117 protein-coding genes and 1 tRNA gene (2 of these 118 cut by a window edge) are annotated in these 109,530 nt (G+C 72.7%); 57 read left to right on the top strand and 61 right to left on the bottom strand.

All coding sequences use genetic code 11. The features are described from left to right. The 3 genes from ACZ43H_RS23130 to ACZ43H_RS23120 form a co-directional block, all read left to right on the top strand. Window positions 1-77, top strand: partial view of a uracil-DNA glycosylase gene (locus ACZ43H_RS23130; RefSeq protein WP_464586721.1) — the 3' end only. The gene continues 613 nt to the left of window position 1, outside the view; the window shows 77 of its 690 coding nt (coding positions 614-690); its start codon lies beyond the left edge, outside the window; it ends in the stop codon at window positions 75-77. A gap of 34 nt (window positions 78-111) precedes the next feature. Next, a complete protein-coding gene (locus tag ACZ43H_RS23125) occupies window positions 112-1,104 on the top strand; it encodes a potassium channel family protein (RefSeq protein ID WP_464586719.1) in 993 nt (330 codons plus the stop codon). Window positions 1,105-1,180: 76 nt separating this feature from the next. Continuing rightward, a complete protein-coding gene (locus tag ACZ43H_RS23120) occupies window positions 1,181-1,942 on the top strand; it encodes a dioxygenase family protein (protein WP_464586717.1) in 762 nt (253 codons plus the stop codon). A gap of 6 nt (window positions 1,943-1,948) precedes the next feature. Here ACZ43H_RS23120 and ACZ43H_RS23115 read toward each other — a convergent pair whose 3' ends face one another. The 4 genes from ACZ43H_RS23115 to ACZ43H_RS23100 form a co-directional block, all read right to left on the bottom strand. Beyond that, entirely contained in the window at window positions 1,949-2,167 is a 219-nt protein-coding gene (locus tag ACZ43H_RS23115) for a hypothetical protein (RefSeq protein WP_464586715.1), read from the bottom strand. A gap of 338 nt (window positions 2,168-2,505) precedes the next feature. Beyond that, window positions 2,506-3,303: a cyanobactin maturation protease PatG family protein gene (locus ACZ43H_RS23110; protein ID WP_464586713.1), complete on the bottom strand. Its 798-nt coding sequence runs from the start codon at window positions 3,301-3,303 to the stop codon at window positions 2,506-2,508. Further along, the gene (locus tag ACZ43H_RS23105) at window positions 3,300-3,536 is read right to left on the bottom strand and encodes a hypothetical protein (protein WP_464586711.1); all 237 of its coding nucleotides are present in this window, start codon (window positions 3,534-3,536) and stop codon (window positions 3,300-3,302) included. The genes ACZ43H_RS23110 and ACZ43H_RS23105 overlap by 4 nt, the downstream gene beginning before the upstream one ends. Window positions 3,537-3,563: 27 nt before the next feature. Further along, window positions 3,564-4,379, bottom strand: a complete 816-nt coding sequence (locus ACZ43H_RS23100) for a S8 family serine peptidase (protein WP_464586709.1) — start codon at window positions 4,377-4,379, stop codon at window positions 3,564-3,566. Between the two features lie 285 nt (window positions 4,380-4,664). On the opposite strand from ACZ43H_RS23100, the gene ACZ43H_RS23095 reads away from it, so the two are divergent. Beyond that, window positions 4,665-5,678, top strand: a complete 1,014-nt coding sequence (locus tag ACZ43H_RS23095) for a hypothetical protein (RefSeq protein WP_464586707.1) — start codon at window positions 4,665-4,667, stop codon at window positions 5,676-5,678. Here the strand turns inward: ACZ43H_RS23095 and ACZ43H_RS23090 are convergent. Next, the gene (locus ACZ43H_RS23090; RefSeq protein ID WP_464586705.1) at window positions 5,672-6,643 is read right to left on the bottom strand and encodes an aldo/keto reductase; all 972 of its coding nucleotides are present in this window, start codon (window positions 6,641-6,643) and stop codon (window positions 5,672-5,674) included. The two genes, ACZ43H_RS23095 and ACZ43H_RS23090, sit on opposite strands and share 7 nt — an antisense overlap. A gap of 209 nt (window positions 6,644-6,852) precedes the next feature. Here ACZ43H_RS23090 and pdxY point away from each other — a divergent pair, with 209 nt between their 5' ends. The 5 genes from pdxY (at window position 6,853) to ACZ43H_RS23065 (ending at window position 11,571) form a co-directional block, all read left to right on the top strand. After that, window positions 6,853-7,704, top strand: a complete 852-nt coding sequence (gene pdxY, locus ACZ43H_RS23085; RefSeq protein WP_464586703.1) for a pyridoxal kinase PdxY — start codon at window positions 6,853-6,855, stop codon at window positions 7,702-7,704. Between the two features lie 74 nt (window positions 7,705-7,778). Next, the gene (locus ACZ43H_RS23080; protein WP_464586701.1) at window positions 7,779-8,396 is read left to right on the top strand and encodes a DUF305 domain-containing protein; all 618 of its coding nucleotides are present in this window, start codon (window positions 7,779-7,781) and stop codon (window positions 8,394-8,396) included. Between the two features lie 61 nt (window positions 8,397-8,457). Then, window positions 8,458-9,273, top strand: coding sequence for an MEDS domain-containing protein (locus ACZ43H_RS23075; protein WP_464586699.1), 816 nt, complete (start codon window positions 8,458-8,460; stop codon window positions 9,271-9,273). Then, window positions 9,270-10,217 (top strand): MEDS domain-containing protein, encoded by a 948-nt coding sequence (locus ACZ43H_RS23070; protein ID WP_464586697.1) that lies wholly within the window; start codon window positions 9,270-9,272, stop codon window positions 10,215-10,217. Before ACZ43H_RS23075 ends, ACZ43H_RS23070 begins: the two co-directional genes overlap by 4 nt. A gap of 142 nt (window positions 10,218-10,359) precedes the next feature. Then, a complete protein-coding gene (locus ACZ43H_RS23065; RefSeq protein ID WP_464586695.1) occupies window positions 10,360-11,571 on the top strand; it encodes an IS481 family transposase in 1,212 nt (403 codons plus the stop codon). Window positions 11,572-11,631: 60 nt separating this feature from the next. Here the strand turns inward: ACZ43H_RS23065 and ACZ43H_RS23060 are convergent. From ACZ43H_RS23060 to ACZ43H_RS23050, 3 genes are all read right to left on the bottom strand, one after another. Next, a tRNA-Thr gene (locus ACZ43H_RS23060) sits at window positions 11,632-11,704 on the bottom strand. A 113-nt stretch (window positions 11,705-11,817) separates the two neighbouring features. Then, the gene (locus tag ACZ43H_RS23055; protein ID WP_464586693.1) at window positions 11,818-12,732 is read right to left on the bottom strand and encodes a transketolase family protein; all 915 of its coding nucleotides are present in this window, start codon (window positions 12,730-12,732) and stop codon (window positions 11,818-11,820) included. Then, entirely contained in the window at window positions 12,729-13,394 is a 666-nt protein-coding gene (locus tag ACZ43H_RS23050) for a thiamine pyrophosphate-dependent enzyme (RefSeq protein WP_464586691.1), read from the bottom strand. Before ACZ43H_RS23050 ends, ACZ43H_RS23055 begins: the two co-directional genes overlap by 4 nt. Before the next feature lie 51 nt (window positions 13,395-13,445). Here ACZ43H_RS23050 and soxR point away from each other — a divergent pair, with 51 nt between their 5' ends. After that, complete coding sequence (soxR, locus tag ACZ43H_RS23045; protein ID WP_464586689.1) at window positions 13,446-13,886, top strand: redox-sensitive transcriptional activator SoxR; 441 nt, start codon at window positions 13,446-13,448, stop codon at window positions 13,884-13,886. A 9-nt stretch (window positions 13,887-13,895) separates the two neighbouring features. Next, window positions 13,896-15,101, top strand: a complete 1,206-nt coding sequence (locus ACZ43H_RS23040) for a DUF4032 domain-containing protein (protein ID WP_464586687.1) — start codon at window positions 13,896-13,898, stop codon at window positions 15,099-15,101. 162 nt (window positions 15,102-15,263) lie between these two features. Here the strand turns inward: ACZ43H_RS23040 and ACZ43H_RS23035 are convergent, their stop codons facing one another. Genes ACZ43H_RS23035 through cysS form a run of 4 tightly spaced genes read right to left on the bottom strand, consistent with a single transcriptional unit; the run spans window position 15,264 to window position 20,456 of the window. Further along, the gene (locus ACZ43H_RS23035; RefSeq protein ID WP_464586685.1) at window positions 15,264-16,412 is read right to left on the bottom strand and encodes an acyl-CoA dehydrogenase family protein; all 1,149 of its coding nucleotides are present in this window, start codon (window positions 16,410-16,412) and stop codon (window positions 15,264-15,266) included. A gap of 53 nt (window positions 16,413-16,465) precedes the next feature. Continuing rightward, window positions 16,466-18,079: a metallophosphoesterase family protein gene (locus ACZ43H_RS23030; protein WP_464586683.1), complete on the bottom strand. Its 1,614-nt coding sequence runs from the start codon at window positions 18,077-18,079 to the stop codon at window positions 16,466-16,468. Between the two features lie 2 nt (window positions 18,080-18,081). Continuing rightward, window positions 18,082-19,032, bottom strand: coding sequence for a 23S rRNA (guanosine(2251)-2'-O)-methyltransferase RlmB (gene rlmB, locus ACZ43H_RS23025; protein ID WP_464586681.1), 951 nt, complete (start codon window positions 19,030-19,032; stop codon window positions 18,082-18,084). Continuing rightward, entirely contained in the window at window positions 19,032-20,456 is a 1,425-nt protein-coding gene (gene cysS / locus ACZ43H_RS23020; RefSeq protein WP_464586679.1) for a cysteine--tRNA ligase, read from the bottom strand. Before cysS ends, rlmB begins: the two co-directional genes overlap by 1 nt. 94 nt (window positions 20,457-20,550) lie before the next feature. On the opposite strand from cysS, the gene ACZ43H_RS23015 reads away from it, so the two are divergent. Continuing rightward, window positions 20,551-21,822, top strand: coding sequence for a C39 family peptidase (locus ACZ43H_RS23015; protein WP_464586677.1), 1,272 nt, complete (start codon window positions 20,551-20,553; stop codon window positions 21,820-21,822). Between the two features lie 207 nt (window positions 21,823-22,029). On the opposite strand, the gene ACZ43H_RS23010 is transcribed toward ACZ43H_RS23015, so the two are convergent. Together ACZ43H_RS23010 and ACZ43H_RS23005 are read right to left on the bottom strand one after the other, a co-directional pair. Beyond that, on the bottom strand, window positions 22,030-22,800 hold the full coding sequence (locus ACZ43H_RS23010) for an SDR family NAD(P)-dependent oxidoreductase (protein WP_464586675.1): 771 nt from the start codon (window positions 22,798-22,800) through the stop codon (window positions 22,030-22,032). Continuing rightward, window positions 22,797-24,326, bottom strand: a complete 1,530-nt coding sequence (locus tag ACZ43H_RS23005) for a molybdopterin-dependent oxidoreductase (protein ID WP_464590903.1) — start codon at window positions 24,324-24,326, stop codon at window positions 22,797-22,799. The genes ACZ43H_RS23010 and ACZ43H_RS23005 overlap by 4 nt, the downstream gene beginning before the upstream one ends. A gap of 113 nt (window positions 24,327-24,439) precedes the next feature. Here ACZ43H_RS23005 and ispF point away from each other — a divergent pair, with 113 nt between their 5' ends. Beyond that, entirely contained in the window at window positions 24,440-24,856 is a 417-nt protein-coding gene (gene ispF / locus ACZ43H_RS23000; protein WP_464590901.1) for a 2-C-methyl-D-erythritol 2,4-cyclodiphosphate synthase, read from the top strand. A gap of 108 nt (window positions 24,857-24,964) precedes the next feature. Here the strand turns inward: ispF and ACZ43H_RS22995 are convergent, their stop codons facing one another. The 8 genes from ACZ43H_RS22995 to ACZ43H_RS22960 form a co-directional block, all read right to left on the bottom strand. Next, window positions 24,965-25,765 carry a hypothetical protein gene (locus ACZ43H_RS22995; RefSeq protein WP_464586673.1) on the bottom strand — a complete coding sequence of 267 codons (801 nt, stop codon included), beginning with the start codon at window positions 25,763-25,765 and terminating at the stop codon, window positions 24,965-24,967. Window positions 25,766-25,799: 34 nt separating this feature from the next. After that, window positions 25,800-26,471: a sirohydrochlorin chelatase gene (locus tag ACZ43H_RS22990; RefSeq protein ID WP_464586671.1), complete on the bottom strand. Its 672-nt coding sequence runs from the start codon at window positions 26,469-26,471 to the stop codon at window positions 25,800-25,802. A 41-nt stretch (window positions 26,472-26,512) separates the two neighbouring features. Beyond that, on the bottom strand, window positions 26,513-27,622 hold the full coding sequence (locus ACZ43H_RS22985; protein ID WP_464586669.1) for a uroporphyrinogen-III synthase: 1,110 nt from the start codon (window positions 27,620-27,622) through the stop codon (window positions 26,513-26,515). After that, the gene (nirD, locus tag ACZ43H_RS22980; RefSeq protein ID WP_464586667.1) at window positions 27,619-27,993 is read right to left on the bottom strand and encodes a nitrite reductase small subunit NirD; all 375 of its coding nucleotides are present in this window, start codon (window positions 27,991-27,993) and stop codon (window positions 27,619-27,621) included. Before nirD ends, ACZ43H_RS22985 begins: the two co-directional genes overlap by 4 nt. Further along, on the bottom strand, window positions 27,990-30,551 hold the full coding sequence (gene nirB / locus ACZ43H_RS22975; RefSeq protein WP_464586665.1) for a nitrite reductase large subunit NirB: 2,562 nt from the start codon (window positions 30,549-30,551) through the stop codon (window positions 27,990-27,992). The genes nirD and nirB overlap by 4 nt, the downstream gene beginning before the upstream one ends. A 109-nt stretch (window positions 30,552-30,660) precedes the next feature. Next, entirely contained in the window at window positions 30,661-32,112 is a 1,452-nt protein-coding gene (locus ACZ43H_RS22970) for an FAD-dependent oxidoreductase (RefSeq protein WP_464586663.1), read from the bottom strand. Then, complete coding sequence (locus ACZ43H_RS22965; protein ID WP_464586661.1) at window positions 32,109-34,175, bottom strand: molybdopterin oxidoreductase family protein; 2,067 nt, start codon at window positions 34,173-34,175, stop codon at window positions 32,109-32,111. The genes ACZ43H_RS22970 and ACZ43H_RS22965 overlap by 4 nt, the downstream gene beginning before the upstream one ends. Window positions 34,176-34,281: 106 nt before the next feature. Continuing rightward, complete coding sequence (locus tag ACZ43H_RS22960) at window positions 34,282-35,724, bottom strand: MFS transporter (RefSeq protein WP_464586659.1); 1,443 nt, start codon at window positions 35,722-35,724, stop codon at window positions 34,282-34,284. A 249-nt stretch (window positions 35,725-35,973) separates the two neighbouring features. On the opposite strand from ACZ43H_RS22960, the gene ACZ43H_RS22955 reads away from it, so the two are divergent. The 3 genes from ACZ43H_RS22955 to ACZ43H_RS22945 are packed head-to-tail and all read left to right on the top strand — an operon-like array spanning window position 35,974 to window position 38,057. After that, complete coding sequence (locus tag ACZ43H_RS22955; RefSeq protein WP_379184861.1) at window positions 35,974-36,474, top strand: SigE family RNA polymerase sigma factor; 501 nt, start codon at window positions 35,974-35,976, stop codon at window positions 36,472-36,474. Continuing rightward, entirely contained in the window at window positions 36,471-37,358 is an 888-nt protein-coding gene (locus ACZ43H_RS22950; RefSeq protein ID WP_464586658.1) for a hypothetical protein, read from the top strand. The genes ACZ43H_RS22955 and ACZ43H_RS22950 overlap by 4 nt, the downstream gene beginning before the upstream one ends. 18 nt (window positions 37,359-37,376) lie before the next feature. Beyond that, window positions 37,377-38,057 carry an IspD/TarI family cytidylyltransferase gene (locus ACZ43H_RS22945; RefSeq protein ID WP_464586656.1) on the top strand — a complete coding sequence of 227 codons (681 nt, stop codon included), beginning with the start codon at window positions 37,377-37,379 and terminating at the stop codon, window positions 38,055-38,057. Window positions 38,058-38,100: 43 nt separating this feature from the next. On the opposite strand, the gene ACZ43H_RS22940 is transcribed toward ACZ43H_RS22945, so the two are convergent. After that, a complete protein-coding gene (locus tag ACZ43H_RS22940) occupies window positions 38,101-38,670 on the bottom strand; it encodes a 2-C-methyl-D-erythritol 4-phosphate cytidylyltransferase (RefSeq protein ID WP_464586654.1) in 570 nt (189 codons plus the stop codon). 99 nt (window positions 38,671-38,769) lie between these two features. Beyond that, entirely contained in the window at window positions 38,770-39,255 is a 486-nt protein-coding gene (locus ACZ43H_RS22935; protein WP_180934452.1) for a CarD family transcriptional regulator, read from the bottom strand. A gap of 200 nt (window positions 39,256-39,455) precedes the next feature. Between ACZ43H_RS22935 and ACZ43H_RS22930 the strand changes: the two genes are divergently transcribed. The 3 genes from ACZ43H_RS22930 to ACZ43H_RS22920 all read left to right on the top strand — a co-directional run bounded on the left by ACZ43H_RS22930 (window position 39,456) and on the right by ACZ43H_RS22920 (window position 41,778). Beyond that, the gene (locus ACZ43H_RS22930; protein ID WP_464586652.1) at window positions 39,456-40,328 is read left to right on the top strand and encodes a UbiA prenyltransferase family protein; all 873 of its coding nucleotides are present in this window, start codon (window positions 39,456-39,458) and stop codon (window positions 40,326-40,328) included. Window positions 40,329-40,429: 101 nt separating this feature from the next. Then, a complete protein-coding gene (locus tag ACZ43H_RS22925; RefSeq protein WP_464586650.1) occupies window positions 40,430-41,032 on the top strand; it encodes a hypothetical protein in 603 nt (200 codons plus the stop codon). Window positions 41,033-41,034: 2 nt separating this feature from the next. Next, the gene (locus ACZ43H_RS22920; protein ID WP_464586648.1) at window positions 41,035-41,778 is read left to right on the top strand and encodes a phosphoglyceromutase; all 744 of its coding nucleotides are present in this window, start codon (window positions 41,035-41,037) and stop codon (window positions 41,776-41,778) included. A gap of 180 nt (window positions 41,779-41,958) precedes the next feature. Here the strand turns inward: ACZ43H_RS22920 and phoU are convergent, their stop codons facing one another. After that, window positions 41,959-42,615: a phosphate signaling complex protein PhoU gene (phoU, locus tag ACZ43H_RS22915; protein ID WP_464586646.1), complete on the bottom strand. Its 657-nt coding sequence runs from the start codon at window positions 42,613-42,615 to the stop codon at window positions 41,959-41,961. Between the two features lie 121 nt (window positions 42,616-42,736). On the opposite strand from phoU, the gene ACZ43H_RS22910 reads away from it, so the two are divergent. Continuing rightward, window positions 42,737-43,867, top strand: a complete 1,131-nt coding sequence (locus tag ACZ43H_RS22910; RefSeq protein WP_464586644.1) for a sensor histidine kinase — start codon at window positions 42,737-42,739, stop codon at window positions 43,865-43,867. Further along, complete coding sequence (locus ACZ43H_RS22905) at window positions 43,864-44,544, top strand: response regulator (protein WP_464586642.1); 681 nt, start codon at window positions 43,864-43,866, stop codon at window positions 44,542-44,544. Before ACZ43H_RS22910 ends, ACZ43H_RS22905 begins: the two co-directional genes overlap by 4 nt. Window positions 44,545-44,576: 32 nt before the next feature. Here ACZ43H_RS22905 and ACZ43H_RS22900 read toward each other — a convergent pair whose 3' ends face one another. Beyond that, window positions 44,577-45,293: a maleylpyruvate isomerase N-terminal domain-containing protein gene (locus ACZ43H_RS22900; protein WP_464586640.1), complete on the bottom strand. Its 717-nt coding sequence runs from the start codon at window positions 45,291-45,293 to the stop codon at window positions 44,577-44,579. 199 nt (window positions 45,294-45,492) lie between these two features. On the opposite strand from ACZ43H_RS22900, the gene ACZ43H_RS22895 reads away from it, so the two are divergent. Both ACZ43H_RS22895 and ACZ43H_RS22890 read left to right on the top strand, forming a co-directional pair. Then, window positions 45,493-47,010, top strand: a complete 1,518-nt coding sequence (locus tag ACZ43H_RS22895) for a S8 family serine peptidase (protein ID WP_464586639.1) — start codon at window positions 45,493-45,495, stop codon at window positions 47,008-47,010. Between the two features lie 177 nt (window positions 47,011-47,187). Next, on the top strand, window positions 47,188-48,129 hold the full coding sequence (locus tag ACZ43H_RS22890) for a DMT family transporter (protein ID WP_464586637.1): 942 nt from the start codon (window positions 47,188-47,190) through the stop codon (window positions 48,127-48,129). 5 nt (window positions 48,130-48,134) lie between these two features. On the opposite strand, the gene ACZ43H_RS22885 is transcribed toward ACZ43H_RS22890, so the two are convergent. The 3 genes from ACZ43H_RS22885 to ACZ43H_RS22875 all read right to left on the bottom strand — a co-directional run bounded on the left by ACZ43H_RS22885 (window position 48,135) and on the right by ACZ43H_RS22875 (window position 50,418). Then, window positions 48,135-48,644, bottom strand: a complete 510-nt coding sequence (locus tag ACZ43H_RS22885; protein WP_464586636.1) for a type III secretion system chaperone family protein — start codon at window positions 48,642-48,644, stop codon at window positions 48,135-48,137. Further along, on the bottom strand, window positions 48,641-49,900 hold the full coding sequence (mshA, locus tag ACZ43H_RS22880) for a D-inositol-3-phosphate glycosyltransferase (protein ID WP_464586634.1): 1,260 nt from the start codon (window positions 49,898-49,900) through the stop codon (window positions 48,641-48,643). Before mshA ends, ACZ43H_RS22885 begins: the two co-directional genes overlap by 4 nt. Before the next feature lie 131 nt (window positions 49,901-50,031). Further along, on the bottom strand, window positions 50,032-50,418 hold the full coding sequence (locus ACZ43H_RS22875) for a hypothetical protein (protein WP_464586632.1): 387 nt from the start codon (window positions 50,416-50,418) through the stop codon (window positions 50,032-50,034). A gap of 101 nt (window positions 50,419-50,519) precedes the next feature. On the opposite strand from ACZ43H_RS22875, the gene ACZ43H_RS22870 reads away from it, so the two are divergent. After that, the gene (locus ACZ43H_RS22870; RefSeq protein WP_464586631.1) at window positions 50,520-51,266 is read left to right on the top strand and encodes an SDR family oxidoreductase; all 747 of its coding nucleotides are present in this window, start codon (window positions 50,520-50,522) and stop codon (window positions 51,264-51,266) included. A gap of 177 nt (window positions 51,267-51,443) precedes the next feature. Continuing rightward, window positions 51,444-52,133 (top strand): aspartate/glutamate racemase family protein, encoded by a 690-nt coding sequence (locus ACZ43H_RS22865; RefSeq protein ID WP_464586630.1) that lies wholly within the window; start codon window positions 51,444-51,446, stop codon window positions 52,131-52,133. Window positions 52,134-52,324: 191 nt separating this feature from the next. Here ACZ43H_RS22865 and ACZ43H_RS22860 read toward each other — a convergent pair whose 3' ends face one another. From ACZ43H_RS22860 to ACZ43H_RS22850, 3 genes are read right to left on the bottom strand one after another with little or no spacing between them, the layout of a single operon-like run. Next, window positions 52,325-53,686, bottom strand: a complete 1,362-nt coding sequence (locus ACZ43H_RS22860) for a M4 family metallopeptidase (RefSeq protein ID WP_464586628.1) — start codon at window positions 53,684-53,686, stop codon at window positions 52,325-52,327. Between the two features lie 39 nt (window positions 53,687-53,725). Then, window positions 53,726-54,181: an Imm63 family immunity protein gene (locus ACZ43H_RS22855; protein WP_464586626.1), complete on the bottom strand. Its 456-nt coding sequence runs from the start codon at window positions 54,179-54,181 to the stop codon at window positions 53,726-53,728. Beyond that, a complete protein-coding gene (locus tag ACZ43H_RS22850) occupies window positions 54,178-54,648 on the bottom strand; it encodes a PPOX class F420-dependent oxidoreductase (RefSeq protein ID WP_464586624.1) in 471 nt (156 codons plus the stop codon). Before ACZ43H_RS22850 ends, ACZ43H_RS22855 begins: the two co-directional genes overlap by 4 nt. Before the next feature lie 114 nt (window positions 54,649-54,762). On the opposite strand from ACZ43H_RS22850, the gene typA reads away from it, so the two are divergent. Then, complete coding sequence (gene typA, locus ACZ43H_RS22845) at window positions 54,763-56,655, top strand: translational GTPase TypA (protein WP_464586622.1); 1,893 nt, start codon at window positions 54,763-54,765, stop codon at window positions 56,653-56,655. 80 nt (window positions 56,656-56,735) lie between these two features. On the opposite strand, the gene ACZ43H_RS22840 is transcribed toward typA, so the two are convergent. Further along, on the bottom strand, window positions 56,736-57,695 hold the full coding sequence (locus ACZ43H_RS22840) for a hypothetical protein (protein ID WP_464586620.1): 960 nt from the start codon (window positions 57,693-57,695) through the stop codon (window positions 56,736-56,738). Window positions 57,696-57,739: 44 nt separating this feature from the next. Continuing rightward, window positions 57,740-58,384, bottom strand: a complete 645-nt coding sequence (locus ACZ43H_RS22835) for a hypothetical protein (RefSeq protein ID WP_464586618.1) — start codon at window positions 58,382-58,384, stop codon at window positions 57,740-57,742. A 91-nt stretch (window positions 58,385-58,475) separates the two neighbouring features. On the opposite strand from ACZ43H_RS22835, the gene ACZ43H_RS22830 reads away from it, so the two are divergent. Both ACZ43H_RS22830 and ACZ43H_RS22825 read left to right on the top strand, forming a co-directional pair. Next, a complete protein-coding gene (locus ACZ43H_RS22830; protein WP_464586616.1) occupies window positions 58,476-60,062 on the top strand; it encodes a fatty acyl-CoA synthetase in 1,587 nt (528 codons plus the stop codon). 74 nt (window positions 60,063-60,136) lie between these two features. Further along, window positions 60,137-60,643, top strand: a complete 507-nt coding sequence (locus tag ACZ43H_RS22825; protein WP_464586614.1) for a PH domain-containing protein — start codon at window positions 60,137-60,139, stop codon at window positions 60,641-60,643. Window positions 60,644-60,690: 47 nt separating this feature from the next. Here ACZ43H_RS22825 and ACZ43H_RS22820 read toward each other — a convergent pair whose 3' ends face one another. Continuing rightward, window positions 60,691-60,909, bottom strand: coding sequence for a hypothetical protein (locus tag ACZ43H_RS22820; RefSeq protein ID WP_464586612.1), 219 nt, complete (start codon window positions 60,907-60,909; stop codon window positions 60,691-60,693). Window positions 60,910-61,093: 184 nt separating this feature from the next. Between ACZ43H_RS22820 and ACZ43H_RS22815 the strand changes: the two genes are divergently transcribed. The 3 genes from ACZ43H_RS22815 to ACZ43H_RS22805 are packed head-to-tail and all read left to right on the top strand — an operon-like array spanning window position 61,094 to window position 62,771. Further along, window positions 61,094-61,471: an SHOCT domain-containing protein gene (locus ACZ43H_RS22815; RefSeq protein WP_464586610.1), complete on the top strand. Its 378-nt coding sequence runs from the start codon at window positions 61,094-61,096 to the stop codon at window positions 61,469-61,471. A gap of 6 nt (window positions 61,472-61,477) precedes the next feature. Beyond that, a complete protein-coding gene (locus ACZ43H_RS22810) occupies window positions 61,478-62,167 on the top strand; it encodes a hypothetical protein (protein WP_464586608.1) in 690 nt (229 codons plus the stop codon). 43 nt (window positions 62,168-62,210) lie between these two features. Beyond that, on the top strand, window positions 62,211-62,771 hold the full coding sequence (locus ACZ43H_RS22805) for an RDD family protein (RefSeq protein WP_464586606.1): 561 nt from the start codon (window positions 62,211-62,213) through the stop codon (window positions 62,769-62,771). Between the two features lie 19 nt (window positions 62,772-62,790). On the opposite strand, the gene ACZ43H_RS22800 is transcribed toward ACZ43H_RS22805, so the two are convergent. After that, entirely contained in the window at window positions 62,791-64,197 is a 1,407-nt protein-coding gene (locus ACZ43H_RS22800) for a hypothetical protein (RefSeq protein WP_464586604.1), read from the bottom strand. 213 nt (window positions 64,198-64,410) lie between these two features. Between ACZ43H_RS22800 and ACZ43H_RS22795 the strand changes: the two genes are divergently transcribed. From ACZ43H_RS22795 to ACZ43H_RS22785, 3 genes are all read left to right on the top strand, one after another. After that, entirely contained in the window at window positions 64,411-67,167 is a 2,757-nt protein-coding gene (locus ACZ43H_RS22795; RefSeq protein ID WP_464586603.1) for a LuxR C-terminal-related transcriptional regulator, read from the top strand. A 100-nt stretch (window positions 67,168-67,267) separates the two neighbouring features. Next, on the top strand, window positions 67,268-67,528 hold the full coding sequence (locus ACZ43H_RS22790; RefSeq protein WP_464586602.1) for a hypothetical protein: 261 nt from the start codon (window positions 67,268-67,270) through the stop codon (window positions 67,526-67,528). Then, the gene (locus ACZ43H_RS22785; RefSeq protein WP_464586601.1) at window positions 67,525-67,776 is read left to right on the top strand and encodes a hypothetical protein; all 252 of its coding nucleotides are present in this window, start codon (window positions 67,525-67,527) and stop codon (window positions 67,774-67,776) included. The genes ACZ43H_RS22790 and ACZ43H_RS22785 overlap by 4 nt, the downstream gene beginning before the upstream one ends. A gap of 122 nt (window positions 67,777-67,898) precedes the next feature. Here ACZ43H_RS22785 and ACZ43H_RS22780 read toward each other — a convergent pair whose 3' ends face one another. After that, a complete protein-coding gene (locus ACZ43H_RS22780) occupies window positions 67,899-68,369 on the bottom strand; it encodes a DUF7144 family membrane protein (protein WP_464586600.1) in 471 nt (156 codons plus the stop codon). A 114-nt stretch (window positions 68,370-68,483) separates the two neighbouring features. Here ACZ43H_RS22780 and ACZ43H_RS22775 point away from each other — a divergent pair, with 114 nt between their 5' ends. Together ACZ43H_RS22775 and ACZ43H_RS22770 are read left to right on the top strand one after the other, a co-directional pair. Next, window positions 68,484-69,029 (top strand): potassium channel family protein, encoded by a 546-nt coding sequence (locus ACZ43H_RS22775; RefSeq protein ID WP_464586599.1) that lies wholly within the window; start codon window positions 68,484-68,486, stop codon window positions 69,027-69,029. Next, window positions 69,026-70,711, top strand: a complete 1,686-nt coding sequence (locus tag ACZ43H_RS22770; RefSeq protein WP_464586598.1) for an MFS transporter — start codon at window positions 69,026-69,028, stop codon at window positions 70,709-70,711. The genes ACZ43H_RS22775 and ACZ43H_RS22770 overlap by 4 nt, the downstream gene beginning before the upstream one ends. 1 nt (window position 70,712) lies before the next feature. On the opposite strand, the gene ACZ43H_RS22765 is transcribed toward ACZ43H_RS22770, so the two are convergent. Then, entirely contained in the window at window positions 70,713-71,414 is a 702-nt protein-coding gene (locus ACZ43H_RS22765) for a GAF and ANTAR domain-containing protein (protein WP_464586597.1), read from the bottom strand. A gap of 287 nt (window positions 71,415-71,701) precedes the next feature. On the opposite strand from ACZ43H_RS22765, the gene ACZ43H_RS22760 reads away from it, so the two are divergent. Beyond that, window positions 71,702-73,840 carry a GAF domain-containing sensor histidine kinase gene (locus tag ACZ43H_RS22760; RefSeq protein ID WP_464586596.1) on the top strand — a complete coding sequence of 713 codons (2,139 nt, stop codon included), beginning with the start codon at window positions 71,702-71,704 and terminating at the stop codon, window positions 73,838-73,840. A gap of 72 nt (window positions 73,841-73,912) precedes the next feature. Here ACZ43H_RS22760 and ACZ43H_RS22755 read toward each other — a convergent pair whose 3' ends face one another. Next, complete coding sequence (locus ACZ43H_RS22755; RefSeq protein WP_464586595.1) at window positions 73,913-74,902, bottom strand: cytochrome d ubiquinol oxidase subunit II; 990 nt, start codon at window positions 74,900-74,902, stop codon at window positions 73,913-73,915. A gap of 8 nt (window positions 74,903-74,910) precedes the next feature. Beyond that, entirely contained in the window at window positions 74,911-76,329 is a 1,419-nt protein-coding gene (locus ACZ43H_RS22750; RefSeq protein WP_464586594.1) for a cytochrome ubiquinol oxidase subunit I, read from the bottom strand. A 239-nt stretch (window positions 76,330-76,568) separates the two neighbouring features. Between ACZ43H_RS22750 and ACZ43H_RS22745 the strand changes: the two genes are divergently transcribed. Then, window positions 76,569-77,963 carry a CoA transferase gene (locus ACZ43H_RS22745; protein WP_464586593.1) on the top strand — a complete coding sequence of 465 codons (1,395 nt, stop codon included), beginning with the start codon at window positions 76,569-76,571 and terminating at the stop codon, window positions 77,961-77,963. 137 nt (window positions 77,964-78,100) lie between these two features. Here the strand turns inward: ACZ43H_RS22745 and ACZ43H_RS22740 are convergent, their stop codons facing one another. Then, window positions 78,101-78,859 (bottom strand): enoyl-CoA hydratase-related protein, encoded by a 759-nt coding sequence (locus ACZ43H_RS22740; protein WP_464586592.1) that lies wholly within the window; start codon window positions 78,857-78,859, stop codon window positions 78,101-78,103. A gap of 5 nt (window positions 78,860-78,864) precedes the next feature. Further along, window positions 78,865-79,710, bottom strand: coding sequence for a 3-hydroxybutyryl-CoA dehydrogenase (locus ACZ43H_RS22735; protein ID WP_464586591.1), 846 nt, complete (start codon window positions 79,708-79,710; stop codon window positions 78,865-78,867). A gap of 190 nt (window positions 79,711-79,900) precedes the next feature. On the opposite strand from ACZ43H_RS22735, the gene ACZ43H_RS22730 reads away from it, so the two are divergent. After that, on the top strand, window positions 79,901-80,773 hold the full coding sequence (locus tag ACZ43H_RS22730) for an LLM class F420-dependent oxidoreductase (RefSeq protein WP_464586590.1): 873 nt from the start codon (window positions 79,901-79,903) through the stop codon (window positions 80,771-80,773). A 52-nt stretch (window positions 80,774-80,825) separates the two neighbouring features. On the opposite strand, the gene ACZ43H_RS22725 is transcribed toward ACZ43H_RS22730, so the two are convergent. The 4 genes from ACZ43H_RS22725 to ACZ43H_RS22710 form a co-directional block, all read right to left on the bottom strand. Next, window positions 80,826-81,503 carry a dihydrofolate reductase family protein gene (locus tag ACZ43H_RS22725; RefSeq protein ID WP_464586589.1) on the bottom strand — a complete coding sequence of 226 codons (678 nt, stop codon included), beginning with the start codon at window positions 81,501-81,503 and terminating at the stop codon, window positions 80,826-80,828. Then, on the bottom strand, window positions 81,491-82,054 hold the full coding sequence (locus tag ACZ43H_RS22720; protein ID WP_464586588.1) for a hypothetical protein: 564 nt from the start codon (window positions 82,052-82,054) through the stop codon (window positions 81,491-81,493). The genes ACZ43H_RS22725 and ACZ43H_RS22720 overlap by 13 nt, the downstream gene beginning before the upstream one ends. Before the next feature lie 65 nt (window positions 82,055-82,119). Beyond that, window positions 82,120-82,983 (bottom strand): dihydropteroate synthase, encoded by an 864-nt coding sequence (folP, locus tag ACZ43H_RS22715; protein ID WP_464586587.1) that lies wholly within the window; start codon window positions 82,981-82,983, stop codon window positions 82,120-82,122. Beyond that, entirely contained in the window at window positions 82,980-83,960 is a 981-nt protein-coding gene (locus ACZ43H_RS22710) for a glucosyl-3-phosphoglycerate synthase (RefSeq protein ID WP_464586586.1), read from the bottom strand. Before ACZ43H_RS22710 ends, folP begins: the two co-directional genes overlap by 4 nt. Before the next feature lie 161 nt (window positions 83,961-84,121). Here ACZ43H_RS22710 and ACZ43H_RS22705 point away from each other — a divergent pair, with 161 nt between their 5' ends. After that, complete coding sequence (locus tag ACZ43H_RS22705) at window positions 84,122-85,009, top strand: trypsin-like serine protease (protein WP_464586585.1); 888 nt, start codon at window positions 84,122-84,124, stop codon at window positions 85,007-85,009. A gap of 8 nt (window positions 85,010-85,017) precedes the next feature. On the opposite strand, the gene ACZ43H_RS22700 is transcribed toward ACZ43H_RS22705, so the two are convergent. After that, entirely contained in the window at window positions 85,018-85,725 is a 708-nt protein-coding gene (locus tag ACZ43H_RS22700; protein WP_379184951.1) for a VC0807 family protein, read from the bottom strand. Window positions 85,726-85,892: 167 nt separating this feature from the next. Continuing rightward, window positions 85,893-86,567, bottom strand: a complete 675-nt coding sequence (gene npdG / locus ACZ43H_RS22695) for an NADPH-dependent F420 reductase (protein ID WP_464586584.1) — start codon at window positions 86,565-86,567, stop codon at window positions 85,893-85,895. A 188-nt stretch (window positions 86,568-86,755) separates the two neighbouring features. Between npdG and ACZ43H_RS22690 the strand changes: the two genes are divergently transcribed. Continuing rightward, window positions 86,756-87,511 (top strand): trypsin-like serine protease, encoded by a 756-nt coding sequence (locus ACZ43H_RS22690; protein ID WP_464586583.1) that lies wholly within the window; start codon window positions 86,756-86,758, stop codon window positions 87,509-87,511. 24 nt (window positions 87,512-87,535) lie between these two features. Here ACZ43H_RS22690 and ACZ43H_RS22685 read toward each other — a convergent pair whose 3' ends face one another. Next, complete coding sequence (locus ACZ43H_RS22685) at window positions 87,536-88,450, bottom strand: alpha/beta hydrolase (protein ID WP_464586582.1); 915 nt, start codon at window positions 88,448-88,450, stop codon at window positions 87,536-87,538. Between the two features lie 151 nt (window positions 88,451-88,601). Between ACZ43H_RS22685 and ACZ43H_RS22680 the strand changes: the two genes are divergently transcribed. The 4 genes from ACZ43H_RS22680 to ACZ43H_RS22665 all read left to right on the top strand — a co-directional run bounded on the left by ACZ43H_RS22680 (window position 88,602) and on the right by ACZ43H_RS22665 (window position 91,657). Further along, on the top strand, window positions 88,602-89,486 hold the full coding sequence (locus ACZ43H_RS22680; RefSeq protein WP_464586581.1) for a hypothetical protein: 885 nt from the start codon (window positions 88,602-88,604) through the stop codon (window positions 89,484-89,486). Between the two features lie 112 nt (window positions 89,487-89,598). Further along, window positions 89,599-90,261, top strand: coding sequence for a LuxR C-terminal-related transcriptional regulator (locus tag ACZ43H_RS22675; protein WP_464586580.1), 663 nt, complete (start codon window positions 89,599-89,601; stop codon window positions 90,259-90,261). A gap of 213 nt (window positions 90,262-90,474) precedes the next feature. Further along, window positions 90,475-91,167: a hypothetical protein gene (locus ACZ43H_RS22670; RefSeq protein ID WP_464586579.1), complete on the top strand. Its 693-nt coding sequence runs from the start codon at window positions 90,475-90,477 to the stop codon at window positions 91,165-91,167. After that, complete coding sequence (locus ACZ43H_RS22665; RefSeq protein WP_464586578.1) at window positions 91,157-91,657, top strand: hemerythrin domain-containing protein; 501 nt, start codon at window positions 91,157-91,159, stop codon at window positions 91,655-91,657. The genes ACZ43H_RS22670 and ACZ43H_RS22665 overlap by 11 nt, the downstream gene beginning before the upstream one ends. A gap of 190 nt (window positions 91,658-91,847) precedes the next feature. Here ACZ43H_RS22665 and ACZ43H_RS22660 read toward each other — a convergent pair whose 3' ends face one another. Next, window positions 91,848-92,693: an N-acetylmuramoyl-L-alanine amidase family protein gene (locus ACZ43H_RS22660; RefSeq protein ID WP_464586577.1), complete on the bottom strand. Its 846-nt coding sequence runs from the start codon at window positions 92,691-92,693 to the stop codon at window positions 91,848-91,850. Between the two features lie 141 nt (window positions 92,694-92,834). Between ACZ43H_RS22660 and galE the strand changes: the two genes are divergently transcribed. Next, window positions 92,835-93,815 (top strand): UDP-glucose 4-epimerase GalE, encoded by a 981-nt coding sequence (galE, locus tag ACZ43H_RS22655; protein ID WP_464586576.1) that lies wholly within the window; start codon window positions 92,835-92,837, stop codon window positions 93,813-93,815. 160 nt (window positions 93,816-93,975) lie between these two features. Then, on the top strand, window positions 93,976-94,221 hold the full coding sequence (locus ACZ43H_RS22650; protein ID WP_464586575.1) for a hypothetical protein: 246 nt from the start codon (window positions 93,976-93,978) through the stop codon (window positions 94,219-94,221). 36 nt (window positions 94,222-94,257) lie between these two features. Here the strand turns inward: ACZ43H_RS22650 and ACZ43H_RS22645 are convergent, their stop codons facing one another. Further along, window positions 94,258-94,719: a MarR family winged helix-turn-helix transcriptional regulator gene (locus tag ACZ43H_RS22645; protein ID WP_464586574.1), complete on the bottom strand. Its 462-nt coding sequence runs from the start codon at window positions 94,717-94,719 to the stop codon at window positions 94,258-94,260. A 154-nt stretch (window positions 94,720-94,873) separates the two neighbouring features. On the opposite strand from ACZ43H_RS22645, the gene ACZ43H_RS22640 reads away from it, so the two are divergent. From ACZ43H_RS22640 to ACZ43H_RS22625, 4 genes are read left to right on the top strand one after another with little or no spacing between them, the layout of a single operon-like run. Further along, window positions 94,874-96,649, top strand: a complete 1,776-nt coding sequence (locus ACZ43H_RS22640) for a glycoside hydrolase family 15 protein (protein ID WP_464586573.1) — start codon at window positions 94,874-94,876, stop codon at window positions 96,647-96,649. A gap of 46 nt (window positions 96,650-96,695) precedes the next feature. Continuing rightward, a complete protein-coding gene (locus tag ACZ43H_RS22635; RefSeq protein WP_464586572.1) occupies window positions 96,696-97,715 on the top strand; it encodes an SDR family oxidoreductase in 1,020 nt (339 codons plus the stop codon). Further along, entirely contained in the window at window positions 97,712-98,053 is a 342-nt protein-coding gene (locus ACZ43H_RS22630) for a hypothetical protein (RefSeq protein ID WP_464586571.1), read from the top strand. The genes ACZ43H_RS22635 and ACZ43H_RS22630 overlap by 4 nt, the downstream gene beginning before the upstream one ends. Then, complete coding sequence (locus ACZ43H_RS22625; RefSeq protein WP_464586570.1) at window positions 98,050-98,514, top strand: hypothetical protein; 465 nt, start codon at window positions 98,050-98,052, stop codon at window positions 98,512-98,514. The genes ACZ43H_RS22630 and ACZ43H_RS22625 overlap by 4 nt, the downstream gene beginning before the upstream one ends. 22 nt (window positions 98,515-98,536) lie before the next feature. On the opposite strand, the gene ACZ43H_RS22620 is transcribed toward ACZ43H_RS22625, so the two are convergent. Beyond that, complete coding sequence (locus ACZ43H_RS22620) at window positions 98,537-98,788, bottom strand: hypothetical protein (RefSeq protein ID WP_464586569.1); 252 nt, start codon at window positions 98,786-98,788, stop codon at window positions 98,537-98,539. A 179-nt stretch (window positions 98,789-98,967) separates the two neighbouring features. Then, on the bottom strand, window positions 98,968-99,219 hold the full coding sequence (locus ACZ43H_RS22615) for a hypothetical protein (protein ID WP_464586568.1): 252 nt from the start codon (window positions 99,217-99,219) through the stop codon (window positions 98,968-98,970). Between the two features lie 393 nt (window positions 99,220-99,612). Here ACZ43H_RS22615 and ACZ43H_RS22610 point away from each other — a divergent pair, with 393 nt between their 5' ends. The 4 genes from ACZ43H_RS22610 (at window position 99,613) to ACZ43H_RS22595 (ending at window position 103,553) form a co-directional block, all read left to right on the top strand. Beyond that, the gene (locus ACZ43H_RS22610) at window positions 99,613-99,744 is read left to right on the top strand and encodes a hypothetical protein (protein WP_464586567.1); all 132 of its coding nucleotides are present in this window, start codon (window positions 99,613-99,615) and stop codon (window positions 99,742-99,744) included. Window positions 99,745-100,075: 331 nt separating this feature from the next. Further along, a complete protein-coding gene (locus tag ACZ43H_RS22605; RefSeq protein WP_464586566.1) occupies window positions 100,076-101,533 on the top strand; it encodes a sugar transferase in 1,458 nt (485 codons plus the stop codon). 49 nt (window positions 101,534-101,582) lie between these two features. Further along, window positions 101,583-102,575, top strand: a complete 993-nt coding sequence (locus ACZ43H_RS22600) for a GDP-mannose 4,6-dehydratase (protein ID WP_464586565.1) — start codon at window positions 101,583-101,585, stop codon at window positions 102,573-102,575. Between the two features lie 9 nt (window positions 102,576-102,584). After that, a complete protein-coding gene (locus ACZ43H_RS22595) occupies window positions 102,585-103,553 on the top strand; it encodes a GDP-mannose 4,6-dehydratase (RefSeq protein WP_464586564.1) in 969 nt (322 codons plus the stop codon). Window positions 103,554-103,611: 58 nt separating this feature from the next. Here ACZ43H_RS22595 and ACZ43H_RS22590 read toward each other — a convergent pair whose 3' ends face one another. Continuing rightward, the gene (locus ACZ43H_RS22590; protein WP_464586563.1) at window positions 103,612-104,382 is read right to left on the bottom strand and encodes an NPCBM/NEW2 domain-containing protein; all 771 of its coding nucleotides are present in this window, start codon (window positions 104,380-104,382) and stop codon (window positions 103,612-103,614) included. A gap of 143 nt (window positions 104,383-104,525) precedes the next feature. Next, a complete protein-coding gene (locus tag ACZ43H_RS22585) occupies window positions 104,526-104,888 on the bottom strand; it encodes a phosphomannose isomerase type II C-terminal cupin domain (protein WP_464586562.1) in 363 nt (120 codons plus the stop codon). A 149-nt stretch (window positions 104,889-105,037) separates the two neighbouring features. Here ACZ43H_RS22585 and ACZ43H_RS22580 point away from each other — a divergent pair, with 149 nt between their 5' ends. Next, complete coding sequence (locus ACZ43H_RS22580) at window positions 105,038-106,486, top strand: tyrosine-protein kinase domain-containing protein (protein ID WP_464586561.1); 1,449 nt, start codon at window positions 105,038-105,040, stop codon at window positions 106,484-106,486. Here ACZ43H_RS22580 and ACZ43H_RS22575 read toward each other — a convergent pair. The 4 genes from ACZ43H_RS22575 to ACZ43H_RS22560 form a co-directional block, all read right to left on the bottom strand. Beyond that, window positions 106,416-106,706, bottom strand: coding sequence for a DUF2516 family protein (locus tag ACZ43H_RS22575; RefSeq protein ID WP_464586560.1), 291 nt, complete (start codon window positions 106,704-106,706; stop codon window positions 106,416-106,418). The genes ACZ43H_RS22580 and ACZ43H_RS22575 overlap by 71 nt on opposite strands. Window positions 106,707-106,732: 26 nt before the next feature. Further along, entirely contained in the window at window positions 106,733-107,350 is a 618-nt protein-coding gene (locus ACZ43H_RS22570; protein ID WP_464586559.1) for a hypothetical protein, read from the bottom strand. A gap of 164 nt (window positions 107,351-107,514) precedes the next feature. Beyond that, entirely contained in the window at window positions 107,515-108,186 is a 672-nt protein-coding gene (locus ACZ43H_RS22565; RefSeq protein ID WP_464586558.1) for a hypothetical protein, read from the bottom strand. A 5-nt stretch (window positions 108,187-108,191) separates the two neighbouring features. Continuing rightward, complete coding sequence (locus ACZ43H_RS22560) at window positions 108,192-108,608, bottom strand: helix-turn-helix domain-containing protein (protein WP_464586557.1); 417 nt, start codon at window positions 108,606-108,608, stop codon at window positions 108,192-108,194. A gap of 143 nt (window positions 108,609-108,751) precedes the next feature. Here ACZ43H_RS22560 and ACZ43H_RS22555 point away from each other — a divergent pair, with 143 nt between their 5' ends. Next, window positions 108,752-109,117 carry a VOC family protein gene (locus ACZ43H_RS22555; protein ID WP_464586556.1) on the top strand — a complete coding sequence of 122 codons (366 nt, stop codon included), beginning with the start codon at window positions 108,752-108,754 and terminating at the stop codon, window positions 109,115-109,117. 18 nt (window positions 109,118-109,135) lie between these two features. Here the strand turns inward: ACZ43H_RS22555 and ACZ43H_RS22550 are convergent, their stop codons facing one another. Both ACZ43H_RS22550 and ACZ43H_RS22545 read right to left on the bottom strand, forming a co-directional pair. Further along, window positions 109,136-109,387 (bottom strand): hypothetical protein, encoded by a 252-nt coding sequence (locus tag ACZ43H_RS22550; RefSeq protein WP_464586555.1) that lies wholly within the window; start codon window positions 109,385-109,387, stop codon window positions 109,136-109,138. A gap of 41 nt (window positions 109,388-109,428) precedes the next feature. After that, window positions 109,429-109,530 carry the final stretch of an asparaginase gene (locus ACZ43H_RS22545; protein WP_464586554.1) on the bottom strand. Its footprint extends 870 nt past the window's final position, so the window shows 102 of its 972 coding nt (coding positions 871-972); its start codon lies off the right edge, out of view; its stop codon occupies window positions 109,429-109,431.

Genomic DNA, 109,530 nt, shown 5'->3' with positions numbered 1-109,530 from the left:
CCCGACCCTTCAGCCGGGTCGACCAGCTGCTCCTCGACCAGGGCGGCAGCCCCGTGGACTGGCGACTTCCGGCCTAGGGACGGCAGGCCGACGGCCCGCTACGGTCACGGCGTGAGCAGTGTCCGCCGCATCGTCGTCGCGCTGACCGCGCTGGTCGCGGTCACCGTGTTCGGCACGGTGGGCTACCTGCTCCTGGGCTTCACGCTGCTCGAGGCGGTCTACCAGACCGTCACCACGGTCGCCACCGTCGGCTTCCGGGAGGTCCGGCCGCTCACCACGGCCGGGATGGTCTTCACGATCGTGCTGATCGTCGTGGGCGTCGGCACCGTCCTCTACAACCTCGGCGTGCTGCTCGAGACCGTCACCGAGGGCCAGCTCCGCCAGCACCTGGAAAGGCGACGCATGGACACACGCATCGCAGCCCTGCGCGGGCACGTGATCATCTGCGGCTACGGCCGCGTCGGCCGCGCGGCGACCGACTTCCTCGCCTCCGCCGGGCACGAGGTCGTGGTGGTGGACACCGACCCGGCCCGCCTCGCGGACCTGCCCGAGGGCGTGGCCCACCTCGTCGGGGACGTCACCGAGGACCGGACGCTCCGGGAGGCGGGGATCGAGCACGCCCGCGCGGTCGTGGTCGCGCTCGACACCGATGCCGACACGGTCTACGCCACCCTCTCCGCGCGGGCGATGCGGCCCGACGTGGTCATCGTGGCCCGGGCCCGGACGACCGGATCCAAGACCAAGCTGCAGCTCGCCGGCGCGACCCGGGCCGTCAACCCGCAGCGGATCGGCGGGCGGCGGCTGGCGGTGTTCGCCCTGCAGCCCGACGTCGCGGAGTTCTTCGACGTGGTGATGCACGACGAGAGCGTCGACTGGCGGGTCGAGCAGGTGCCGGTCGCGGCCGGCTCCGGCGCGGCCGGGCAGCCGATCGGCGCGCTGCGGCTGCGGGAGCGGACCGGCGCGCTGCTCCTCGCCGTACGCCGCTCGGCCGACGACGTGCTCGTCCCCAACCCGCCCGACGACCTGGTCGTCCCGGCCGGCGCGGTGCTCATCGCGCTCGGGACCCAGGCGCAGCTGGACGCCCTACTCTTCCTGACCCGGTGATCGCGAGGGGTGGACGGCGCCTCCCCGATGGAATAAAGTTCAAACTTCAACCATTGGAGTCAGTGTGAACGATCGCATGCCCGCCCTCTACATCGGCCACGGCGCCCCGCCACTCCTCGACGACCCCACGTGGTCCGGCCAGCTCGCCGCCTGGGCCGCCGACCTCCCACGCCCGAAGGCGATCCTCATCGTCAGCGCGCACTGGGAGTCGGCGCCGGTGAGCCTGAGCGCCAGCGGCGCCCCACTGGTCTACGACTTCGGGGGCTTCGACGCGAAGTACTACCGGATGACCTACGAGACGCCGGACGCGACCGCGCTCGCGGAGCGGATCGCGAAGCTGATGCCGGCCTCCGAGCCGGTGCACCAGCACGCCAGCCGTGGGCTCGACCACGGTGCGTGGGTCCCGCTGAAGATCATGTACCCGGCCGGCGACGTGCCGGTGCTGCAGATGTCGCTGCCCACCCACGACCCGGTGCGCCTGATGAAGCTCGGCGAGCGACTGCGTCCGCTGCGCGACGAGGGCGTGCTGATCATCGGCTCGGGCTTCCTGACCCACGGGCTGCCGTTCCTCACCTCGTGGCGGCTGGACGCCGAGGCGCCCGGCTGGTCCAGCGACTTCGACGCCTGGGCCGCCGACGCGCTGGCCCGCGGCGACGTCGACGAGCTCGCGAGCTACCGTGCCCACGCCCCCGGGATGCCGTACGCCCACCCGACGGTCGAGCACTACACGCCGCTGTTCGTCACCCTCGGCGCCGCGACCGACCCCGAGGAGCCGGGCATCCAGGTGATCGACGGCTTCTGGCTGGGCCTGTCGAAGCGGTCGCTGCAGGTGGCCTGAGGGCGGCTAGCAGCAGACCAGGCGCCCGTTGACGACCTGGCAGCACGGGCACGTGCAGGTCGTCACGGGTGCGAGGTCGTCGCCCGTCCGGCCCAGGGCCGTCTGGCCGCTGGCGTCGTACCGCTGCTGCGGCACCGCTCCCGCGGTGCTGCCGGCGCGCGGCCGTCCTGCGCGCGGGCGCCCGCTCGCCTGGAGCGACGCCTCGGCCGTGAACATGGGGATCACGAGTCCCACCTCCGGTTCTGTCTTCGATGGTGGCGCCGCGGGGGCGCCGGAGCTCAGCAGCAGGACAGGCAGGTCGACAGCCCGAGGAACCCGCACCCGTGGGTGATGCAGCACGGGCAGGCGCAGGCCGCGGTGGGGGTCTCCCCCCAGCCGAGCCCCTCGTCCCCGCCCCGCCCCAACGTCATCCGCTCCTGTGCGTACGCGCCCGCCCGGCGAGCCTGCCCCGGCCTCGCCGACCAGCTCGCCGACCAGCTCGCCCGGTCGAGGCCGGAGTCGTCCGACCGTGTCCGCAGGGTCTGGCCTGCCGTGAATCCTGGAATCATGGTCCTGCCTCCTCATCAGTGCCCGAACCAGGGGGCGAGCTTGGCGACGAGGAACGGGAACTCCTCCGTCACGTCGGTGCGCACCCCCCACTGCTCGGTCACGTCGGTCTGTCGGTGCGTGTAGGTGAAGACGACGTCGACGACGGTGCGCACCGTGCTCAGCGGTGAGGGCAGCACGTCGACGGAGCTCAGCGAGTAGTCCCGGGCGTGCATCGCGGCGGCGCGTGCGTAGATGGCGTCGTACCGCACGGCGAGGTAGTTCAGCGCCCGGTCCCGGTCCGTCGCGCCGGTGTTGTCGGCGATCTGGACCATGCGCGTGAACAGCTCCTCGGCCGTCGGTTCGAACGCGTCACGGCTGGTGCCCTCCGGGACCGGGATCGCGCCGACCAGGGAGTCGACGTCGAAGGAGTACAGCTGGTCGAAGACCACGATCGGCACCGTCAGCCCGTTGCACGCGGTGGGAGGCGCGAGCGGCCCCTGCACCCCGATCACGACATCGATGTCGGTCGCGCGCGGCGCCGGTCGGGCGGCGTCGAGCAGCAGGTCGATGTCGTCGGGGTAGCGCGGCGCGAGGATGTAGGTGTCCAGGCCCTCGATGCTCAGCACCCAGCACACCTGCCTCGCGATGTAGCGGTTGGCGCGCAGGACGCTCTCGACGACCTGTCGGTCGGTCAGGTCGGCCTCCCGCTCGGTGCGCCCGGTGGCCTGGAGGAACTCCTTCTCGACGCCCAGCGAGGGGAACCTCGGCTGGATGCGACCGAGCGCGTAGACGTACGACGCGGTCTGCTCGGCCTGCTGGGTGTCCGTCGTCATGGGGTGCCTCCCGGGGCGCGGTTGCGGCCCGCCGGGGCGAAGGCCAGCCACTGGTTCAGGACCGCGGACCGTCTCAGGCAGCCGCCGCAGGGGCGGACGCCCATGGCCGACGTCGCCCGGCCGATGGCGTCACCCAGCCCGACCTCGTCGTCGGAGATGAACCCGGGCATCCGGACCCGGTGGCGTGCCCGGCCCCGGTCCGGGTCGGCGCCTCGATCGTCGTGCTCAGCCACGGTTGCTCCCTTCGGTCGCGGCCGCGCTCAGGCGGCACTCTCCATGCGTCGGTACGCCGAGCCGGCGTCGAGCAGCGGCGGGACGGTGCTGCGTCGCCGGCCGGGCGAGCCGACGAGCGCCTGTCGCAGCTCGGCCGCCGGGGCGGTCGGGAACGCCGACCAGACCAGCGCCGCCGCGCCCGACACGATCGGGGCCGCGAAGCTCGTCCCGGTGACCCGGGCGGGCCGGCCTGACCGGCGCAGCGTGGCGATGTCCTCCCCCGGCGCTCCCAGTCCCCTGACCCCGACGGAGTGGGCGAGGTGTGCGCCGCCCAGTGGCGCGCCGTCCCGGCCGTACGCCGCGACCGGGATCACCCACGGGTGGCGGGTCAGCACCGACCCGCCGACCCGGCTCTCGTTGCCGGCGGCGGCCACGACGAGGACCCCGCGCTCCGCGGCGCGGCCGACGGCCTCCTCGACCCGCCGCTCCCCGTCGAGGCTGCGTCCCTGCAGGCCCAGGCTCACGTTCACGATGTCCGCCCCCGCGTCGACGGCGGCCAGCAGGGCGTCGGCCAGCGCCTCGTGTGTCGCCCGCGGCACGGCCGGGTCGCCCCGGTCCTCCAGCACCGGGTGCACCGCCAGCGTGCAGTCGGGGCAGATCCCGGGAGCGGGACCGGACCGGGAGCCCATCATGATCGCGGCCACCCGGACGGCGTGGGCCCGGGCCCGGCGTACCGCCGCCCCTGCGGGGTCGTCGGGCGTCGCGCCGCGGATGCTGCGGTTCTCGAGCGCGGGGACGTCGGGGGCGAGCGGGCCGTCGATCAGCGCGACCGTCACCGAGGGTCGCCCGGCCGTGCGCTCCATCAGCGCAGTGAGGCCGACCGAGTCAAGGGCCGCGTTCGCCACCGTTGCCGGTCGGGAAGGGTCCGCTGCTGCTCTCGGCATCGGCGACCACCCCCGAGGATCCCAGGTCGAGACGGAAGGTGTGGATCATCCGACTCTCCTCGCGACCCGGCGCGAGATCATCCCCAACGTGGGCCTGCCCGGCGGCCCCGGACAGGCCGCGTCCCCTCCGGCGAGGCAACCATCCGGTCCCTCACGGCGTCTCTGGTACGACGGGACCTGACCCTCGAGCCCTGGAGACCTGCTGTGCCCTGGACCAAGCCCCTGCTCGGCGCGGTCGCCGTCGCCGCCCTGGCCTTCGGGGTCGGGATGGTGCGGCTGACAGGCTCGACGTCCTGGGACCTGCCGACCGGGCAGTCCGTCGCGTCGCCCGCCGAGCTCGTGTTCGCCACCGGCGACGAGCTGCACGTCGGCTCCCGGACCTACCCGATCCGGCCCGCACCGCAGACGATGGTGAGCACCGAGGGCGGCCTGTACTACCTGGCCGACGGGGTCCTCTACCGGTGGGACCGGGACCGTTCCACGCGGATCGCGGACATCGGCGGGATCGGCTGGCTCTCGAGCACCGCCGACGGCCGCTACCTCGCCCTCGTCGACTTCGAGCACGGGCCGAGGAACGCGCGCGGCAGCCGGATCGCGCAGACGGTGCTGTTCGACACCAGCACCGGCCGGGAGCTGGTGCGCGACGCGACCGGGAACGGGGACCGGACCAGCACCGAGGACCTCTCGGACCTGTACAGCGAGTCCACCCCGACCGTCCTGGGCTTCGACGACGACGCGGTCTACGCCCAGACCGCCAAGGGTGGCGCGATCTCCCGGTGGGACCTGGGCACGGGGAGGCGCAGCGACCTGGGCAACGAGGACTACCCCGTCACCGAGAACCGGCCGGGCGGCCCGCTGGTCGACTTCGACCTCGTCCGGGGCGTGCCGCGCGAGACCCCCGGGGCGGGCGTCGGGAGCTATGCCGGCCGCCGGTCACCGGACGGGACCCGCCTGGCGTACACGCTGGTGGGACGGCCGGTCGTGTACACGACCGGGGACCGCGAGCCGGCGAGGATCCGCATCGGGGGCCGGCACCTCGTCCTCGCGGGCTGGCTGGACGACGACCGGTTCTACGGCCTCGGCGTCGACGAGGCCAGGGGCACGGCGCGGGTGCTGGTCTGCTCGGCCCCGGCCCTGCGCTGCACCGCGGCGAGCGGCCCGGTGCCCGCCGAGGACGGCACCCTGCCCGTGTTCACCACGGGCGACTTCCCCTACTGACCGGGCCCGGACCCGGTGATCTCGTCCAGCTCCACCAGGTCCTCGGCGGTCGGCTCCCAGCGCAGCGCGGCGGCGTTCGTGCGGACCTGCTCGCCGGACGTGGCCCCCGCGATCACCGAGGCCACGGCCGGCTGCGCGGCCAGGCCGGCGATGGCGACGTCGAGCACGGACAGGTCGCGGTCCGCGGCGTACCGCTCGACGGCCTCGATCCGGTCCCAGTCCGCGTCCTGCAGCCACTGCGCGCGGGTCGGGTCGAGGTCGGCGCGCGAGCCGGCGGGCGCACCCTGGCCGCGGCGGTACTTGCCGGTGAGCAGGCCGTACTCCAGCGGGAAGTAGGGCAGCACCCCGAGCCCGAAGGTCTCGCACGCGGGCACGACCTCGGCCTCGATCGAGCGGTCCAGCAGCGAGTAGCGGTTCTGCACGCTCACGAACCGCTCCAGTCCCGCCGATCGGGCGGTCCAGTCGGCGTCGGCGACCTGCCAGCCGGCGAAGTTGGAGCAGCCGAGGTAGCGGATCTTGCCCTCGCGGACCAGGTCGGTGAGCACCGACAGCGTCTCCTCGACCGGGGTCACCTCGTCGGGCACGTGCAGCTGGTAGAGGTCGATGTGGTCGGTGCGCAGCCGTCTCAGCGACGCCTCCACGGCCCGGCGTACGTAGCGTCGCGAACCGCGCACCCCGTGGTCCTCGCCGTTGTCGCCGCGCATGTCCATGCCGAACTTCGTGGCGACCACGAAGTCCTCGCGCTGGCCCAGCAGCGCCTCCCCGAGCAGGTCCTCGCTCGAGCCCGGCGGGTTGCCGTACACGTCGGCGGTGTCGAGCAGCGTCACGCCGGTGTCGCGGGCAGCGGCGAGGATGCCGCGCACCCCCTCGAGGTCCACCCGCCGGCTGAACGCGTTGCAGCCGATCCCGACCGCGCTCACCACCAGGCCCGAGTCGCCCAGCGGGCGGTAGGTCATCTCGCTCATGGCGCCAACCTACGAGGTGGAGCTGCGACGGGTCGGCGCCGTACGCCGTGAAGCTGCGACGGGTCGGCGCCGTACGCCGTGAAGCTGCGACGGGTCGGCGCCGTCCGCCGTGAAGCAGCGACGGGTCGGCGCCGTACGCCGTGAAGCAGCGACGGGTCGGCGCCGTACGCCGTGAAGCTGCGACGGGTCGGCGCCGTACGATGCGGCGGGTGAAGATCCTGTCCATCCAGTCCTCGGTGGCCTACGGGCACGTCGGCAACTCCGCCGCGGTGTTCCCCCTGCAGCGGCTCGGCCACGAGGTGTGGCCGGTGCTGACCGTCCACTTCTCGAACCACACGGGGTACGGCGAGTGGCGCGGCCCGCTGCTCGCGCCCGACGACGTGCGTGAGGTGATCGCCGGCATCGGCGACCGCGGCGTGCTCGGCGAGGCCGACGCGGTGCTGTCCGGCTACCAGGGCGACCCGGCCGTCGGCGCGGTGATCCTGGACGCGGTGGCACGGGTCAAGGAGCTGAACCCGGACGCCGTCTACTGCTGCGACCCGGTGATGGGCGACGTCGGACGCGGGATGTTCGTGCGGCCGGGGATCCCGGAGTTCATGCGCGACACGGTGGTCCCGCGGGCCGACATCGTCACGCCCAACCACTTCGAGCTCGACTTCCTCGCGGGCCGGACCACGCGCACCCTCGACGAGGTGCTCGGGGCCGTCGACGACGTGCGGGCCCGCGGCCCCCGCGACGTGTTGGTCACCAGCGTGCTGCACGACGCCGTGGCCGAGGGGTCGCTGGACCTGGTGGCCGTCTCCGACGAGGGGGCCTGGGCCGTCACCACCCCCCTGCTGCCGATCACCCCGAACGGCTGCGGCGACGTCACGGCCGCGCTCTACCTCGCCCACCTGCGGACGACGGGTTCGCCCGAGCAGGCGCTCGCCGCCACCGCCTCCTCGGTGTTCGCGGTGCTCGAGGCGACGATCGCCGCCGGCACCCGGGAGATCCAGCTGGTGGCCGCACAGCAGGCGCTGGCCGACCCGCCGGCCAGGTTCGAGCCCCGCCGGCTGCGCTGAGAGGTGCCCGACGCACCGCCGGCCCGGGTCGTTCGACCCGGGGTCGGTCCTCGTCCCACGCGTAGCGTGAAGGCGTGAGAAGCCGGACAGCGCCCGCCCCCGTGGTCCTGCTGACGACCCTCGTGCTGGCCGTCGCCGCGGCCCTCGGTGGCTGCAGCTCCGACAGTGCGGGCAGCGGCACCGGCCACGACGACGCCGACGTGGCGTTCGCGGCGCAGATGGTCCCCCACCACGAGCAGGCGCTGCGCATGGTCGCGATGACGCGGGGCCGGGAGGTCAGCCCGGAGCTCCGGCAGCTGGCCCGGCAGATCAGGGCCGCCCAGGCCCCGGAGATCCGCACCATGCGGGGCTGGCTCGACGACTGGGGCGTCGAGTCCGACGACGGCATCACCGGGCACATGCACGGCGACGACCAGATGATGGGCGGCGACGGGAACGGGACGATGATGGGCGGGTCCGGCGGCCTGCTGTGGATGCACGGCCGCGACTGGCACCGTCTCGGCGGGGCGCCCGGCCGCTCCTTCGGGGACATGTGGCTGCGGATGATGATCCGCCACCACCGGGGCGCCATCGCCATGTCGAGGGCCGAGGTCGCCCACGGCGAGTCCCCCGACGCGATCGCGCTGGCCCGGCACATCGAGGAGAGCCAGCAGGCCGAGATCGTCCAGATGCGGCAGATGCTCGGCGACTGACCCGGTGGAACGGTGACCCATCTGCGGCGCCGAGCGCGACACACCGGGGTACCGTGACAGGGTGAGGTCCCACCGCTGGCGCCCGGGATGGGACGGGCACCTCCTGCTGCTCTACGACGAGGAGCCGCAGCGGCGCGCCGGCGTCACCTCGTGGGTGCGCCGCGGGCTGGAGCTCGGCTCCAAGGTCCTCTACACCCAGCCCGCGGACGATCACGCCGACCGGGGGCTCTTCGGGCTGCTGCGGGACGAGCCGGACGCCCTCGAGGCGGTCGAGCGCGGCCAGGTCCAGGTCGTCCCGGCCGAGCTGTCGACGTACGACCCCGTCTCGATCGAGCGCGTCGTCGACGGGGCGCTGGCCGAGGGGTATCCGTCGGTGCGGTGGTCCGCCGACGTGTCCACGGCGCTGGGCGTGATGTCGCAGGAGCAGCACGAGCTCGTCGAGCAGGCGACCGACGCGCTGTGCACGTCCCGGCCGCTCTCGGTGATGTGCCAGTACCCCGCCCGCGCGTCCCGGGAGGCCGTGGGGTTCCTGAGCCGCGCGCACCGTGCCGGGTTGCGTGACCAGCGCTTCCAGGCGGCACCGGTGGACGGCGGCCTGGCCGTGGCCGGTGAGCTCGACGCCACCAACTACGACGTCCTGCGGGTCCTGTTGATGTCGACCGCCGCCGAGACCGCGCGTGACACCTTCGTGCTGGACCTGCGCCACGTGGAGTTCCTCGACCTGCCCGGCGCCCGGGCGTTTCTGGTCGGGACCCTCGACCACCGCGACAGCGGTGGCCGCGTCCGGCTGGAGGCGCCGCGGCCGCACATCGAGCACCTCATCCGCCTGCTCGGCCTCGACCAGGCACCGGGGATCGACATCGGGGAGGCACGATGACAGGCGCGACGCACCCGGACTACCGGCACGGCGTGCTCGTGCACGACACCGACGAGGAGCTCCTCGAGGGCACCCGGGCGTTCGTCGCCCGCGGCCTCGCGTCGGGTGGGGACGTCATGGTCCACGGTCCCCGGGACCGGATCCCGCTGATGCGGGAGGCACTCGGCTCGCACAGCCGGCTGGCGTACGGCGTCGACGAGGAGCTCTACCAGGCACCCATGACCACGCTGTTCGCCTACCAGCGCACGCTCGCCGAGCGGTCCGGGTCCACGAAGCTGTGGGTGACCGGGTCGGTCCCGCTCGGGCTCGACGGCGCCGGGCAGGCAGCCTGGAACCGGTACGAGTCCGCGGTGGACGTGGCCCTGGGCGGCTATCCGTTCGCAGCCCTGTGCACCTACGACACCCGCACCCGTCCCGCCTCGGTGGTGGAGGCGGCCCTGGCCACCCATCGCAGCGTCAACGTCGACCTCACCGACCGGGGCAACGCACAGTACGTCGAGTCCGCGGCGTTCCTCGCCGCTCCGCTCGCGCAGCGGCCCGAGGCACCGACGACCCGGCCCACGGCGACCACCGTGATCCACGACCTCGAGCACCTGGCCGTGGCGCGTGACCTGGTGCAGGCCGAGGCGTACCGGAACAGCGCGGTGTCGCCCCAGGTCATCGAGCAGCTCCGCGTCGCGGTCACGGAGGTCACCTCGAACGGTCTCCTCCACGGCCGGCCCCCGGTGCGGGTGTCGGTGTGGACGGACGTGGCGCGGCTGACCTGCCTGGTCGAGGACTCGGGGGCCGGGAACGTCGACCCGATGGCCGGCTACCGACACCCGGGGCGATCCGGCTCGATGGGCCTGTGGGCCGCCCGGCAGATGGTGGACGACCTGGTGATCGGGGCCGCGCCCGCCGGTGGCTGCAGCGTCCTGCTCACCGTGATCGACCAGCCTCACTGACCGGGTAGTGCGGCTGAGGGTGCGCCCTGGCGCACGCCCAGCCGCACGACGCGCCGGAGCCGGTGACAGTGTCCTGGCTCAGGACATAGGAAACGCATGTCTCAAGACATAGGAAACACCGTCGTGGGCTGGATGCTCGGCCGTGTCGAAAGCCAGGCTGGTCATCACCGCGGTCGAGATCGAGGGCGTCAGTCAGGCTGAGGCCGCCGCCCGGTACGGGGTCAGCAAGGGCTGGGTGAGCAAGCTGCTCGCCCGCTACCGCGCCGAGGGGGACGCGGCGTTCGAGCCCAGATCGCGGCGCCCGCGGACCTCACCGAACGCCACCCCCGAGGCCACCGTCGACCTGGTGCTGGCACTGCGCAAGCAGCTCGCCGAGGCCGGCCTGGACGCCGGCGCGGACACCATCGGCTGGCACCTGACCCACCACCACGACGTGATGCTGTCGCGGGCCACGATCAACCGGATCCTCGCCAGGGCCGGCGCGATCACCCCGGAGCCGGCCAAGCGACCGAAGTCGTCCTACATCCGCTTTGAGGCCGAGCAACCGAACGAGACCTGGCAGTCCGACTTCACCCACTACCGACTCACCAACCCCGACGGCACTCCGGGCGCGGACTGCGAGGTCCTGACCTGGCTCGACGACCACGCCCGCTACGCCCTGCACCTCTCCGCGCACCGGCGGGTCACCGCACCGATCGTGCTCGCGGCCTTCCGCGCCGCCTGTGACCTGCACGGATACCCGGCATCCACGCTCACCGACAACGGCATGGTCTACACCACCAGGTTCGCCGGCGGCCGCGGCGGACGCACCAGCCTCGAGCATGAGCTGCGCCGCCTGAACATCGTGCAGAAGAACAGCCGACCCAACCACCCGACCACCTGCGGCAAGGTCGAGCGGTTCCAGCAGACCCTGAAGAAGTGGCTACGCGCCCAACCCGACCAGCCGTCCACGATCCCCGAGCTGCAGGCCCTGCTGGACCGGTTCGCCGTCCAGTACAACCAGCACCGCCCACACCGATCCCTGCCCCACCTGGCCACCCCAGCAACCGCCTACGCCGCACGCCCGAAGGCCACCCCCGGCACCGACCGGGCCAATGACACCCACGACCGGGTCCGCCACGACCGCATCGACGACTCCGGCTGCGTCACCCTGCGCGTCAACGGCCGACTCCACCACATCGGCATCGGCCGAACCCACGCCCGAACCCACGTCCTGCTGCTCGTCCAGGACCTGCACATCCGCATCGTCGACGCCGCCACCGGCGAGCTCCTCCGCGAACTGATCCTCGACCCCAGCCGCGACTACCAGCCCACCGGAGCCCCCAAAGGACCCACCCGCAGACCCCAGAAATGACAACTCCCGGACCCACAGTCGTGGGTCCGGGAGTTTCCGATGTCCTGAGACATCACACGGAGCCGGTGACAGGAGTCGAACCCGCGACATCCTCTTTACAAGAGAGGCGCTCTGCCAACTGAGCTACACCGGCATCGCCGCACCCGATCGCGGCGAGTTCACATGCTAGTCGGCGGGCCGGCGCGCGGGTCGTGTGCCCCAGGACGCGCCAGGGCGCGTGCTCAGGCACACGACCCGCCAGCGGGATCAGGCGGCCGCGGCGAGGAACCCGTCGAGCGACCGCCGGATCCCCGCAGCGTCCAGGCCGTGGGCCCGGACGTGGTCCCCGGCGGTGCCGTAGCGCCGCAGCTCGGACCGGCCGACGCCCAGCGCGAGCAGCCGGTGGGGCACGTCGCGCAACGCGTCGGCGACGACGTGGGCCGAGGTGCCGGCCAGCCACGGCTCGACCAGCACCACCTCGGGCGAGCCGAGCACCTCCCGCAGCCCGCCGGTGTCGAACGGCCGCACCGTCGCGGCGTACAGCACCGTGGCGTCCAGGCCCGCGGTGGCCGACAGGACGGCATCGAGCACCGGCCCGAGCGCCACGACGGTCGGCCCCGCCCCACGGCGTACGACGTGGAAGCGGCCGGGCGTGTGCGGGAAGGACCGCGCGTTCGTCTGCTCCACCACCCGCACGTAGTGCAGGCCCGAGCCGGCGACCGAGCTGCGCAGCACCGCGTCGACCTCGGTGGCGGTCGAGGGCGCGTGGATCGCGATGCCGGGCAGCGTGTCGAGGAGGGCGACGTCGCCCGGCGCCTGGTGGGTGCGGCCGCCGCCCGCGATGTCGAACGACCCACCGGAACCCACGAGCACGCCGCCGACGTCCTGGTGCCCGAAGCCGAGCTTGACCTGCTCGAAGGCCCGCTCCACCAGGAACGAGCCGAAGGTGTGCACGACCGGCCGCATCCCGGTCAGCGCCATCCCGGCGCCCACGTTGACCAGCAGCTGCTCGCGGATCCCGACGTTCACGACCCGGTCGGGGTGGCGGCGCTCGACCTCGCCGAAGAACTGGCCGGAGATCTCTGCGTACACCAGGGCTACGGACAGGTCGCTCTCGACGAGGTCGGCGGCGGTGCGGGCGAACTGCGCCCGATTCGAGGGAACCCGGCTCGAGACGGTCATCGCTTCTCCTCCACGACGGCGACGACCGCGTTCGGCCGCCCGATCTCACGGTGGGACAGGGCCTTCTCCAGCAGGTCGTGGTCGCGCCCGTCGACGGCGACGGCGTGCCACCCCTCGACGTCGAACCGCCGCTCGATCCGTCCGGGCACGGCGTACGACGAGGACCGGTTGTCGACCACCACGACGGTGAGCGCGTCGAGCCCGAGGGCGGCGGCCAGCTCGATGGCCTCGTGGTTGCTGCCCTCGTCGAGCTCGGCGTCGCCGACGAGCACGACGACCCGGGACCCGATGCCCTGCGCCCGCAGCCCGAGGGCGGTGCCCACGGCCAGCGGCAGTCCGTGGCCGAGCGACCCGGACGAGATCTCGACCCCCGGCACCAGGTTCCGGTCCGGGTGGTGGCCGAGGGGCGAGTCGAACGACGCCCAGCCGGTCAGCCACTCCTCGGGGAGGAACCCCTGCGCGCAGAGGACGGCGTAGTAGGCCATCGGCCCGTGCCCCTTGGACAGCAGGAAGCGGTCCCGCCGCTCGTCACCCGCGGTCTCGGGGCTCACGTCCAGCACCCGCTCGTAGAGCACGCGGATCACGTCCAGGGTCGAGGTGGCGGCGGCCGAGTGCTTCTCGTCCCCGGTCATCAGGCTCATCAGTCGCTCGATCTCGTTCACCCGACGATCGTCATAGTTGAAGTTCGCTTGAAGTCAAGCGATGATCCCGACATGACCCAGCTGACCATCGGGCAGCTCGCGGAGCGCGCGGGCGTGGCCACCTCGGCGATCCGGTTCTACGAGTCGCGGGGACTCATCCGGTCGGTGCGCACGACGGGCAACCAGCGCCGCTTCGAGCAGGCCACGCTCCGCCGGATCGCCTTCATCCGGACCGCCCAGCGGGTGGGCCTGAGCCTGGAGGAGGTGGCCGCGGCGCTCGGCACGCTGCCGGACGGCCGGACCCCGACCAAGGCCGACTGGTCGCGGCTGAGCCGGGCCTGGCGACCTCGCCTCGACGAGCAGATCGAGCGGCTCGAGCGGCTGCGCGACAAGCTGGACGGCTGCATCGGCTGCGGCTGCCTGAGCCTGCGCACCTGCGCGCTGAACAACCCCGACGACGAGGTGGCGCCCCGCGGGCCGGGCCCGGTGTTCCTCGAGCCCGCCAAGCCCTAGCCTGTGAGCATGGCGCTGCGGATCGTCACCAGCAGGCCGGACCCGTCCGTCGTGCGGCTGCCCTGGTCGACGCCGCTGGAGGACTGGACCGACGAGTTCGTCGTCCCGCTGCCGCGGGGCCTCTCCCGGCACGTGGTCCGGATCGTGCGGCTGCGCGACCGGACCTATGCCGTCAAGGAGACGGTCGAGGAGATGGCCTTCCGGGAGTACCGCCTGCTGCGTGACCTGCAGCGGATGGGCCTGCCGGCGGTGGTGCCGCAGGGCGTCGTCACCGGTCGGCTCGACCCGGACGGCGAGGAGCTGCCGGCCGCGCTGCTCACCCAGCACCTCGAGTTCTCGCTCCCCTACCGCAGCCTGTTCTCCCACGGCCTCACCGCCGACAACCTGCCGTCGCTGGTCGACGCCCTGGTGGTGCTCCTGGTCCGGCTGCACCTCGCCGACTTCTTCTGGGGCGACGTGTCGCTCTCGAACGTCCTGTTCCGGCGCGCGGCCGGCGGCTTCGCGGCGTACCTCGTCGACGCCGAGACCGGTGAGCTGAAGTCGAGCCTCTCCCGGCAGATGCGGGAGTACGACCTCACCGTCGCCACCGAGAACGTCTTCGCCGAGCTGCTCGACCTCGAGGCCAGCGACTCGCTCGACCACGAGGTGCACGCCGCGGAGATCGTGGAGCTGCTCGAGACCCGCTACCAGGCGCTGTGGACCGAGCTGACCGCCGAGGAGCAGTTCTCGGCCGACGAGATGTGGCGGATCGAGCAGCGCATCGAGCGGCTCAACGACCTCGGCTTCGACGTCGACGAGCTCGACATCGTCACCGACTTCGACGGTGACCTGGTGCGCATCCAGCCCAAGGTCGTCGAGGCGGGGCACCACCGGCGTGAGCTCCAGGCACTGACCGGGCTCAACGTGGAGGACGCCCAGGCCCGCCGACTGCTCAACGACATCGCGTCGTTCACCGCGCACGCCGACCTCGGCCGCGAGGACCGCACCCTGGTTGCCTCCCGGTGGCTCAGCGAGTTCTACGACCCGATCATGAAGATGGTGCCGCCGGACGCCCGCGGGAAGCTCGAGCCGGCGGAGATCTACCACGAGATCCTCGTGCACCGGTGGTACCTCTCGGAGCGTGCCGGGCACGAGGTCGACATCTTCGACACCGCCCGCGACTACATCGCCACCGTGCTCACCCAGAAGCCCGACGAGGCCGTCGCCGCGGACTGACGCTCGAGTCGGCGCAAGCTCGTCGCAAAAACAGCTCGAGTCGGCGCAAGCTCGTCGCGAAAACAGCTCGAGTCGGCGCAAGCTCGCCGCGAAGACAGCTCGAGTCGGCGCAAACTCGCCGAGCTTGCGCCGACTCGACGAGACTCGAGGTCGGCTCGCGCCTCAGCGGAGCAGGTCGCGGCCGATGACCATCCGCTGGATCTGGTTGGTGCCCTCGAAGATCTGGGTCACCTTGGCGTCGCGGAAGAGCCGCTCCACGGGGTAGTCACGCGTGTAGCCGTTGCCGCCGAGCACCTGCACGGCGTCGGTCGTCACCCGCATCGCCGCGTCGGTCGCGGTCAGCTTGGCGATCGAGGCCTGCCGCGAGAACGGGCGACCGGCGTCCTTGAGCCGGGCGGCGTGGAGGTACGTCGCGCGCGACCGCTCGACCTCGGCGGCCATGTCGGCGAGCAGGAACTGCAGCCCCTGCTGGTGACCGATCGGCTTGCCGAACTGCTCCCGCTCCCCGGCGTACGCGACCGCGTGCGCGAGCGCGGCCTGCGCGATTCCGGTGCCGACGGCGGCGATGCCGAGCCGGCCGGCGTCGAGCGCCGAGAGGGCGACCCGCATGCCCGCGCCCTCCTCGCCGATCAGCTGGGCGGCCGGGATCCGGGCACCCTCGAAGATCACCTGGGTGGTGACGTCGCAGGCCAGGCCCATCTTCTTCTCGGGGGCGCCGAAGCTCATCCCCTCGGTGTCGGCCGGGACGACGAAGGCCGACAGGCCACGCTTGGCGTCGTCGGACGTGCGCGCGAAGAGGATGTAGTAGTCGGCGCAGGAGCCGTTGCTGATCCACTGCTTGGTGCCGGTGACGACGTAGTCGTCCCCGTCGCGGACCGCCTTGGTGCGGATCCCCGAGACGTCCGAGCCGGCCTGCGGCTCGGAGAGGCAGTAGGCGCCCAGCCAGTCGCCGGAGAGCATCTGCGGCAGCCAGCGGTCGACGACCTCCGGGCTGCCGTTGCCTGCGACCACGGAGGCGGTCAGCGAGTGCACGCTGGTGCCGACCCCGACGCTCGGCCAGGCGGTGGCGATCTCCTCGACCACCTGCAGGTAGACCTCGTAGGGCTGCGCCCCCCCGCCGTGCTCCTCGGCGAACGGCAGGCTCAGCAGGCCCGACTTGCCCAGCAGCCGGTACGCCTCGGCCGGGAACACCGCCTTCTCCTCGGCCTCGGCGACCTGGGGCGCGAGCTCCTTGGTGGCGATCTCGCGGGTCAGCTCGAGGAGGGCCTCGGCCTCGTCGGTGGGCAGCAGGCGGTCGACTGTGGTGGGCACGCTCCCGATCCTAGATCGGCCCTCCGCGGTCCCCGAACCTCGGTGGCTGCCCGCTACGGCCCGGCGGTCCCGTCGGAGGGACGGCTGCCGGCCAGCTGCGTGGACTGCTCCTCGGCCAGGTGCAGGGGCACGTAGTCGCGGACGTGGAAGATCCCGTCGGTCTGGAGCACCACCGGCTGGATCCCCACCGGCCGGCCGTCGCGGTAGGTGACCAGCGTCAGCTCGGCCTCGCGCCGGGGCTTGCTGCCCACGGCGATGGCGTACGCCGCTCCGCCGGTCGTGCCGTTGGTGTAGGAGTAGCCGACCTGGCCGCCCTGACCCACCACCCGGACGGGGCCGACCTGCACGTGCAGGTGACCCGCGAGCACGAGGTCGACGCAGCCCCGCTCGAGCGCGTCCTGGCCGAGGTCGGCGTCGTGCACCAGCAGGGTGGTGACCCGCTGCGGCGCGGCGCACGCGACGTCGGCGAGCCGGCTGCCGACCTCGTCGAAGCTGAGCCCGGTCTCGTCGCGCCAGTCACCGAGGCCGCTCGACCGGGGGTCGTCGAGGCCGAGCAGGGTCGTGCCCGCCGGCCCCGGGACCACCGTGCCGTCGAGCATCGTCCAGCCGTGGTCGTCGAGGTAGCGGCTCACGAACGTCCCGTGGTCGTGGTTGCCGGCGATGCCCCACCGGTCGAGGTCCCCGAAGGCCGCGGTCACCGAGTCCAGCGAGAAGGCCTCCCAGCTGTTGCCGGTCGAGGTGTCGTCGCCGGCGTCGAAGACGGCGGTCGTGCCGCCTGCGTCGGCCACCGCCCGGGCGACCTTGTCCATGCCGATGTTGTCGTGCCGGTCGGAGAGGAGCGCCACGACGGTCTCGCCCTCGCCCGGCTGGTGCAGGTCGAGGTCGGCGGCCTGCTCGGCGGCGCGGGTGTAGAACGTCTTGCTCTTGTCGTAGGTGGAGATCGCGCTCTCGATCAGGCGGCGGGTCTGCGACGTGGTCACGTCGCCCCGCACCTCCACCCCGTCCACCTCGGCCGGCAGGTGCACCTCCGGCCCGACGAACTGCGCGAGCGGCATCCAGGACCGCGAGGCGTCGATGCTGTCGTCGTCGCTGCCCCAGGGCTGCCACACCAGCAGCACGAGCAGCACCACCAGGAGGCAGGAGAGCGCGCCCTGGGGGCTGCGGGTCCGCGCGAGGAGGTGGCGTCGCCGCTCCGCCCCCAGCAGCAGCCAGACCAGGATCGGCAGCAGCCCCACGACCGCGCCCCGCAGCGCAGCGGCGTACGCCATGTCGGCCAGCGCGTCCTTGACCTTGGCGATCTGGCCCTCGGGCTGGCTGGCGATGTAGGCGTAGCGCTGCACCAACGCCTCGGTCGAGGCCGCGTCTGTCTTGCCGAGACGGATGTCGACCCCGAGCCGGTTGCCCGACTCGACCCGGAAGTCCGGGACCACCGGGCCGGTGTGCAGCACCACGTGGCCGTCGAGGTCCGGCCGGATCACGGCGTCGTGGCTGGCCAGCACGATCGAGCGGCTGCTCAGCAGGAAGAGGGCGGTGCCGGCGACGAACGCCAGCACCAGCCAGACCGCGACGAAGGCGAGGACCTTCGAGGCGAGCGTGGTGTGCCGCCGGACGCGACCCCGACCCCGCCCGGCGGGCGGAGTGTCGGTCGCATCCCCCTCGGGCGTCACGGTCAGGCGCGCGCCCGTGCGATCGCGTAGAGCGTGACCGAGGCGGCGACGCCGGCGTTCAGGGACTCGAGCTGGTTGGCCATCGGGATCGAGACGAGCTGGTCGCAGGTCTCCGCGACCAGGCGGCCCAGTCCCTTGCCCTCGGAGCCCACCACGACCACCAGCGGCCCGTCGGCGAGGTCGAGGTCGGGCAGTGCCACGTCGCCGTCGGCGGCGAGGCCGACCACCATGCAGCCCGCGTCCTGGTAGGCCTTGAGCTGGCGGACCAGGTTGACGGTCTGCGCGATCGGCACCCGCGCGGCCGCGCCGGCGCTGGTCTTCCAGGCCGCCGCGGTCATACCGGCGGCGCGACGCTCGGGGATCAGCACGCCGTGCGCGCCGAACCCGGCCGCCGAGCGGACGATCGCACCGAGGTTGCGCGGGTCGGTGACGGAGTCCAGGGCCACGATCAGCGGCGGCTCGCCGAGCTCGGCCGCACGGTCCAGCAGGTCGTCGGGGTGGGCGTACTCGTACGACGGCAGCCGGGCGGCGAGGCCCTGGTGGACGGCGCCACCGGTCAGCCGATCCATCTCGGTGCGGCTGACCTCGGCGAGGCTGAGGCCGCGCTCGGCGGCCAGCTTGAACGCCTCGCGCAGGCGGCCGTCGCGCTCGGCGCCCTCGGCGACGTAGAGGCCGGTGACGGGCACGCCCTCACGCAGCACCTCGACGACCGAGTTGCGGCCCGCCACCCACTCGGCGTCGGTGGAGCCGGTGGTGCGCCGCTTGGGTCGCTGGGCGTTCGCCTTCTCCACGCGCTTGGCCGCCTTGTGGGCCTGGTGGTACGGGCGGTCCTTGGCCTTGGGCGTCGGGCCCTTGCCCTCCAGACCCCGGCGGACCCGGCCGCCGGAGCCGGCCGTCGGGTTGCCCTTGCCGGACTTCTTGATCGCGCCCTTGCGCTGGGAGTTGCCGGCCATCAGGCCTGTCCTTCCTGGAGGCCCCACCGGGGCCCGTTCGGGGTGTCCTCGATCTCGATGCCAGCCGCCTTGATCCGGTCGCGGATCGCGTCGGCGGCGGCGAAGTCCTTGTTCGCCCGCGCCTCGGCGCGCTGCTCGAGGAGGCCGGCGACGAGGGCGTCGACGACCTGGGTGAGCCGGGTGTCCTTGCCCGACGCGTCGCTCGCCCACGCCGCGTCGTACGGCGAGAGGCCGAGCACGTCGAGCATGGCGAGCACCGAGGCGGCGTTGCCGCGCAGCGCGGGCGAGTCGCCGGCGGGCAGCAGCTTGTTGCCCTCGCGGACGACGTCGTGGATCGCGGCGACCGCCGCGGGGGTGCCGAGGTCGTCGTCCATCGCGGTGACGAAGTCGGCGCAGGCGATGCCGCCGGTCGGGATCTCGCCGAGGGCCTCGACAGCGCGCGCGAGGAAGCCCTCGACGCGGCGGAACCCGACGGCCGCCTCCTCCAGCGCCTCGAAGCTGAACTCCACGTGGCTGCGGTAGTGCGCGGCGACGAGGTAGTAGCGCAGCTCGATGCCGCGGAACCGCTCCAGCACGGCCGGGATCGTCAGGGAGTTGCCGAGCGACTTGCTCATCTTCTCGCCGGCGGTGGTGATCCAGGCGTTGTGCATCCAGTACGACGCGAACGGGTGCCCGGCGGCGCGGGACTGGGCCTGCTCGTTCTCGTGGTGGGGGAAGCGCAGGTCGACGCCGCCGCCGTGGATGTCGAAGGCCGCGCCGAGGTACTTGCCGGCCATCGCGGAGCACTCGATGTGCCAGCCGGGCCGGCCGCGGCCCCACGGGCTCGGCCAGGAGGCGGTCTCCGGCTCCGACTGCTTGCGCCCCTTCCAGAGCGCGAAGTCGCGCGGGTCCCGCTTGCCGCGCGGATCGGCGTCCTCGGCGGCCTCCATGTCGTCGATGCCCTGCCGGGTCAGCTCGCCGTACTGGGGCCAAGAACGGACGTCGAAGTAGACGTCGCCCGAGCCGTCCTCGGCCGCGTAGGCGTGGCCCTTCTCGACCAGCGTCGCGATCAGCTCGACCATCTCGGGCACGTGGCCGGTCGCGGCCGGCTCGTAGGTCGGGGGCGCGACGTTCAGCGCGGCGTACGCCTTGTCGAGCTCGCGGTGCATCGCGTAGGCGAGGTTGAACCAGGGCCGGCCCTGGTCGGCGGCCTTGGTGAGGATCTTGTCGTCGATGTCGGTGACGTTGCGGATGAACGTCACGTCGTAGCCGAGGTGGCGCAGCCAGCGCTGCAGCACGTCGAAGTTGACCCCGGAGCGGACGTGGCCGACGTGCGGCTCGCTCTGCACGGTCAGGCCACACACGTAGAGACCCGCCTTCCCCTCCTCGAGGGGGACGAAGTCACGGACTTCGCGGGTCGCGGTGTCGTACAGCCTGAAGGTCACCGGGCAAGTCTAGGAGTTGAGCGGTGCTCGACCCGCATCGCGGGAATCTGTGACTGCTGGGACGAAAGTGACTTCTCGCACCTATCGTGATCGGGTGCGGACCCCTCTCCTCCCGATGCTGGCCGCCTGCCTGGCGCTGCCAACCCTCTCCGGGCTCACCGCCCCCGTGCCGGCCACCGCGGCACCCGCGGCCGGGCACGCCCCGTCGCGGCTGATCGACCACACCTCGTGGGACACCGGCGCGCAGCTGCGCGCCGGCACCATCTCCGGGGCGCGGGTCACCCGGCAGCACGTGGTGCTCGACTCCCCCACCGCCCACCGGACCTACGCCGGCGAGGAGTACGACGTGGGCACCTGGGTCTCGCCCTGGCGTGCGCCCGGCTTCGACCCGACCCAGCTGGTCGCCTCGTGGTCGGCCACGACACCGGGCGACAGCTGGGTCGAGGTGCAGGTGCGCGGCCGCTCGGCGGACGGGGCGACGTCGTCGTGGGACGTGCTGGGTCGCTGGACGTCCGGCGACCGGTTCACGCAGCGCACGAGCGTGTCCGGCCAGGCCGACGACGTCGCCTCGGTCGACGTCGACACCTGGGTCGTGCACCCGGGGACCGACGTCAACGGCTACCAGCTGCGGGTGCGGCTGATGCGTCGCACCGGCGCCACCACCGCGAGCCCCACGCTCGACACGGTCGGGGCGATGGCCTCCGACGTCCCGACGGACGGCGGCGGCGTCAACACGTCGGCTCCCGGTGCCGGCCGAGGGATCGTGCTCGCCGTGCCCCGCTACTCCCAGATGACGCACCGGGGCCATTACCCCCGCTGGGGCGGCGGTGGCGAGGCGTGGTGCTCGCCGACGTCGACCTCGATGGTGCTCGGCTACTACGACGCCCTGCCCCGGGCGTCCGGCTACGGCTGGGTCCCGGCCGGGCACCCCGACCCGTGGGTCGACGCGGCCGCCCGGGCGACGTACGACGCGTCCTACGAGGGCACCGGGAACTGGCCGTTCAACACGGCGTACGCCGCGCCCCTGGTGGGCCACGCGTTCGTGACCCGGCTGCGTTCGCTGCGCGAGGCGGAGTCGTTCATCGCCGCCGGCATCCCGCTGGTGGCATCGATCTCCTTCGGCCGCGGGGAGCTGACCGGCGCACCCATCTCGGCGTCCAACGGCCACCTGGTGGTGATCGCCGGCTTCCGCAAGAACGGCGACGTGGTCGTCAACGACCCGGCCGCGACCACCCGGGCCGGCGTACGCCGCACCTACGACCGCGGGGAGTTCGAGAACGCCTGGCTCCCCCGCTCGGGCGGGCTGGTCTACGTCATCCACGACGACGCCCACCCCCTCCCCGGAGGCACGCACACCAACTGGTGACTCGTTGAGCTGGGCCGGAATCGGTCGTCCGCCACCCGACGGGGCCATCTTCGTGACGAGCTTGCGCCGACTCGAGCACTTTCCGCGGCGAGCTTGCGCCGACTCGAGCACTTTCCGCGGCGAGCTTGCGCCGACTCGAGCACTTTCCGCGGCGAGCTTGCGCCGACTCGAGCACTTTTCGTGACGAGCTTGCGCCGACTCGACGGGTCAGACGCCGTGCGCGCCGTCGACGTCCAGCTTCTGCCCCGAGATGAACCCGGCCCGGTCCGAGGCGAGGAAGCAGACCGCCTCGGCGACGTCGGTGGCGTTGCCGAAGCGGCCGAGCGGGATGCTGCGGCGGGCGGCTTCGAGGACGTCGGGCGAGAGGTCCCCGGCGGAGATCAGCCGGGCGGCCGTGCCGTCGGTGAGCATCCCGGGGCCGACCGCGTTCACCCGGACGCCGAACCGGCCCTCCTCCGCGGCGAGGGCCCGGACCAGCGCCTCCACGGCCGCCTTGGGAGCCGTGGACAGGCCGTCGCGGGCCGGGTAGCGGGCCGTGGCCGCGGTCGTCACCGCCACGACCGAACCCTGGCTGTGCCGCAGGTGCGGCAGCGCCGGCTGCACCACGCTGAAGAAGCCCGCGGCGTCGGCAGCCAGCTGGGCGGCCATCGTCGGCGGCGCCACCGCCGAGAGGTGCGCCATCGGCGCGTGCGGGCCGGCGGCGTGCACGAGCGTGTGCAGCCCGCCGTACTCCTCGGCGACCGCCGTGACCACGTCGCCCGCGGCCTCGTCGAGGCCGAGGTCGAGCTCGTACGCCGACGCCCGCACCCCCCACTCGCGGGCGGACGCGGCCGCCGACTCGCCGGCGTCCTTGCGGGTCCGGTAGGTCAGCGCGACGTGCGACCCGCGCCGGGCCATCATCCTCACGATCGCCACCCCGAGGCCGCCGCTGCCCCCGACGACGAGCGCCGCACCGGGGCGCTTCGCGAAGTCGTTCACGAGCCACGCACCGAGAAGTCGACCGAGTGCCAGCCGGTCGCACCGTCGGGCAGCACGTCGCGCTCCACACCGGTCTGGACGAGGCCGTCACGGTCGGTGGCTCGGACCCGCACCACGTGGCCGCCCGCCTCGAGCGGCACCGCCGCGACCCACTGCACCCAGGCGTCGTTCGTGGACGGACGCGACACCTCGGCCGGCCGCCAGTCGCCGCCGTCGACGGCGACCTCCACCCGCTCGATGCCGATGTGCTGGGCCCAGGCGACCCCGCCGATGCGCACCGTCCCCGGGTCCACCTCGTCGCCGGACCGGGGCACGTCGATGCGCGAGGAGATCTTCACCGGGCCGCGCTCGCTCCAGCCGCGCTGGGTCCAGTACGCAGCGATGTCGTCGAACTTCGTCACCTTCATGTCCACCACCCACTTGCAGGCAGACACGTACCCGTACAGGCCCGGGACAATCGTGCGCACCGGGAAGCCGTGGTCGATGGGCAGCGGCTCGCCGTTCATCGCGACCGCCAGCATCGCCTTGCGTCCGTCGGTCAGCGTGTCCAGCGGCGTCCCGCAGGTCCAGCCGTCGTCGGACGTCTGCAGCACCGCGTCGGCGCCGTCCTGCACGCCGGCCTCGGCGAGCAGGTCCGCGAGGCGTACGCCGCTCCACCAGGCGTTCCCGATCAGCGGGCCACCGACGGGGTTCGAGACGCAGTTCAGGGTGATCCAGCCCTCGGTGAGCCGGCGCGCGACCAGGTCGTCGTAGGTGAGCACGACCTCCTTGTCGACCATGCCGTGGATGCGCAGCTGCCAGTCGGTGGGCTCGATCGCGGGCACCACGATGGCGGTGTGGATCCGGTAGAAGTCGTCGGCGGGGGTCATCCACGGGGAGATGCCGTCGAGGTCGACGGTGGCCCGCGCGGGCACGACCGGCTGGCTGACGCCAGGGAGCCGGAGGAGGCGCCGGGTCTCCTCGACGTGCCGGCGCCCGCGACCCACGACCCGGCCCACCATCGCGAGCGCGACCGCGGCCGCGCCCATCAGGCCGGCCCCGGCGAGGAACGCGCGCCGGCTGCGTGCCACGCCGCTGGCACGCGCGTCCACGGGCCCCTCCTCGACGCGCCGCAGCGGGGCGGTGAGCAGCGACAGGCACAGCAGCCAGGTCACGAAGCCGACCACCACCGGCAGCACGTCCAGTCCGGTCGCGCCGCGCTGCACGGACACCGCGACCCCGCCGACCACGGCGAGCGGCACGAGCACCAGCAGCGGCGCCCACCAGGCGCGCCGAGCCAGCGCTCCGGCCCCGGCGAACAGCAGGCCGCACAGCACGAGCACGACGCCGACCAGGATCGGCTTGTCCTTCGTCCCGACGACCGAGATCGCCTTCTCCGCCAGCGGTCCCGGGGTGAGGCGGATGACCAGCTCGGCGACGGCCACCACCGGGGAGTCGCGGATCGTCATCGCCATCGCGACGAAGTAGCTGGTGGCGAGCCCGGCGAAGCCGGCCACCACGCCGGCCGTCGCCCAGGCACCACGCATCGTCCTCACGCACACGATTGTGGCTCAGGCATGATGCGGGCGTGCCTTACAGCCCTCTTACCGTCCGCGTCGGCATCGGCACCGACGTCCACCGGCTCGTCGACGGCGTACCCATGCACCTCGCCGGCCTCGCCTGGCCCGACGAGCCCCAGGGGCTGGAGGGGCACTCCGACGCGGACGTCGCGGCGCACGCCGCCTGCGACGCGCTGCTGTCCGCCGCGGGGCTGGGCGACCTCGGCTCGAACTTCGGCACCGCCGGGCCGGAGTGGGCCGGCGCGTCGGGGGCAGCCCTGCTCGGCGAGACGGTACGCCGCGTGCGCGCGGCCGGCTTCGAGGTCGGCAACGTCGCGGTGCAGGTGATCGGCAACCGTCCGCGGCTGGCGCCCCGCAAGGCGGAGGCGGAGCGGGTGCTGACCGAGGTCGTGGGCGCCCCGGTGTCGCTGTCGGCGACGACCACCGACGGCCTGGGCCTCACCGGCCGGGGTGAGGGCGTCGCCGCCGTCGCGACCGCGCTGGTGGCGCGGGTCTGAGCGTTCTCCCACGCCGGCGCGGCGGGCACGGCATCATCGCGCTGGGCGACGGGCGGGGTCGAGCAAGCGGCTCCTCGCGCCCGACCGCTCGGCGGCGGTGGCGGCGGCTCAGCGCCGTCGCCACCATCGCCGGCCCCCGGCGGCCGCGGGCCAGAGCTGCTCCATGCTGGCGACGAGCAGCACCACCCCGCTGACGACGTTGCCGGGCCGCGGGCACCGGGGATGACCGGCCAGGTCGAGGCAGAGCTCCACCGTCATGCCCACCGACCGCACCCGGGCCACGTGGAAGGACTGGCCGGTCAGCGTGTTGGTGCGCGTGCCGGCGTGCAGGACGGTGCCCGCCAGCCGGCCGTGCCCGGTGGTGCCGGCGTCGTCGGCGAACAGGCCGTAGGAGAAGTACGACTCCGCACCCACGCGCGCCGCCGAACCCCCGGCCGCCGCGGCACCGCCGGCACCGTCGGCGGGGATCAGCAGGCTCTGCGGGGCCCGCGCGAACGCGCAGGCGTCCTCGTGCACGGTCACGTCGGTCCCGAGCGCGGTCAGCACGGCCCGGCCGGACGCGTGACCCGGCGCCAGGAACCGCGCCTGGAGCAGCTCGCACGCCGCCCGCGTGGCCAGGGAACCGTCCTCCTCGACCAGGTCGGCCGCCACGACGCCCCCGGTCAGTGCGGTCACGCCGGCCAGCCGGGCGCCGGTCTGGCCGGCACACGACGCCGTGACGTCGACGATCCCGCGCTCGTCGCTCCCCGACACCGTGAGCCGCGCACCCGACGCGTCGGTCCAGGTGAAGGTCTCGAGGCCGTCGGCGCAGCCTTGCAGGACCGCGTCGTCCGCGATCCGGGCGAGCAGGTCCAGCAGCTCGTCGAGGTCGGCGACGGCCATGCCCACACACCCGAGTTCGGTGGCCATGCCGCCCATTGTCGGCCCGCGGCGGGACCTCGCGTCAGGCAGCCACTCTGCGGACACGGCTGAGGAACCGCTCTGCCACGAGGTCGGCGACACACTCCTGCACGCCGATGACCTCGGCGACCGTGTCCGCGCCCGACGCGAGGGCCTCCGTGCGGGCCCGGCGGGCGAAGAACCCGGGCGACAGCAGGTACGGCGAGACCGCGACGCCCGGCCGCACGACGTCGGCCGGACGCCGCCCTCGCCCGGACAGCGTGGCCAGCTCGACCGGCCCGGCCCACATGTCGGCCAGCAGCCGCCGGGCCTCCTCGAGGTCCGCGTCGGCGGCCGGGTCGGTGGAGCCCGCGGCGACCAGTACCACCGGCTGGCCGGGCCGGGCGCCCGCCTCGACCAGCCGGGTGGCCTGCGCGACGGCCAGCACCGGGTCCGGACCGAGCGGCGGGGTCAGGGTCACCGGGTGCCGGGCACCCGCGACGGCGGCGGGCAGGTCGTGACGCACGTGGAAGCCGGTCGAGAGCAGCAGCGGCACCACGACGGTCGGCCCGGCGGCCGCCGCCACGACCGAGTCGAGGGACGGCTCGCACAGCTCGACGTACGACGCCACGGCGGGCACGTCGAGGGCGCGGGCGCAGCGCTCGGTGAGTGCGCGCGCGACCTCGTTGCCGGGGGCGTGGCGGGTGCCGTGGGCGACGGTGACCAGGGTCGTCATGGGTGACCTCCGCGGGGCGAGGGGGACGGCGTCGTCGGGAGTCACGCGACCACCAGGCGGTAGCCGCGCTTGACGACGGTCTGGACGAGGCGGGTCCCGATCGCGGCCCGGAGCCGCGCGACGGCCATCTCCACGGCGTGCTCGGATCCCGCCTGGCCACTGGGCAGCGCGGCCAGCAGCTCGGGCCGGGAGACGACGTGACCGGGGTTCACTGCGAGCGCCAGGAGGACCGCCAGGGGCGCCGCGGAGAGCCGCACGTCGACCCCGTCGAGCAGGATCCGCTCGCCGTGCAGGAGCAGCTGGTGGCCGGCGACGTCGAGCGCGGTGCCGCAGCGCCGGGCGGGCAGCTCGGTCTCCATCAGCTTGACCATCGCGGCCAGCCGCGAGCGCTCCGGCCGGATCGACGGCACGCCCCACAGCTCGAACGCGGCGGCGGTCACCGGGCCCACGCAGGTGGCGACCACGTCGGCCTGGAACGCCGCGGCCACCTCGTCGCGGCGCCCGGTCACCCCGGCGGCGGACATCAACGCCGCCACCGCCGGCGCGGAGGTGAACGTGACGGCGTCGAGCTTGCGCTCGGCCACCAGGTCGACCATCCGGAACATCGGCGCCGGGTCCTCGGCGCCCTCGACCCGGTAGACCGTCACCACGGTGACGTCCGCGCCCTGGCGGCGCAGGGCGTGGGCCACCATCGACAGCGACTGGCCGTGCTCCTGCACCACGATCCGCCGGCCGGTGAGGTCGCGGCCGCGCAGGTGGGCGAGCACGTCCTCGAAGCACTCCGACTCGGGGGACCACAGCTCCCGCAGCCCCTGGCGACGCAGCGCCCCGACGCTCTTGGGCCCCCGGGCGAGGATCTCGGCGGCACCGATCGCGGCGACCAGCTTCGCGAGCATCCCCCAGCGCTCGGCGGCGTCGAACCACGCCTTCATGCCGATCCCGGTGGTGGCCAGGAACATGTCGACCGGCCGGTCCAGCACCTCGCGGGTCGCCGCGCGCAGCTCGGCGTCGTCGACGTGGTTGGGGTCCTGGGACAGCGCCGGCGCCCACTCGACCCGCGCCCCGCGCCGCTCGAGCAGCGCCACCTGCTCCTCGACCTTGCGGGACGCGGTCACCCCCACCGTGAACCCGTCGAGGGGGCCGCCGGTCATGCGCCGTCCAGCTTCCGGTGGCCGACCAGGACCACGCCCTCCACGACGCACACGTCGTACGCCGGCACCGAGACGTGCTCGTCGTCCAGGCACCTGCCGCTGCGCAGGTCGAAGGCGTGCTTGTGCATCGGGGAGGCCACGAAGGGGACGTCGCCGCGGGTGCCCACGATCCCGCGGGCCAGCACCGACGCCTTCGCGAACGGGTCGTGGTTGCCCAGCGCGTAGACGGTGTCGTCGTGGGTGCGGAAGATCGCGATCGCCTGGCCGTGCACGAGCGCGGTGGCGCCGCGCTCGACCTCGAGCTCGACGACGCGGCAGACCGGCTGCCAGTCGTCGCTGCCGCAGTCGTGGATCAGGACCTCGGACGTCATGGCGCTCCCACGGGGATCGTGGCACCGAGCACGACCGGCTCGTCGGTGACCTCCGGCCGGATCTGGCCGCGCTCGGTGCCGAAGGAGATGTTGGGGTCGGGGGTGCCGGGTGCGTTCACGAACGACACGAACCGGGCCAGCTTCTCGGGGTCCTCCACGGTCGCCTTCCACTCGTCGAAGTAGGAACCGACGTGGCGGGCCATGGCCTCCTCGAGCTCGGCGCCGAGGCCGAGCGCGTCGTCGACCACCACCTCGCGGACCCGGTCCAGGCCTCCGTCGAGGGAGTCGATCCAGGCGGCGGTGCGCTGCAGCCGGTCGGCGGTGCGGACGTAGTACATGAGGAACCGGTCGAGGTAGCGGACCAGGGTGCCGGTGTCGAGGTCGCCGGCCAGCAGCCGGGCGTGCGCCGGGTTGGCGCCGCCGTTGCCGCCGACGTAGAGGTTCCAGCCCTTCTCGGTCGCGATCACGCCGAAGTCCTTCCCGCGGGCCTCCGCGCACTCGCGCGCGCAGCCGGAGACGCCGCCCTTGAGCTTGTGCGGCGAGCGCAGGCCCCGGTAGCGCAGCTCGAGCTGGATGGCGAGGCCGGTGGAGTCCTGGACGCCGTACCGGCACCAGGTGGAGCCCACGCACGACTTCACCGTGCGCAGCGACTTGCCGTAGGCGTGGCCGGACTCGAAGCCCGCGTCCACGAGCCGGCGCCAGATCGCGGGCAGCTCCTCGACGCGCGCGCCGAACAGGTCGATGCGCTGACCTCCGGTGATCTTGGTGTAGAGGCCGAAGTCGCGGGCGACCTCGCCGATCACGATCAGCTTCTCGGGGGTGATCTCGCCGCCCGGGATCCGTGGGACGACCGAGTAGGTGCCGTTGCGCTGGATGTTGGCGAGGTAGGCGTCGTTGGTGTCCTGCAGCGGCGCGGTCTCCGCGGCCAGCACGTGGCCGTTGAACTGGCTGGCCAGGATGCTCGCGATCGCGGGCTTGCAGACGTCGCAGCCGCGGCCGCGACCGTGTGCCTCCACGATGTCGTCGAAGCGGCGGTAGCCGTGCACCGCGACGAGGTCGAACAGCTCCTGCCGGGTCAGCGCGAAGTGCTCGCACAGCCCCTTGTCGACGACCTTCCCCTGGCTGGCGAACCAGTCCTCGATCAGCGTCTTGACCATCGGCTTGCACGACCCGCAGGTGCTGCCGGCCCGGGTCGTGCCGTCCTGCGCGGCCGCGGTGAGGATGTCGCCCTTGCTCACGTCGTTGCAGGAGCAGACCTGCGCCTCGTCGGGCATCGCCGCCACACCGCTCGGTCCACTTCCGGACCGCGCCGCGGGGAGGATCAGCTCCTCGGGGTTCGCGGGCAGTGCGATGCCGCTGGCCACCATCGGGCGCAGCACGCCGTACGCCGAGGCGTCGCCGACGAGGATCCCGCCCAGGAGGACGGTGCCGTCGCCGGACTCGTGCGGTGCGACCACGAGCTTCTTGTAGACGCCGCCGACCGCGTCGGCGAAGACCAGCTCGAGAGCACCCTCGGTGGTGGCGAAGGCGTCGCCGAAGGACGCCACGTCGACCCCGAGCAGCTTGAGCTTGGTGGACATGTCGGCGCCGGTGAAGGCGCCCGGGCCGCCGAGCAGCGCGTCGACCACGACCTCGGCCATCGCGTAGCCGGGGGCGACCAGGCCGTACATCCGCCCGCCCGGGGCCGCGCACTCGCCGATCGCGAAGACCCGGTCGTCGGACGTGCGGCACTGCTCGTCGACGAGCACGCCGCCGCGCTCCGCGACCTCCAGCCCGGCGTCGCGGGCCAGCTGGTCGCGCGGCCGGATGCCGGCGGAGAACACCACGAGGTCGGTGTCGATCGTCTCGTCGGCGGTCTCGAGGGCCCGGACCCGCCCGTCGCCGGTGATCGCCTTCGTGGCCGCGCCGGTGTGCACCCGCACGCCGAGCTTCTCGATGTGGCGCACCAGCGCGGTGCCGGCACCGTCGTCGAGCTGCACCGGCATCAGCCGGGGGGCCATCTCGACCACGTGCGTCTCCAGGCCGAGCTGGACCAGCGCGTTGGCCGCCTCCAGGCCGAGCAGGCCACCACCGATCACGACGCCCCGCGTCGCCGTGATCGAGGCGGCGCGGATCGCCTCGAGGTCCTCGATGGTGCGGTAGACGAAGCAGCCGTCGAGGTGGCGTCCCTCCACCGGGGGCACGAAGGGCGCCGCCCCGGTGGCCAGCACCAGCGCGTCGTAGGCGAGCACCTCGTCCTCGGCGCCGTCGCGACCCAGCGTGACCGTGCGGGCCGCACGGTCCAGCCCGGTCACCGTGGTGCCGAGCACCAGGCGCACGCGCGGGTCGTCGTACGTGCCCTCGGGGAGCAACGAGAGCTCGTCGGCGCCGGACGCGGCGAAGAAGGACGTGAGGGCGACCCGGTCGTAGGCCGGTCGGGGCTCCTCGCCCACGACGACCACGTCGTAGGTCTCGGTGAGCCCGCGCTCGACTGCGGCCTGCACGAAGCGGTGGCCGACCATGCCGTGACCGGCCACGACCAGCGTCTTGCGGCGCCGGCTCGTCGGGAGGTGCGTCATGGGTGTGTCCCTTCCTGGTGCGTCGACGTTAGGCCGACTGTGTTGAGGTGCTGTTTCGGCGTGTAACAGCCGTGAAAACGCTGGTTCCGTGGTGTTCGGGCGGCGCTGCTCAGACCCCCGCCGGGGCCGGGTCGAGCAGGCGGCGCACGACGGGCTCGCACCCGCCGCAGCCGGTGGTCGCTCGGGTGCTGCTGCGGACCTGGTCGAGGCCGGTGCAGGCCCGGACCCGGCCGGCGGTGACCCCCGCGCACGCGCACACCTCGACGTCGTCGGCGAGGGCAGGCGGCGCGTCGGGCGCGGCGGCGCCCTCGACCGGCTCGGGAGCGAGCAGCTGGCCCGGCTCGTGGGGGCCGAGCACGGTGCGCCGGTCGTAGTGCTGCGTGATCAGCCCGACCCGGGAGAGGTCGCCGACCAGCGCGGCGGCCACGACCACCCCGTCCCGGACGACGAGGCGGCGGTGGCTGCCCACCAGGGGGTTGGTCATCTCGACCACCTCGCCGTCGGTCCGCTCGGGGTCGCCGAGGACCGCCACGTCGAGGCCGGTGGCCCGCAGCCGCGCGACGGTGCGCGACGCGGCGTACTCCCGCGTGCCGCCGGCGAGCAGGCCGGCGAGTGCCTCCGCCTGCTCCCACGCGGGTGCCACGAAGCCGGTGGTGACGCCGCGCCGCTCGGCGCAGTCGCCGATCGCGTGGACGCGCTCGTCGGTGACCGACGCGAGCCGGCCGTCGACGACGATGCCGCGGCGGACCAGCAGGCCGGCCCGGCGGGCCAGGGCGGTGGAGGGGCGCCCTCCGGCGGTGAGCACGACGAGGTCGGTCTCGAGGGTGACGCCGTTGTCGAGGCTGAGCCCGCTCAGCGGTCCCTCGTCGGTCAGCCGAACCGCCCGGGTGCCGGTGTAGACCTCGGTGCCGAGTCGGCGCAGGTCGCGGGCGAGGACGCGGCCTCCCGGGGCGCCGAGCTGGCGGGAGAGCAGGTGCTCGGTCCCCTCGACCACCTCGGTCGCCAGGCCGCGCACGGTCAGCGCGCGGGCGACCTGGAGCCCGAGCAGGCCGCCGCCGACCACGACGGCGCGCATCCTCGTTGGTCGAGCCTGTCGAGACCCGATGGCCGCGTCGAGCCGCTCGCAGTCCGCCAGGCTGCGGAACGCGTGCACGCGCGGGTGCAGCTGACCGTCCATCCGGACCAGGCCGCGGATCGGTGGCAGGGTCGGGATGCTGCCGGTGGCCAGCACCAGCCGGTCGTAGGCGATCCGCTCGCCGTCGACCAGCATCACCTCGCGGCGCTCCCGGTCGATCTCGAGCACGCGCCGGCCGAGCCGGAGGTCGACCCGCTCGGGGTCGTACGTCGCCGGGTCGGCGAGCTCGATCGCGTCGCGGGAGTGGGTGCCCTCGAGCACGGCGCTGAGGAGGATCCGGTTGTACGCCGGAGTGGGCTCGTCGCCCAGGACGGTGACGTGGCCGGCGTACCCGCGTGCGAGGAGCTCCTCGACCAGTCGGGCGGTGGCCATGCCGTTGCCGACCACCACGAGCTGCTCCGGCTGGTCGGCCCTGTCGAGGCTCATGCCGGCACCACCGTCGCGGCGCAGACCTTGAACTCCGGCATCCGGCTGGCGGGGTCGAGCGCGTCGTTGGTGAGCCGGTTGGCGCCGACCCAGTGGAACGGGACGAAGACGGTGTCGGGCCGGATGCTGGTGACGACCCGGGCCGGCGCGGTCATCTCGCCGCGGCGGGTGGCGATGCGGACCGGGTCGCCCTCCCCCGCGCCGATCCGGGTGGCCAGGCTCGGGTGCAGCTCGACGTACGGGCCGTCGTCGGGCAGGCCGCGCACCCGGCGGGTCTGGGCGCCGGACTGGTACTGCGCCAGCACCCTCCCGGTGGTCAGGTGCACCGGGTAGTCGGCGCAGGGCGGCTCGGCCGGGCCACGGTGCGCGACGGCGTGGAAGACCGCGCGGCCGTCGGGGGTGGCGAATCGGTCGAGGAACATCCGCGGGGTGCCCGGGTGGTCCTCCCCGGTCGCGGTTGCCGGGCAGGGCCAGAAGACGCCCTGCTCCTCGCGGATCCGCGCGTAGGTGATGCCGGAGTAGTCCGCCCGGCCGCCGGCGGAGGCGCGGCCGAGCTCCTCGAAGACCTCCTCGGGGTCGGTCGCGAAGGGCACCGGCGAGCCGAGCCGCTCGGCCAGGCCCTGCATGACCTCGAGGTCGCTGCGCACCCCGGCGGGCGGGGTGACCGCCCGCTGGCGGAGGATCACCCGGCCTTCGAGGTTGGTCAGGGTCCCGGTCTCCTCGGCCCACTGGGTCACCGGCAGCACGACGTCGGCGAGCGCGGCGGTCTCGGAGAGCACGACGTCGGCGACCACGAGCAGGTCGAGCGCCTCCAGGCGGCGGGTGACGTGGGTGGCGTTGGGGGCGGAGACCACGATGTTGGAGCCGAGGACCAGCAGGGCCTTCGGCCCCTCGTCGGTGCCGAGCGCGTCGAGCAGCTCGTACGCCGAGCGCCCCTTCCCCGGCAGCGACTCGGCGGGCACGCCCCACACGCCGGCGACGTGCTCGCGGGCGGCCGGGTCGTCGATCATCCGGTAGCCGGGGAGCTGGTCGGCCTTCTGGCCGTGCTCCCGGCCGCCCTGGCCGTTGCCCTGACCGGTCAGGCAGCCGTAGCCGGCGTACGGCGTGCCGCACTGCCCGAGCGCGAGCGCGACGTTGATCCACGCGAGCACCGTGTCGGTGCCCTGGGCGTGCTGCTCGGCGCCGCGGGCGGTCAGCACCATGACCCGGTCGGCCCCGGCGAGGAGGTCGGCGAGCGCGCGCAGCTCGGCGACCTGGACACCGGTGGTCCGCTCGACCCGCTCGGGCCACCAGGCGGCGACCGAGCGGCGTACCTGCTCGAAGCCGGTGGTGCGGGCAGCGACGTACGCCTCGTCGACGTGCCCGCCCGCGACCAGCAGGTGCAGCACCCCGAGGGCGAGCGCGAGGTCGGTGCCCGGGACCGGCTGCACGAGCACGTCGGCCCGGTCGGCGGTGGGGGTCCGGCGCGGGTCGACGACCACGACCCGGCCGCCGCGGGCCCGCAGGGCGTCGAGGTGGCGGGCGGCCGGCGGCATCGTCTCCGCGAGGTTCGACCCGACGAGGAGCACCACGTCGGCCTGCTCGAGATCGGCCAGCGGGAACGGCAGCCCGCGGTCCAGGCCGAACGCCCGGGTGCCCGCGGTGGCGGCCGACGACATGCACCAGCGGCCGTTGTAGTCGATCTGGCTGGTCCCGAGGGCGACCCGCGCGAGCTTGCCGAGATGGTAGGCCTTCTCGTTGGTGAGTCCGCCCCCGCCGAAGACCGCCACCGCGTCCGGGCCGTGGTCCCGGCGCAGGGCGGTGAGCCGGCCGGCGACCAGGTCGAGCGCCTCGTCCCAGGAGGCGGGCCGCAGCTCGCCGATGGCCCGGTCGCGCAGCAGCGGCGTGGTGAGCCGCTCCCGGTTGCCGTAGAGGCCCGCGGCGTTCCAGCCCTTGCGACAGAGCCCACCCTCGTTGACCGGGAACTCGGGCCACGCGGAGACCTCCGGCGCCCGCCGGCCCCCGGACCGGGTGAGCCGCATGCCGCACTGCAGGGAGCAGTAGGGGCAGTGGGTGTCGGTCATCGGGTGCTCCTCGGGGTCGGGCCCTCGGGGTGGGGAGGGTGCGGATTGGTCCCCAACCGCAGGGATCGGGGCCTGGGACGTGCGGTTGGGGACCAATCCGCAGGGGTCAGATGCGGGCGTCGGCGAGCCCGGCGACCCGGGCCACGGAGGCCCTGCGGACGTAGACCGCCCAGGTGACGGCCAGGCACAGGGCGTAGAAGAGCGTGAACACGACCAGCGAGCTCCGGACCGCGGCGACCGGGTCGTCGATCCAGGGGGCGCCGAAGGCGAGTGGGATCAGGAAGCCGCCGATCGCACCGACCGCGGAGGCGATGCCGATGACCGCGGAGGACTGCCGGGTGTCGCCCTTCCAGATCGCCGGGATCATCCGGAACGTCGAGCCGTTGCCGATGCCGGTTGCGGCGAAGACGAACAGGAAGGCGACCAGGAACCACGGGAACGTCGAGGTGTTGGCGGTGGCGATCCCCGGGTCCGCGGTGGGGTTCGGGGTGAGCTGGGCCAGCGTGGCCAGCACGGCGAGCGTGCCGAGGATCATCGCCGCGAAGGTGGCCAGCGTGACGCGGGCGCCGCCGTACCTGTCCGCGAGCCACCCGCCCAGCGGCCGGGTGACCGAGCCGACGAGCGCGCCGAGGAAGGCGTAGTAGGCGAAGTTGATGCCGGTGCCGGCGGGCAGCGGGGTGGGTACGTAGAACTCGAGCTTGATCAGCAGCGGGAGCGCGGCGGAGTAGCCGATGAACGAGCCGAAGGTGCCGATGTAGAGCAGCGCCACCACCCACGTGTGCCGGTGCTTCACGACCGCCGCGACGTCGCGGGCGTTGGAGCGGGCGGCGGAGAGGTTGTCCATGAAGAGGAACGCCATGACCGCGGCGACGACCGCGAGGCCGGCGTACAGGTAGCCCGCCCGCTCGAGGTGGATGCCCCCGGTGCTGGCCGCGACCAGGCCGAAGAGGCCGGCTCCGCCGACCACGACCGGCAGTCCGAGCTGCAGCACGGCGACGCCGATGTTGCCGCCGGCGGCGTTCAGCCCGAGGGCCAGACCCTTGCGCTTGGCCGGGTAGAAGAAGTTGATGTTCGCCATGCTGGAGGCGAAGTTGCCGCCGCCGACGCCGGCCGTGGCGGAGATCAGCACGAAGGCCCAGTACGGCGTGCCCGGGTGCTGCACCGCGATCGCGAACAGCAGCGTGGGGACGAGCAGCAGCAACGCGCTGACCACCGTCCAGTTGCGGCCGCCGAACCTCGGCACCGCGAACGTGTACGGCAGCCGCAGCAGCGACCCGACGAGGTTCGGTACGGCGACCAGGAAGAACAACTGCGACACCGAGAACTCGAAGCCCATCTTGGCCAGCAGCGCGGCGCTCACGCTCCAGAACAGCCAGACCGAGAAGCCGAGGTGCTCGGCCAGGATCGACCAGGTCAGGTTGCGGCGGGCGACGGCCTTCCCACCTCCCTCCCAGAAGTCGGGGTCCTCGGGTCGCCAGTCGTCGATCCACCGGCCGGTGCGCGATCCGGTCGTCGAGGGGCCGGCGTTGGGGGCGTCGGTCACGGACATGGGGTGCTCCTGCGGGGACTGCGATCCGTCGGATCGGTGGTCTGGCTTGTCGAGACCACTCTCAGGAGCCGAGATTTCGCGTCCGCCGCCCCGCGGTCTCGCCGACGTCAACTTGTCCTCACCGCCTCACGGACCTCACGACCTCACGGGTCCGGGCCGGTTCCCGGGAGAGGATGACAACCGATCTCCGGGGGGCTCCGTCCTTCTCGGGAGCCCTTCACGGGCGAGGGATCGACGACGGGAGCAGGCGTGACGGATCGGGACAGGCGCGCGGAGTTCGTGGACTACGCGCAGGCACGCAGGCCCCAGCTGCGCCGGATGGCGTACGCCCTCTGCGGGGACTGGCACACCGCCGAGGACATCGTGCAGACCGCGCTGGCCAGGCTGTACGTCGCGTGGCCGCGGGTGCGGCGTACCTCCGCCGAGGACGCCTACGTCCGCCAGACCATCCTGCGGGCCACGATCGACGAGTCGCGTCGACCGTGGCGGCGGGAGCGGGCCGGGCTCGACGGCTTCGACCACCCGGCCGCGCCGGGTCTCGACCCCGGCGACCGCCAGGACCTGGTGGCCGCGCTCCAGCAGCTGCCGGAGATGCAGCGGCGCACCGTCGTGCTGAGGCACTGGCTGGGGCTGTCGGTCGCGGAGACCGCGCAGGACCTGCGGATCTCCGAGGGCACCGTGAAGAGCCACACCTCGCGAGCCCTCGAGCGGCTCCACGCACTGATGACCGAGGAAGGATCGCACCGATGAGCATGACCCCGGAGAAGTTCCACGACCTGATGGTCGCGGCCGTCACGCCCGAGCCCCCGCAGGGAGAGGTCGCCGCCGACGTGGCCGTCGGCCAGAGGCTGCTGCGGCGCCGCCGTACGGCGGTCACGCTGGGCTCCGCGGCCGCCGTGGTCGCCGTCGCCGGCACCGCGTGGGCGGTCGGTCCCGGCCAGGACGCCGCCGTCGACCGTGGCTCCTCGGTGGCGACCTCCCCGACCAGCCGCTCGGCTCCCCGGACGGACGCGGCGCTCCTGGAGCAGTGCCGCGACGGCAACCAGTCCGACCGGGCCACCGCCGCGATCTTCGGGTCGGGCGACCCGGTCGTGAAGGCGGTCTCCCGCACCGCGCACCAGGTGATCCTGGCGATCGAGTCCGGCGACGGCTCCCACTGGGCGGAGTGCTTCGTTCACCTCGACAGCCAGGAGTTCGCGTCCGGGATGACGGTGTACGACGCCTCCGGGCGCAGCGGCGACGCGTCGTACTCCTCCGGGCCCGGCTGCGGCCTGGTCGACAACGAGGTCGACCCCACCTGCACGACCTTCTCGGTCAGCTGGGTGGACCGGCGGCCGGCCGCCGTGGCCGCCGCGGCGTTCGTGACCGCCGACGGCCGCACGACGACGGTCGAGAGCCGGGACGGCTACATCGTCCTCAACCACCTCGGGGACGTCCCGCCGGGCGCGTCGACCGACCCGATGGACATGGACTACCAGCCGATCAGGCGGATCACCTTCCTCGACGCGTCCGGCAAGCCGATCGCCGCGGAGGCGATGGACGGGTCCGGGACCGGTCCCGACCACGACCGCGTCGGTGACCTGCCCTCGATCCGGGCCTACCCGGGGCTCCGGTCGGACCAGGAGATCTACTGACCTCCTAGACTCCCGCCCGTGCCCGCCGCCGTCGTGATCCTCGCCGCCGGCTCCGGCAGCCGGGTGGGGGCCGAGGTCAACAAGGTCCTGCTGCCGCTGGGGGACGCCCCGGTGGTGGCGTGGTCGGTGCGGACCGCGCTGGCCGTGGCCGAGGTACGCCGGGTGGTGCTGGTCGTGCGGCCCGGCGAGGAGGACGCGATCGCCGAGGCGGTCGCCCCGGAGCTCGGCGACCGGGAGGTCCTGGTCGTGGCCGGCGGCGCCTCCCGGCACGCCTCGGAGTGGAACGCCCTGCGCGTGCTGGCGGCCGACATCGGGGCGGGCGAGGTCGACGTGGTGGCGATCCACGACGGCGCCCGACCGCTGGCGGTGGTGGGCCTCTTCGGGGCCACGATCGCCGCGGCCCGCGAGCACGGAGGCGCGATCCCGGTGGTCCCCGTCGGGTCCCTGCTGCCCCGGGAGCCCGCCGCCTCGTCCGCCCCCGGTCCGCTCGCCGGCGTCCAGACCCCCCAGGCCTTCCGCGCCGGCCCGCTCCTCGACGCCTACACCCGGGCCGCGCACGACGGCTTCGAGGGCACCGACACCGCCGCCTGCCTGGAGCGCTACGCCGACCTCCGCATCGCCGCCGTCCCCAGCACCCCGGTCAACCTGAAGATCACCTTCCCCGAGGACGTCGCCCTGGCCTCGCGTCTGCTGGGATAGTCCGGCACGTTTCTGACGGGCTGCCCGTCAGAAACGTGCCGGACTATCCAGCGGTCAGGGCCTCCAGCAGCCGCACGTCCTCGACCGAGGCGACCCGGCGGGCGGCGGGAGGGGCCTCGACGAGCTCGACCGGGAAGCGCTCACGCAGGGCAGCGACGAGGTCCGCGAAGTCCAGGGTGGGGAGGCCGTCGAGGGCGGCGACCACCGACGGCGGGAGTACGACGGGCGAGGCGACCTGCACGAGGGTGCTGCGGTCGACGGTCCCGCCCACGGCGCCATCGGCGACCGACTTCACCGTGTCGGTGACCGGGCGGCAGCCGACCGCGACGACGTCCCGCTCGACGGCGGTGGCCAGGCACGCGGAGATGAACGGTGCGGGCGTCATCGGGCACAGCGAGTCGTGCAGCACGAACGCCTCCCCGGAGGCGACCAGGCCGGCCCACTCCGTGCCGAGGTCGACGGGGGTGACACCGGCGTCGCCGAGCGCCCACGAGGCGCAGGCGACCAGGGCCTCACCGTGGATCAGCGAGAACGGGAGGGAGCCGCGGCCCTGCTCCACCACCGAGCCGAGGGCGGGCAGCGCGTCCGGGACGTCGTACGGATCGGTCGTCATAGGACGCCCAACGTATGACGTCCCGGTGTCGACGCGGAGGGCAGACCCCCGAAATGCGACGGACCCCCGGGGGTCACCCGGGGGTCCGTCGGAGGCTGATCAGGAGGCGAGGACCTCGTCGAGGATGGCCTCGGCCTTGTCCTCGTTCGTGTGCTCGGCCAGGGCCAGCTCGGAGACGAGGATCTGGCGCGCCTTGGCCAGCATTCGCTTCTCGCCGGCGGAGAGCCCACGGTCCCGCTCGCGGCGCCACAGGTCGCGGACGACCTCGGCGACCTTCATCACGTCACCGCTGTGCAGCTTCTCGAGGTTGGCCTTGTAGCGACGCGACCAGTTGGTCGGCTCCTCGACGTGCGCAGCACGCAGGACGTCGAAGACGCGGTCCAGGCCCTCCTTGTCGACGACGTCGCGGACCCCGACAAGGTCCAGGTTGCAGGCCGGCACGCGCACGACCAGGTCCTGCTGGGCGACGATCCGCAGTACGAGATACTGCCGGTCCTCTCCCTTGATCTTCCGCATCTCGATGTCCTCGATGACTGCGGCCCCGTGGTTTGGATAGACGACCGTTTCGCCGACGGTGAAAGTCATGTGTCAGGTACCCCTTCCTAGGTGACTAGTCTAACACGTCTTGGAAACGCCTCCGTCGACGTTTCCGCAGGTCAGAGGCGCATTCCGGGCTTGACAGATCGCCGTTGCGTGTGGTGGCGCCCTGGTCGGGAAGCAGGTTCGCCGGATCTGGAACCCCCGATTTCCGCCGCCCGGCCCCCGCGTGGTCGATACTTCCGGGCATGGCCATCCTCAAGCGCGCGCACACCCGGGGGCGCGGCACGCGCGAGGCGTCCTCGGAGCCTGCCGAGACCCCCGCCCCGGCACCCGCGCCCGACCGGCTGGCCACCCCCGACGTCCCGCGTCCCGACCCGGCGCGCCCGATGCGTCGGGCCCCGCGCCGGCACTCCCTCGCCCGGACCTGGCCGGTGCTGCTGCTGCGCGCCGCCCACCCGCGGCAGGCGCTCCTCACCGCCGCCGGACTGGCTGCCGCCGCGGCGATCGCCGGGCGGCCGGCGCGGGAGATCGGTCTGGTGCTGGTGACGGTGCTGGTCGGCCAGGCCATCCTCGGCTGGCACAACGATCTGGTGGACCGCGCCCGCGACCGGCGCCACGACCCCGTCGGGAAGCCCGTCGGCGGCGGCCTCCTCGACCCCGGCACCGTCTGGTTCTCGATGGTCTGCGCGCTGCTGCTGGTGGTGCCCCTGTCGATCCAGAGCGGCGTCACCGCGGGCAGCGCCTACCTGATCTCCCTGGTCGTCGGCCTGCTCGGCAACGTCGTGCTCCGCCGCGGCCTGCTCTCGTGGCTGCCCTGGGCGGCGGCGTACGCGCTCTACCCCGCGTTCCTCTCGTACGGCGGCTGGGGCGGCGACGTGACCGGTGCTCCGCCGGAGATCTCGGTCACCGTGCTGGCGGCCCTGCTCGGCGTCGGCGTGCACGTCGCCCGCGCACTCCCGGGCCTGGTGGCCGACCACGAGGACGGCTGGCGCAGCCTGCCGCTGCGGATCGCGCTGAAGACCGGAGCCACCAAGCTGCTCGTCATCTCACTGGCGTGGATCGCGCTGACGGTGGCCGGGCTGCTGGCCGCCGGCAGCATGGTCGGGCTGGCCCAGTGAGCGCGGCGGGCGACCGCTAGGCTGTGCGCGAAACCGTGCACCGCACACCGCCGTACCGGCGCTGCCGAACGGCCCGACGACGACCTGCGAAGGCCCCGAAGATGCACCTGCGACGCAGTCCCCGCCGCCCGCTCCGCCGTTCCCTGGCGCTCGCCGTGGGCGGGATCGTGCTCGCCACTCCCGCGCTCACCTCGTGCGGGTTCAACTACGCCACCGACCGGGTCTACACGCCGGCGAACGGCGTCAACGACCGGGACGCGTCCGTCGACGTCCTCGGCGCGGTGATCGTCTCCGGGCAGGACGACTCCGGCACGTTCATCGCCACCTTCGCCAACAACGACACGGAGAAGGAGAACACCGTCGAGTCGCTCGCCGGCACGGGCGACAGCCCGATCCAGTCCGGGTCGTCCACCCCGATCACGATCGACGCCGGCGGCCTGGTCAACCTGGCCACCGACGGCGGCATCCCCGTCTCGGGGACCTTCAAGGCCGGCAACTTCGTGCCGGTCAAGGTGACCTTCGGCTCCGGCGAGGAGGTCCAGATGACGGTCCCCGTCGTGACGGACACCGACGTCTACGCCGGCCTCGACACCTCGGCGTCCGGGTCGGCCACGCCGTCCACCGGGGAGTCCGCGAGCCCCTCGGAGTCGGCGAGCCCCTCGGAGTCGGCGACCGAGTCCCCCTCCTCCTCTCCCTCGGAGTGACCATGACCCACACGCTCGTCCTGCTCCGCCACGGCGAGAGCGAGTGGAACGCCAAGAACCTCTTCACCGGCTGGGTCGACGTCGCCCTGAGCGAGAAGGGCCGCGCCGAGGCCGTCCGCGGCGGTGAGCAGCTGCGCGACGCCGGCCTGCTCCCCGACGTGGTGCACACCTCGCTGCAGCGCCGCGCCATCAACACCGCCGCGCTCGCGCTGGACGCGGCCGACCGGCACTGGATCCCGGTGCGGCGCTCCTGGCGCCTCAACGAGCGCCACTACGGAGCGCTGCAGGGCAAGGACAAGAAGCAGACTCTCGAGCAGTACGGCGAGGAGCAGTTCATGCTCTGGCGCCGCAGCTTCGACGTACCTCCCCCGCCGCTGGACGACGACAGCGAGTTCTCCCAGGTGGGTGACCCGCGGTACGCCGACCTGGGCGACGAGATGCCCCGCACGGAGTGCCTCAAGGACGTCATCGCGCGGATGCTGCCCTGGTGGGAGTCGGGCATCGTCCCCGACCTGCAGGCCGGCCACACCGTGCTCGTCGCCGCCCACGGCAACAGCCTGCGCGGCATCGTCAAGCACCTCGACGGCATCAGCGACGAGGACATCGCCGGGCTGAACATCCCCACCGGCATGCCGCTGGTCTACCGCCTCGACGACCAGCTGCGCCCCACCGTCGCCGGCGGCGAGTACCTCGACCCCGAGGCCGCGGCCGCCGCCGCGGCCGCCGTCGCGAACCAGGGTCGCTGAGCAGGAGCGAGCGAGGAACCAGCCCGCTCCGTGGGCTCAGCGAGGTCGAGCGAGCCCCGCGCCCGAGGAACGTGGTCGCGACGGGCGTGTCGAGATACGGCTGAAACTGAGATAGTCCGGCACGTTCCTGACACCGGCCGAGAGGCCTGACGTCAGGAACGTGCCGGACTATCCGATTTCTCAGGCGTCGACCGCGCGCGGGTTCTCGCCGGTGACGACGAAGACCACCCGGTTGGCGACCGAGACGGCGTGGTCGGCGATCCGCTCGTAGTAGCGGCCCAGCAGGGCGATGTCGACGGCCGCCTCGACGCCGTGGCTCCAGTCGTCGGAGAGCAGCTCGGTGAAGGATGTGCGCCGCAGCTGGTCCATCTCCTCGTCGTCGCGGCCGAGCTCGATGGCGGCCTCGACGTCGCGGGCGGTGATGATCTGCAGCAGCTGGGCGACCATGTCCTCGGCGACCTCGGCCATCCGCGACATGGTGGGGCGGACCTCCTCGGGCACCGCGACGTACGGCGTGCGCAGCCGCGCGATCTTCGCGACGTGGACCGAGAGGTCGCCCATCCGCTCGAGCTCGCTGACCATGCGCAGCGCGGCGACGATGGTCCGCAGGTCACCGGCGACGGGCTGCTGCAGCGACAGCAGGGAGAACGCCTTGTCCTCCACGCGCTCGCGGGCGCGGTCGATCTCGACGTCGTCGCTGATCACCCGCTCGGCGATCTCGGCGTCACCGGTGAGCAGGGCGCTCGTCGCGAGCCGGACGGCGTCCTCCACCCGCTTGGCGATGTCGGAGAGGTCGTCGAAGACGGAGTCGAGCTGTTCATGGAAGGCCTGACGCATGGACGGGAGCCTAGGTGCGCGGGATGACGGGCAGGGGCCATGACGTGAACGCCGGGTGAACGTTGCGAAGCCGGCCCTCACGCGTGCCAACGGCGGGTGAATCGCTGCGTACTCTGGTGCCGTGGATCCGACGACACAGGCGTTCCTGGCTGCCGTCATCGGGGCCATCGTCGCCGGCGGCGCCGTGCTCGCCTGGCACGTCAGCGAGCGGCAGCAGCAGGCGACCACCCACGTCGAGGAGCCCGTGGTCCCCCCGGGCGTCGCCACGGTCCTGTCCGTGCTGCGCTCGAGCGCGGTCGTGGTCGACGACAGCGACGTGGTCCTCAAGGCGTCGGCCCCGGCGTACGCCCTGGGCCTCGTGCGCGGCACCTCGCTGTCCTCCGACGAGCTGGCCGAGCTGGTGCGCCAGGTGCGCCGCGACGGGCAGATCCGGGAGACCGAGCTGCTGATGTCGCGACCCGGCACACCCGCGCGCCACGTCACCGCGCGGGTCGCCCCGCTGGGCTCCCGGCTGGTGCTGGCGCTGGTGGAGGACCGGACCCGGGAACGCCGGGTGGAGGCGGTACGCCGCGACTTCGTCGGCAACGTGAGCCACGAGCTGAAGACCCCTGTCGGCGCGATCCGGCTGCTCGCCGAGGCGGTCTCCGACGCGGCCGAGGACCCCGAGGCCGTCAAGCGGTTCGCCGGCCGGATGCTCCACGAGAGCGACCGGCTCTCGCGGCTGGTCCAGCAGATCATCGAGCTGTCCCGGCTGCAGGGCGACGACCCGCTCGAGGCGCCGGTGCCGGTCTCCCTCGACGAGGTGATCGCGGTCGCCCTCGACACCTCCGCGATCGACGCCGACTCCAAGCGGATCTCGATCGTCTCCGGTGGCACCCCCGGTCTCGAGGTGCTCGGCAACGAGGAGCAGGTGACGGCCGCCGTCGCGAACCTGGTGGCCAACGCGGTGTCCTACTCCGGCTGCGACTCCACCGTGCTGGTCAGCACCAAGGTCACCGACGGCAACGTCGAGATCTCGGTGGTCGACCAGGGCATCGGCATCCCCGAGAACGAGATCGACCGGATCTTCGAACGCTTCTACCGGGTCGACCCGGCCCGCCACCGGTCCACCGGCGGCACCGGGCTCGGCCTCTCGATCGTCAAGCACGTCGCCGCCACCCACGGCGGCGACATCCGTGTGTGGTCGGTGGAGGGACAAGGCTCTACATTCACCTTGACCCTCCCCCGCTGGAACCAGGAGGCAAGCCGTTGACCCGCGTACTCGTCGTGGAGGACGAAGAGAGCTACAGCGAGGCGCTCGCGTACATGCTGCGCAAGGAGGGCTTCGAGGTCGCGATCGCCGCCACCGGCAACGACGCCCTGACCGAGTTCGACCGCAACGGGGCCGACATCGTGCTGCTGGACCTGATGCTGCCCGGCATCCCCGGCACCGAGGTGTGCCGGCAGATCCGGCAGACCTCGAGCGTCCCGGTGATCATGGTGAGCGCGAAGGACGACGAGGTCGACAAGGTGGTCGGCCTCGAGCTCGGCGCCGACGACTACGTCACCAAGCCGTACTCCCCCCGCGAGCTGGTCGCCCGGATCCGGGCCGTGCTGCGCCGCGGCCAGGACGCCGGCGACCTCGAGCCGGCCGCGCTGGAGGCCGGGCCGGTGCGGATGGACGTCGAGCGCCACGTGGTGACCGTCGACGGGCAGGAGCAGCGGCTGCCGCTCAAGGAGTTCGAGCTGCTCGAGATGTTCCTCCGCAACCCCGGCCGGGTGCTCACCCGCGGACAGCTGATCGACCGGGTGTGGGGGTCGGACTACGTCGGTGACACCAAGACCCTCGACGTGCACGTGAAGCGGCTGCGCGCGAAGCTCGAGCCCGACCCGGGCGAGCCGAAGTACCTCGTGACCGTGCGCGGGCTCGGCTACAAGCTCGACCTGTAGGACCGGGCAGTTTCACCGGTCAGCCGGTGTGTTCAACCGAGCAACGGCAGCCGGTCCGCAGCCGCCCCGAGATGCTGCCGGTCGTCGGCCGACAGCGCCACCCGGCCGGTGCCCTTCAGCACGACCGTGACGTCGTCCCAGGCTGCCGGCAGCGGTTCGCCGTGGATGCCCTCGAGCACCGCCCGGGTCAGCGCCAGCGCCTCGGGGTCGGGCGCCGTGCCCGGTGCGCCGGCGGGCAGCTCCACGACCAGGTCGAGGTGGTGCACGGTCGCCTCGACGACGAGGGTGGAGACGAAGTCCGGTACGTCGAGCACGTGGCCCTGGGTGCCCACCCGGCCCCCGGGGTCGGCGGCCGCGGCAGCCCGCACGGTGGCCCCACAGGTGGTGCGCCAGTGCGCGACCAGGGTGCGCGGATCGGCGTACGCCGAGGAGGCCACCCGCACGAAGCGCGCGTGCGCCCCCGCCCAGTCCTCCCCGCCCGGGCCTCCGTCCCCGGACCCGGCCGACCCGGGCCGGAAGGGCGCCCAGTAGGTCACCGCGTCCACGTCCGCCTCCTCCCCGCTCGGCGTCGCGAACGCCACGAGCGCCCGCTGGGCGTCGAGCAGCTGGTGGAGGAGCAGGTCCTGCACCGTCCAGCCCCGGCACCGGGTCCCGAGCAGCAGCTCGTCCGGCGCCAGGCCCTCGACGGCGGTCGTGACCAGGGAGTAGGCGCGGCCCAGGAGCTCGGGCCGGGCGACGGGTGCGGTCATGCGGCCGAGTCTCGCACCCGTCCCGACGCCGGGCGTGAGCCCGGGCCCGGCGCCGGAGCACGCGAGTCCCAGCAGGCTCACCGGTCCCGAAAGCCCTGTCGTGCACCTCTGGTCACGACGCCCCCTCCGAGTGCAGGATGAGCCCGGCGTCCGATCCGACGCCGCTCATCATCTCTCGGGAGGCTTCACGATGTTCTCCATGCGGCGACCCGCCGCTCTCACCACCGCGACCGTCGGGGTGTTCGCCTCGGCCCTGGTGTCGCTCACCGGACCCGGCGCGACCGCCACCACCCCCGACGCCGCGCCGGCGTCCACCCCGGTGCCCATCACCACGCCGGACGGCGTCGTCTCCAGCTACCTGCTCAACGCGAAGGCCGCCAACCCCGGCCAGACCCGCCTGGTCGAGCGCGCCGTGGCCGAGGCCGGCGGCGTCGTCGTCCAGAGCTGGCCGCAGATCGGCGTCGTCGTGGCGCACGCGGACGTCTCGACGTTCCGCGAGGACGTCGTGGCCAGCGCCGGGAACGCCCTCGACTCCGTCGGGGCCACGCGCACGGTCCCCGTCTCCGAGGGCACCCCGGAGGAGGCCGGCGCCCCCTGGGGCCGCGGCGCGTCGGACTACAAGCGCGGGGCGAAGAAGGACGTGAACGGCGACGTCGGCTCCGAGCCCACCGCCGCGACCGCCGCCGACCCCCGCGAGGGCGAGCAGTGGGACCTGCGGATGATCAAGGCCGACCAGGCCCACGCGATCACCGACGGCAACCGCAACGTGCTCGTCGGAGTGCTGGACAGCGGCATCGACCCCGACCACCCGGACCTGGCCGCCAACATCGACACCGCCGACTCGGTCAACTGCACCGACGCGGGACGGCCGGACCTCTCGGCGACCGGCTGGTACCCCACCACCAGCGACCACGGCACCCACGTGGCCGGCACCATCGCCGCCGCCCGCAACGGCGTCGGGATCGTGGGTGTCGCCCCGAACGTGCGGCTGGCCTCGGTCAAGGTCGTCAACGACGCCGGGTTCATCTACCCCGAGTACGCCGTCTGCGGGTTCGTCTGGGCCGCGACCCACCACATGGACGTGACCAACAACAGCTACTACGTCGACCCGTTCCGCTACTACTGCGACGACCAGCCCGACCAGGCCGCCGCCAAGGAGGCCGTGCGCCGCGCGGTCGCCTGGTCGATCGACCAGGGCGTCGTCTCCGCCGCGGCCGCCGGCAACGAGCACGACGACCTCGCGCACAAGACCACCGACACCACCAGCCCCGACGACAGCACCCCGATCACCCGGACGGTCAACGCCGGGTGCAACGACATCCCCACCGAGCTCGACGGGGTCGTGACGGTCGCCTCGCTGGAGCGCTACCCGGCCGACTCGATGGACAGCCGGCTGTCCGGGTTCTCCAACCGCGGCCTCGGCGTCATCGACGTCGCGGCTCCCGGTTCGCGGATCCTCTCGACGATCGTGAAGGACGACGGCTACGGCCTGAAGAGCGGTACGTCGATGGCCACCCCGCACGTCGCCGGTGTGCTCGCGCTGATGAAGTCGGCGCACCCGTCGTGGAGCCCGGCCCGGATGCTGGCCGAGCTGCGCGCGCAGGCCGACGACAAGGCCTGCGGCACCACGACGGCCGGTGCGCCCTGCGTCGGCACGGCGGAGGAGAACAGCTACTTCGGTGACGGCGTCGTCGACGCCCTCGACGCCGTGCGCTGAGGCATTCCTCCCGCAACCGCGCCGGGTCCGCCCGGCATCCGCACCTCGGCCCGCGCCACCCGGATCCCCGGGTGGCGCGGGCCCGGTCGTCCGTGGACCACGGGGCTGGCCGGATCTCGTGGTGCAGCGTCCGAAAACCGCGTGTCGGCTGTCGGTGGGCGTCCCTAGGCTGGTCGGGTGACGATCACCCGGACCGACGATCCCGCCCGCACGCCGACCACCGCTCCCGCCGCCTGGGTGCCGGTCGCCGCGGTGGCCGTCACGTTGCTGCTGTGGGCGAGCGCGTTCGTCGCGATCCGCTACCTCGGCGACGACTTCTCCCCCGGCGCCCTCTCGCTGGGCCGCCTGCTGGTCGGCTCGCTGTGCCTGGGCGTGGTCGCGCTGAGCCGCGGCGTGCCCCGGCCGAGCCGCCGCGACCTGCTCTCGATCGTGGTGATCGGGGTGCTGTGGTTCGGCGTCTACAACGTCGCGCTGAACGAGGGCGAGCGCCGGGTCGACGCCGGCACGGCCGCGATGCTGATCCAGGTCTCGCCGGTGCTGATCGCGCTGCTGGCCGCGCTGTTCCTCTCGGAGCGGTTCACGGTGTTCCTCGGGATCGGTCTGGCGCTGGCGTTCGGCGGGGTCGCGCTGATCGGTCTCTCGACCTCCCCCGGCAGCAACCACGACGTCCTCGGCGTGCTCCTGTGCGTGCTCAGCGCCGTCGTCTACTCGGTCAGCGTGATCCTGCAGAAGCCGCTGATGGCGCGGATCCAGGCCGTCCACGTCACCTGGCTCGCGTGCACCGTCGGCGCGCTCGCGTGCCTGCCGTTCGCGGGCGACCTGGTGCGCGAGACGGCCGACGCGCCCGCGTCCTCGATCGCGTGGGTGGTCTACCTCGGGGTCTTCCCGACCGCGATCGCCTTCACGACGTACGCCTTCGCCCTGACGCACATGAGCGCGAGCAGCCTCGGCGTGACCACCTACCTCGTGCCCCCGCTGACGATCGTGATGGGCGTGGTGTTCCTCAGCGAGGCGCCGCCCACGATGGCGTACGCCGGCGGCGCGCTCGCGCTGGTGGGTGTGGCCGTGGCGAGGAGGAAGCCGCGGACGATCGCGCAGGAGCCCGCCAAGGCCTGCTGAGCGAGTCAGCCGGCGTCGACCTCGGGCTCCTCGCCCGACTCCAGCCAGCCGCGGAACGCCTCGAGGTTCTTCGTCGACTCACCGCGCAGCTTGCGCCACTCCCACTCCTTGCGGATCGAGGCGGCGAAGCCGAGCTCGAGGATGGCGTTGAACGACTCGTCGGCGTTCGAGAGCACCGACCCCAGCAGCCGGTCCAGCTCGTCGGGCGAGATTGCGCCCAGCGGCAGCCGCGCGTCGAGGTAGATGTCGCCGTGCCGGTCGACGGCGAACGAGACGGCGTACATCTTCAGGTTGCGCTCGAGCAGCCAGCGGTAGACCCGCTCGTGGTTCTCGTCGGGCCGGCGGCACACGAAGGCGTGCACGCCGAGCGCGTGCTCACCGACGTCGAGCCGGACCGCGGTCTGCAGCTTCTTCTCCCCGGGCAGCGAGAACGAGAACACCCCGTCGCCAAGCTCCTGGAACTCGATGTCGTTCTCGCGCAGGTAGTCGCGGACGGTCGCGGCGGCTGAGGTCACGACACCGACTCTCGCATGAACGAGCGGGCCTGCTCGTAGACCTCGAGGGTGCGCTCCGCGGTCCGCTCCCACGCGAACTGGCGTGCCTGCTCGAGCGCGCCCGCCGAGAGCCTGACCTGCAGCTGGTCGTCCTCGATCACCCGGCGCAGCGCCGCGGCCCAGTCGCGGGGCTCGTGGCCCTCGATGAGCAACCCGCTGTGGCCGTCGCGCACCACGGTGGTGAGCCCGCCGACGGCGGCCGCGAGGACCGGGGTGCCGGTGGCCTGGGCCTCGACGGCGACCAGGCCGAACGACTCGTTGTAGGAGGGCACGGCCACCAGGGTGGCGGCCGCGCACCAGCGCGCGAGGTCGGCCTGGGCGACCGGCGGGACGAACCGGACCACGTCGTCGAGGCCGAGCTCGGTCGCCAGCTGGGCCAGCGACTCGGGGTGCTCGAGACCGGAGCCGGACGGGCCGCCGACCACCGGGACGACCAGCCGCGAGCGCAGCGACGGCGTCTGGGCGAGCAGCTCGGCGACGGCCCGGAGCAGCACGTCGGGAGCCTTGAGCGGCTGGATGCGGCCGGCGAAGAGCAGCACGTGGGCGTCGGCGGGCAGCCCGAGGTCGGCCCGCGCCGCGGCCCGGTCGAGCGGGCGGAACACCGAGAGGTCGACGCCCGGGTGGACGACCTCGACGCGGCCGGCCTCGGCGTCGTACAGGTTGATCAGCTGCTTGGCCTCGAGGTCGGTGTTGGCGATCAGCATGTCCGCCGCCTCGACCACCTGCTCCTCGCCGATGATCCGGGCGACCGGCTCGGGGGTGTCACCGGCGGCGAGCGCGTCGTTCTTGACCTTCGCCATCGTGTGCATGGTGTGCACCAGCGGCACGCCCCAGCGGTCGCGGGCCAGCGCGCCGACCTGCCCGGAGAGCCAGTAGTGGGAGTGCACGGCGTCGTAGTGGCCGACCGGCTGCGCGGCCTCGGCGCGCAGCACCTCGCGGGCGAACACGCACAGCTGGCCCGGCAGCTCACCCTTGGTCAGCCCCTCGAAGGGTCCGGCGTGGATGTGCCGCACCCAGACCCCGTCGGCGGCCTCGACCACCGGGTCGAGCGCGGAGCTGGTGGCCCGCGTGAAGATGTCGACCTCGATGCCCTGCTGGGCCAGCCGGCGGGACAGCTCGATCACGTAGACGTTCATGCCCCCGGCGTCGCCGGTGCCCGGCTGGTCGAGCGGGGAGGTGTGCAGGCTGATCATCGCCAGGCGCCTGATGCGATCCACTGGGTCCCTTCCGTCGACTGATCCAACCAACCAGAACCAGCGCGGGCCCCCGGTGATTCCCGCCCACGCCCGGTACGTCGTACCCGAACGGCCGGCGCGTGAACTCCCGCGCCTGCCTCGGCGGACCCGCGTCAGCGGGCGTGCGCCCCCGTGGAGCGGGACCGCCGCACCGGCTCCGGGCGGGTCCTGGCCACGCCGATGCCCGCCACCGCAGCCACGACCAGGCCGAAGATCCCGTCGATGACCTGGGGGTCACCGCCGTCGTGCAGCACCTCGAGGACCGACCAGACCAGCAGGGGGAAGGCGACGGCGACGATCACGCGCAGCCAGGTGGCGCTGGTGCTGACCAGCGCGGCACCCGCGCCGACGAGGGCCACCGCCAGCAGGACCAGCCCGGCCCAGTGGAGGAGGTCGGCGGCTGCGCCGCTGCCGTGGCCGCCGAGGTCGAGCACGAGACGGACCAGCCAGCAGAGGCCGCCGGCGAGGCCCGCGAGAGGGGCGAGGCTGCGCAGATCCATGGGCTCCTGCTTCGAGGGGGCGAGGCGATCGACAGGTCATGATGCCACCGGCGCGGCCACCCCACCACGGGTCGTGGGCACCGTCACGGCACAATCGGCACATGAGCACCTCGCGCCTCGCAGTCGTCACCGGAGCCAGCAGCGGGATCGGCGCCGCGTCCGCCCGGGCCCTCGCCGCCGACGGCTTCCGGGTCGTCTGCGCGGCCCGCCGCCGGGACCGCGTGGAGGCACTCGCCGAGGAGATCGACGGGGTGGCCGTGGAGTGCGACGTGACCTCGCCGGAGGCGGTGCGGGGGCTGGCCGAGGCCGTCGGCGGCACGCTGCACGTGCTGGTCAACAACGCCGGCGGCGCGTTCGGGTCGGAGTACGTCGAGCAGGCCGACCCCGCGGACTGGCGGGCGATGTACGAGGTCAACGTGCTCGGCCTCCTCAACGTCACCCAGGCGCTGCTGCCGGCCCTGCGCGCCGGCGGCGACGGACTGATCATCAACATGGGCTCGACCGCGGGCCGGATCGCCTACGAGGGCGGGGCGGGATACACCGCCGCCAAGCACGGCACCCAGGTCGTGACCGAGACGCTGCGGCTCGAGCTGTGCGGGGAGCCGATCCGGGTCTCCGAGATCGCGCCGGGCATGGTCCGCACCGACGAGTTCGCGGTCGTGCGCTTCGGTGGCGACCAGGCCAAGGCCGACGCGGTGTACGCCGGCGTCCCCGACCCGCTGGTGGCCGAGGACGTGGCCGAGGCGGTCCGCTGGATCGCGAGCCTGCCCGGCCACTTCAACGTCGACGAGATGGTCATCCGCCCGCGCGCCCAGGCCGCCCAGCACAAGGTCCACCGCCAGGCCTGAGCTCGCGACGGGCGGGGCGAGACCGACCGCGTGCAGGACTCCCCGGCTGGCCGGTGACTCCTGTGGTTGTCGACCGTTGCAACGGCTGAGAAGCACAGGAACAGGCTGACAACCCCCGGCCGTTCCGGGGAATGAGCCACCTGCTCGTCGTACGACGAACGTGGAAGACTCGCCCCCGTGCAGACCATCGGACTGATCGGCGGGATGAGCTGGGAGAGCAGCGCGGTGTACTACCGCGACCTCAACCTCGGCGTGCAGCAGCGGCTCGGCGGGCTCTCCTCGCCCAAGCTGGTGCTCAGCACGGTGGACTTCGCCGAGGTGACCCACCTCGAGGACGACGAGCGCTGGCAGCAGGTCGGCGAGCTGCTCGCCGAGGCGGCCCGTGGTGTCGAGCGCGCGGGCGCCGACTTCCTGCTCCTGTGCACGACCACCTTCCACAAGGTGGCCGACCAGGTGGAGGCCGCCGTCGACATCCCGCTCATCCACCTCGCCGACGTCGTGGCTCGGTCCTGCCTCGACCAGGGCGTGACCACGGTCGGCTTCATCGGCACCAAGGTCGCCATGGAGGACAGCTTCTTCACCGACCGGCTCGCCACGCACGGCGTGACCGCGGTGGTCCCGGCCGAGGAGCACCACGAGTGGCTCAACACGGCCATCTACGAGGAGCTGGTGCACGGGCACGTGCTCGACCGCACCCGCCGCCGGGTCGTCTCGGTCGTCGAGGAGCTGTGGGACGCCGGTGCGACCGGGGTCCTGCTCGGCTGCACCGAGCTCGAGCTGCTCATCAAGCAGGCCGACGTCGAGCTGCCGGTCTTCCCCTGCACCACCCTGCACGTCGAGGCCGCCCTCGACCGCGCGCTCGACTGAACGGATGGTCCGGCACGTCTTGACCGTCCGGGCGGAAGCGCGCGGGACGTCAGAAACGTGCCGGACTATCCCGCTGAAAGCGCGCGGGCCGTCAGAAACGTGCCGGACTATCCCCCTGAAGGCGCACGGGCCGTCAGAAACGTGCCGGACTATCCCGCTGAAAGCGCACGGGACGTCAGAAACGTGCCGGACTATCCCTCGCGAGGGGCGAGCACCAGGTCGGCGAGGCGGCGCAGGTCCTCGGTGAGGTGCTGCTCGGGGACGGTCGCGCGGTCGCCGTCGAGGTCGAACTCGTAGACGAACATGTCGGGGTGGGGCAGGCCGGTGCGGGCCGCGCGGAGGTCGATCCGGTCCAGCAGCGTCCGCGCCTCGTGGCTGCGGGGGTCGTCGTCGAGCTCCAGCACGCCGTCGACGGGGCGCCCGGTGAAGCCACCGGTACGCCGCACCGCCACCCGGGCCGCCCCGCGCCCACTGCCAGCGGCACCACCGCCGGCTCCGGCTCCCGTGCCGGCACCGGCCGGCGCGCCCGCCTCGCCCGACCCGACGTCCACGCCCACCTGCTCCCACGCGCTGCGCACCGCGTCCGCGTGCGGCCCGGCCGCCGCCACCGTCGCCGCGGCGAAGCCCGCGAAGTCGGTCCGCGCGCTGACCTGGCCGCCGGTGAGCGCGGAGTACCAGATCATGCCGGCGCCGTCCCACGAGCTCCCGCCGATCGCGGTCGCGGCCAGCTGGAAGGCCCGGTTGGGGATGCCGGAGTTGAGGTGCACCCCGCCGTTGTCGTCGGTGGTCTCCACGTAGTCGGACATGTGGCCCACCTGCGGGTCCTTGCCGAGCGCCGGGTCGTCGTACGCCGTGCCGGGCGCGGCCATGTCGCGCAGCGCCCGCGCCTGCACCCCGGGCAGGAAGATGCCCGCGCCGATCAGCCAGTCGGCCTCGAGCGCGGTCTGTCCGAGCAGCCGCTGCTTGAGGCAGGAGGCGAACACGTCGGAGACCGACTCGTTCAGGGCGCCCGGCTGGCCGGCGTACTCCAGCGCCGCGGTGTGCTCGGTGACGGCGTGCGTGAACTCGTGGCCGAGCACGTCCACCGGCCGGGTGAACCGGCCGAAGACCTTGCCGTCACCGTCACCGAACACCAGCTGGGTGCCGTCCCAGAACGCGTTGTCGTAGGCGCGGCCGTAGTGCACGGTCAGGCTCACCCGGGCCCCGCGGCCGTCGTACGACTCCCGGCCGTAGACCTCCGCGAACAGCGCCAGCGAGCCGGCGATGCCCGTCGCCGCCTCGTCGACCGCCGCGTCCCCCGACTCCGGCTCCCCCGCCGACCGCACCGCGGTGCCGGGGAGGGTGGAGGTGTTGGCGGCGGTGTGCACCGTCCAGGCCGGCCCGCTCGGCGCGACCATCGCCTGCTGCGTGGTCGGCGGCGCGAGCCGGGTCGTGCGCAGCCGCGCGTCGACGGCGAGCGTCGCGCGACAGGGGTCGGCGGCCGCCGGGTCGGCCTCGGCGAGGTGCTCGAGGAGGTACGGCGGCACGAACTGGCAGGGCCCGAGAGTGGTCACGGGTCCAGACAAGACGACACCGCCGACACCCGCAAGGGGTCAGCGGTCCCGGTACGGCGAGCGCTCGAGCGTCTCGGCGACGTGGAGCCGCGCCTGCTCACCCCACTCCGGGTCCAGCGCAGCCGTCAGCTCCTGCCACATCGCGAACCACATGCGGCGTGAGTCCTGCCCCGCGACCCGGTGCTCGAGCTCGTGGCGGGTGGCCACGTCCCGCACCAGGTCGGACGCGATCCAGCCCAGCAGCTCGTGCTGGGAGGGAGTACGCCGGCTGAAGCACACCCGGCCGCGCTCGCGGGCCTCCCAGGTGTAGGTCCCGTCGCGGAACCGGAAGAACGTGTATCCGGCGTCGCGGTTCTCGGTGTCCGGCACGTGGGTGGGCCGGCGGCCGCTCAGCGCCTCGATGCGGTCGGCCAGCGCAGCCACTTGTGCGCAGACCTCGGCCTCCTCGGGACTGGCCGGCCCGCCGGCGGGTGGCCGCTGCTCGAGCCGGCTCACGCGGGCGCGCGGTCGGGCGGGAACCCTCCGGTGGCGACCGGACCCCACGACTCGGGGGTGATCCGGATCAGCGACTTGCCCTGGCGGCGCATCGCCTGGCGGTACTCCTCCCAGTCGGGGTGCTCGCCCGAGATGCAGCGGAAGTAGTCGACCAGCGCGTCCTCGGCCTCCTGGCTCGGCATGTCCAGGACCTCGGCGGTGCCGTCGACCTGGACGTAGGGCCCGTTCCACTCGTCGGAGTGGACCAGCACGGTGGCCCGCGGGTCGCGGCGGAGGTTCGCGGCCTTGGCTCGCTGCGGGTAGGTGGAGATGACGATCCGGCCCTCGGCGTCGACCCCTCCGGTGACCGGGGAGACCTGGGGGCGCCCGTCGCGCCGCGTCGTCATCAGCGTCATCTGGTGCCGGGGGCGGACGAACTCCAGCAGTCCGTCGCGGTCGACCCGGTCGGTGGTCGCGATGTTGGCCATGGCCGTCACCCTACGACCGGTCGCGATGCGGGCCGAGGCGTCCGCTCCCCGTAGACTCGACCGGGCCCTCGGGCCCCGAACCCCACTCGCCACCGAAAGTGACGCCGTACCTCCATGTCTGGAACCACCAAGCGCACCGACCTGCGCAACGTCGCCATCGTCGCGCACGTCGACCACGGCAAGACCACGCTCGTCGACGCCATGCTCCGCCAGGCCGGCGCCTTCACCGCCCACCAGGCCGAGAGCGTCGCCGAGCGCGTCATGGACTCCGGCGACCTGGAGCGCGAGAAGGGCATCACGATCCTCGCGAAGAACACCGCGGTCCACTACGCCGGCCCGGCCGCCGACGGCAAGCCGATGACGATCAACATCATCGACACCCCCGGCCACGCCGACTTCGGTGGCGAGGTCGAGCGCGGTCTGTCGATGGTCGACGGCATCGTGCTGCTGGTCGACGCCTCCGAGGGGCCGCTGCCGCAGACCCGCTTCGTGCTGCGCAAGGCCCTGAACGCCGACATGCCGGTGATCCTCGTGGTCAACAAGACCGACCGCGGTGACGCCAGGATCGCCGAGGTCGTCGACGAGACCTACGAGCTGTTCATGGACCTGCTCGACGAGCACCACAGCCAGGACGCGCTCGACTTCCCGGTCGTCTACGCCTCCGGACGCGCCGGCGTCGCGGGGCTCGACCAGCCCGAGAACGGCGAGCTGCCGGACTCCCCCGACCTCGAGCCGCTGTTCAAGACCATCCTGGAGACGATCCCGGCCCCGACGTACGACGAGGGCGCGCCGCTGCAGGCGCACGTCACCAACCTCGACTCCTCGCCGTTCCTCGGCCGCCTCGCGCTGCTGCGCATCCACCAGGGCAACCTGAAGAAGGGCCAGAACGTCGCCTGGATGAAGCGCGACGGCTCGGTCAAGAACGTCAAGATCACCGAGCTCCTCGTCACCGAGGGCCTCGAGCGCAAGCCGGGCGAGTCCGCCGGCCCCGGTGACATCGTCGCGATCGCCGGCATCCCGGACATCACCATCGGCGAGACGCTGGCCGACCCGGAGAACCCGGTCGCGCTGCCGCTCATCCACGTCGACGAGCCGGCCATCTCGATGACCATCGGCACCAACACCTCGCCGCTGGTCGGCCGGGTCAAGGGCTCCAAGGTCACCGCCCGCCTGGTCAAGGACCGCCTCGACTCCGAGCTGATCGGCAACGTGTCGCTGCGGATCCTCCCGACCGAGCGCCCCGACGCCTGGGAGGTGCAGGGCCGCGGCGAGCTGGCGCTGGCCATCCTGGTCGAGCAGATGCGCCGTGAGGGCTTCGAGCTGACCGTCGGCAAGCCGCAGGTGGTCACCAAGGAGATCGACGGCAAGCTCCACGAGCCCGTCGAGCGGCTGACCATCGACGCGCCGGAGGAGTACCTCGGCGCGATCACCGAGCTGCTCGCCACCCGCAAGGGCCGCATGGAGCAGATGACCAACCACGGCACCGGTTGGGTCCGCATGGAGTTCCTGGTCCCCGCCCGTGGCCTGATCGGCTTCCGCACCGACTTCCTCACCGACACCCGCGGCACCGGCATCGCCCACCACATCTCCGAGGGCTACGAGCCGTGGGCCGGCGAGATCCGCAGCCGCAACAACGGCTCGCTGGTGGCCGACCGCAAGGGTGCCGCGACGGCGTACGCCATGACCTCGCTGCAGGAGCGCGGCGTGATGTTCGTCGAGCCGACCACCGAGGTGTACGAGGGCATGATCGTCGGCGAGAACTCCCGCGCCGACGACATGGACGTCAACATCACCAAGGAGAAGCAGCAGACCAACATCCGGTCCGCCACCTCCGACAACTTCGAGAAGCTGATCCCGCCGAAGAAGCTGTCGCTGGAGCAGTGCCTGGAGTTCTGCCGCGACGACGAGTGCGTCGAGGTCACGCCCGAGACGGTCCGGATCCGCAAGGTGATCCTCGACCAGAACGAGCGCGCCAAGATCGCCGCCCGGGCCCGCAAGTCCAAGTAGCCCCACCAGCAGGCACCAGCACGCCGAGTCGGCGTTGGTTGACGCACGTCCGAGCGTCAACCAACGCCGACTCGGCGATTTCAGGCGGGGCTGAGCAGGAGCTCCTCGCGCCGGGCGACCAGCCGCGCGACGGCGCCCGCCAGCTCGGTCTCCCGGGCGGCCAGGCCGGTCCGCACGCGGTGGACGGCGGCGGCCGCGGCATCGGTACGTCGGGCGGCCTCGGCGATCCGGTTGCGGACCGACCAGTCGCTGAAGATGTTGTCGAACCAGACGTCGAAGGCCTGCACCAGACCGGTCACCTCGACCCCGCCCACCCCCGCCACGCCCACGTCGGCGAGCTCGGTCGACAGGCGCCGCATCGCCCGGTCCGCCTCGCGCATCAGCGCGGAGGCCCGGTCCATCCGGTCGTACTTCATCATGTCGCCGAGCATGCCGCCGTCGAGGAACGTGTCGTACGTCGACCAGTCGTGCGCCTTGCCCAGCATCACGCTGGCGTCGGCCAGTCGCGTCGCAGCCTCGCCCCCCGCCGCCTGCGCCTCGCGGACCTCGTGCAGCTGGCTGCGCAGGCCCCCGAGCTCCCCGGCGATCGCGGTGAGCTCGGCCCCGCCGGGGGCGCCGGTGGCCGTGAGCAGCTCCTCCTTCGCGGCCAGCGCCCGCTCGCGCCGGGCAGCCACATCGCCGAGTGCCGCGAGCGCGGCCGCCGCGGCGTCGTGCTCCCCGCGAGCCTGGGCGAGCCGTGACTCCGCCTGCGCGACGGCATACGCCGCCGCCTGCTGCTCCGCCTGCTCGCGGGCCAGGTCGAGGTCGAGGCTGCCGCGCAGCCCGGCCCAGATGCGCGTGGGGCTGAACGACTCCAGCCTCGCGACGTCCGCGGTCTCCTGACCCAGCGCCGACCTGGCCTCGGCGAGCACCCGGCTCGCCTCCTGCACCGTCCGCTGCGCCCGCTCCACCCGGCCGGTGAGGCGCTGGTGGTCGGCGGCCGCCTCCTGGGCGGCCTCGAGCTCGTCCTGGACCTGTCGTGCCGTCTCCCCGTTGATCACGCGCGCCACCCTAGGGCCGACCGGTCCCGCCGAGGCGAGCAGTGTCAGAGCCGGACCGGCGTGGCCCGGCGCCGCTCGCTGTCCCGCGTGACGGCCTCGATGGCCACCCCGGCGAACCCGACGGCCACCAGGAGCACCAGGCTCTGCGAGATCTCGTCGGGCAGCAGGTTGCTCACCGTCAGCGAGGCGACGTGCGCCAGCAGCACGACGGGCACCCAGCGCGCGACCGTGCCGGCGCGCAGCAACGCGATCGCGAACAGCAGCTCGCCGAGGTAGAACCCGGCGATCCAGCCGTAGAGGAAGACGGCCAGCCCGGCCTCGTGGCTCACCTTGTCGAGCGCCTGGCCGTCGATGGGGATGTTGAGCACCATCGCGCGGAAGAACACCATCAGCATCGCGTAGCCGGCGGTCCCGAGGAACCCGATCGCGAGCACGACCGTGCTCACCATCGCCGGCCCCCGGCCGCGTCGGTCGAAGAGGCTCAGCGCGGCGGGCAGCCCGAGGGTCAGCGCGACGGCGGCGATGAAGAAGACGACGGCCGCGGCCAGCCAGCGGCCGTCCTGCTGCTGCACGATGCGCAGCGTGTCCGCCGAGTCGGACCCGGTCGGGAGCAGCAGCGACCCGAAGGTCAGCGCCATCGCCCCGGTCACGAACGCCGCCGCCGACGCCGGGATCCAGTCCAGTCGCATGGCGCAACGGTAGTGGGCCGCGGACCCACGCGGGACCAACCCTGCCCCGGATAGCGTGACGGTCACCACAGTCCGGACCCGAGGAGTGCGCATGGCCGTCGAGCAGCTCGTCCAGCAGGCGCGTCAGCAGTCGCTCGGCGACCTGCCCCGGCGTACGGCGCGCCGGGTGCCGGACAAGCTCGCGATCGTCGACGGCTCGACGCGGCTGACCTTCGCCGAGCTCGACTCGGTGGTCGACCGGACGGCCGCGGCCCTCGCGGCCGCGGGCCTGGCCCAGGGCGACCGGCTGGCGCTGCTGTGCCACAACTGCTGGCAGTTCGCGGTGCTGAACTTCGCGGCCGCCCGCGCCGGCGTCGTCCTGGTGCCGGTGAACTTCATGCTGAACGGCGAGGAGATCGCCTTCATCCTCGACCACAGCGGGGCCACCGCCTTCGTCGTCGAGGACGCCCTGCTCCCGACCGCCGAGAAGGCGCTGGCGGCCGCGGGCGGGACGGTCGCCACCCGGGCCGTCGTACGCCTAGGCGACGCGCCGGTCCCGGACGGCTGGACCGACGCCCGGGAGTGGTTCGAGCACGTCGGCAGGCCGCCGCAGGTGCTGGTCGCCGACGACGACCCGGTCCGGATGATGTTCACCTCCGGCACCGAGTCGCGACCCAAGGGCGCGCTGCTGTCCAGCCGGTCGCTGCTGTGGCAGTACGTCTCCTGCGCCCTCGACGGCAGCATGAGCGCCGACGACGTCGAGCTGCACACGCTGCCGCTCTACCACTGCGCCCAGCTCGACTGCTTCCTCGGCACCGACGTCTACCTCGGCGCGACCAGCATCATCCTGCCCGGCCCCGACCCCGCCGCGATCCTGCGCACCATCGAGACGGAGCGGGTCACCAAGTTCTTCGCCCCGCCGACGGTGTGGATCGGGCTGCTGCGCTGCCCGGACTTCGACACCACCGACCTGTCCAGCCTGCGCAAGGGCTACTACGGCGCCTCGCCGATGCCCGTGGAGGTGCTGAAGGAGATCCAGCGTCGGCTCCCCGACGTCGATCTCTGGAACTTCTACGGCCAGACCGAGATGGCCCCGCTGGCGACGATCCTCGGACCCGACGAGCAGCTCGACCACGCCGGGTCCGCCGGCCGCCCGGCCCTCAACGTCGAGACCCGCATCGTCGACGACCTCGACCAGCCGCTCCCGGCCGGTACCGTCGGCGAGATCGTGCACCGCTCACCGCACGCGACGCTGGGCTACCACCACGACGAGGAGAAGACGGCCGAGGCGTTCCGCGGGGGCTGGTTCCACTCCGGCGACCTCGGGTACGTCGACGAGGCGGGCCGGCTCTACGTGGTCGACCGCAAGAAGGACATGATCAAGACCGGCGGGGAGAACGTCGCCAGCCGCGAGGTGGAGGAGGCGATCTACCGCCTCGACGGGGTGGCCGAGGTCGCCGTCTTCGGGATCAGCCACCCCCGCTGGGTCGAGGCGGTCGCGGCGGTGGTCGTGCCGAAGGAGGGCGTGGCGCTCACCTCCGAGCAGGTCCTCGCGCACAGCCGGGAGGTGCTCGCCCACTACAAGGCTCCCAAGTACGTCGTCGTCGCCGAGGCGCTGCCGAAGAACCCGAGCGGCAAGATCCTCAAGCGCGAGCTGCGCGACGCGCACGCCGACCTGGCACGCGAGGAGTCGGACTGAGAGGTACGTGCCTCCGTCCTGTGTGTGACTTCCGACCCTGAGCGCGAGCCGGGTCCGGCCGCGACCATGGCGGCATGGGACTCCCTGCCGACCAGCTCTCGCCCGGCGAGACGATCGTCCTCGAGATGCACGAGCACTGGAAGCACCTGCTCGTCGCCATGCTGATCTGCCTCGCGGCCCTGGTGGGGCTCGTCGTGGTGCTGGCCATCGGCCCCGAGGACGGGTTCTTCGCCTGGCTCGACACCCTGGGCTGGGTCGCGTTCGCCGGCGTCGTGCTGATCTTCGGCGTGTGGCCGGCGCTGGCCTGGTGGAACCGCACCTACACGCTGACCACCGAGCGGCTCGCGACCCGGACCGGGATCCTGCGCCGCTCGGGCCGCGACATCCCGCTGAACCGGATCAACGACGTCGCCTTCGACCAGGGACTGCTGGACCGGATGGTCGGCTGCGGCACCCTGAAGGTCTCGGCCGCCAGCGAGGAGGGCACGGTCGTGCTCAACGACATCCCGCACGTGCACCAGGTCTCGCTGCGGATGAACGAGCTGGTCCGCCAGATCGGCCGCGCCGGCCGCGACGGCTGACCCGCGCTACGGCTGACGCACAGACCGAGCAGGAGCGCAGCCGGGCGTCACCGCTGGACGCGCCGGGTGCGGCGTACCTGCACCACCTGCAGCCGCCGCGCCCAGAGCCGGTGCAGGAAGCCGTGCAGCGCCGCCTGGTCGGCGAAGGTGCCCGACAGCACCGTGCACACCTCGTGCTCGACCGCGCCGGCCTCGCCGAGCCCCTCGACCTCCTCGGCCATCCGCTCACAGGGCACCAGACCCGCCACGTGCACCTCGTACCTCATGACACCACCATCACTCGCTCGCCCGGCCCCGCTGCCCCCCTGTCAGGCCATGCCACACCACCGGGCCACGGACCGCATCACCCCCGCGGTGCGAGCGTGGATCGTCCGCACAGGATGAGGCGGGACACCAGCCTCCTCGAGCACACTTCGAGTGCAGTCGTTGACCTAAGGAAAGGACGCTGCGATGTCGTTCTGGGACGTTGTGTGGTTCATCGTGATCTCTTTCGCCTTCGTGGCCTACCTGATGGTGATGTTCTCGATCATCGCCGACCTCTTCCGGGACCGCGACACGTCCGGGGTGATGAAGGCCGTCTGGATCATCTGCCTGATCTTCTTCCCGTTCGTGACCGCGATGGTCTACCTGATCGCCCGGGGCCGGGGCATGGCCGAGCGGCAGTCGCGGGACGTCAGCGACATGAAGGCCCAGCAGGACGCCTACATCCGCGAGGTCGCCGCCAAGGCGAGCCCGGCCGACCAGATCGCCCAGGCGCGCAAGATGCTCGACGAGGGCGTGATCACCCAGCCGGAGTACGAGCGACTCAAGGAGAAGGCCCTCGTCTGAGTCGTCGTGAGTCCCACGGCCACCGCTGCGATGCGCAGGCTCTCCCCGCTGTCGGTCCTGAGATCGGTCGTCGAACCGGTCCTGGGGCCGGCAGCGGCGTACGTCGCCCACTCCCCACCGGTCCGCTCCGCGACCGCCACCCTCGACCGGCTGCTCGACCAGCTCATCGCAGAGGTCGTACGACGCGTCGACCTCGACGCGGTCGTGCAGCGGCTGGACATCGAGGCCGTCCTCGACCGGATCGACCTCACCGAGACGGTCCTGGACCGGGTCGACCTGCAGGTCGTGGTCCGGGAGGTGCTGCGCGAGGTCGACGAGGAGAGCATCGGCGAGGTGGTGGGGCGGGTGGACGTCGACGCCGTCGCCGCGAAGCTCGACCTCGACGCCGTGGCGGGCCGGCTCGACATCGAGGCGGTCCTGGACCGGCTCGACCTGACCACCACCGTGCTCCGCCGCGTGGACCTCAAGTCGGTCGTGGACGCGGCGCTCGCCCAGATCGACCTGATCGCCATCGCCGAGCAGGTGATCGACGGCGTCGACCTGCCCGAGATCATCCGGGAGTCCACCGGCTCGATGGCCTCGGAGACGGTTCGCGGGGTCCGCATGCAGGGCATCGAGGCCGACCAGGCCGTCGGCCGCGCGGTGGACCGGCTGCTGCTGCGCCACGGACGCCGCCCCGGCCCGGCGAACGCCTGAGACCCCGGTGACCGCCGGTGCAGCGGGTGCGGCGGGGGGTGGGGTGTCCCCTGTCCCCCGGGAGGCCCGGCCCTACCAGGGACACCGGGCGGGGCTGGTCACGCGTAGCGTCGCCGCGGTCATCGACGCCGCGGTCGTCGGCCTGACCCTGCTGGCCGGTTACTTCGGCCTCGCGGCGCTGCTGTTCCTCATCGACCCGCGCGGCTTCGAGATGCCGCACGCAGGCCTCTTCTTCAGCCTCCTGTCCGCCTTCGTCGTGACCGTGAGCTACCTGACCCTGGCGTGGACCCTGAGCGGTCGCACCTACGGCTACCTGGTGATGGGGCTGCGCGTCGTCGGTCGCGGCGGGCGAACGCTGGGCTTCGTCGGGTGCGCGCTCCGGGCACTCGCCGTCGCGGTGTTCCCGATCGGGGTGGCGTGGGTGGCGGTGAGCCGCCACAACCGGTCGGCCCAGGACCTGCTCCTCGGCACGGCCGTGGTCTACGACTGGCAGCCCCGCGCCACCAATGGCCACCACCACGCGGAGAGTGCAGCCCCCACCAGCCCAGACCCCGCCAGCGCAGACCCCGAGTCTGCAGCCCCCGAGGTGGGCGCTGACGACTGAGCTGACCCCCAGCGGGGCCTCAGCGCTGGGGCACCGGCGGCTTCGGCGCGGGCTGCGGCTCCGCGGCTGCGGGACCCGCAGCACCGGGAGCCACGGGTGCGGGACCCTCAGCACCGGGAGCCGGCACCGGAGCGGACGGCTGCTGCGGCGGCTGGGCGAGGAACTCGATGACCGCAAGGACCAGCACCACCACGAGCGCGACGCCCACGACGACCCAGCCGGTCGGCTGGTTCCAGAACATCAGCACCACACCTCCCAGGATCGCCGCGGTCAGCCGCAACGCGGTCCGGTGGCTCCAGGTCCAGGTGCCCAGCCGGCCGGTGTTCCAGCCGGCCTCCTCGGCGCTGCCCCTCATCGACCCGATGCCGTGCGTGAAGGCGTGCCGGGTCCCGGCCGCGGCGGTGGACGGGCCGCTCAGGAAGGCGGTGAACGCCAGCACCAGCCCGAGCACGCCGACGGCGCGCAGCGCGGTGCGCAGGAAGCGCACCAGCGTGTCGAACACGCTGCCCGCCGCCTCGGGGGTCAGCACGTTCCCGGGGGTCTCGTTGACGTACCACGTGCGGGCGATGGCCAGCGCGACCCCGAGCAGGATCATGGCGCCGGCGACGCCCAGGCCGCCGCGCAGCAGCGCCCGGCGCCGGTCCTTGGCCAGCAGCACCCCGCCGAACAGCAGGGCCACCGCGATGAAGGGCAGCCAGGTCCCGAGCTTCTCCAGCGCGCTGTAGGCCCACTGGAGCTTGGTCACCGAGCTCGACTGCACGAGGACGAAGGACTTGTCCACCGTCGGGATCTTCTCCGCGAGCGTGAACCCCTGGTCGACCAGCCTGCTCTTGACCTCGGCGACGATGGTGCCGAGGTTCAGCGTGACGGTGTCGCCCTGGGCGCTCACGGCGCCGCCCTGCTCCCCCGAGAGGAGGACCACGATCTGCTCGTGGGCGGCCCTGTTGACCTCGTCCCACACCGTCGCGAACTGGTCCGACGCCAGGATCTTGTCGACCTGGTCGGCCACGAAGCCGTTGATCCCGTTGACCAGGGCGATCTGCAGCCCCGGGATGGCCGACGCCACGGCCGGGGGGACGCCCTTCTGGCTGGCCAGGGTGTCCAGCGTCGCGCTGGTCACGCCCTCGACGTCGATGTTGTCCAGCACCGCCTGGGTGACCTGGTCGGACAGCGCGGCCTGGACGCCCGGGTCGTCGATGAGCGGGGCGACGGTCTTGACGTACTGGTCGGTGTCGGAGATGACCCGGCTGGCCCACACCGACGTGACCGACAGCGGCGCCAGCACGCACGCGAGGACGATCAGGACTCCGGCCACGGCGCTGAGGCCGCGCACGTTGTGCTTCTCGTGGTGGGGCTCGGTGGCCTGCTGGGACTCGAGCTCGGCGACCCGCGCCCGGAGCGCGGCGACCTCCTCGGGATCGGTCATCGGGATCTCCTCGGCTGGGCAGCACGCGTCAGCGCCACTGTCCAACGAGGTCGGCGCAGCGCGCCTCCCACCCGGCGGATGAGATGCGCACAGGCGCACAACGGTCGAAGGTCCCGAGTGGTCCCGTCCTCGTTCCCTGCAGGCTCACGAGCCTCCCGTCTACCGTCGGTAGTCGGGGGAAACAGCTCATGTCCAGCAACGAGGCAGGGTGAAATGAGCGCCAAACCAGCAGCTGCTGCCGGTCCCCCATTCTCGGGCACCCAGACCACCTCGACGCGCTCAGGGATCCCCGAGGTCGCAGCGCTCCACGTGGACCGACCACGACTCGTGGCGGCCCTCGATCGCGCGGCCGCGTCGCCGCTCGTCCTGGTGAGCGGCCCGGCCGGGTCCGGCAAGACCTCCCTGGTGAGTGAGTGGCTGCGTGACGGGAGGTCGCACCGCAAGGACCTCGTCGGCTGGATGACCTTCGAGGACGACGAAACCCGCCTCTGGCAGCCATTGATGGCCTGCCTCACCCGCCTGGGGATCCGGCTTCCGCGCATCGCTGAGCAGCCGGACCCGGACCTGCTGCTGGGCCGCTCCCGCCTGAAGGCGCTGGCGGCCGTGCTCTCCGGCTCGTCCCGGCGCTGGACGATGGTGCTCGACGGCTACGAGCTGCGCGACCCCGAGCTGGCAGCCGAGGTGTCCTACCTCCTCGACCACGCCCACGGCGCCCTGCGCCTGGTCTTCTCGACCCGGGTCGACCCGGTGCTGCCCCTGTACCGCTACCGGCTCGACGACACCCTGGTCGAGGTCAGGGGTGCCGACCTGGCCCTCACCGACCTCGAGGCCGGCGAGCTGCTGGCCAGCAGTGGCGCGGTCCTCGAGAGCGCCACGGTCCACGACCTCAACGCCCGGCTGAGCGGCTGGGCGGCCGGGCTGCGGTTCGCGGCGCGAGCCCTGTCCCGGCACGAGCACCCCGAGGAGTCGGTGGCCGCCGTCGTCGCCCAGGACGCCGACATCAACGCCTACCTGCTCGCCGAGGTGCTCGGCGTCCAGGGCACCGAGACGCGCACGCTGCTGCTGCACACCTGCGTCGCCGACGTGCTGCCCCCCGAGCTGGCCGAGGAGCTCGCCGGCCCGGGCGCCGTCCGACGGCTGGGCGAGCTGGCCCGCGCCAACATGTTCATCGAGCCCGTGCCCGACCAGCCGGGCTGCCACCGCTACTACCCGTTCTTCCGGGACCTGCTGCGGGCCCAGCTCGCCTGGGAGGACCCGGACACGGCAGCGGCCCTGCACCGCCGGGCGGCCGCCTGGTGGCACGCACACGGCCAGACGTCTCGAGCGGTGGCCCAGCTGGCCACGGGCGGCCTGTGGGACGACGTGGCGGACCGGCTCGTCGACGACCTGCTCATCGCGCGCGTGGTCCTGCGCCAGGACGAGCGACTCGTCGACATCGCGCGCAGGATCCCGCCGGACCTCACCGGCGCCCCCGCCTGCGCGGTCCGGGCCGCGCTCGCCCTGGCCGCCTCCGACGCCGCGACGTGCGCTCAGGAGCTGGCCCGCGCCCGACGGGCGACCCCGTCCGACAGCCCGGCGTCTCCCGACGACGCGGACCCGATCGTGCTGGCCCTCGCTGTCCTCGACGCCGTCCGCGCCTGCACGGCCGACGACGCCGAGGCAGCCGAGGTGTCGGTGGGCCAGGCCGTGCGCGCGCTCGACGCCGCGCGCCGGCCGGCCGCCGGCCTCGCGCGCCCGGAGCTGGAGGGTCTCGTCGAGCTCGCCGGCTCCGTCATCGCGTTGCGCCGCGGAGAGCTCGCAAGGGCGCGCGCCGCGCTGGCGCGTGTCGAGGACGTCACCGGCATCCCCGCCCGGGTCCGCGCGGCTGCGATCGGCTACCACGCCCTGGCGGACGCCCTCGACGGCCGGCTCACCCACGCGCACCGGCGCGCGCTGCAGGCGCTGGTCCTGGCCGACGACGCGCACGTCCTGCCGGAGAACCGCAACCCGGCAGCGTCGGTGGCCCTCGCCCTGGTCGCGCTCGAGCGCGACGACCTGGCCGCGGCCCGGCAGCACCTGGCCACGGCCCGGAGCTCGCGAGGCCTGGTCGGTGACCCGGTCTGCCGCACCATCGCCTCCGGGGTCCTCGCCCACGTCGAGGCCGCTGCCGGGCCCGAGCAGTCGGCCATGGCCCGGCTCGAGTCGGTCTGTGCCACTGCCGACGGCCACGACCCCTGGCTGGCCGGCTGGCTGCGGATGCAGGCAGCGGAGCTGTCGGTGGCGCAGGGCAGGGCCGACCGGGCCCTGGCGACGCTCGACGGGATCGTCCTCGAGGACGGGCTGGGCGGCGCGGTCATGGCTGCGGCGGCGTACGCCGAGCAGGGCGAGCCGGTCGCGTTGGCCAAGTCGCTGACCCGGGCCCGCGCCGTCGGTCGGCCGCTGCCGGTCGAGGTGACCCGCCTGCTGGTCGAGGGGGTGCAGGAGTCGCGACTCCACTCGCCACGGCACGCCACCACCCTGGTCGAGCGGGCCCTCGCGCTCGCCGCCTCGGAGGAGGCGCGCCGGCCCTTCCGCGAGGCGGCGCCGGCCGTGCGCCACCTGCTGGCCAGCAACGCCCAGCTGCTCGGCCGGCACAGCTGGCTCAAGGCGCCGGCGGCCGCGCGGTCGCGCGACACGACGCGCTCCCCCGCCAGGCCTGCGGCCGTTCCGTCCGTCGGCGCGACCACGGCGCGCCCGGCGCACCACGAGGACCCCACGGACCTCAGCAACCTCGTCGTCGAGCCGCTGACCGCCAAGGAGCGCGAGGTCCTCGGTCACCTCGAGGAGCTGCTGACCACCGAGGAGATCGCGGAGAAGATGTTCGTCTCCGTCAACACGATCCGCACCCACGTGCGCAGCATCCTGCGCAAGCTGGGCGTCAACCGCCGCAACAGCGCCGTACGACGGGCCCGCGAGCTCGGGCTCTTCGAGCAGCACCCCCCGGTGGGGTAGGCCGGCGCCTGCTCATCCCGGCCGGGTGAGGACGCCACGACCACCCGTGGGATGTGCTGGTGGGAGCCGCACCGCCACCTCGAGAGACCGGTTCAGCGCCATGTCAGAGCACACCTACGAGGTCCGGGTCACCGGACTGCTCTCCACCACCGAGGTCCTCGACGACCTCGGCGAGGTGGACATGGCCGCGCACGACGTCACCACGGTCCTGTCGGGCCGGTTCGAGGACCAGGCGGCGCTCTCTGCGTTCCTGCGCCGGCTGCGCGCGCACGGCCTCGAGGTGCTCGAGATCCGGCGGCTGGTGGACGACGAGGCCGAGTCGGCGCCGAACGGAGCGCCGGACGAGGGGAGCGACCGGTGAGCACCCCGACGTCGTCGCTGCCCGGCGTCCTCGACGAGGAGCCGGGTCGTCCCGGACGCTACGAGGTGGTCGTGCGCGGCGAGCTGGGGCCGGCGGTGCGCCGCGCCCTGCTGCCTGCCCGGGCCCGGCGCAGCGAGGTGCAGAGCGTGCTGCGGGCCCGGCTCGGCGGCGAGCGCGACCTCGCCGACCTGGTCCAGGCCCTGCGCGCACACGGCCTGCAGGTCGCGAGCATCACCGTCGTGGAGTGACCGGTCGCCTCCCCCGTGCGGCCGCGACCGGCAGCGGCAGGCGCAGGCGGCGGACACGCCAACGGGACCGGGCGCGTGCGCCCGGTCCCGTTGTGCTGGCCCCCCGTGGTCAGTGGTGCAGGTCAGCTCATCTGCTTCATCTCGGACCCGTGCACGGTGATCGCCCAGATCACCAGCACGTCGAGGGTGATCATGATGGCCGACCACCAGGGGTAGGCGGAGAAGAACGCCATGTTGAGCACGGCGCTGAGGACCGCGAGCGCGACCGCGACGATCCGGGCCCACATCTGGCCGGCGAAGAGGCCGACGCCGGCGGCGACGATCAGGATGCCGCCGAGCAGGTAGGTCCATCCCCACGCCGTGTAGTCGACGTGCACCACCAAGCCGTTCTTGCCGACCATGTAGTACTCGTCGCGGAAGAGCGCAACCAGGCCGGCGATGGCGTGGAAGGTCCCCATGAGCAGCATCATCGTCGCGGCGAAGATGACCCAGCCGGTCCAGCCGGTGGGTTCCTCGGCTCGCCGCGATCCTGCGGCGGACTGGCTCGCGGCAGTGCCGGTGGCACTGGAGGAGTCCAGGTGCGTGTTGGACATCACGAGCTCCTGATTCGTTGGCAACTTTCCCCTCCAGCGTCGTGCGGACACCCCGTCGTCACATCACCCGCTACGGGTGAGACGCCGGACGGGCCGGGCCGCTTCACTCGGAGCATGGGATCAACGGCGGCCACGACCGGCGTCCGTCGGCCGACCGCGGGTCGCCGGCAGGCCCTCGTCTCCCTGGTGCGCTCGCTGCTGGTCGCCATCGGGATCGGCGCCGCCTACTCCTTCCTCCCCATGACGAAGATGGACGGCGTCTCGGTGCTGACGCTCGGCGCCGGGCTGGCCCTGGTCGCCGCCCTCGTGGTGTGGCACATCCGGGAGATCCGCCGGTCCTCGCACCCGCGGCTGCGGGCGGTCGAGGCGCTGGCCACCACGCTGGTGCTGTTCCTCGCGATCTTCTCCACGACCTACTACGTGATGGCCGACTCCGACCCCGCGAGCTTCAGCGAGTCGCTGACCCGCCTCGACTCGGCGTACTTCACCGTGACCGTCTTCGCCACCGTCGGCTTCGGCGACATCACCGCCACCACGGAGCCGACCCGCGCGGTCACCATGGTGCAGATGCTCGGCGACCTGGCCCTGATCGGCATCGTCGCCCGCATCCTGGTCAGCGCGGTCGGTGACGCGCTGGGCCGGCAGGGAGGTCAACCGTGACGACCACGACGAGCACCGCACGCACGGCCTCGGGCAGCGTGCTGCTGACCCTGGCCTCGGCGCAGTTCCTGATGACCCTGGACAGCTCGGTCATGAACGTGTCCATCGCGACCGTGGCGGAGGACGTCGGCACCACCGTGACGGGCATCCAGACCGCGATCACGCTCTACACCCTGGTCATGGCCTCACTGATGATCACCGGTGGCAAGCTCGGGCAGATCCTGGGCCGCAAGCGGGCGTTCGGGATCGGGTGCGCGATCTACGGGGTGGGGTCGTTCACCACGGCGCTCGCCCCGAACCTCACGGTCCTCATCATCGGCTGGTCGCTGCTCGAGGGCATCGGCGCGGCGCTGATCATGCCGGCGATCGTGGCCCTGGTCGCCTCGAACTTCGGCTCCCCCGACCGGCCGCGCGCCTACGGCCTGGTGGCCGCTGCCGGTGCGATCGCGGTGGCGGTCGGCCCGCTGATCGGCGGCCTGCTCACGACGTACGCCTCGTGGCGGTACGTCTTCGCCGGCGAGGTGATCCTGGTGCTGGTCATCGTGGTGCAGGCACGGAAGATGACCGACGAGCCGGCCGACCCCTCGGCGAAGCTGGACCTGGTCGGCACCGTGCTGTCCGCCTCCGGCCTGGCGCTGGTCGTCCTCGGCATCCTGCGCGGGGGCGAGTGGGGGTTCGTGGTTGCCAAGCCCGGCGCCCCGACGTGGTTCGGTCTCTCGCCCGTCGTCTGGTTGATCCTGGCCGGCGGCGTGGTGCTGCGGGTCTTCCTCGCGTGGGAGCACCGGCGTCAGGTGGCCGGCCAGGAGGTGCTCCTGGATCCCGGGCTGCTGCGCAACCTGCGGCTGCGCAGCGGGCTCACGTCGTTCTTCTTCCAGTACCTCCTCCAGGCTGGCCTGTTCTTCGTCGTGCCGCTCTTCCTCTCCGTCGCGCTCGGCCTGTCGGCCGTGGAGACCGGGGTGCGGATCATGCCGCTCTCGGCGACGCTGCTGCTCGGCGCCGTTGGCATCCCGAAGTTCTTCCCCCACGCCTCGCCCCGTCGGGTGGTCAGGCTGGGCTTCCTCACGCTCTTCGTGGCGCTGGTGGTCCTGGTGGCCGCGCTGGACGTCGGCGTCGGGCCCGAGATCATCACCTGGCCGATGCTCCTGGCCGGGCTCGGGATCGGGGCGCTGGCCTCGCAGCTGGGCGCCGTCACCGTGTCGGCCGTCAGCGACGACCGCACCGCCGAGGTCGGGGGCCTGCAGAACACCGTGACCAACCTGGGGGCCTCGATCGGCACGGCGCTCGCGGGCGCGGTGCTGATCTCGGCGCTCACCTCGTCGTTCCTGTCCGGGATCCAGGACAACCCGGACGTGCCGGCCGAGGTGTCGTCGCAGGCCGAGACCGACCTCGCCGGCGGGATCCCGTTCCTGTCAGACGACCAGCTGGGCGACGCCCTCGCCGACGCCGGCGTCGAGGGGGACACCGCCCAGGCGGTGGTCGACGAGAACGAGGCGGCCCGGATCGACGGGCTACGCGTCGCCATCGCCCTGCTCGCGCTGCTCGCGCTGGCTGCGCTGTTCACCGCCGGCTCGCTGCCCGAGAGGCAGCCCAGCGATGCGGCAGGCGATGCGATGGGCGACGCCGAGGACGAGAGCGAGGCGGGCGACCTCGAGGGGGATGCGGAGTCGCCGGCGCCGGCCTGAGTCAAACCTCGAGCCCGAGCCCCACGACGCCCTCGGCGACGGCGCGCACCGTGACCTGGTGGTTGCGCGCGTGGCGCCGGATCAGCTCGAACGCCTCGTCGACCGTGACCCCCCGCCGCGCGGAGACGACGCCCTTCGCCTGTTCGATGACGGTGCGTGAGTCCAGGGCGTGCTGGAGCTGCTCGGCCAGCTGCTCCTGCTGGCGCAGGGTGGAGGCGTTGATGAGGTAGGCGGTCACCATGTCGGTCAGCACCACCGCCGCCTGCAGGTCTTCCGCCGGCCAGTCCCGGAGCCCGGTGGCGTACAGGTCGACCGCGCCCATCGAGTGGCCACCGAGCTGCAGCGGGATCCCCACGGCCGCTCCGAGGCCCAGCGCCCGAGCCGCCGCGAGGTACTCCGGCCACCGGTCGGCGTACGACTCGAGCTCGGCGACGACCAGGACCTCGGCAGTGCGGAACGCCTGGACACAGGGCCCGGCCTGGAGCCTGTTCTGGATCTGCTCCAGGGCGTCGACCTCGGCCGGGTGTCCCACGGTCGAGCGCAGCTCACCGGACTCCGCCAGCGCCATCCCCGCGCCGGCCAGCCCGAAGACGTCGACGATGCGCGCCATGGCGTCCTTCAGCACGGCGTCGACGTCGTACGGCATCAACAGCCTGCCGTTGAACTCCGAGACCGTGCGCAGGAAGAGCGAGTGGTCGTACATCTGTCGTCCCCTGGGAACGCGCAAAACAGCGCAGGGCTCCCCCGAGCGTCACCCCATTGCCCTCGACGGTACGCCGATGCCGTTGTTTCGACAGGTGGGCATCTGCATTCTCGCTTCTTCGGAGAGATCCCGGGGGCTAAGGTGAGGAAATCACCTCCCCGGACCCCGGAGGTCCGCCCACCCCTGTCCCCGGTGTGGCTCGCGCAGGCCGGGAGGGAGCTCGGGTTGTGGGCATGCGACGCACGCGCGGCCGCCTGCTCCGCCCAGCCCCGGGAACGGAGGGGACCATGGGCGTGGAGCAGCGCCGGGGGAGGTCGGTCGACGAGCAGACCGCCTCGAACGCCGTGGCGACCGCGGTGCTGGACGGCACTGGCGTCATCGTGTGGGTGAACGACGCCTGGGAGTCCTACTGCAAGGAGAACGGAGGCGACCCCAGCCGGTGTGGCCCCGGGACGGACTACTTCTCGATCTGTGCCGCCGCGGGCGACGACCCCCAGGCTCAGCAGGCCTCGGAGCTGCTGCACCGCGCGCTGCGCGGTGAGGTGTCCGCTCCGGTGACCGTGCTGACGCCGTGCCCGGGCCCCGGCCCCAGCCAGTGGACGGACATGTTCTTCGCCTCGTACCTCGACGAGGGACGGCCGGCGGGAGCGATGATCTCGTTCGCCGAGCACCGCGACGTGGAGATAGCGCGTCCCCGCGGCGAGTTCAAGGATCCGATGACGCACCCACCGCCGGCACCTGGCGAACCGGGGCGGCTGCCATCCACGTCCCCGGGGTCGGCGGAGGAGACCCCGAGGAGCGCACCCGACATCAGCGAGGACCTGTCGGTCTCCGGCCCCGATGAGCTGCTGACCTTCCCCGACGTGCCGCGGCTGGAGCTGGAGGACTCGCTGGTCCAGCTCACCGAGCGCGCCACCGACGTGCTCATGGCCCAGGGCCGGTTGCGTGCCCTGCTCCGGGCCAACGCGCTGGTGAGCGCCGACCTCCGGATCGAGGTCGTGCTCGACCGTCTGGTCGAGGCGGCGCGTGACCTGGTCGGCGCGAGGTACGCCGCCCTCGGGGTGCTCGGCGAGGGCGGGACGATCGAGCGGTTCGTGCACACCGGCATGGGCGAGGAGCAGGTCGACCTCCTCGAGCAGGCGCCGGAGCACCCCCGGATGACCGGCTTCCTCGGCGTCCCCGTCCACGTCCGCGGGTCGACGTACGGCAACCTCTACCTGACCGACAGCAGGCGGGGCGCGTTCTCCGACGAGGACGAGCAGCTGGTCACCAGCCTCGCACGGACGGCCGCCGTGGCGATCGAGAACGCCCTGCTCTACGAGGACTCCGAGCGCCGCCGCCGCTGGCAGGCGGCGACCACCGAGGCGACCCAGCTGCTCTTCGCGGGGGGCCACGACACTCCTCTCGAGGTGGCGCTGCAGGGGGCCCTGCACGGCGCCGACGGCGACATCGCGGTGCTGGCGGTGCTGGAGGGCGACGAGGTCGTCGGCGAGGCCGCGGTGGGGCTGCGCGCCGAGGAGCTGGCCGGCCGGCACGTGCCACTGGGGGTCAGCCGGCTCGGGCAGGTGCTGCTCGAGAGCCGGCCGCTGCTCGTCGAGACCTACCGCGACCGCGAGAACCCCGAGCCGGTCCTCGACCAGCCGGTGGCCTCGCTGATCGCCGTACCCCTGGTCCAGGGGCCGCGTCTGGTCGGCGCCGTCGTGGTCGGCCGGATCGCCGAGCACGGCAGCTTCGACGCCACCGACCTCGAGCAGCTCGAGGCGTACGTCGGCCACGCCAGCGTCGCGCTCGAGCTGAACCAGTCGCGGGCCGACCAGGCGGCGCTGGCGGTGCTGCGCGAGCACCAGCGGATCGCCGCGGACCTGCACGACCACGTGATCCAGGAGCTGTTCGCGACCGGGATGGGGCTGCAGAGCATGGTCCACCGGGTGAGCGAGCCCGAGCACCAGCGTCGGCTCGGAGAGTACGTCGACGCGATCGACGCGACCATCCGGCGGATCCGCACCACCATCTTCCGGCTCAGCCGCGGGCCGTCCGCGGTCGGCGGCCTCAAGGAGCGCCTGCTCACGGTGGTCGAGGAGTCCCGGCCGGCCCTCGGCTTCGCGGCCCACGCGGAGTTCTCGGGCCCGCTGGACCAGGTCGTGTCCCACGACCTGGCCGATGACGTCGTGGCGGTGGCCCGCGAGGCGCTCGCGAACGCCGCCCGGCACGCCGGCGCCTCCAGCGTGCGGCTGCAGGTGACGCTGAGCGAGGGCGTGCTGACCCTGCAGGCCACCGACGACGGCCGCGGCCTCGGGAACCCGTCGCGCTCCAGCGGCCTCACCAACCTGCGCCGCCGGGCCCGGCAGCACGGCGGAACCCTGGATATGCACGAGTCGCCCGGCGGGGGGACGCACCTGTGCTGGACGGCGCTCGTGCAGTCCTGATCGCCAGCCGGGACGTCATGCGTTCTGAGGGTTAGAGCCCTCGGAACGCATGACGTCCCGGTGTCCGGGGTCTCAGTCGTGCGACCAGCGCTCGGACTGGGTGAGCGTGTACAGGTAGGCCAGCGCCGGCAGCACGATGACGCCCGCGAGCGCCACCACCACCAGCAGCGCCTGCAGCGTCGCGGGCGCGCCCGCGGCGTCGGCGATCGTGACGTGGTCGACGAGCAGCCAGGGGTACTGCCCGACCCCCCAGCCCGACACGACCGTGCCGACCGCGACCAGCGCCGTGAGCCGGGCGGTGCCGAGGCGTCGGCGCACCAGCAGGACCAGGGTGGCGGCGCCGGCGAGCAGCGACACCACGATCAGGGGCGCGGCCCGGTGCTCGAGCCCGTACGCCAGGGTCGGGGCGTCGTGCTGGATCGGGACCAGCCCGGCGAAGACGACGAGGCCGGTGACCACACCGACGCCCAGCGTGCGCACCCGCAGCCGCGCCGCGAGCGTCGCGTGCCCGCCCCGGGCCGCGTCCGCGGTGAGGAAGACGCCGGCGAGGAAGGCGCAGGTGCCCACCGCGATGACGCCGCCGAACAGCGAGGTCGGGTTGAGCCACGAGTCCCAGACGCCGCCCGGCACCCGACCCGAGGCGATCGCGCCCGCCACCGTGCCGAGGAAGAAGGGCGTGATCAGCGACGAGGCCGCGAACACGATCCCGAAGGTCCGGGCCTGGCCCAGCGTCGCGCTGTACTTGCGGAACGCGAAGCTGGCGCCCCTGAGCACGATGCCGAGCAGGGCCAGCAGCAGCGGCACGATCAGCGTGGTCATCGCGTCGGCGAAGGCGGTCGGGAACGCCGTCCACCACATCACCAGCACGTAGATCAGCCAGACGTGGTTGGCCTCCCAGACCGGGCCGATGCTGTGGTCGATCAGCGTCCGCAGCTCGCTGCCGGACTCGTCGCCACCGGCGGTCAGGTCCCAGAAGCCCGAGCCGAAGTCGGCGCCCCCGAACAGTGCGTAGGCGATCACGCCGACGAACAGGGCCGCTGCCACGGCCAGCTCCAGAGTCATCGGCAGGGTCACCGCCCAGCCGTGCGGTCGAGCTCGCGGGCACCGGGCGCGTAGGGGCTCGGCAGGTCCTGCTCACCGGCCCGCCAGCGACGCGCCATCGACCTGAGGACGACGTACGCCCCGATGGTCATGCCGATGTAGACCACGAACGCCGCGGCGTAGCTCCACCACAGGCCGTTGCTGGTCGAGGCCGCGTCGTTGGTGCGCAGCACCTGCCAGACCGTCCAGGGCTGCCGGCCGACCTCGGTGGCGATCCAGCCGCACTCGAGCGCGATCACCGCCAGCGGCCCGGAGACGACCGCGAAACGCAGGAACCAGCGGTTGGCGCTCAGGTCACGGCCCCGCCAGCGGGCCAGCCAGAAGACGAGCACGGCGAGCGCCAGCAGCGTCCCGAGCCCGACCATCGACTGGAACGCGAGGTGGGTGATGTTGACCGGCGGCCGGTCCGCGGGCGGGATCGTGTCCAGGCCGGGCACCGGCTTGGTGAACGAGTTGCGGGAGATGATCGAGCCGAGCCGCGGGATGGTCAGCGCCCACTCGACCTTGCCGTCGACGAGGATGCCGCCGAGGTGCAGCGGCGAGGGGCTCTCGGTGGTGGTGGCCAGCTCGAAGGCCGCGAGCTTGGAGGGCTGGGTGGTCGCGATCCGCAGCCCGAGCACGTGGCCGATCAGCGGCTGGGCCAGCGCGGCGACGGTGGCGAACACGAACGGCACGGTGAACCCGAGCCGGTGGTGCTCGTCGCGCCGGCCCTTGAGCAAGCCGGCGGCGTACACCCCGGAGACGACGAAGCCGACCAGCATGAACGCGCCCACCCACATGTGCGCGAACTGCAGCCAGACGCCGTCGTTGAACATCGCCCGCCAGGGCTGGACGTCGGTCACCTCGCCGTCGACGATGCGGAAGCCGGTGGGGTTGTTCATCCAGGCGTTGACCGAGATGACGCAGAACGTCCCGATCACGCCGGCCGCGCCCATCGGCACCAGCATCGCGAGGTGGCGGCGCGGTGGCATCCGGTTCCAGCCGTAGAGGTAGATGCCGAGGAAGATCGCCTCGACGAAGAACGACAGGCCCTCGAAGGCGAACGGCAGCCCCAACACGTCGCCGAAGCGCCCCATCAGCCCGGGCCACAACAGGCCCATCTCGAAGCTCAGCACGGTGCCGGAGACGGCGCCGATCGCGAAGAGCACCGCCGAGACCTTCGCCCAACGCTGCGCCAGGCCGAGGGCGACCGGGTCGTCGCGGACGATGCCGCGGCGGTGGACGACGAAGATCATCGTCGGGAACGCCACCCCGAAGCAGGCCAGCACGATGTGCCAGCCCAGCGAGAGCGCCATCTGCTCCCGCGCGGGGAGCAGCCCCGGCGGCGCGTCGGCCGTCAGGGAGGTGACCAGGGCGATGAGCTTCGGGGAGGCTGCCTGAAGGAGCACGTCATCGACGGTACGCACGTCTCATCACGGCCCTGCAGGGGCCGGGTCGAAGGCCCCCGACTTTGTGATTGCATTCACAAGCCCTTGAAAGCCCGCCGAGTCGGCGCTCGTTGACACCCCGAGGCACGCCGAGTCGGCGCTCGTTGACACCCCGGGGGGTGCACGCCCGACGGGAGGACGCTGACAGGCTTGCCCCGGGAGCGCGCCCGTCTCGCGGGCGCCGTGGGGAGGAGCAGGACATGGGAGCAGTGGGACGTTTCGGGCAGCGGGCGTGGTCGGACCTCGGGGGTGACCCCGACCTCCTCGACAGGGTGCAGCCGCTCCCCCGGCCGGTGCCGCTGGCCTCCACGCTGGCTGTAGGCGAGCTGGCCGCGGACAGTGTCGCGGTGGCGTCGCTGGCCGCCGGCCTGGTCGGGGAGGTACGCCGCGGCCGGCACCCCGAGCAGGTCGGGCCGGTGACGGTGACCCCCGAGCGGGTGGCGGCGTCGTACCGCAGCGAGCGGGTGTTCCGCCGCGAGGGCGAGACGGTCGACCCGTGGGCGCCGCTGTCCGGGTTCTGGCGGGCCGCGGACGGGTGGGTGCGCACGCACGCGAACTACCCGCACCACGCCGAGCGGCTGCGCGCGCTGCTCGGCCTGTCCGAGGAGGCCGGGGCCGAGGAGATGCGGGCCGCGGTGTCGGCTCGCGAGGCCGGCGCCTTGGAGGACGACGCGGCGGAGGCCGGCGCGATCGTGTTCCGGGTCCGCGACGCGGTCACCTGGGCCGAGCACCCGCAGGCGGCGGCGATCGACCGGCGTCCCCTGATCGACCACGAGCTCCTCGGCGAGGCCGACCCGCGCCCCTGGCCCGAGGCCGGCCCGCTGCCGCTCTCGGGCGTGCGGGTCCTCGACCTGACCCGCGTGATCGCCGGGCCGGTCGCCACCCGCGACCTCGCCCTGGCCGGCGCCGACGTGCTGCGCATCGACTCGCCGCGCACGCCGGAGATCGAGACGCAGCACCTGGACACCGGGCAGGGCAAGCGCTCGGCCCTGCTCGACCTCGGCAGCCGTGACGGTCGTGCCACCCTGGAGGAGCTGCTGGAGCGGGCCGACGTGGTGGTCAGCGGCTACCGGCCCGGATCGCTGGACCGGTTCGGTCTCGGCGCCGAGGAGCTCGCGGAGCGGCACCCGGGCCTGGTGGTCGCCCGGGTCAGCGCCTGGGACTCCGGCGGCCCGTGGTCGGCGCGACGCGGCTTCGACAGCATCGTCCAGGCCACCATCGGCATCGCGCTGGCCGAGAGCCCCGACGGCGGGGAGTCGCCGGGGGCGCTACCTGCGCAGGCCCTCGACCACTCCGCCGGACACCTGCTGGCGGCGGGCGTGCTGACCGTGCTGGCCCGCCAGCGCGGCGAGGGCGGCAGCCACCACGTCTCGGTCGCGCTCGCGCGGGTGGGGCACGAGCTGCTCGCCCAGCCCCCGGTGCCGGGTGCGCCCGCCCCGGTCGCGGTCGACGACGCCGACCTGCCCGTGGTGACGGGGGCCGGGTCGGCCGGCACCGTCACCTGCGCCCCGCCCGTGCTCGGCTTCCACGGCGCCCCCACGGCGTACCGCTGGATCGGCCGGTCGTGGGGCGCCGACGAGCCGCGCTGGGCCTGACCCGACCGATCCCCAGCAGTACGCCGCAGTACGCCGAGTCGGCGCTCGTTGACGCTCGTTGACCCCCAGCAGTACGCCGAGTCGGCGCTCGTTGACGCTTTTTGCGTCAAGCAACGCCGACTCGGCGCGGGGACCGGTCAGCGGAAGGCGGGCTTCTCCTTGGCCACGAAGGCCCGGACGCCCTCGGCGAAGTCGGGGTCGGTGTAGACCTCGCGCAGCAGGTCCTCGTCATCCGCGGGTGGGGCCTCAAGCCGGCGCGCCCGGTCCAGCAGCTGCGCCTTGGTCGCACGCAGGGTGACCCCGGAGGCGTGCGCGAGCCCGTCGAGGACCTTGGCCAGCTCGGTGTCGAGGTCGTCGGTGACCGCGAGCAGCGCCCCCACGGCGTACGCCCGGTCGGCGTCGACCAGCCGCGAGGTCAGCAGCATCTCGCGGGTCAGCGACTCCCCGAACACGGCGGCGCAGCGGTAGACGACCGACGCGGACAGGGCGTTGCCGAGGGTGCGCGCGATCGGGTAGCCGAACCGCGAGTGCGGCGTCGCGATCCGCAGGTCGCAGTGGGTGGCGACCGCGAGGCCACCGCCGACGCAGACCCCGTCGATCGCCGCGACCGTCACCTGCGGCAGCGCGAACAGCGCGTCGAGGAGCTCGCGGATCCACGTCTCGTAGGCGACCGCGTCGGCCTCGAGGAAGTCGCTGATCTCGTTGCCGGCCGCGAACGCCCGGCCGCCCGCGCCGCGCAGCACCAGCACCTTCGCCGAGTCGTCGTCACGCAGCTGCGCGCACAGGTCCCGCATCGCGGCGTACATGCCCGTCGTGAACGCGTTGTGCCGGTGCGGCCGGTCGAAGGTGACCTCGACGACCGCACCGGTGCGCTCGACGCGCAACTCCTCGGACACCGCCGTCACCGGTAGTCGTAGAACCCGCGGCCGGCCTTGCGCCCGAGCAGGCCGGCGTCGACCATGCGCGCGAGCAGCGGGGGCGCGGCGTACAGCGGCTCCTTGAACTCCTCGTAGAGCGACTCCGCGACGGCCTTGGTGGTGTCCAGCCCGATCAGGTCGGCCAGCGCGAGCGGCCCCTGCGGGTGGGCGGCGCCGAGCACGAGGCCGCGGTCGATGTCCTCGGCGGTGGCGAAGCCCGACTCGAGCATCCGGATGGCCGAGAGCACGAACGGGATCAGCAGCGCGTTGACCACGAAGCCCGCGCGGTCCTGGCAGTCGATGGCCTGCTTGCCCAGGGCGCCCTCGACGAACTCGCGCGAGCGCTTCGCGGTCTCGTCGGAGGTGAGCAGGCTCGGGACCAGCTCCACCAGCTTGAGCACCGGCACCGGGTTGAAGAAGTGGATGCCGATCACCTGCTGCGGGCGCTTGGTCACCACGCCCAGCTTCATGATCGGGATGGAGGAGGTGTTGGAGGCCAGGATCGCGTCGGGGTCGGTGACGATCTCGTCCAGCCGGCGGAACAGGTCGACCTTGGCGGCCTCGTCCTCGACGATCGCCTCGACGACGACCTGGCGGTCGGCCAGCTCCTCGAGGTCGGTGACGATCCGGATCCGCTCCAGCACGTCGGCCGCGGACTCGATCTTGCCCTTGGCCTCGGCCCGGCCCAGCGACGTCTCGAGGCGCTTGCGCCCCGCGGCCGCGGCCTGCTCGCTCGACTCGGCGACCACGACGTCGAGCCCGGCCCGGGCGCACACCTCGGCGATGCCGGCGCCCATCAGGCCGCATCCGACGACACCTACGTTGTTCATCTGTTCTCCCTCACGCATGGTTTTCCCGCGGTCGAACCTACTGAGCCGGTCCTGGGCGTCCGGCAGCCCCCCGGTCGGTGGGATTCGGCGCGAGAGTGATTCGCGTGCCGGTGGAGGCGATCGCTCACGCTGTTAGGCTGGCCGGCTTGGTGCGGCGCTGCCGCAACCGTCGTGTCTGCGGAGGTGTCCTGTGAAGCTGGGGCTGCACTACTGGAACTACTCGACGCCCGCTGATCCGGCGCGGATCGCACCAACGCTGGCCGAAACGGCGCGCGTCGCGGAGCAGGCGGGCTTCGCCTCGTTCACGGCCATGGACCACTACTTCCAGATGGAGACCCCGAGCACCGCGGCCGACGGGCCGATGCTCGAGGGCTACACGGCCCTCGGCTACGTGGCGGCGCTGACCGAGCGCATGACGCTCGGGCTGCTCGTCACGGGCGTGATGTACCGCCATCCCGGTCTGCTGGCGAAGATCGTCACCACCCTCGACGTGCTCTCCGGCGGTCGCGCGCGTCTCGGCATCGGCGCCTCGTGGTACGAGCGGGAGCAGCGCGGGCTCGGCGTGCCGGTGGTGCCGGTGGCCGAGCGCTTCGAGCGGCTCGAGGAGACGCTGCAGATCTGCAAGCAGATGTGGAGCGACGACAACGGGCCGTACGACGGAAGGCACTATCAGCTCGCGGAGACCGTCTGCGTGCCGGCGCCGCTGACCCGACCGCATCCGCCCGTCATGATCGGCGGAGGGGGTGAGAAGAAGACGCTGCTGCTCGTGGCGCGTTACGCGGACGCGTGCAACCTCTTCGGCTCCAGCCCAGAGGACGTGGCACACAAGCTCGACGTCCTGCGTTCGCACTGCACCGACGTGGGCCGCGACTACGACACGATCACGAAGACGGTGCTGGCGCTGCTGCCGCCGCTGGACGACCCGAAGGCGTTCCTGGCTCAGGCCGAACGGTATGCGCGCCTCGGCGTCACGGAGCTGCAGGTGATGCCGGACCGCGACCCGGTCGAGTTCGCGCATCGGGTGGGGCAGGACGTGCTACCGCAGCTCGCGCTGATCGACTGAGGGGCACGGACGTCGCCCGGAGGTTCGGAGGCCTCGGGGACGACATACTCGGTCAGAGCAGCCAGCGCGCCAGCAGCGTGTCGCCCTCCTCGACCAGCGAGGCCAGGGTGAGGGGTACGTCGAGCTCCGGGCCGTCGGTGATCCGCGGGTGGCTGCCGGCGACCAGGCGCGGCACCCAGGTGCACGCGAGCTCGTCGGCGACGCCCTGCGCGACCAGGTCGTGGAGCAGGTGCGGGCCGCCCTCGGAGAGGATGCTGGTCCAGCCGCGGGCGACCAGCCGGTCGCGCAGGTCGGTCAGGTCGACCCGGTGCGAGCCGCAGACCAGGACGTGCTCCTCGCCCAGCAGCTCGCGGGCCTCCTCGAGGCGCTCGGCGTGCGCGCAGGTCGCCATCAGCACCCGGCCCGGCTCGGCGCCGCGCAGCTTCTCGGGCACCTCGGCGCGTCGGCTGACCAGCACCAGCGGCAGGTCGGTGGGGCCGTAGCCCTCGGCGCGCGCGGTCCCGGCGCCGACCACGACGACGTCGGCGAGCCGGCGCAACAGGTCGAAGACCCGCTTGTCGGCGGGGTTGTTGATCGAGCCCGTGAGCCCCGAGCCGCCGGTGGCGGACCCGTCGACGGTGCTGACCATGTTGACCCGCAGCCACGGGGTCGACGGGACGGCGTACACCTCCGCCAGGTCGTCGTCGGACAGCTCCGCGCCGGTCGTGCCGGCACCGATCAGGAGTCGCATCGCCACCTCATCACCCAGTACTGCACGCCGAACGGGTCGTCGGCGTAGTCCACGGTCGTCTCGTGCGCGTCGGTCAGCAGGCCGCCGAGCGCGCGCAGGCCGGACACGTCGGCCCACAGCTGCGCCCCGAGCTCCTCGTCGAGGTCGGCCAGCGCGGCCGGGTCCGGCGTCCGCAGTGCCTTCTCGATCGCCTCGTCGAAGGCGGCCGCCCGCTCGTCGAGGTGCCCGGGCGCCTTCTCGGTGCGCATCGCGGAGCCGTTGCCGACGACGAGGTACGACGTCCCGCCGCCGGCCCGCCCGTCGGCGGCCCGCCCGTCGGTGGCCCGCCCGTCGGTGGCCCGCCCGTCGGTGGTCTGCCCGTCGGTGGTCGAGCCTGCCGAGACCGCGTCCAGCAGGTGCTCGGCCACCCGTCGCCCCTGCTCCGAGGCGACGACCCGCACCTCCCCGGTCAGCGACCCGACGGCGGCCAGGCAGGCGGCCCGCAGCTCGGCCACCGGGTCGGTCAGCCCGGCGTACTCCGGCAGGAGCGCGAGCACCCCCGGCACCAGCACGACGGATAGTCCGGCACGTTCTGACTCGTCGAGCCGGACCTGGGGTGCAGAAACGTGCCGGACCATCACTGGAGCCCCCGGATCGCTCGCGCCGGCCGGCGCCGACCGGCGATCGTGTTGACCATGTCGACCACCTGGCGGGTCTCGACGACCTCGTGCACCCGGTAGATCCGGGCGCCGGCGAGGGCGCAGACGGCGGTGGCGGCCAGGGTCCCGGTCAGCCGCGAGCCGACGGGGAGGTCGAGGCTCTCGCCGACGAAGTCCTTGTTGGACAGCGAGACCAGGACCGGCCAGCCCGTCTCGACCATCTCCCCCAGCCGGCGGGTCAGCTCGAGGGAGTGGAAGGTGTTCTTGCCGAAGTCGTGGGCCGGGTCGATCACGACCGACTCACGGGCGACGCCCGCCTCGAGGGCCCGCGACGCGTACGCCACGGTGTCGGCGATCGCGGCGGCGACCACGTCGTCGTACTCGAGGCGGTAGGGCCTGGTCCGCGGGGTCACGCCGCCGGTGTGGGTGCAGATGATGGCGGCGTCGTACGCCGCGGCCACGTCGACCAGCTCCGGGTCGGCGCCGCCCCACGCGTCGTTGAGCACGTCGGCGCCGGCCTCGCAGACCGCGGCGCCCACCGAGGCCCGCCAGGTGTCGACCGAGATCACCAGGTCGGGGAACTCCGCGCGCACCCGGGCCACGAAGTCCACGACCCGCGCCTTCTCCTCGGCCTCGTCGATGAACACCCCCGGCGCGGCCTTGATCCCGCCGATGTCGACGATCTCGGCGCCCTCCTCGACCACCTGGGCGACGCGCGAGAACGCCTTGTCCTCGGCCCAGGTCGCGCCCTGGTCGTAGAACGAGTCGGGGGTCCGGTTGACGATCGCCATCATCAGCGTCGCGTCGTCGCCGAACGCGTGCCGGCGCAGCCTGAGCGTCATGCGCCGCTCCGTACGACGCTGCGCGCCGGCGGCCGCTCGTCGACGCGTACGACGCGGTCGACGGGCTCGATCCGGCCCGCAGAGCCGGGAGCAGAGCCGGGAGCAGGGCGGTACTGGCGCAGCGCCACGTGGTTGCCTCCGGTGGTCGAGGTGCGAGCGGAGCGAGCCTCGAGACCCCCGGCACCCGATCGGTTGCCGATCGCGGCGAGGATCTGGGTGGCCATCGCCCCGAGGTCGAACAGGTCCTGGTGGCGGTGCGCCCGGCGGCCGAGGTCGACCTGGGCGATCGCGTCCACCCCGAGGGTGGCGGCGGTGTCGACGAGGGCGGCGAGCTCGACGGCGTACCCGGTCGGGACCGAGAGCGACTCGAACAGCGAACGGCGTACCGCCCACTCCCCCGCCAGCGGCTGCACCAGCCCGGCCAGCTCGGGGTGCTCGAGCGCGATCAGCGGACGGGCGACCAGCTCGGTGACCCGGCCGCCGTCCAGCGACCCGGCGCCGGGCCCGTCGAGCATCGGCCGCTCGTAGAACCCCTTGACCAGCCCGACGGACGGGTCGGTCAGCAGCGGTCCGAGCAGCCCGGGCACGAAGTGGGTGTCCCAGTCGACGAGGTCGGCGTCCATGAAGACGATCAGGTCGCCGCCTGTGACGAACAGAGACTTCCACATCGCCTCGCCCTTGCCGGGCACCGATCCGAGGTCGGGACGGATCTCCGCGGAGCGGTGCACGACCGCGCCGGCGTCGGTGGCGACGGCGTACGTGTCGTCAGTCGAGTCGGAGTCGATGACCACGATCTCGTCGAGCAGCGCGACGGTGTCCACCAGCGCCGCGCGCACGCGGGTGACGACGTCGCCGACGGTCGCGGCCTCGTTGCGGGCCGGGACGACCAGGCTCACGCTCGCCGCGCCCTTGGCCGCCAGCAGCTCGTCCAGCGACCACGCGTCCCAGTGGTGGGTGTTGCGCTCGAACCAGCTCATCCGAGGCCACCCAGGTCCATGGCGCGAGCGTATCCGGCGACCCGTAGCGGGCCGCGGACCCGGCCGGATACCGCATCAAGGGCATGCACCCGGGGGCGGTCGCGGCGCAGCGTGGGCCGGGACGCCGGCACCCTGCCGGCTCGGGACGAAGGGAGCCTCACATGCGTCGCATCGCGCTCATGACGGTCGGAGTGGTCCTGGCCCTGGTCGGGCTGGCACTGCCGGCCTCGGCGGTGACCAACGGGACCTACGACGGGAACAACCACCCCTACGTGGCCTACGAGGACAACGGGGTCTTCGCCTGCTCCGGCACGCTGCTCTCACCGACGGTGATGCTGACCGCGGCGCACTGCTTCAGCGACAGCACCTCCGCGCTGGGCACCAACACCAGGACCGGTGCGCCGCTGGTGCGGGTCACCTTCGAGCCGAACCTCGCCAACACGCCCTCGTCCCAGCTGCGCTGGTACGTCGGCAGCTACTACTACGACCCCGACTTCCAGATCGGCGGTGCGGGCGGCCTGCCCGGCTTCGACACCCACGACGTCGCGGTGATCGTCTTCGGCGAGCCGGGCTGCCACGCCCCGTCGGCCCCGAACTACGCGTGCGGCGCCATCCCCTCCTCGGCGACCTCGGGCCAGTACGGCGCGCTGCCGAGCCAGGACCTCGTCGACAGCCTGGCCATGAACAGCCCCGTGGACGTGGTCGGCTTCGGGGTGCAGAACTTCGTCCGCGGCGGCGGCAAGTGCGACCCGAACTGCAAGCCCACGCCCGGCGACGCGTTCACCCGCTTCTACGCCCAGACCACCCTGGTCGCGAGCAACAACTCGATCAGCGACGAGTTCATCAAGCTGCACTCCAACAAGGGCGGCACCTGCTTCGGTGACTCCGGCGGCCCGAACCTGGTCGGTGGCACCAACACCGTGATCGCGATCAACTCGTTCGTCGCGAACTCGGTGTGCAGCGGCAACACCTACTCCTACCGGGTGGACACCGCCGAGGCGCTGGCCTGGATCCGTGGCACGGTCGCCGCGCACGGAGGGAGCCTCTGACGCGGCGACTACGCGACCGGCACCGGCACGCGGCTGCCGCCGAGCAGGCCCTCCTTGCGGGCGACGGCGGCGGCGGCCGCGACGGTGACGGCCACACCGAGGACGGTGAGCCCGGCCATCGCGGCGTTCTTGAGCAGCACGAAGTCGACCATCGACTGGGTCATCAGCAGCCACAGGGTGGCCACGCCCTTGAGCAGCACCACGAACGCCCAGAGCAGGGTCAGGTGCCAGAACAGCTTGCGGATCGCCGGACGGGACGCGACCTCGTGGGTCAGCGGGTAGAAGTCCGCGGCCAGCCGGGCGACCACCGGGCGGGCGGTGGCCAGGGACAGCAGGAACGCCGCGCCGACCAGCGCGTCGGTGGCCACCGGCTGGGCGAAGTAGACGAACGTGTTGCCGGTCATGAGCGTGAAGATCGTCTTCCCGGTCATGATCGTGACGGTCAGCGCGAGCATCCCGGACATCGGGCGCCTGGTGGCCCAGCGCCAGACGATGGCGCCGTAGGTCCAGGCGAGCGCGGCCAGCAGGGCCGCGGTGATGCCGTAGAGCACGAGCGCGAGGTAGAAGACGACGCCGGGGACCACGACGGCGACCAGCAGGCTCGCCGCGAGGCGGCCCATGATCGACCGCATGGACGGGGGCGCCGCGGGCTCAGGACTGGTGTCGACGTCGAGGTCGGCAGCGCGATCGAGGACGAGGGTGCCGGCAGGGGTCATCGGTGGCCCGTCTCCGGTCAGGGACCGGGGCTGGAGGGACGCCGGATACGTCGGGGAAGAGATCCCCGCGTGTGAGAAGTTCTCGGCTCCTCGATTTTACCTTGGCACCCTTGCCGACCGTGAATCCCCGACGACCCCTGCGGCAGGGACCTTCGCCCCGTCACGGGTCAGACGTCGGTGATCCGCAGCCCGGAGTGCGCCTTGTAACGGCGGTTGATGCTGATCAGGTTGGCGGTCAGCGCCTCGACCTGGTGGGCGTTGCGCAGCCGGCCGCCGTACAGGCCGCGGACGCCGGGGATCGTGTCGGCGAGCGCCTGCACCAGGTCCGTGGCCTCCCGGACCTCGCCGAGGACGAGCACGTCGGTGTCGACGCTCTCGACCTCGGGGTCGTCGAGCAGCACCGCGCTGACGTTGTGGAAGGCGCCGACCACGGTGCTGTCCGGGAGGAGCACGGCGGCCTGCTGCGCGGCCGACCCCTCCTCCACCTGGAGGGCGTAGGCGCCCTGCTTGTCGAAGCCGAGCGGGTTGACGCAGTCGACGACGACCTTGCCGGCCAGCTCGCCCGCGAGTCCCTCCAGCAGCTCGCCGTGCCCGTCCCACGGGACCGCCACCACGACGACGTCGCCGGCCGCGGCGGCGCCGGCGTTGTCCTGCCCGGTGACGTCGCCACCGGTGGCCGCGGCGAGCTCGGCCGCGGTCTCGCCGGCCCGCTCGGCGCTGCGGCTGCCGATCACGACGGGGATGCCCGCGGCGGCGAACCGCCGGGCCAGCCCGCGGCCCTGGGGCCCGGTGCCGCCGAGGACGGAGACGGTCTTGCCGGCGAGCAGGTCGGGAAGGGTCACGGTGGCTCCTGGGGTCTGCGGCGGGGTCGGCAGCGGTCGGCGGCGCGGCCCGCTCAGGCTAGTGCGGTCGCCAAGTCGCCCGCTCCGCCCCCTCCCGCGGCGGACGACGCGGTGGCAGCATGGCCGGGCGGCGTGATCGCGCGCTGCGCCCCGGTGGGCCACGAGCCCCGCTCTCGGAAAGGTCTCTCATGCTGCGACGCCTCACCCTCGGCCTCACGGCCCTCGCCGCCCTGGCCATCGCCGCCCCGGCCGCGGCGGTCACCAACGGCAGCCCGGACGGCAACCGGCACCCGAACGTGGGCGCCCTGGTCGCGCCGCAGGCCTACTCGGACGGCACCTGGACCTACTGCTCCGGCACGCTGATCAGCCCGACCGTGTTCCTCACCGCCGCGCACTGCGGCGAGGGCGGCGACGGCCGGGTGCGGGTGACGTTCTCCTCGGCGTACCAGGACGGCGACACGACGTACTCCGGCACCTTCCACGGCGACCCGGCCTACTCGCAGACCCAGAGCGACCCGCACGACATCGCGGTCGTCGTGCTCGACAAGCCGGTCAAGGGCATCGCCCCGGCGAAGCTGCCCGGCGCCGGGTCGCTGTCGTCGCTGCCGAAGGACCAGAAGTTCACGTCGGTCGGCTACGGCGCCTACGAGGTCACCAACGAGCCCGGCGGCCACCAGTACCTCTACGACGACGTCCGCAACGTCGCGACCGGCACCCTGAACTCCATCAACCCCTCGTGGCTGCGGATCTCGATGAACGCCTCGACCGGCAACGGCGGGACCTGCTACGGCGACTCCGGCGGCCCGAACTTCCTCGGTACGTCAAACACCGTCGCCGCGACCACGATCACCGGTGACGCGATCTGCCGGTCCACGAACGTCGACTACCGGCTGGACACGCCGTCGGCGCGGTCGTTCCTGGGGCAGTACGTCGCGCTGCCCTGACCCTGCCTGACCGCGCACGCATGGTCAGTCGTGCAGCAGCCGGCGGATCCGGCCGATCACGTCGTCGACCGCCGCGGCGGCGCCGGCGCTCCACGGCCCCATCTCCATGAAGCCGTGGATCATGCCGTCGCAGGTGACCCGGTCGACGCGCACGCCGGCGGCCGCGAGCTTGTCGGCGTACGCATTGCCCTCGTCGCGCAGCGGGTCGAGCTCGGCGGTCACCACCAGCGCCGGCGCGACGCCGGTCAGGTCACCCAGGATGGGCGAGAGTCTGGGGTCGGCGGGGTCGAGGTCGGTGACGCTGCCGACGTACTGCTGGAGGAACCACACCATGGTCGGCTCGTCGAGGAAGTAGCCCTGGCCGTTCTCGGCCCGCGACGGGTAGTCACCGAACTTGTCCACGGCCGGGTAGAGCAGCACCTGCGCCCGGACCTCCTCGCGCAACGTCTGGGCCACCACCGCGGACAGGTTGCCGCCGGCGCTGTCCCCGCCGACCGCGAGCCGGGTGCCGGGCAGGTGCTCGGCGGCCCACCGGGTCGCGGCGATCGCGTCCTCGACCCCGGCCGGGAACGGGTGCTCGGGCGCGAGCCGGTAGTCGATCGCGAGCACCGTCGTCCCCGCCCCGCGGCAGATCCGCCGGCAGGTCTGGTCGTGGGTGTCGAGGTCGCCGAGGACGTAGCCGCCGCCGTGCAGGAAGACCAGCGTGGGCGTGCCCATGTCGCTCTCTGCGTCGGTCTCCGGACGGTAGAGCCGCGCGGGGCGACCGGCCACGGTCAGCTCCTCGACCGACCCGACGGGGATGACGTCGCCGGGCTTCACGAAGTCCACGTTCAGCGTCCGGAACGCCGCCCGCGCCTCCTCGGGCGTCCCCTCGTGCATCTTCTTCTCGGCGGCGTTGACGAAGTCGAGCAAGGTCTTGAGCTCCGGGTCCAGTGCCATGCGGGCGAACCTACCCGCCGGTACGTCGGGCAGTTGGCGCGCTCACCCAACGGACTCAGTCGGGGAGCACTCGCATCCAACGCGAACTGCCTCCGCTCGTGCCTGTGGACAACCGAACGACTCCCCGACCCCGACGGGGCAGTAGTCCGGTATGACCAAGAAGACCTACCTGACCGCCACCGAGGCGCTCATCCGACTGGGCGGCATCGCGACCAGGCGTGAGCTGCTCGCCCTGACGACCCGCCGACGACTCCAAGCCGCTACGGATGCCGGGGACGTGATCGAGCTGGGTCGCTCGCGCCTGGCCCTGCCGACTGCCGACGCCACCCGGTGCGCGGCCGTCCGGCTCGGCGGCACGATCTCGCACCTGAGCGCGGCCCAGCACTGGCAGTGGAAGGTCAAGCTGCCACCCGACGAGCCGACGATCACCGTGCCCCGCCGGCGTCACGGGCTGGCGGCCGACGACGTCGAGCTGCACTGGGGCGACCTGCCCGCCGACCGGGTCCGCGACGGGGTCACCTGCCCGGTGCAGACCGTCATCGACTGCGCCCGCGCCTACGGCTTCGACGTCGCACTCGCGGTGGCGGACTCCGCGCTCCGGGCCGGGATCAGCCGCGATGAGCTCCTCGCGGCCGCGAAGGCGTCACCCCGCACCGGCCACGCGAAGGCGGTCCGGGTCATCGAGGCCGCGGACCCACGGGCAGCGAACCCGTTCGAGTCCGTGCTGCGCGCGATCGCTCTCGAGGTCCCGGGTCTCGTGGTCGAGCCGCAGCAGTGGGTGGGGAACATCGGCCGCGCCGACCTCATGGACCGCCGGCTCGGGCTGGTGATCGAGGCCGAGTCGTTCGAGTTCCACGCCGACACCGACTCCTTCGGCCGCGACGTACGGCGCTACACCGGGTTCGCCCGTGCGGGCTGGACCGTCGTCCGGTTCACCTGGAAGGAGGTGATGTTCGAACCCGACTACGTCCGGGCCGTGCTCACCGCCCTGGTCGCCCTCGGCCCCCGTGCCCGTCTCACCCAGCCAGCAGCGTGAGCACGAACGGAGGCAGTTCGGCCCTGCAGCACCGGCCCCGAGCGGGGCCGAGGCGACTGGACGGACGAACTGCCCCGCGGGCGGGAGCGGGACCTTGTCTAGGCTCGCCGACATGGCACCTGACCAGGCACCGATCCGCATCGCCGTCAACGACGACTACGAGCTCGTCGTCGCCGGCGTGGCCGTGATGCTCGCGCCGTACGCCGAGCGGGTGGAGGTCGTCGAGCTGGACTCCAACGCGCCGACGGTCAGCGACGTCGACATCGTCCTCTACGACACCTTCGGCCAGGAGCAGGGCGGGCACATCGACGTCGGCCGCATCGCGCGCGACGGCCGCCCGAAGGTCGTGGTCTTCACCTGGAACCTCCAGCGCGAGCTGGTGGAGGGCGCGATCTCGGACGGCGCGGTCGGGTACCTCTGGAAGGGCATGCCCGCCGCCGAGATGGTCGCGGCCCTCGAGGCGGTGCACGAGGGCAAGATCGTCACCCCGCCCGACGACGCCCGGAGCAACCCCGACGTCGGGGGCTGGCCCGGGCAGGACCTCGGCCTCTCGGCCCGGGAGGCGGAGGTCTTCGCGCTGCTCACCCAGGGGCTGACCAACCAGGAGATCGCCGACCGGGTCTACCTGAGCATCAACACGGTCAAGACCCACCTCAAGACGGCGTACCGCAAGGCCGGCGTCTCCCGCCGGTCCCAGGCGGTGGCGTGGGGGCTCGAGCACGGCTTCGCCCCCGACCGGGTCCGCATCCTCGACCCGCAGGTCGACGAGTTCTGAACGGACACCTGGTCTGGCAGGCCTCGGACTCCCGCACACTGCGTAAGGGCGAGTCCCCGAGGCCCGCCAGCACCTGCTCCGTAGCCGCCGCCCGAGGTCGGCAAACCCACCCGATCGGGTGATCCGGCGGCGAGGCTCCCCCGACCGGGTGAGGTTCGGCGCGGCCGGGCCGGGTACGGCCCACGCCTACCCCCGATCCCCCGAGGAGGCGGTGTGCCCGCACCACGAGATCTCCCTCGCGCGACCCTGTCCGCCGGCGGCGCAGCCCTGGCCACGGCCACCCGGGCGGTCGCGGCGGTCCGGCCCGCCCGCAAGCCGCTGCACCCCACGGGCGAGGTCGTCCACGGCCGGATCTACCGGCGAGGCTCGGAGCCGAGGACGGGCGTCGCATGGCTCGACGAACCGGGCGAGGACGACGTCGTCGTGCGCCGCTCCCGCGCGGTGGGCCTGCCCCGCCGCTGGCCGGACATCCACGGCCTCGCGGTGCGCGTGCACACGCAGGACGGCGACGGGGACCTCCTCTTCGCCACGACCGGCCGGGGCCGGATCAGCCGGTTCGTGCTCACCGCGAGCCGACGGCCCCGCGGCCGGCCCCTGACGACGCTCCTCCCCTACGACACCGACTCCGGTGCGCTGCTGCTCGGCGCGGTCGGCGTCGGCGCCGAGACCTACGAGCTGTCCTGGGCCAGGCCGGCCGGCGAGTGGCACGTGTTCGCGGTGCTCCGCCTCTCGCGGACCCCGGGGGACGACCCGGAGATCTCGTTCGACCCTGTCCGGCACCAGCTCGCCGGGCTCCGCCAGTTCCCAGCAGTACGCCGGCTCCGCGAGCCGGCGTACCTCCGGGCCCGTCGATCGCGGGCCAACCACGAACCCACCACCACCAAGGAGAACACCCATGTCGACTGACGCCATCGTGATGCTCAAGGACGACCACAAGGAGATCCTGCGCACCTTCAGGGACTTCGAGGAGGCCGGCGAGGAGGCCCACAAGACCAAGGGCCGGCTCGTCGAGAAGATGATCGAGCTGCTGACCGTGCACACCTACATCGAGAACGAGGTGATGTACCCGCGCGTCCGCGAGCTCGTCCCCGAGCTGGAGGACGACGTCCTCGAGTCCTACGAGGAGCACCACGTCGCCGACGTCCTCGTGGTGGAGCTGTCGGCCATGCAGCCGTCCGACGAGCGCTTCACCGCCAAGACCACGGTGCTGATCGAGAACGTCCGCCACCACATCGAGGAGGAGGAGGACGAGTGGTTCCCGAAGGTGCGGGAGGCGCTCGGCCGCAAGGTCCTCCAGGAGCTCGGCGCGGACATGGCCGAGGCCCGCAAGAAGGCGCCGACCAAGCCGTCCCAGCCGAGTGCGCTGAAGAAGACGATCGACGCCGTCATCTCCTGACTCGTCGGCCACCCGGCCGGGCAGTTCGGGCCCGCGCCGGGTGGCTCAGGCGGCGGGCGGGCGCGACCGGCACCCGACTGCCCGGCCGTACGGCCCTCGGGCCACCAGGTCCATCAGGACCTCGCGCACGGCTCTCGAGGCGTTCTCCACAGGCCACCCGGTACGCCGGCCCCGCGCCAGCGCGCCGAAGTCAGCGCAGGTAGTGCCGCACGCCCCGCACCAGCGCCCGCGCGTAGGTGTCCCGGCCGGAGGCCGTGGTCATCCGGTGGGCGTCGCGGCGATCGCGCATGTTGCCGAGCTCGACCATCACGACCGGGACGTCGGAGAGGTTGAGCGTGCCGAGGTCGGAGCGGAAGTCCAGCCCGTCGCCGCCGGCGATGTAGTTGGCGACCGGGACCCCGGCCGAGCGCAGGGCGGCGCGGGACTCGCGGGCGAGGCGGTGCGAGGACTTGTAGATGTCGTGGGTCCAGGGCTTCCGGTCGGTCGGCGCGATGACGTGGAAGCCGCGAGCGCCCGCGGCGGTGTTCCCGTCGCCGTGGATGCTGATCTTGAGGTCGGCGGGGGCCTTGTTGCCGGCCCGGCCGCGGGCGTCCACGCACGGACCCCAGCGGTCCTCACGGTTGCTGTGCCGGGTGAGCACGACCGTCGCGCCGAGGCGGACCAGCCGCGCCTTGACCAGCTTCGAGACCCGCCACGCGAAGGTCGCCTCCGGATAGCCGCCGTTGGTGGCCGTCCCGGTGGTGTTGCACGGCTTCTCGAACCCGCCGGCCGGGACCGGCCGGTTGATCTTGCGCGGGTAGTTGTGGTTGCCGAGCTGGTGACCGGGGTCGATGACGATCCTGCGTCCCGCGAGCGGCCCGGCGGGCTCGGCCCGGGGGTCGAGCTGCGGGTCGAGCTCGGGGTCGACCTTTTCGGCGGACAGTGTGTCGCCGTCGGCCACCAGGCTGACGTCGGCGGCGCCGACCACGTCCTGCGACCAGACGACCTCGCCGACCACGCCCGCGACCAGCAGGACGAGGGCGAGCAGGGGCAGCATGATTCGGCGATTCACAACCGGACCACCCTAACGGCGACCGGGCCGTGCGCGGGCACCCGCGCCGCGCGTCCCGGGGAGGCCGCGGCGCGATCCCCTATCCTGACCCGTCTGCGGTCCGATGCGTTTCGATAGGAGTCTGACGTGACCTGGTTGGTGACTGGTGGAGCCGGCTATATCGGGGCGCACGTCGTCCGCTCGCTGGCGGAGGCGGGCATGCAGCCGGTCGTGCTCGACGACCTCTCCTCCGGGTTCGAGGCGTTCGTGCCCGACGGTGTGCCGTTCGTCCGCGCCACGCTGCTGGACCGCGCCGCGGTGGAGTCGGCGCTCGACGACCACGGCGTCGAGGGCGTCATCCACATCGCCGGGTTCAAGTACGCCGGGGTCTCGGTCTCCCGCCCGCTGCACACCTACGAGCAGAACGTCTCGGCCACGGTGATCCTGCTCGACGCCATGCAGGCGCGGGGCATCGACAAGCTGGTGTTCTCGTCCAGCGCCGCGACGTACGGCACCCCCGACGTCGACCTCGTCACCGAGGAGACCGCGACCGGGCCGGAGTCGCCGTACGGCGAGAGCAAGCTGATCGGCGAGTGGCTGCTCAAGGACGTGGAGCGCGCGCACGGGCTGCGGCACACCTCGTTGCGCTACTTCAACGTGGTGGGGTCGGGCTCGAAGGAGCTCTTCGACGCGAGCCCCCACAACCTGTTCCCGCTGGTGTTCGACGCGCTCTACCGCGGCGCGACGCCGCACATCAACGGCACCGACTACCCGACGCCGGACGGCACCTGCGTGCGCGACTACATCCACGTCTCCGACCTGGCCCTGGCGCACGTGGCTGCCGCCCGCCGGCTGGTCGACGGCGAGCCGCTCGAGCGGGTCTACAACCTCGGCAGCGGCGAGGGCGTCTCGGTGCGCCAGATCATGGACGCGATCCGGGAGGTGACCGGCGTCGACTTCGAGCCCACGATCAAGGAACGCCGTCCCGGCGACCCGGCCCGGATCGTGGCGAGCGGCGAGCTGGCCGCCCGCGACCTCGGCTGGGAGATGCGCCACGACCTGCGCGAGATGGTGCGCAGCGCCTGGGAGGCGCGCCAGGCCGCCGGCGACGCCTACCCGAAGAGCTGAGCCAGATCGGTCGGCCGGCGGAGGTTTCGTACGCCGGCCGGCGGGCATGGTGCTCGCTGAGCGGGGGGCTCGCGATCGTCGTCGACCCCTCGGAGCCCTCGTTGACCCTCACCGCCCGCCCGACCGGCGCCCCCGCCCGCGACCACCAGGAGCGCTGACCATGGACGTCGTACCCAACTTCAGTGACGCCGAGGGCAATCCAGCTCAGGACGGCGTCGCCGCCGCGGATCGTGGCGACATGCGCAGATCGTGGGCGGAGGCCCTGTGGGCCGACGAGGGTGAGCCCCTCACCACGCCCTTCGAGGACTGGTGCACCTCCCAGGGCATCCACCCCGAGAAGTTCGGCGCGTGGGAGAGCTACCAGGCGATCCGTACGACGCGCGACGGCTCCGGCGTCACAGCCTGATCCACCGCGGGCGCCGGCAGTGCCCGCTGCCCTGCGTCACCCGAGCACGGTGACCCAGTCCCGTTCCGCGGCCTCGTGCGCCGCGTCGCTGAAGGCGCGCAGCCCCGCCAGGACCGCCTCGACGTCGTGGACGGCCATGCTGTCCAGGACCTGACGCACCTCCTCGCGCCGCCGGTTCGACACCGCGTCGACCACCTCTCGCCCGGCACCCGTCAGCGCGATCTGCACCACCCGACCGTCCCGCTCGGAGCGCCGGCGTTCGACCAGCCCGAGCCGCTGCAGCCGGTCGCAGTGCCGGGTGGCGTTGGAGGGGTTCACCCCCAGCTCGGCGGCGATGTCACCGACCGTCTGCTCGCCCCGGGCGGCCAGAAGCACCAGCAGCCGGTGCTGGACCAGGGTCACCTCGACCGGTGAGGCCGCCACCGAGTGCACCGACAGGCCCACCAGGGCGCGGCTGGCGCGCAGGAACTCCTCGACCAGCTCGTCAAGCTCCGTCACGACCGTAGCTCCTTCACCGAACATCACTGCGCTTGAGCATATATGCTCCAGCGCATATTTTTCTGTTGGTCGGGTACTCCCCAACCCGACGGTCACAGTCCCGATGACAGGAGGAAACCACCCCCATGGCCCGCCCGACCTGCTCCCCCGCCCGGTGAGGGCCCCGTTCCCACCCGTCCCGCTGCGGCAGTACGCACTGCTCGCGGACGGCGAGCGTGGCGCCCTGGTCGGCCCGCGCGGCGACGTCGCGTTCCTGTGTGCCCCGCGCTGGCACGACGACGCGGTGTTCTCCAGCCTCCTCGGTGGTGCCGGCAGCTACGCCGTCACCCCCACCAGCGACCGGTTCGTCTGGGGCGGGCACTACGACCAGGACACGCTCATCTGGCGGGGTCGCTGGGTGGCCACGAACGCCGTGGTCGAGTGCCGCGATGCGCTGGCCCTGCCCGGCGACCGCGACCGGGTGGTGCTGCTGCGCCGGGTCGAGGCCACGCTCGGCGACGCGCACGTCCGCGCCACCCTGGAGTGCCGCGCCGAGTTCGGCGCCCGCCCGATGACGGTGCGCCGCAGCGCGGCCGGTGTCTGGGAGGGCCGCACCGGTGACCTGCGCTACCGCTGGTCGGGCGTCCCCGCGCACGCGCGCCTCGACGACGGGCGCATCAGCGTCCACCTCGACGTGCCCGAGGGCGGCCACCACGACCTGGTCCTGGAGATCAGCCGCGACCCGCTGCCCGGCGCACCACCCGACGCGGCCGGCGCCTGGGCCACCACCGAGCGCGCCTGGCGCGACGCCGTGCCCGACCTCGACGCGTCGGCGGCCCCCGGGGAGTCGCACCACTCCTACGCGGTGCTGCGCGGCCTGACCGGCGCCACCGGTGCCATGGTCGCCGCAGCCACGACCGCGCTGCCGGAGCGTGCCGACCAGGGCCGCAACTACGACTACCGCTACGCCTGGATCCGCGACCAGTGCTACGCCGGCCAGGCCGCCGCCGTGGTCGGGGGCCACGACCTGCTCGACGCCGCGGTCCGGTTCGTCTCGGAGCGTGTGCTCGAGGACGGCCCGCGGCTGCGGCCGGCGTACACGGTCGACGGCGACCCGGTGCCCGACGAGCGGCGGCTGACGCTGCCCGGCTATCCCGGCGCGCCGGTCCGCGTGGGCAACCGCGCGAACAGCCAGTTCCAGCTCGACGCCCTCGGCGAGGCGCTGCTGCTCCTCGCCGCCGCGGACCGCGCAGGACGCCTCGACGGGCTCGGCGAGAAGGCGGTCGAGGCGGTCGTCGAGGCCGTCGTCGCGCGGCAGCACGACCCCGACGCGGGGATCTGGGAGCTCGAGGACCGCCGTTGGGCACACTCCCGACTGATGTGCGCAGCGGGCCTGCGCGCGGTGGCCGACCGGCGCACCGGCCGGGTCGCGGCGGACTGGCAGCAGCTCGCCGACCGGCTGGTCGCCTCGGTCGACCGCGACTGCCGGCACCCCGACGGCCGCTGGCAGCGCTCCCCCGCCGACGCCGGCGTGGACGCCGCGCTGCTGCTGCCCGGCATCCGCGGCGCGGTCCCGGCAGACGACCCCCGGCACGTGCTGACCTGCCGCGCGGTCGTCCAGGAGCTGACCGACGACGGCTACGTCTACCGCTTCCGGCAGGACCCCCACGTGCCGTTCCACGACTCCGAGGGGGCGTTCGTCCTCAGCGGCTTCCACCTCTCGCTCGCCACGCTCCAGCAGGGCGACGTCGCCGCGGCGCTGAGGTGGTTCGAGCGCAACCGGGGCGCCCTCGGGCCGCCGGGCCTCTTCACCGAGGAGTACGACGTGGTGCAGCGACAGCTGCGCGGCAACCTGCCGCAGGCGTTCGTGCACGCCGTGCTCCTCGAAACCGCGCAGCGGCTCGGTGAGGCGGGGGTCCCGTCGCGTGGGTTCTGGGCGCGGAGCAGGTAGTGCGACAGGTGCAGCAGACGAGGAGACACGAGAGAGGGAGGAACACATGACATCGGACGAACGCCGACGCGTGGTCGTCGTGACCGGCGCGACGGGAGGGATCGGGCGGGCCACCGCCCGGATGTTCGCGGCACGCGGGGACTCGGTGGCGCTGCTCGCCCGCGGCACCACCGGCCTGGACGCGGTGGCCGCGGAGGTCGAGCAGGCCGGGGCGCAGGCCCTGACGGTCAGCGTCGACATGTCCGACCACCGGGCCGTCGAGAAGGCGGCCGACGAGGTCGAGGAGGTGCTCGGCGAGATCGACGTGTGGGTCAACGTCGCCTTCACCTCGGTGTTCGCGCGGTTCGTCGACATCGAGCCCGAGGAGTTCCAGCGGGTGACCGACGTGAGCTACCACGGCTACGTCAACGGCACCCGGTCGGCGCTGCGGCGGATGCTGCCTCGGGACCGCGGCACGATCGTGCAGGTCGGCTCGACGCTGGCCTACCGGGGCATCCCGCTCCAGTCGGCGTACTGCGGCTCCAAGCACGCCCTCCAGGGCTTCCACGAGTCGCTGCGCACCGAGCTGCTGCACGACCGCAGCAACGTGCACGTCACGATGGTGCAGATGCCGGCGGTCAACACCCCGCAGTTCTCCTGGGTGCTGTCCCGGCTGCCGCACCAGGCCCAGCCGGTGCCGCCGATCTACCAGCCCGAGGTGGCCGCACGAGGCGTCGTGTACGCCGCGGACCACCCGCGGCGGCGGGAGTACTGGGTCGGCGAGACCACCGCGGCCACGCTGCTGGCGAACGCCGTCGCCCCGGGCCTGCTCGACCGCTACCTGGCCCGCACCGGCTTCGGGGCCCAGCAGACGGGGCAGCCCAAGCCGCCGGACCAGCCGGCGAACCTCTGGGAGCCGGCCGACGGCCCCAGCGGCCAGGACTTCGGCGCGCACGGCCTCTTCGACGACAGGTCCTGGGGCAGGTCCCCGCAGCTGTGGGCCTCCCAGCACCACGGGACGCTCGGCGCCGCGGCGGCCGCCGTGGCCGCCGGGGCCCTCGCGCTGACCCGGTGGAGGAAGCCGTGAGGCGCCCGGACGCCGCCCGCCTGGCCCTCGGCGTGGTGGCGCTCGCCCAGCCGGGCCTGCCGGTCCGCCTGACCAGGTCGCGGGACGGCGTCGGCGTGCGGCGTACGGTGCGCGTCCTCGGCGGCCGGTACGTCGTCCAGTCGCTGGGCGGCCGCTGGTTGCACCGGGCCTGGGTGCCGGAGGCCGACGCGGCGGTCGACGTGGTCCACGCCGCGTCGATGGTGGGCTTGGCCGCGTTCGTGCCGAACCGCCGACGGCTGGTGCTGACCAGCGCCGCGCTGGCGGTGGCGTTCGCCGCCGCCGACCTGGCCGAGGCGCGCCGGGAGGAGCGGTCATGATCGACGACCCGCAGGTGCGACGGGCCTCGCGGCAGGTGGACCGCCGACGGGAGGCGCTGATCCGGCGCACCCACCGGGCACCACGGCCGCCCCTGGCCGCGCTCGGGGCCCTGGTGGGGCTGCTGGTCGCGGGATTCCTGCTGGTGGCGCAGTGGGAGATCTACCCCACGGGGAGCGAGGCGCAGACCAACGGTCTGTGGGCGCTCGGCTTCGCGATCGCGACTGCCGGAGGGGCGCTGCGGATCCTCGTGGGCCAGCCCGGCCGTCACCTGGCGTCGGTGGTGGCGCTCCTCGGCAGCGGCGTGGGGCTGCTGCTGCGAGCGCTCCTGGCCGGCCACGAGGTCGGCGCCACCGCGATCAGCGCGGGGGTGTGCGGCGGCGTGCTGGTGGCGTGTGGGCTGGTGGCGCTGGCATCGCCGGCCACCTCGGTGGACCAGCTACCGGGCCCGCCCGACGGCTGACCCGGTCACGAGGCGCAGGGCCTCAGGAGAGGACGCTGTCCGAGAGGTCGTCGTCGAGCGACCGCGGGTCCGGGACCTCGGCGAGACCGTCGTCCTGAAGGGTCAGCTCGGGCAGGTCTGCCAGGATGGTCAGGTCGTGGCTGGAGCGGGGGTCGATCCACACCCGCTCCGCGCCGACGCGGTGCAGGGCCTTCTCGATCGCGGTCAGCAGCTCGTCGACGACGTGCGGCCCGATCGGGGAGTGCAGGGTGAGGATCTTGCGGGTGTTCGCCACGAGCGGCCTTCCGGAGTTGACGCAGCAGGGGACGGACATCCGGGTCGTCGAGGGACGGGGGAAACCCAAGAAGCCGTCGTAAGAGTAAACGGAAGAGTAACCCTTACGCGTCATTACCAGCGAAGTGACGTCGACGCGTCGTGCGCCACACCGATCTCACCACAAGTGAGCAGTGACACTCAGGCGTGGCGCGGGGCCGGCAGGTCCGGGACGACCTCACCGCAGGACTCGTCCCCGTCGAGGACGGCACCGTCCGGCGCGACGTCGGCGAACTCCGCCATGACCACGAGCTCGGGGCAGAAGCGGCCGTCGATCCAGATACGGGAGGCACCGGTCCGCTCGAGCGACTGCTCGATGCAGGTGAGGAGGTCGTCGAGGATCTGCTTCGGGACGGGTGAGTGCACGGTGACGATCTTGCGAGGGAGTGCCATCACGGCATCACCTTCTCCGGTCCGCGGGCCCTGCGGCTGGACCCTGGCACCCGGAGTCACATCGGCTGGCGAGCCCGAGTGCCCGCCCACACCGTCCCCCGTGTGTTGATCACGACGCTAGACCTTCTGCATCCGTCTTGAGGTGGTCTTGAAGTTTTCTTCACCTTCCCGTGACACGGTGGGAACCAGCCTGGTCTAGCCACAACTCAAGAATACGTTTCGACCGCCGATGCCTAGAGCATCGTCTCGGAAAGCACAGCTCCCTGTACCGCACCACATGGCCCTGCCGCTGGGGCCCGGTTCGAGCCACGTCGCCGCAGGCGTCGTGACGGGAAGAGAGTGACCATGGGACTCATCCACTGGGATGACGTGCGCGATAGCCGGGACTCGGGCTTGAACACGCCCTTCGAGGACTGGTGCGAGGCCGAGGGCCTCCACCCCGAGCATCCCGACGCGTGGGACCTCTTCGAGCGCAGCGCCACCACGGCTCCCGGCACCCCGGACCCATCGCTCGGCGTTGCCTGACCTGGCGGTCGTTCGTCGTACCATTCTCCCGGGCCAGCGACGTCCCTCCAGGGCCGTCCTCGACTGACCGTCACGCGCCAGCCGAGACGACGACGGCGGCGCCACCCCGAGGGGTGAAGGACGCGGCAAAGCCCTGCGCGGACGCACCGGATCGCGTATCACATGTCGGGCGCGTAACCACGGGGTGACGCGAACGGTTGACTCTGTAAACAAAGGAAGTTTCCATGTCACGGGGGGTGTCGATGGGACAAGATGGAAGCTCGATGACAACGGAGCCATCCCCGCCCACCCGCCCCTCCCCCGCCAGGGCGCTTCGACTGGACACAACTCCATGACTCTTCTCTCGGACAGCCGGCAACGGCTCGGCAGCACCACCCCTAGTCGCGCCCTGCGCGCGCTCCCCGCAACGGCACTGACGGTCGACCTGGCCGTGATCGCCGGCGTCGGGACCATCGCGGCCCTCGGCCGGCAACGACTCTCCGTGTTCGAGAACTCGACCAACGTGGTCGACAGCCTCGGGCTCGCGGGTCCGCTCATCCTGCTGGCCTGGGTCCTGGCCATCGCCATGCTCGGCGGCTACCAGCCCACCGTCTTCGGGGCCGGCACCGAGGAGTACAAACGGGTCGTCAACGCCACTCTCGTGACCGCGGGCGTGGTGGGCATCGGCTGCTACCTCGCCAAGTTCGAGCTCTCCCGCGGCTTCTTCGTGCTCGCCTTCGTGGTGGGCCTGCCCACCTTGGTGCTCGGTCGCTTCGTCCTGAGGCGGGTCCTGCACAGCGCACGCCGGCGCGGCACCCTCCTCCAGCGGGTGCTCATCGCGGGCTCGGTCGTCCACATCGACGAGATCGCGTCCGTCCTGCGCCGCGAGCCCTGGCTGGGCTACAACATCGTCGGCGCGCTGACCCCCGAGCACGAGCTCACCGAGGAGACCTCGACCGGCATCCCCGTCCTCGGCAACGCCGACGAGGCGACCGACCTCGCGAAGCGGTCCGGCATCGACGTGATCTTCTTCGCGGGTGGCGCCCTCAGCTCGGCGGCTCAGATGCAGAAGATCGTCTGGGACCTCGAGCACGAGAACGTGCAGGTGGTCGTCGCGCCCAGCGTCACGGACATCTCCAGCGAGCGGGTGCGGGTGCACCCGGTCGGCGGCCTCCCCCTCATCCACATCGACCCGCCCACCGCGACCGACGCGTCCCGCTGGGCCAAGCGGCTCTTCGACGTCTGCGGCTCGTTCCTGCTCATCTGCGCCTTCAGCCCGCTGTTGGTGTTCACGGCGCTGCGGATCAAGGCCCACGACCGCGGCCCGGTGCTGTTCCGACAGACCCGGATCGGGCGCAACGGCGAGGAGTTCGCCTGCCTGAAGTTCCGGACCATGGTGGTCGACGCCGAGTCCAAGGTCGCCGAGCTCCAGCGTCAGCTCGGCGAGAGCGCCCTGCTCTTCAAGATGAAGGACGACCCCCGCATCACGCCGCCCGGCAAGTGGCTGCGGCGCTACTCCGTCGACGAGCTCCCGCAGCTGTTCAACGTCCTCAAGGGCGACATGAGCCTGATCGGCCCGCGTCCCCAGGTCGCGCGTGAGGTCGCCCTCTACTCCGGCGGCATGTCCCGACGGCTGCGGGTGCGGCCCGGCATGACCGGACTGTGGCAGGTGTCGGGCCGCAACGACCTCACGATCAGCGAGGCCATCCGGCTCGACCTCTACTACGTGGACAACTGGTCGATGCTGCAGGACCTCTCCATCCTGGCCCGCACCTTCGGCGCCGTGTTCGGCTCCCGCGGCGCTTACTGAGCGGGAGCGACGACAGGCCCGGGCGTGCCTCTCGGGCACAATCCCCCGTATGCCCACCGCGCTCATCACCGGCATCACCGGTCAGGACGGCCTCTACCTCGCCGAGCTGCTGCTTTCCAAGGGGTACGACGTACACGGGCTGATCCGGGGCCAGAACAACCCCAAGCGCGAGCTGGTCGAGCGACTGCTCCCCGACGTACGCCTCCACAACGGCGACCTCACCGACATGTCCAGCCTGCTGCGCGCGCTGCGCGACTCCGACCCCGACGAGGTCTACAACCTCGGCGCGGTCTCGTTCGTCGCGTACTCCTGGGAGAACGCCCACCTGACCACCGACGTGACCGCCAAGGGCGTGCTGAACATGCTGGAGGCGCTGCGCCTGCACAGCGGATATCGGGCGGGCGGTCAACCCGGCGGGGTGCGCTTCTACCAGGCGTCGAGCTCGGAGATGTTCGGCAAGGTCCAGGAGTCGCCGCAGCACGAGCGGACCCTGCTGTGGCCGCGGTCGCCGTACGGCGTGAGCAAGGTCTTCGGGCACCACATGACCATCAACTACCGCGAGTCCTACGGGATGCACGCCTCATCGGGGATCCTCTTCAACCACGAGTCGCCGCGCCGCGGCCCGGAGTTCGTGACCCGCAAGATCAGCCAAGCGGTGGCCCGGATCAAGCTGGGCCTGCAGGACGAGGTGGTGCTCGGCAACCTCGACGCCGAGCGCGACTGGGGCTTCGCCGGCGACTACGTCGAGGCAATGTGGCTGATGCTGCAGCAGCCGCAGGGGGACGACTACGTGATCGCCACCGGCGAGGCGCACTCGATCCGCGACTTCCTGGACGCCGCGTTCCGCCACGTCGGGATCGAGGACTGGGCGCCCTACGTCCGCCAGGACGAGCGCTTCATGCGGCCCGCGGAGGTCGACCACCTGATCGGCGACGCGAGCAAGGCCCGGGAGGTGCTGGGCTGGAAGCCGCGGGTGTCGTTCCCCGAGCTGGTCGCGCTGATGGTCGAGGCCGACCTCGAGGCGACCCGGCAGGGCTGGTGACGGGCCGCCATGCGTGACAGAGCACGAGCGTTCGTCACCGGGATCGGGGGCCAGGACGGCGGCTACCTCGCCGAGCGGCTGCTCGCCGACGGTGTGGAGGTGCACGCGCTGGCGCACGCCGACGAGCCGCTGCCGGACCTCACTGCGCTCGGCCTGGAGGCCGTGGAGCTGCACGTCGGCGACCTGACCCGGACCGAGCAGGTGCGGGCGCTGGTGGTGGACCTGGCGCCGGACGAGGTCTACAACCTGGCTGGGCTCTCCTCGGTCGCCCGCTCGTGGTCCGAGCCGGAGCTCACCGCCCGCGTCAACGCGCTGGCGGCCGCCTCGCTGATGGGCTCGGCGTGGGAGGCGCAGGAGAAGTCCGGCCACCCGGTCCGCTTCGTGCAGGCCTCGAGCGCCGAGATCTTCGGGGAGCCCCCGACCAGCCCGCAGGACGAGTCGACGCCGATCCGGCCGGTGAACCCGTACGGCGCCGCGAAGGCCTACGCCCACCTGATGGTCGACGTGCACCGCCGCCGCGGGCTGCACGCGGTGAGCGCGATCCTCTACAACCACGAGTCCCCGCGTCGGCCCGCCCACTTCGTGACCCGCAAGATCACCAGCGGCGTGGCCGCGATCGCCCGCGGGGAGGCCGACGGGCTGGTGCTCGGCAACCTCGATGCCCGCCGCGACTGGGGCTGGGCGCCCGACTACGTCGACGCGATGGTCCGGGCCGCGCGCGCCGAGACACCGCGCGACTACGTGGTCGCCACCGGGGCCGGCCACACGGTGCGGGACTTCGTCGCCACGGCGTTCGCCCGGGCGGGGATCACCGACTGGGAGGGCCTGGTCACGGTCGACCCCGAGTTCGTCCGGCCGGCCGATCCGACTGACCTGGTCGGTGACGCGACGCGGGCGCGGGAGCTGCTCGGCTGGACCCCGACCGTGGGCTTCGAGGAGCTGGTCGGCCGGATGGTGGACGCCGACCTCCAGAAATGAGTCGTGCGGCCCAGGGTGCACCATGGCGCACCCTGAGCCGCACGTGTGACGAGCGTCGTCAGAACCGGCAGAGCACCTGCGGCTTGCCGACCGCCCCATCGGCGTCATCGTCGTCAGAGAGCGGGGTGAACTCGATCCGCAGCCGGAGCACGTTCGAGACGGTCAGGGACCGCGTCTCGGACTCACCCAGAGGGAACGTGCGGTCGAAGATCGAGTTCCCGTCGCCCAAGATCTCGATCTCGCCAAGCGCGCCCGTCGCGGACTCGTCGCTCAGGCCCATCGTGCCCTTCAGCGTGGAGCACTTGCGGCTGAGGTTGTACTCGACCCACGCGTCCTGCCATCCGGCCCAGGCGTTGAGAGACTTCTTGTAGACCGTTCCGTTGATCGAGACGGCGTCGCCGGCCTCGATCGAGCCGCTGGAGTCCACCCTGTCCAGATCGCTGAGGTAGTGCCAGCGGTAGACAGCGACCCGCATCTCGGCGCTGTAGCCGGTGCTCCGCTTCTTGGTCCCGGGCATGACGACCCGGTACGTCGTGGGCTTGACCGAAGCGGGCCGGTCAGCGACCCGGAAGGTCCCGTCGCTCTTGATCTTGGCGTGCCGCACCAGCTCCCAGGCCTTCTTGCCGTGGCGGACCTGCAGGTCGACCCGGCTGCCGGCCTTGGCAGGGGTGACCGAGCCGGTGAACTTCACGGGGTCGCCGATGACGACCGAGCTGGTCGAGGCGGTCGCAGTCACCTCGAAGGCCCCACCGGCGTTGGCTGCGACCACGGGGAGGCCGATCAGCGCCGTGAGCAGGGATGCGGAAAGTAGCGAGAGCGTACGGCGCACTTGGTTCCTCCGGATGAGACGTAGGTCGTACGCGCAGGTTACGAGCACCATCTGAGCCGTCGGGTGCAATTGTCGAAAGCAGCGGCTGCTGCAAGAAATGTGTTTGCTTCTGTTTGTTCCATGCGCAGCGGAGGCGTCCTGACCTAGCGACGCAGCTGCTCGTTGCGGCCGTAGTCGTCCTCGAGCCTCACGATGTCGTCCTCGCCGGTATAGGAGCCGCGCTGGACCTCGATGATGACCAGGTCCTCGTCGTGGGCGTTGGTGATGCGATGGGCGGCGCCGATCGGCACGGCCACGAACTCACCCGGACCGGCGACCACGGTTTCACCTTCGATGGTGCAGGTGGCGACTCCGGCGACCACGACCCAGTGCTCCGCCCGCTGCCCGTGGGTCTGGTAGGAGAGCCGGTGGCCGGGGCGGACCTCGATCCGCTTCACCTTCCAGCCGTCGCCCGAGTCCAGGACCTCCCACGTGCCCCAGGGTCGGACTTCGAAATCGCGTGCCATAGACGGGTAGCCCCCTGTTTGAGGACGCGACGTCCGCATCCGTACTCCATGGTAGCCGGGCAGATCCTGACCCCCTGTCCATACCCAGATAGAGTGATGCCGCGCCACGCCGCGCATGGGGCAAAGATCGCGACGAAGACGGGACACACGTGGAACTCAAGGACTACTGGCGCACGCTCCGTCGAAGGTGGAAGACGGTCGCGCTATGCATGCTTCTAATGGTCGGCATCACGTCGGTGCTGACTTGGCAGACGACTCCGCAGTACGCCTCCTCCACCCGGATCTTCGTCTCCACCAGTCCCTCCGACTCGTCGCAGGCCTACCAGGGCAACCTCTTCGCGACCCAGCGAATTAGCTCCTACGCCTCTCTGATCAAGGACCGGCCGCTCGCGGAGAAAGTCGCCGACGACCTGGGCGGCTCGATCAGTCCCGATGACCTGCGCGACGAGGTCACGGCTACGGTCGACCCCGACACCGTGATCCTGCAGATCACCGCGACCGACCCCGATCCCGTACTTGCCCGCGACATCGCCCAGGCGTACGCCGAGCAGCTCAAGAATCTCGTCACCCAGCTCGAGACGCCGGACAACAAGAACGTCCCCCTGGTGAAGGCGTCGATCGTCGACAACGCCCAGGTCTCCGACATGCCGGTCAGCCCCCGGCCGGTCCGTAACCTGGCCCTCGCCTTCATGCTCGGCCTGCTGCTCGGCGTCGGAGTGGCCGTGCTGCGCGAGCTGCTTGACACCACACTCGCAAATGCCGAGGACGTCGCCCAAGTGACCGACACGCCCATTCTGGGCCACATCGGCGCTGACACTGCTGCGGTGAAGCGCTCCCCCGCTGATGTGCTCAACGATGCCACGCCGTGGGCCGAGGCGTTCCGGGTGCTGCGCACCAACATGCAGTTCGTCGAGGTCGACCGTGACCAGCGGGTCTTCGTGGTCTCCAGCTCGCTGCCCGGCGAGGGCAAGTCGACGACTGCGGTCAACCTCTCCATCACCCTTGCGCTCGCGGGTCAACGCGTCGCGCTGGTCGAGTGTGACCTGCGTCGCCCGCTGATCGCCAAGCGGCTCGGTCTGGACAGCGCGGTCGGCACCACCAGCGTGCTGATCGGCAAGGTCGGCCTTGCGGATGCGATCCAGCCCTACGGCGAGACCGGGCTCGACGTGCTCGCGAGCGGCCCGATCCCGCCGAACCCGTCGGAGCTGCTCCAGTCACACGCCATGGAGAAGATGCTCGGCGAGCTGCGTGACTCCTACGACGTCGTCATCCTCGACGCCCCGCCGCTGCTGCCGGTGACCGACGCGGCGCTGCTGTCGGCGCAGGCCGACGGTGCGCTGGTGGTGGTCCGGCACGGCAAGACCACCCGCGACCAGCTGCGGCACGCGATCGAGCGGATCGAGGCGGTCGACGCCAAGGCGATCGGCGTCGTGATCAACCTGGCTCCGGCGCGCCGCAACAGCAGGTCCTACGGCTACGGCTACGGCTACACGTACGGCTACACGTACCGGAGCAGCGAGCCGACGATCAGCGACGACGCGTCAACGAAGCCAGTGCGGGACGGACGTCGGCGAGGTACACGAAAGCCGCGATCGTGAAGGCCAGGTTCAGCAGGTCGATCGTGGCCGCCGGCCGCAGCATCTGGAGCACCATCCCGAGCCCGAGGATGATCGACCAGGCGGGCTTGGTGAGCTTCCCCGCCGCCTGATAGGCCGGGCCCGACCAGAGCAGGCTGTTCACGAACGCGAAGATCTTCACGCACAGGAGCAGCAGCCCCACCGCGAGCGAGAAGCCGAGCTCCAGATCGAAGACAGTCACCTGACCAGCGTACGCAACGCGCCCGCTCAGTAGTCCGGCTCGTCCTCCCAGATCTCGAGGTCCCGCCCGGCCTTGACTGCGGCCGGGGTGGTCTCCAGACGCAGCAGCGGGTCCTCGGCGAGGTCGAGCAGCTCGTCGACACCGACGTGCAGGTCCAGGTCGCGGGGGTCGCCGGTGACCACGACGTTCCCGCCCTCTTCGACGGCGACGGTCTGGTCGTCGACCTCGAGCACGACGTAGATGACGCCCGGGTCCTCCTCGGGCTCCTCCTCCTGCCACACCAGCTGCGCGGTGGCGCCCTCGAGGTCGGTGTCGAGCTGCTCGCACCGGCTGACGTCGCAGCCCAGCGGCAGCTCCCCGTCGCCGGGCACGACGGTCACGTTGACCGAGGCGCCGTCGGCGTACTGCACGTCGGTGCCGAGCGACCCCTTCGGCAGCCCCGACAGGGAGGCGTGCGGCCGCGCGACCTTCGCGTCGGGGACGTGGTCGACCACGACGGCCGCGAGGGCGCGGGGAGTGGCGGGGACGCGCTTCCCACCCGCCTCAGTGTCCGGCTCGAGGCCCGGCGACTCGTCGGCGCAGCCCGCGAGCAGGGCGGCGAGCCCGAGCAGCGCGGTGGGTACGACGGAACGGACTGGACTCATGGCTCTCCCCCGGGCGGTCATGGCCCTGAGCATGCCCGAGCAGCAGCGGTCCAACCGTCCGGACAGGCGACGACCCCCCGCTCCGGAGGGAGCGGGGGGTCGTGGCGCGAGGGTCAGAACAGGCTCAGCTGCCCGTCGTCGGATCCCTCAGGAGCCGGAGCTCTTCAGTCGCCGACCTTCTCGGCGGCCTCGGTCGCCGCGGTGGCGGCGTTCGAGGCGGTGGTCTTGGCGGCGGTGGCGGTGGCCTTGGCGCTGCTCTTGGCCGGCGACTTCTTGGCGGTCGTGGTGACCTTCTTGGCGGTGGACTTGGCGCCCGTCGTGGTCTTCTTGGCCGCCGTCTTGGTGGTCTTCTTGGCCTGCGTCGTGGTGGTCTTGGCCTTGGCGGTGGTGGTCTTGGCCGCCGTGGTCGTCGCCTTGGTGGACTCCTGCTTGCGGATCCGGCCGACCAGGGTCTCGCCGCGCTTGGCGAGGTCGCCGTAGGCGCCGGTGACGGTGGCGACGTTGTCGTTCACGATCGCCTGCACCTTGGAGGGCAGCTCCTTGGCCTCGGCCTGGAGCTCGGCGACGCGGGCCTCGATGGCGGCGCGGCGGGCCTTGGCGTCCTTGGAGAGCGCCTCGACGCGGGAGTTCACCACGGTGACGGCCTGGTCGCGCAGGGCCTGCGGCTTGACGTCGATGTCGGTGACGCTCTTCTGCACGCCGGCAACGCGGGTCTGCACGCCGGCGACGGCGCCGCGGACGTACTCGACGGCGAGGTCGGTGACACCCACGCCGACGTAGAGGGGGCGGGTGGCGTCGATCTTGATGTCCTTGATCTCGAACTTGGCCTTGGCCATGTCGATCACTCCTTTTTCTCGGTGGGGAGGCTCTCGGTGGGGAGGGTGGTGTCGCTCGCCGTGCTGGCGTTGTTCAGCGCCAGGAACGAGGCATAGACGTCCAGCAGGGACTGCTTCTGCCGCTCGGTGAGACCGGTGTCGTTGAGCACGGCCAGCTCGACCGAGCCTCCGACGCCGTCCTCGGGGCTGAGGATCCCGGCGCGGATGTAGAGCTGCTCGGCGGAGATCCGCAACGCCTTGGCGATCTGTTGCAGGACGTCGGCCGAGGGCTTGCGCAGACCACGCTCGATCTGGCTCAGGTAGGGATTGGAGACGCCGGCCTGCTCGGCGAGCTGCCGGAGGGACAAGCGCGCTGCGATGCGCTGCTCCCTCAGGTAGTCACCGAGTGACTCGACGGTCTTGCCGACCTTTCCCTTGGCCATGCCTCCACACTGCTAGCAAGAGTTAGCAAATGCAAGCAGATGTGGGGTGAACCCGTTCACATCGGGCCAGAAGTCCCAACAAAATAAGGACTTCTGGTGAGCGAGCGCTGCTAGCAACGCGTGAGGGACGTACGCTGCGGCCCATGCAGAGCCCGATCAAGCGCACCGTCGGTCAGGTCTTCATCCCGGTGCGCGACCTGCCGACGTCCGCCGCGTGGTACTCCACGCTGCTGGGCGTCGACCTCCTTGAGTCGACCCACGAAGGGACGATCCTCGACATCCCGACCGAGGGCGAGACCCGGCTGGCGCTGGACGCGAACCGTCCCGACTTCGACCCGTCGGGACCACCCCGGTTCTTCTTCTGGACAGACGACATGGACGCGACCGTGCAGCACCTGCACGCGCTCGGGGTGCCACTGACCTCCGAGGTCGAGGACATCGGCAGCGTCTCGTTCGTCCAGTTCGAGGACCCGGACGGCAACCCGCTCATGGTCTGCCGTCGCAACTGACCCAGGACCCGGAACAGGTCAGCCGCGGGGCGGCCGGGACCCCCACCACCACAGCCAGCCGGCGATCGCGAGCCCCGCCAGCCCGGCCAGGTCGGCACTCGTCAGGCCGTGGTGCTCGCTCATGGGCACGATGACCACACCCTCCACGGGATGGTTGACGAGCAGCCACAGCACCGAGATCAGGGCGAGCAGCACCGCGCCGACGCGCCCCAGCATCGGGCACACGGCGGCGAAGACCACCAGCGCCGCCAGCACCAGCCCGGCGACCATCAGCCACCGCCCATCAGGAGCCGGCCGTCACGGGCGCACGCTCAGTAGCAGGCGCGGATCTCCCCCACCGGGGCACCGCCGCCCAGCAGCTGGTGGACACCCGTGCGACGTACCGCCTCGGCGTCCACGCCGGCCTCCTCGAG

Source organism: Nocardioides sp. DN36 (genome assembly GCF_055380375.1).
The sequence above is the reverse complement of the archived record's forward strand: the minus strand, read 5'-3'. Positions and strand labels throughout refer to the sequence as shown.

What these genes read in the sequence shown, in the direction of transcription:
- ACZ43H_RS23120 (WP_464586717.1), top strand. Translation starts at nt 1,181, where the DNA reads ATGCCCGCCCTCTACATCGGCCACGGCGCCCCGCCACTCCTCGACGAC.
- ACZ43H_RS23110 (WP_464586713.1), bottom strand. Translation starts at nt 3,303, where the DNA reads ATGACGACGGACACCCAGCAGGCCGAGCAGACCGCGTCGTACGTCTAC.
- ACZ43H_RS23100 (WP_464586709.1), bottom strand. Translation starts at nt 4,379, where the DNA reads ATGGAGCGCACGGCCGGGCGACCCTCGGTGACGGTCGCGCTGATCGAC.
- ACZ43H_RS23090 (WP_464586705.1), bottom strand. Translation starts at nt 6,643, where the DNA reads ATGAGCGAGATGACCTACCGCCCGCTGGGCGACTCGGGCCTGGTGGTG.
- ACZ43H_RS23070 (WP_464586697.1), top strand. Translation starts at nt 9,270, where the DNA reads ATGACAGGCGCGACGCACCCGGACTACCGGCACGGCGTGCTCGTGCAC.
- ACZ43H_RS23055 (WP_464586693.1), bottom strand. Translation starts at nt 12,732, where the DNA reads ATGACCGTCTCGAGCCGGGTTCCCTCGAATCGGGCGCAGTTCGCCCGC.
- soxR (WP_464586689.1), top strand. Translation starts at nt 13,446, where the DNA reads ATGACCCAGCTGACCATCGGGCAGCTCGCGGAGCGCGCGGGCGTGGCC.
- ACZ43H_RS23040 (WP_464586687.1), top strand. Translation starts at nt 13,896, where the DNA reads ATGGCGCTGCGGATCGTCACCAGCAGGCCGGACCCGTCCGTCGTGCGG.
- rlmB (WP_464586681.1), bottom strand. Translation starts at nt 19,032, where the DNA reads ATGGCCGGCAACTCCCAGCGCAAGGGCGCGATCAAGAAGTCCGGCAAG.
- ACZ43H_RS23005 (WP_464590903.1), bottom strand. Translation starts at nt 24,326, where the DNA reads ATGCGTGGTGCCTGGGCGACGGCCGGCGTGGTGGCCGGCTTCGCCGGG.
- ispF (WP_464590901.1), top strand. Translation starts at nt 24,440, where the DNA reads ATGCACCTCGCCGGCCTCGCCTGGCCCGACGAGCCCCAGGGGCTGGAG.
- ACZ43H_RS22995 (WP_464586673.1), bottom strand. Translation starts at nt 25,765, where the DNA reads ATGGCCACCGAACTCGGGTGTGTGGGCATGGCCGTCGCCGACCTCGAC.
- ACZ43H_RS22990 (WP_464586671.1), bottom strand. Translation starts at nt 26,471, where the DNA reads ATGACGACCCTGGTCACCGTCGCCCACGGCACCCGCCACGCCCCCGGC.
- ACZ43H_RS22985 (WP_464586669.1), bottom strand. Translation starts at nt 27,622, where the DNA reads ATGACCGGCGGCCCCCTCGACGGGTTCACGGTGGGGGTGACCGCGTCC.
- nirD (WP_464586667.1), bottom strand. Translation starts at nt 27,993, where the DNA reads ATGACGTCCGAGGTCCTGATCCACGACTGCGGCAGCGACGACTGGCAG.
- nirB (WP_464586665.1), bottom strand. Translation starts at nt 30,551, where the DNA reads ATGACGCACCTCCCGACGAGCCGGCGCCGCAAGACGCTGGTCGTGGCC.
- ACZ43H_RS22970 (WP_464586663.1), bottom strand. Translation starts at nt 32,112, where the DNA reads ATGAGCCTCGACAGGGCCGACCAGCCGGAGCAGCTCGTGGTGGTCGGC.
- ACZ43H_RS22965 (WP_464586661.1), bottom strand. Translation starts at nt 34,175, where the DNA reads ATGACCGACACCCACTGCCCCTACTGCTCCCTGCAGTGCGGCATGCGG.
- ACZ43H_RS22960 (WP_464586659.1), bottom strand. Translation starts at nt 35,724, where the DNA reads ATGTCCGTGACCGACGCCCCCAACGCCGGCCCCTCGACGACCGGATCG.
- ACZ43H_RS22950 (WP_464586658.1), top strand. Translation starts at nt 36,471, where the DNA reads ATGAGCATGACCCCGGAGAAGTTCCACGACCTGATGGTCGCGGCCGTC.
- ACZ43H_RS22940 (WP_464586654.1), bottom strand. Translation starts at nt 38,670, where the DNA reads ATGACGACCGATCCGTACGACGTCCCGGACGCGCTGCCCGCCCTCGGC.
- ACZ43H_RS22935 (WP_180934452.1), bottom strand. Translation starts at nt 39,255, where the DNA reads ATGACTTTCACCGTCGGCGAAACGGTCGTCTATCCAAACCACGGGGCC.
- ACZ43H_RS22930 (WP_464586652.1), top strand. Translation starts at nt 39,456, where the DNA reads ATGGCCATCCTCAAGCGCGCGCACACCCGGGGGCGCGGCACGCGCGAG.
- ACZ43H_RS22925 (WP_464586650.1), top strand. Translation starts at nt 40,430, where the DNA reads ATGCACCTGCGACGCAGTCCCCGCCGCCCGCTCCGCCGTTCCCTGGCG.
- ACZ43H_RS22920 (WP_464586648.1), top strand. Translation starts at nt 41,035, where the DNA reads ATGACCCACACGCTCGTCCTGCTCCGCCACGGCGAGAGCGAGTGGAAC.
- phoU (WP_464586646.1), bottom strand. Translation starts at nt 42,615, where the DNA reads ATGCGTCAGGCCTTCCATGAACAGCTCGACTCCGTCTTCGACGACCTC.
- ACZ43H_RS22900 (WP_464586640.1), bottom strand. Translation starts at nt 45,293, where the DNA reads ATGACCGCACCCGTCGCCCGGCCCGAGCTCCTGGGCCGCGCCTACTCC.
- ACZ43H_RS22895 (WP_464586639.1), top strand. Translation starts at nt 45,493, where the DNA reads ATGCGGCGACCCGCCGCTCTCACCACCGCGACCGTCGGGGTGTTCGCC.
- ACZ43H_RS22875 (WP_464586632.1), bottom strand. Translation starts at nt 50,418, where the DNA reads ATGGATCTGCGCAGCCTCGCCCCTCTCGCGGGCCTCGCCGGCGGCCTC.
- ACZ43H_RS22870 (WP_464586631.1), top strand. Translation starts at nt 50,520, where the DNA reads ATGAGCACCTCGCGCCTCGCAGTCGTCACCGGAGCCAGCAGCGGGATC.
- ACZ43H_RS22850 (WP_464586624.1), bottom strand. Translation starts at nt 54,648, where the DNA reads ATGGCCAACATCGCGACCACCGACCGGGTCGACCGCGACGGACTGCTG.
- typA (WP_464586622.1), top strand. Translation starts at nt 54,763, where the DNA reads ATGTCTGGAACCACCAAGCGCACCGACCTGCGCAACGTCGCCATCGTC.
- ACZ43H_RS22835 (WP_464586618.1), bottom strand. Translation starts at nt 58,384, where the DNA reads ATGCGACTGGACTGGATCCCGGCGTCGGCGGCGGCGTTCGTGACCGGG.
- ACZ43H_RS22830 (WP_464586616.1), top strand. Translation starts at nt 58,476, where the DNA reads ATGGCCGTCGAGCAGCTCGTCCAGCAGGCGCGTCAGCAGTCGCTCGGC.
- ACZ43H_RS22825 (WP_464586614.1), top strand. Translation starts at nt 60,137, where the DNA reads ATGGGACTCCCTGCCGACCAGCTCTCGCCCGGCGAGACGATCGTCCTC.
- ACZ43H_RS22820 (WP_464586612.1), bottom strand. Translation starts at nt 60,909, where the DNA reads ATGAGGTACGAGGTGCACGTGGCGGGTCTGGTGCCCTGTGAGCGGATG.
- ACZ43H_RS22815 (WP_464586610.1), top strand. Translation starts at nt 61,094, where the DNA reads ATGTCGTTCTGGGACGTTGTGTGGTTCATCGTGATCTCTTTCGCCTTC.
- ACZ43H_RS22800 (WP_464586604.1), bottom strand. Translation starts at nt 64,197, where the DNA reads ATGACCGATCCCGAGGAGGTCGCCGCGCTCCGGGCGCGGGTCGCCGAG.
- ACZ43H_RS22795 (WP_464586603.1), top strand. Translation starts at nt 64,411, where the DNA reads ATGAGCGCCAAACCAGCAGCTGCTGCCGGTCCCCCATTCTCGGGCACC.
- ACZ43H_RS22790 (WP_464586602.1), top strand. Translation starts at nt 67,268, where the DNA reads ATGTCAGAGCACACCTACGAGGTCCGGGTCACCGGACTGCTCTCCACC.
- ACZ43H_RS22780 (WP_464586600.1), bottom strand. Translation starts at nt 68,369, where the DNA reads ATGTCCAACACGCACCTGGACTCCTCCAGTGCCACCGGCACTGCCGCG.
- ACZ43H_RS22775 (WP_464586599.1), top strand. Translation starts at nt 68,484, where the DNA reads ATGGGATCAACGGCGGCCACGACCGGCGTCCGTCGGCCGACCGCGGGT.
- ACZ43H_RS22765 (WP_464586597.1), bottom strand. Translation starts at nt 71,414, where the DNA reads ATGTACGACCACTCGCTCTTCCTGCGCACGGTCTCGGAGTTCAACGGC.
- ACZ43H_RS22760 (WP_464586596.1), top strand. Translation starts at nt 71,702, where the DNA reads ATGGGCGTGGAGCAGCGCCGGGGGAGGTCGGTCGACGAGCAGACCGCC.
- ACZ43H_RS22755 (WP_464586595.1), bottom strand. Translation starts at nt 74,902, where the DNA reads ATGACTCTGGAGCTGGCCGTGGCAGCGGCCCTGTTCGTCGGCGTGATC.
- ACZ43H_RS22745 (WP_464586593.1), top strand. Translation starts at nt 76,569, where the DNA reads ATGGGAGCAGTGGGACGTTTCGGGCAGCGGGCGTGGTCGGACCTCGGG.
- ACZ43H_RS22735 (WP_464586591.1), bottom strand. Translation starts at nt 79,710, where the DNA reads ATGAACAACGTAGGTGTCGTCGGATGCGGCCTGATGGGCGCCGGCATC.
- ACZ43H_RS22725 (WP_464586589.1), bottom strand. Translation starts at nt 81,503, where the DNA reads ATGCGACTCCTGATCGGTGCCGGCACGACCGGCGCGGAGCTGTCCGAC.
- folP (WP_464586587.1), bottom strand. Translation starts at nt 82,983, where the DNA reads ATGACGCTCAGGCTGCGCCGGCACGCGTTCGGCGACGACGCGACGCTG.
- ACZ43H_RS22710 (WP_464586586.1), bottom strand. Translation starts at nt 83,960, where the DNA reads ATGAGCTGGTTCGAGCGCAACACCCACCACTGGGACGCGTGGTCGCTG.
- ACZ43H_RS22705 (WP_464586585.1), top strand. Translation starts at nt 84,122, where the DNA reads ATGCGTCGCATCGCGCTCATGACGGTCGGAGTGGTCCTGGCCCTGGTC.
- ACZ43H_RS22700 (WP_379184951.1), bottom strand. Translation starts at nt 85,725, where the DNA reads ATGACCCCTGCCGGCACCCTCGTCCTCGATCGCGCTGCCGACCTCGAC.
- ACZ43H_RS22690 (WP_464586583.1), top strand. Translation starts at nt 86,756, where the DNA reads ATGCTGCGACGCCTCACCCTCGGCCTCACGGCCCTCGCCGCCCTGGCC.
- ACZ43H_RS22685 (WP_464586582.1), bottom strand. Translation starts at nt 88,450, where the DNA reads ATGGCACTGGACCCGGAGCTCAAGACCTTGCTCGACTTCGTCAACGCC.
- ACZ43H_RS22680 (WP_464586581.1), top strand. Translation starts at nt 88,602, where the DNA reads ATGACCAAGAAGACCTACCTGACCGCCACCGAGGCGCTCATCCGACTG.
- ACZ43H_RS22675 (WP_464586580.1), top strand. Translation starts at nt 89,599, where the DNA reads ATGGCACCTGACCAGGCACCGATCCGCATCGCCGTCAACGACGACTAC.
- ACZ43H_RS22665 (WP_464586578.1), top strand. Translation starts at nt 91,157, where the DNA reads ATGTCGACTGACGCCATCGTGATGCTCAAGGACGACCACAAGGAGATC.
- ACZ43H_RS22660 (WP_464586577.1), bottom strand. Translation starts at nt 92,693, where the DNA reads ATGCTGCCCCTGCTCGCCCTCGTCCTGCTGGTCGCGGGCGTGGTCGGC.
- ACZ43H_RS22650 (WP_464586575.1), top strand. Translation starts at nt 93,976, where the DNA reads ATGGACGTCGTACCCAACTTCAGTGACGCCGAGGGCAATCCAGCTCAG.
- ACZ43H_RS22635 (WP_464586572.1), top strand. Translation starts at nt 96,696, where the DNA reads ATGACATCGGACGAACGCCGACGCGTGGTCGTCGTGACCGGCGCGACG.
- ACZ43H_RS22625 (WP_464586570.1), top strand. Translation starts at nt 98,050, where the DNA reads ATGATCGACGACCCGCAGGTGCGACGGGCCTCGCGGCAGGTGGACCGC.
- ACZ43H_RS22615 (WP_464586568.1), bottom strand. Translation starts at nt 99,219, where the DNA reads ATGGCACTCCCTCGCAAGATCGTCACCGTGCACTCACCCGTCCCGAAG.
- ACZ43H_RS22605 (WP_464586566.1), top strand. Translation starts at nt 100,076, where the DNA reads ATGACTCTTCTCTCGGACAGCCGGCAACGGCTCGGCAGCACCACCCCT.
- ACZ43H_RS22600 (WP_464586565.1), top strand. Translation starts at nt 101,583, where the DNA reads ATGCCCACCGCGCTCATCACCGGCATCACCGGTCAGGACGGCCTCTAC.
- ACZ43H_RS22595 (WP_464586564.1), top strand. Translation starts at nt 102,585, where the DNA reads ATGCGTGACAGAGCACGAGCGTTCGTCACCGGGATCGGGGGCCAGGAC.
- ACZ43H_RS22585 (WP_464586562.1), bottom strand. Translation starts at nt 104,888, where the DNA reads ATGGCACGCGATTTCGAAGTCCGACCCTGGGGCACGTGGGAGGTCCTG.
- ACZ43H_RS22570 (WP_464586559.1), bottom strand. Translation starts at nt 107,350, where the DNA reads ATGAGTCCAGTCCGTTCCGTCGTACCCACCGCGCTGCTCGGGCTCGCC.
- ACZ43H_RS22565 (WP_464586558.1), bottom strand. Translation starts at nt 108,186, where the DNA reads ATGGCCAAGGCCAAGTTCGAGATCAAGGACATCAAGATCGACGCCACC.
- ACZ43H_RS22560 (WP_464586557.1), bottom strand. Translation starts at nt 108,608, where the DNA reads ATGGCCAAGGGAAAGGTCGGCAAGACCGTCGAGTCACTCGGTGACTAC.
- ACZ43H_RS22555 (WP_464586556.1), top strand. Translation starts at nt 108,752, where the DNA reads ATGCAGAGCCCGATCAAGCGCACCGTCGGTCAGGTCTTCATCCCGGTG.
- ACZ43H_RS22550 (WP_464586555.1), bottom strand. Translation starts at nt 109,387, where the DNA reads ATGGTCGCCGGGCTGGTGCTGGCGGCGCTGGTGGTCTTCGCCGCCGTG.